Raw genomic sequence first — 112,437 nt, 5'->3', positions numbered from 1 at the left:
GGTAGATGCCCTTTTCCGAAATCGCACGGTTGAGCACGGTCGTCGCGTCCAAATGGGCGAACGAGGTAGCAGGCGCCGGATCGGTCAAGTCGTCAGCCGGAACGTAGATGGCCTGCACCGAGGTGATCGAACCCTTATGCGTGGTGGTGATACGCTCCTGCAGCGCGCCCATGTCGGTCGCGAGCGTTGGCTGATAACCCACCGCCGAAGGAATGCGGCCGAGCAGCGCCGACACTTCCGAACCTGCCTGGGTGAAGCGGAAGATGTTGTCGATAAAGAACAGCACGTCCTGGCCCTGATCGCGGAAGTGCTCGGCGACGGTCAGACCGGACAGAGCAACGCGCATGCGGGCGCCCGGAGGCTCGTTCATCTGGCCGAACACGAGAGCGCACTTCGACTTCACGGCCGGATCCGGATTGTGCGGATCGGCGTTCACCTTGGACTCGATGAACTCGTGATAGAGATCGTTACCTTCGCGGGTACGCTCGCCGACGCCGGCGAACACCGAGTTGCCGCCGTGCGCCTTCGCGACGTTATTGATCAGTTCCTGAATGAGAACCGTCTTGCCGACGCCGGCGCCGCCGAACAGGCCGATCTTGCCGCCCTTGGCGTAAGGCGCGAGCAGATCGACGACCTTGATGCCGGTGACGAGAATTTCAGCCTCGGTGGACTGCTCAGTATACATCGGCGCTTCCTGATGGATAGCGCGGTTGCCTTCCGAAGCGATCGGACCGCCTTCATCGATCGGCTCGCCGATCACGTTCATGATACGGCCGAGGGTGCCGACGCCAACGGGAACCTGGATCGGCGAGCCAGTGTCGGTGACTTCCTGACCGCGGACCAGACCTTCGGTGGTGTCCATCGCGATGGTGCGGACCGTCGATTCGCCGAGATGCTGGGCGACTTCGAGAACCAGGCGGTTGCCACCGTTCTTGGTTTCGATCGCGTTCAGAATTGCGGGCAGGTAGCCTTCGAACTGCACGTCGACGACGGCGCCGATGACCTGGGTGATACGTCCGGTCTGGTTGGCGGATGCGGCCATGAAAACTTCTCCATAAACTTCAAGGACTCGGAAGTCCGAAACTTGAACGGCGGCCCATGAGGCCGGAAGGTTGTTGTTAGATCGCCTCGGCGCCGGAGATGATTTCGATCAGCTCCTTCGTAATCATCGCCTGGCGGGTGCGGTTGTAGATCAATGTCTGCTTGCGGATCATGTCGCCGGCGTTGCGCGTAGCGTTGTCCATCGAGCTCATCTGCGCGCCATAGAACGAAGCGTTGTTCTCGAGCAGAGCGCGGAAGATCTGCACCGCAAGATTGCGCGGCAGCAGGCCGTCGAGGATCTCATCTTCGGCCGGCTCGTAGTCGTAGCTCGGCGTTGGGCCGGCATCGGCTTTAGGCGCCTCGACCACCAAGGGAATGATCTGCTGGGCGGTCGGGATTTGCGCGATCACCGACTTGAAGCGGGAATAGAACAGCGTGCAGACGTCGAATTCGCCAGTGCTGAAGAGTTCGAGAACCTTCTTGGCGATGTCGTTGGCATTGACGAAGCCGAGCTGACGCACCGAACGCAGTTCGAGATGACCGACGATCTGCTTGTCGAAGTTACGGCGCAATTGCTCGTAGCCCTTGCGGCCGACGCAGAAGAATTTGACCGTCTTGCCTTGGTTCATCAGCGCCAGTGCGCGTTCGCGCGCCAGACGGACGATCGAGGAATTGAAAGCGCCGCACAGGCCACGCTCGCCGGTGCAGACCAGCAGCAGATGAACCTGATCCTTGCCGGTGCCGACGAGCAGCGCCGGGCCGGAGCCTGCCGTTGTAGCGCCGGCAATGCTGGCGATCACGGTATCCATCTTCTCGGCGTAAGGACGTGCAGCTTCGGCAGCGGTCTGCGCACGACGCAGCTTCGACGCTGCGACCATCTGCATCGCCTTGGTGATCTTCTGCGTCGCCTTGGTCGAGGCGATGCGGACGCGCATGTCTTTAAGTGAGGCCATTCTCAGTCCACCCCGGCGATCTGGCCGTTTGGCCGATCGCGAACCTCTCGTTCGAAACGCCCGACCTCGTGCCGGACATCAACGCGAATGGCCGGCAGGAGCCGGCCATTCATTGACAGTATTAAGCAGCGTAGGTCTTCGCGAAGCCTTCGACGACGGCCTTGAGCTGGGCGGCGACGTCATCCTTGAGATCGCGGCTGTCGCGGATCGCGTTGAGGATCTCAACGTTCTTGCCGCGCAGCAGCGACAGAAGACCGTCTTCGAAGCCCCGAACCTTGGCGATCGGCAGAGTGTCGAGATAGCCGTTGGTGCCGGCCCAGATCACGCAAACCTGCTCTTCCATCTTCAGCGGCGAGAACTGCGGCTGCTTCAGGAGTTCGGTCAGACGCGCGCCGCGGTTCAGCAGGCGCTGGGTCGACGCGTCGAGGTCGGAGCCGAACTGCGCAAAGGCCGCCATTTCGCGGTACTGCGCGAGCTCACCCTTGATCTTGCCGGCGACCTTCTTCATCGCCTTGGTCTGCGCGGCGGAGCCGACGCGCGACACGGACAGACCGACGTTCACGGCAGGACGGATGCCCTGGAAGAACAGGTCGGTTTCAAGGAAGATCTGACCGTCAGTGATCGAAATCACGTTGGTCGGAATGTAGGCGGACACGTCGTTGGCCTGGGTTTCGATGACCGGCAGCGCCGTCAGCGAACCATTGCCCTGGGAATCATTGAGCTTCGCAGCGCGTTCGAGCAGACGCGAGTGAAGATAGAACACGTCGCCCGGATAGGCTTCGCGGCCTGGCGGACGGCGCAGCAGCAGCGACATCTGGCGGTAAGCAACGGCCTGCTTCGAAAGATCGTCATAGATGATGACGGCGTGCATGCCGTTGTCGCGGAAGAATTCGCCGATCGTGCAGCCGGTGAACGGCGCGATGTACTGCATCGGAGCCGGATCTGAAGCGGTCGCGGCGACGACGACGGAGTATTCCATCGCGCCCTGCTCTTCGAGCACCTTCACGAATTGGGCGACGGTCGAACGCTTCTGACCAACGGCGACGTACACGCAGTACAGCTTCTGGCTCTCGGGAGCGCCAGCAACGTTCAGCGACTTCTGGTTCAGAATGGTGTCGAGCGCGATTGCGGTCTTGCCGGTCTGACGGTCACCGATGATCAGCTCGCGCTGGCCACGGCCGACCGGGATCAGAGCGTCGACCGACTTCAGGCCGGTTGCCATCGGCTCGTTGACCGACTTGCGCGGAATGATGCCCGGTGCCTTGACGTCGACGCGCATACGCTTGTCGGCCTGGATCGGACCCTTGCCATCGATCGGATTGCCGAGCGCGTCGACCACGCGGCCGAGCAGACCCTTACCAACCGGCGCGTCCACGATCGAACGGGTGCGCTTAACAGTCTGGCCTTCCTTAATTTCGCGGTCAGCGCCGAAAATAACGACGCCGACGTTGTCGGTTTCGAGGTTCAGCGCCATACCGCGGGTGCCGTTCTCGAATTCGACCATTTCGCCGGCCTGGACGTTGTCGAGGCCGTAGACGCGGGCAATGCCGTCGCCGACGGACAACACCTGTCCGACTTCAGAAACTTCAGCTTCCTGGCCGAAATTCTTGATCTGGTCTTTGAGGATCGCGGAAATTTCTGCGGCGCGGATGTCCATCAGCCTGCCTCTTTCATCGAGTGCTTGATCGAGTTGAGTTTGGTGCGAAGCGAGCTGTCCACCATGCGGCTGCCGAGCTTGACGACAAGCCCGCCGATGATGGACGGATCGACTTTCACGTTGAGCGCGACGTCCTTGCCCGTCACTGACTTCAGCGCGGTCTTGAGAGCGTCGAGATTCTTGTCACTGAGCGGCTCGGCGACGGTGACGTCAGCCGTAGCTTCGCCCTTAAACTTGGCGACCAGCGCATTGAAGCCGCGCGCCACGTCACCAATGGCGAAGAGGCGGCGGTTGGCGGTGAGGACCTTGAGGAAGTTGGCGATGATGCCGGTAATTCCGGCTTTCTCCAGAACCGAAGCGAGGGCCTTGCCCTGAATCTCGGCAGAGAACACCGGGCTGCGAACCAGTCGCGCCAAGTCGGCGCTGTCGGCCAGCATCGCTGCGAATTTGTCGAGATCGGCCTTCACCGCATCGACGGACTTTTCGTCACGCGCCAGCTCAAACAGAGCCGTTGCATAACGACCGGACATTCCCGAAACCGACGGATCTTGTGTTGCCACGAATTGCGCTCTTCAGGCTGTCAAACTCGCAAGGGAATAACTATCGCCTGAATGTGGCGCCTAGCGATCCAAGTCCTTGGAATTCAAGCGGGACTTCGATTTTTAGGTCGCAACAAAATGTCGTGACCCGTTCAAATCGCGGCTTTGCTAACATAGCCCGCGCGCTGGTGCAACGCGACGAAAGCGTTTGATGATGCCTTGTCGCAGGCCCTCGCAAAGAATCATTTCAGGGAGATGTGACGCGCCAATCGGGTCGCTGACGGAGTGTTTCATCGTCCATCTCCGAGGCGGAATTTCTTATTCCGCATGACGGTACACGGTGCCGATTCTTTTGAATCACGCAACGTCGAGTACGGTGAGTCGGCAATTGAAATCGCGGGGCAGCGCGGCGTGCGCGTTTATGTCACCGTTTCGGACTGCTTAACATTTACTTATCGAATGCTATCCATGCACGGCGATCACTTAGCTATTCAGTATAGTTATGTAATATGCAGTATATTTAATAGTTAAAAATTCATTAAATCGGCTCATTAGGCATGTTCTGTTCCATCACAAGATATTTCATCTGGTGATGGAACGATTGCGTTGCCTATTTTACGCCTCATTACGTCGTCAAACGCTCAGCCAATGAAATTGGGACGGGGGTCCACTTGCCACATTTGTGGCAATACTGTCTGAGGGACAACAACTTATGCTGCGTTACGGAAAATCGACGCTGGGCGCTATCGCCCGGCCGCGTACGGCAATCGCTGTCATGACTGCCGCTCTTGTTCTCGGGGGAACGGTTTCTGAGGCTTCGGCCAAATCCCGGCACCATCGCCATCACCACAAGCACCATTACGTCGCCAAGGCTTCGCCGTCGCTGTTCGATGCCAATGCGTCGATCGCGCCTTCGACCGGCGGCCGCAGCTTCTCGGGTGTTGCGTCCTATTACGGCAATGAGTCCGGCAGCCGCACTGCGTCGGGTCAGCGCTTCAATCAGAATGCGATGACCGCCGCGCATCGTTCGCTGCCGTTCGGCACCAAGCTCCGCGTCACCCACGGCGGTCGCAGCGTTGTCGTCACCGTCAACGATCGCGGCCCGTTCATCCGTGGCCGGGTGCTCGACCTGTCCAAGGGCGCAGCGAGCGCGATCGGTCTGACCGGTCGTGGTGTCGGCCGTGTCGTTGCGGAAGTCATGTAAGCAAGACAAACGCGTCGCGTCCCTGATCTTCCAAGTTCAGTAGCGTTGTGTGTGTATTGAGTAGAGTAAGCGTTGAGTAAAAGAGCCTGCTGTCATCAAAAGACAGCAGGCTTTTTCTGTTTTTGCGTTGTCAATTCACACCGTCATTCCAGGTTCGCTCACAAGAGTGAGCCTTCCGGAATGACGAAGCTCAAAGAAAGCTCTGCGGATCGACATCGACTTCGAGCTTTAGGTTGCCTGTAGGCTTTGGGCCGTGCGCCAGCCAGTCGCGGAGATAGTGCGACAGGTCGACATTGCGCGCCGACTTCACCAGCAGTCGGAAGCGATAGCGACCTTTGATCACGGCGAGCGGTGCTTCGGCGGGGCCGAGCACCATGATGCGCTCGTCGATCGGCGCCACGGCGGCGAGCTTGCGCGCGTAGCCCTCCGTGGTTGGCCGGTCGCCGCCTGAGATGATCAGGCTCGCCAGCCGTCCGAAGGGCGGATAGCCCGCGCGCTCGCGCGCCTCGATCTCGCTGGCATAAAACGCTTCGCGATCGTTTGCGATCAACGCCTTCATCACCGGATGTTCCGGCTGATGGGTCTGCAGATAGCCGACGCCGCGGCCCTGTTCACGTCCGGCGCGGCCGATGACCTGATTGAGCATCTGATAGGTGCGCTCCGCGGCGCGCGGATCGCCATTACCGAGGCCCAGATCGGCGTCGATGACGCCGACCAGATTGAGCCGCGGGAAGTTATGACCCTTGGCCACGAGTTGCGTGCCGATGATGACATCGACACGGCCTTCGGCGATTTCGGCCAGTTCCGTGCGCATCGCATCGATCGACGTAATAAGGTCGCTCGACAGCACCATGGTGCGTGCATCCGGAAACAGGCTCGCCGCTTCCTCCTGCAAGCGCTCGACGCCCGGGCCGACAGCCACCAGCGATTCCTCGGCCTGGCAATGCGGGCATTGATGCGGACGATGCATCGAGAAGCCGCAGTGGTGACAGACAAGCCGCTGGCGAAAGCGATGATCGACCAGCCAGGCATCGCAGATGGTGCAGGCAAACCGGTGTCCGCAGCCGCGGCATAACGTCAGCGGCGCATAGCCGCGGCGATTGAGGAACAGCAGCGCCTGTTCCTTGCGCTCGATGGCGATCTGGATTTTCTCGGCGAGGCGCGGTGCGATGAAGCGGCCGCGCATCGGCCCTTCGCGGCGCAGGTCGATGGCTTCGATATGCGGCATGTGCTGGCCGCCAAAGCGCGAAGGCAGCGCGATGCGCTGATAGCGTCCCTTGCGCGCGTTGACCTCGGACTCGACCGATGGCGTGGCAGAAGCGAGCACGATGGGGATTTTCGCAATCGATGCGCGCACCACCGCCATGTCACGGGCGTGGTAATGCGCGCCTTCGTCCTGCTTGTAGGCTTGGTCATGCTCTTCATCGACGATGATCAGGCCGAGTTTCGCATAGGGCAGAAACAGTGCCGAGCGGGCGCCGACGATGACATGGGCCTCGCCATTGGCGATCGACGCCCAGTTGCGGGCGCGGGTGCGCGGTGTCAGTTCGGAATGCCACTCCAGCGGCCGCACGCCGAAGCGTTTTGAGAAGCGCTCGAGGAATTGCCCCGTCAGCGCTATTTCGGGCATCAGGATCAGCACCTGTTCGCCGCGCTTGATCACCTCGGCAACCGCCTCGAAATACACCTCGGTCTTGCCGGAGCCGGTGACACCGTCGAGCAGGGCGGCGTGAAAATCCCCCTTGGCGGCGAAGGTCCGCATCGCTTCGGCCGCGACGGCCTGATCGTCTGAAAAGTCCGGTTCGGCGAAGGTGGGATCAGGCGCCGGCGGCGGCAGCGCGCGGGGTATGGCTTCAATCGCAAGCGTGCCCTCATCGACGAGGCCGTCGATCACGCCGGCGCTGACGCCGGCTTCCTTGGCGGCTTCGGATTTCGCGTGCAGCAGGCCGTCCGACAGGATCTCAATCAGCCGTGCGCGTGCCGAGGTCATGCGCTTGGGCACTTCGCCGACCAGGCGGACGCCCATGCGCACTCGCTCTGGGCCGAGATGCTCGCCCATCCGCAGCGTCATCTTCATGACCATGCCGCGTGCGGACAGAGTGTAATTCGCCACCCAGTCGACCAGGCTGCGCAATTCCTGCTTCAGCGGGGGGACATCGAATTTTTCGCCAACCTCTTTCAGGCGGTTGTGCAGGCGGGGGTCGGGATTGGCATTTTCTGCCCAGACCACGCCGATCACCTCGCGGGCGCCGAGTGGCACGCTGACGACATCGCCGGGCTGCAGATCGAGGCCACGAGGCACGCGATAGGAATAAGCCTGGTTCAGCGCGACCGGCACCAGCACGTCAACGACGCCAGACGATGTTTTGGTGCGCGCAGCTTCGTCCATCGGCGGAATCAGACTCGAAATGGGGTATCCGCTAACCTAAGCTCGCGTTGCGGGCCGGACCAGTGCCGGCCGTGTGGCCCGGTCTTATGACCGATGGGCCGCCGCGACAATGAAACAAAAACAATAAGCCAAAGGGAGACCCTTCATGGGCCACAGGCTCGCCGGGGCAATCGCCTCATTCGTTATGTTTTCCGCCGTCGTGATACCTGCCCTGGCGCAGGACCGGATGCCGCCGATCCCGGCCGACAAATACACCGAAGCGCAGAAGAGAGCCGCCGAGGAGTTCGCCGGCGGCCGGGGCTACGAGGTCCGTGGCCCCTTCGTGCCGCTGATTCGCAGCCCGGAAGTGATGCTGCGCGCCAAGGCGATGGGCGATCATCTCAGGTTCAAGAGCGTACTGGCGCCGCGGCTCAGCGAAATGATCATCCTGATCACCGCACGCGAATGGACCCAGCAATATGAGTGGGTTGCGCATCATGACATCGCGATCAAGGCCGGCCTGCGCAACGACATCGCCGATGCGATTGCCGATGGCCGGCGTCCTGTTGGCATGGCCGAGGACGAAGAGGCCGCCTACGACATGTCGATCGAAATCCAGCGCACCAAACGCGTGAGTGATCCGACCTGGAACAAGGCCGTCGCCAAATTCGGCGAGCAGGGCGTCATCGATCTGCTCGGGATCAATGGCTATTACACCTTCCTGGCCATGGCCATGAATGCAGCGCGAACAGGCCTCCCGGCCGGTGTCGCGGAGCCCCTGAAGCGGTTCCCGGATTGACGATGCCGGCGGTTCACCAAAGTGAAACGAGCAGGGTGTGATAATCTCCGCCCGTTCGCGTACCGCGAACTGCAAGGCATCCCGATGGCCAAGCTTTCCGACAAGAAACCAGCCGAAGCCAAATCAGGTGGGCCGGCGCCGATCGACCTCATCTGTGCGGATGCCGACGTCTCGCTGCAGATGACGCGGTGGCTGTCACATCTCCGCGCCGAGCGGCGGCTGTCGCCAAAGACGCTCGAAGCCTATGCGCGCGACGTCCGGCAGTTTCTGACATTTCTCGCCGAACACTGGGGCGCGCTCGTCTCGCTGCCGCGTTTCGCCAAGCTGGAGACCAGCGATGTCCGTGCCTTCATGGCGGCGCGGCGCGGCGATGATATCGGCGGCCGCTCGCTGATGCGCGCGCTGGCCGGTCTACGGTCATTCGGTCGTTTTCTAGAGCGCGAAGGCAAGGGCAATGTCGGTGCGTTGTCCGCGATTCGCGCGCCGAAAATCGGCAAGAGCCTGCCGAAACCGTTGCAGATGGTCTCGGCCAAGCGCCTCGCCGATGCGGATGAGCGCGCGGGCGAAAATCGCGATCCGTGGATCTGGGCGCGCGACGCCGCAGTCATGGCATTGCTGTATGGTTCGGGCTTGCGTATCTCCGAAGCCCTTGGTCTGTCGCGCCGCGATGTGCCGGCACCCGGTGCCGGTGACGTACTGATCGTCAATGGCAAAGGCAACAAGACCCGCATGGTACCCGTGTTGCAGAATGTGCTGGAGCTCATCGCCGACTATGCGGCGCAGTGTCCGCACCCGCTGCCTGCCGAAGGACCGATGTTTGTCGGTGCGCGGGGCGGCCCGCTCAGTCCCCGGATCATCCAGTTGACCATGGAGCGGATGCGCGGCGCGCTCGGCCTGCCCGACAGCGCCACGCCGCACGCGCTGCGCCATTCCTTTGCCACCCATCTGCTGACTCGCGGTGGTGACCTCCGCGCGATCCAGGAATTGCTCGGCCACGCCTCGCTGTCGACCACACAGATCTATACCGGCATCGACACCGAGCGGTTGTTCGAGGTCTACAAGACCGCACACCCGCGAGCGTAGGGCCAGGCAAACCCCAGCTGTAGTAGAAGTGTCATGAGCTGCCCCTTGCGAAGTCGCCGCGGTTCGGTCAAATCGACACATCGACCAACCGGAGGGGATTACGATGGGTGCGCACGAAAGTATGGAGCACGCGGAGCATGCCGAGCATGCGTCCGGCTCGAACAAGAATATTGCACTGCTGATTGCCGTGATCGCGCTGTTTCTGGCGTTCTCGGAAACCCTCGGCAAGGGCGCGCAAACCGAATCCATCAGCAAGAACGTCGAGGCATCCAACCTCTGGGCGTTCTTCCAGGCCAAAAGCATCCGCCGCACCGTCGTTCAGGCGACATCGGACCAGGCCAGGCTCAGCCTCGGCCTGATGGGTGACGATGCCGCCAAGGCCGCACTGTCCAAGCAGATCGACGACTGGAAGAAGACCGCGGATCGTTACCGCTCCGAGCCGGAGACTGGCGAAGGCTCCGAACAACTCGCCGCCCGTGCCAAGGAAGCCGAGCACGCGCGCGACCTCGCAATGGCGCGTTATCATCACTATGAAGTGGCCTCCGCCGCATTCCAGATCGGCATTGTGCTGGCGTCGGCCACGATCATCACCGGCATGATCGCGCTGGCCTGGGTATCAGGTGCACTGGCAATTGCCGGCGTCGCCTTTACCGCGATCGGCCTGTTCGCGCCGCATGCGGTTCATCTCATGTAACGACTTAAGCCGAAGCGGTCCGGCATAGCTGCAGGACCGCTTCGGAAAAGGCCTTGGGCGCTTCCTGCGGTACATTGTGGCCAACGCCCGCGATGACGCGGCGCTCGTAAGGGCCCGTAAAATACTGGCCGTGATTCTCGGAATTCCTTACGGGTCCAATACCATCGTCAGCGCCGTGCAGAACGATAGTCGGGACATCGATCTTCGGCTGCGCCGCAAGCTGGGTCTCCAGAAAAGCATAATTCGGATCGCCGGCGACGCTGCCGGTACGGTGCATATAAGAGTGCACGACCACATCGACGAAGTCATCGTTGTCGAAGGCCGATGCCGAGCGCTCGAATGTCGCGTCGTCGAACGCCCAGCTCGGCGACCACATCTTCCAGAGCAGTTTGGCTAGTGCGTCGCGGTTCTGGATCAGGCCGTTGCGGCCGCGTTCGGTATGGAAATAATACTGATACCACTGTCGCGCTTCCTGCTCGGGAGCGGACGGCCGCGCCGCATTCGTCAGGTCCTGGATGTTGTAGCCGGTGCAACTGACGAGACCGTGTACGCGTTCGGGCCATAGCGCGGAGACGACGCAGGCCGCGCGCCCGCCCCAGTCATAGCCTGCGACAACAGCCTTGCCGATACGCAGCGCGTTCATCAGCTCCAGCAGATCCTGTCCGAGCGCAGCCTGTTGCCCCGAGCGGATGGTCGCGCTGGAAAGAAACCGCGTTGGCCCATAGCCACGCAGATAGGGCACGATGGTGCGGAAGCCAGCGGCGTTGATGATGTCGACCGCGTCGTCATAGCCTCTGATGTCATAGGGAAAACCATGCATCAGCAGGACGGGTAGGCCGTCATTCGGTCCGCTATGTTCATAAGCAATATCGAGAAGGGGAGTTTGGATGCGTGCCAGTTCAGCCAAGTTGCTCTCCCGTTCGGTCTACCGCGCCGAATGCGCCCGATGACGCAGCCGTTGTACCAGCCGCATCCAACGCGATGATGAATTGGAGCGGAACACCGCCATCGCCGCCTTGATTCTTGCAGTCACAGGCGCGACCAATTCGCCAGCCCGGCGGCGGATGTCGAGAACGAATTCGTAGAGCTTCCGAAACCAGTTCATCTGCAGCAGCTTCGGCCGCGTCACATCGAAGATGAACGCGGCGACGCCGACGCCGAGAAACTTGCTGAACACGATGAGCGCGAAAGCGCTGATCCAATACTGATGCATGAGCAGCCAGGCGCCGGCCAGCTTCAACGGAAACAGCAGGATCGCCGGAATAACAAACACGGCCAGCGTCAACATCGGCGACAGCCGCGCGATCCGCGCGGCCAGCCATTCCTTGAATGCGCGCAGCGGAATCGCTGCAACGATGCGTGCGACGACCGGTTCGAGATGATCCCACAGCCACGCCTCGATCAGGAAGATCAAGGCCAGGAAGAACCATAGCGGCTGCAGCACGCGTCGCATCATGGCGTTTGTCTCCCAGCCGGCGTCGCGCCGGCCGTGACTCACATATGGATAGCGCGCTTGGCTACTGCAAATGCAGCTTCCTTCACCGCCTCGGAGCGGGTCGGATGGGCATGGCAGGTGCGGGCCAGATCTTCGGCGGAACCGCCGAATTCCATCAGCACGCAGGCCTCGTGGATCATTTCGCCGACTTCGCGGCCGATCATATGCACGCCGAGCACGCGATCGGTCTTCGCATCTGCGAGAATCTTCACGAAACCATCGGTGGTCTGGTTGACCTTGGAGCGGCCATTGGCCGTGAACGGGAACTTGCCGACATTGTAAGCGATACCGGCAGCCTTGAGCTCCTCCTCGGTCTTGCCGACGGCGGCGACTTCCGGCGTGGTGTAGACGACGCCCGGGATTACGTCATAGTTCACATGACCAGCCTGACCTGCAAGAATCTCGGCGCAGGCAACGCCTTCGTCTTCCGCCTTGTGCGCCAGCATCGGGCCCGCGACGACGTCGCCGATAGCGTAGACGCCCTTCACATTGCTTGAGAAGTGATGGTCGATCTTGACGCGGCCGCGCTCGTCGAGTTCGACGCCAGCTTCCTTGAGGCCAAGTGCTTCGGTGTAAGCCACGCGTCCGATCGCCACGAGAATCACATCGGCTTCGATGGACTCGGCAGCGCCGCCCGCGGCTGGCTCGATCTGCGCCTTCAGCTTCTTGCCCGACGTATCGACACCGGTGACCTTGGCACCGAGCTTGAAGGTCATGCCCTGCTTCTCGAGCATGCGTTGGAACTGCTTGGCGACTTCGCCATCCATGCCGGGCAGGATACGATCGAGGAATTCCACCACGGTGACTTCGGCGCCGAGGCGGCGCCACACCGAGCCGAGTTCGAGGCCGATCACGCCGGCGCCGACCACGATCATCTTTTCCGGCACCTTGTCGAGCGACAGCGCGCCGGTCGACGAAACGATGCGCTTCTCGTCGATCTCGATGCCCTTCAGCTTCGCAACGTCAGAGCCGGTAGCGATGACGATGTTCTTTGTCTCCAGCGTCTGGGCCTTGCCGTCAGCGCCTATGACTTCGACCTTGCCGGTGCCGAGCACACGGCCGGTGCCCATCACGACATCGATCTTGTTCTTCTTCATCAGGAATTCGACGCCCTTGACGTTGCCGTCGATGCCCTGCTGCTTGAAGTTCATCAGCGCGGGAAGATCGAGCGTCGGGGCGGACACCTTGATGCCCATCTTGGCGAAGGAGTGGCCGGCTTCCTCAAAAAGCTCTGACGAATAGAGCAAAGCCTTCGAGGGCATGCAGCCGATGTTCAGGCAGGTGCCGCCCAGCGTGCTGTTCTTCTCGACGACGGCGACCTTCATGCCGAGCTGCGCGGCGCGAATCGCACAGACATAACCACCGGGTCCGGTGCCGATAACAACGAGGTCGTAAGAAGCCATGATGCAGTCCTGTATTGTCTTCAGATGATATGGGGCGTCAGGGCCTCAGCGGCCACCGGACACGTCGAGAATGGTGGATGTGACGTAGGAAGCCTCGTCCGACAGTAACCAGACGATGGCATTGGCAACTTCATCCGCAGTACCGACGCGCTTCATCGGGACGTTGACGGAAAGACGATGCGCGCGATCCGGCTCGCCGCCTGATGCGTGGATATCAGTATCGATCAAACCGGGCCGAATGCCGGCAACGCGAATCCCTTCGGCTGCGACTTCGTGTCCCAATCCGATGGTGAAGGAGTCGATCGCGCCTTTCGACGCGGCATAGTCGACATAGGTGTTCGGCGCGCCCAGTTTGGCGGCTACCGATGACAGATTGACGATGACGCCACCCTTGCCGCCATGCTTGGTCGACATCCGTTTCACGGCTTCGCGGGCGCAGAGAATGCTTCCGGTGACATTCACCGTCATCATGTTGGCGATGCGTTCGGCAGTCATCTGATCAACGCGGATGGAAGGGCCGACAATGCCGGCATTGTTGACCAGGGCGCCGAGAGGACCAAAGGCGTCCGCTGCCTTGAACAGCGCAAGAATGTCAGCCTCGGAGCCGACATCGCATTTCACCGCAATGGCCTTGCCGTTGGTCGCTTCGATCTTCGAAACGACCTCGTTGGCGGCGGCTTCGTTGCTGGCATAGCCGACGACGACCTTGAAGCCACGTGAGGCCGCCAGCAGCGCGGTGGAACGACCGATGCCGCGGCTTCCGCCGGTAATGATCACGACGTTGTCGCTCATGCGTCGCTCCCGGTGAGTGCGGCGTTGAAGGACCAGATGTGTCCGAACGGATCGCGAATGGTGCCGTAGCGGGCCCCCCAGAAAACATCCTGAGGCGCCATCACGACTTCTGCTCCCGATGTTTCCGCGCGGGCGATCGCGGCGTCGACATCTTCAGGCTTGGGCAGATTGATATTGATCGTCATGCCGGCGCCGCCGCGGGTCTGCGGCGACAGGATGTGGCCACCAAACTCGGGAAATTCGTCATGCAGCATAACTTCGCTGCCGAACATTTCGAGATTGGCGTGCATGATCCGCTTGCCATCGTCGGCTATTGCGTGGAACGAACACTTCGCGCCAAGCGCCTTCTCATAGAAGGTAATGGCTTCAAGCCCACCCTTGACGCAAAGGTGGGCCTGAATTGGCGGAGGGTTCGGTCCGAACGCCATGGCGACCTCGGGTTAGAGATCCAGAACGAGACGGGCCGGATCTTCCAGGCTTTCCTTGACGCGGACGAGGAAGGTCACGGCTTCCTTGCCGTCGATCACGCGGTGATCGTAGGATACCGCCAGATACATCATCGGGCGGATCTCGATCTTGCCGCCGACCACGACCGGACGTTCCTGGATCTTGTGCATGCCGAGGATGGCCGACTGCGGTGCGTTCAGGATCGGCGTCGACATCAGCGAACCGTAGATGCCGCCATTGGTGATGGTGAAGGTGCCACCCTGCATTTCGTCGATCTTGAGCTGGCCGTCACGGGCGCGCTTGCCGAAATCCGCAATGGTCTTTTCGATGTCGGAGATCGACTTGGTATCGCAGTCGCGCACCACGGGAACGACGAGGCCCTTGTCAGTGCCGACGGCAACGCCGACGTGATAGTAGTTCTTGTAGATCAGGTCGGAGCCATCGATCTCGGCATTCACGGCCGGAATATCCTTCAGCGCCTGCACGCAGGCCTTGGTGAAGAAGCCCATGAAGCCGAGCTTGGTGCCGTGCTTCTTCTCGAACACATCCTTGTACTGCGAGCGCAGCGCCATCACGTTGGTCATGTCGACCTCGTTGAAAGTCGTCAGCATCGCGGCGGTGTTCTGCACGTCCTTGAGGCGGCGCGCGATGGTCTGACGCAGGCGCGTCATTTTCACGCGCTCTTCGCGGGCAGCATCGTCAGCGGGTGACGGCGCACGTACCTGCACGGCGGCGGCAGACTGATTGATCGGCGTGGGTGCCGACGCAGCCTTTTCGATCGCAGCGAGCATGTCGCCCTTGGTCACGCGGCCATCCTTGCCCGAGCCGGGGACGGTGGCGGCATCGATGCCGCTCTCGACCGAGATCTTGCGGACTGACGGCGCCAGCGGCGCATCGACGGGGGCGGACTTCTGAGCGGGAGCAGGCGCAGCAGCGGCAGGTGCAGCGGCCGGAGCCGGGGCAGCGGGCTTCGCGGGAGCTGCGGCTGGCTTGGCGCCGCCGGCACCATCGGTGATCTGGCCGAGCAGTGCGCCGACGGCAACGGTCTCGCCGTCCTTGGCAACGATCTCGCCGAGGACGCCGGCGGAGGGCGCCGGGACTTCGATGGTGACCTTGTCGGTCTCGAGTTCGACCAACGGCTCGTCAACGGCGACGGCATCGCCGGCCTTCTTGAACCAGCGGCCGATGGTGGCTTCCGTCACGGATTCGCCGAGCGTGGGAACGCGAATTTCAGTCATTGTCTATTTCCTCTTGTGGCGTGGCGACCCGCTCGGTCATTCCTGCCTGAACTTGAAATCAATGGGGATATGCGAACGCCCCGCGGGTGCGGGGCATTCGCCAACAGAATGGAGGCTTAGCCGAGCGCTTCGTCGAGGAAGGCCTTGAGCTGGGCGAGATGCTTGGACATCAGGCCGGTGGCGGTCGCTGCCGAAGCAGCGCGGCCGGCATAACGCGGACGCTTGTGGGTGGCGTTGATCTGGTTGAGCACCCATTCAAGATACGGTTCGATGAAGTGCCAGCCGCCCATGTTGCGCGGCTCTTCCTGACACCAGACGAATTCCGCACCCTTGAAGCGGGTCAACTCCTGCACCAGCGTCTTCAGCGGCACCGGATAGAGCTGCTCGATGCGCATCAGGTAGACGTCGTCGATGCCGCGCTTCTCGCGCTCCTCGTAGAGGTCATAATAGACCTTGCCGGAGCACAGCACGACGCGACGGATCTTGTTGTCGGCGGTGAGCTTGATCTTCTCGTCCGGCAGCTTCTCCGCATCGTCGAACAACACGCGATGGAACGATGTGTCGGCACCGAGTTCGCTCAGCTTCGACACCGCACGCTTGTGGCGCAGCAGCGACTTCGGCGTCATGACGATCAGCGGCTTGCGAATCTCACGCTTCAACTGACGACGCAGCATGTGGAAGTAGTTGGCCGGAGTAGTCGGATAGACCACCTGCATGTTGTCTTCGGCGCACATCTGGAGGAAACGCTCAAGGCGTGCGGAGGAATGCTCCGGGCCCTGGCCTTCATAGCCATGCGGCAGCAGGCAGACGAGGCCCGACATACGCAGCCACTTGCGTTCACCCGAGGAGATGAACTGGTCGAACAGCACCTGTGCGCCGTTGGCGAAGTCGCCGAACTGCGCTTCCCAGATGGTCAGCGCCTTCGGCTCGGCCAGCGAGTAGCCGTATTCGAATCCGAGCACGGCTTCTTCGGACAGCAGCGAGTTGATGACCTCGTAGTGACCCTGGTCGGGCTTGAGGTGGTTGAACGGCGTGTAGCGGCTTTCGTCTTCCTGGTCGAACAGCACCGAATGGCGCTGCGAGAAGGTGCCGCGCTCCGAGTCCTGGCCGGACAGCCGGACATGGTGGCCTTCTTCCATCAGGGTACAGAATGCCAGCGCCTCGCCCGTCGCCCAGTCGATGCCTTCGCCACTATCGATCGCCTTGGCGCGGGTATCGAGGAAACGTTGCACCGTGCGATGAACGCGGAAACCATCGGGCACCTTGGTGATCTTGGCGCCGATCTCTTTCAGCGTCTTGACGTCGACGCCGGTCACGCCGCGACGGGGATCTTCCTCCTGGTCGGCATATTTGAAGCCGGCCCACTTGCCGTCGAGCCAGTCAGCCTTGTTCGGCTTGTAGCCGGCGCCGGCTTCGAGTTCGGCATCGAGACGGGCGCGCCAGTCGGCCTTCGCCTTATCGACTTCGCCCTCGGTCATCACGCCATCGGCGATGATGCGCTTGGCGTAGATATCCAGCGTCGACTGATGCGCGCCGATCTTCTTGTACATCACCGGCTGGGTGAACGCCGGCTCGTCGCCTTCGTTATGGCCGTGGCGGCGATAGCAGAACATGTCGATGACGACAGGCTTGTGGAACTTCTGCCGGAACTCGATCGCGATCTTGGCGGCGAATACCACCGCTTCCGGATCGTCACCGTTCACATGGAAGATCGGAGCATCGATCATCTTCGCGACATCGGACGGATAGGGCGACGAACGGGAGTAGCGCGGATAGGTGGTGAAGCCGATCTGGTTGTTGACGATGAAGTGGATCGAACCGCCGGTGCGATAACCCTTCAGGTCCGACAGCGCGAAGCATTCAGCAACCACACCCTGACCTGCGAAGGCCGCATCGCCATGCATCAGCAGCGGCAGCACGGAAATACGCTGGTCCGGCGGATCACCATTCTGGTCCTGCTTGGCGCGGACCTTTCCGAGCACCACGGGATCGACGATTTCAAGATGCGACGGGTTCGCCGTCAGCGACAGATGAATGTTGTTGTTATCGAACTCGCGATCCGACGAGGCGCCGAGGTGATACTTGACGTCACCCGAGCCTTCGACCTCGTCCGGATTGGCCGAGCCGCCCTTGAATTCATGGAACAGCGCGCGGTGCGGCTTGCCCATCACCTGGGTCAACACATTGAGGCGACCGCGATGTGGCATGCCGACGACGATGTCACGGACACCGAGGCTGCCGCCGCGCTTGATGATCTGTTCCAGCGCCGGGATCAGTGATTCGCCGCCGTCGAGGCCGAAGCGCTTGGTACCGGTGAACTTGACGTCGCAAAACTTCTCGAAGCCGTCGGCTTCGACCAGCTTCTGGAGGATGGCGCGGCGGCCTTCCGGCGTGAAGCTGATTTCCTTGTCCGGGCCTTCGATACGTTCCTGGATCCACGCCTTCTGCGCGCGGTTGGAAATGTGCATGAACTCGACGCCGAGGGTCTGGCAGTAGGTGCGCTGCAGGATCGCAACGATCTCGCGCAGCGTGCCGTATTCGAGGCCGATGACGTTATCGAGGAAGATCTTGCGGTCGTAGTCGGCATCGGTGAAGCCGTAGGAGCGCGGATCGAGCTCCTCGTGATCCTTCTGGCCTTCGATGCCCAGCGGATCGAGATTGGCGTGGAAATGGCCGCGCATGCGGAAGGCGCGGATCAGCATCAAGGCGCGTACCGAATCGCGGGTCGCCTGATTGATGTCGCCGGTCGGGGCGGCTGCACCGGGCTGGGCGGTCTTGGCGGCGAGCTTGGCGCCCATCACCTTCTCGACCTCGGCCCAGTTGCCGTCCATGGCGGAGGTTAGGTCGTCCTTGGGCGTCAGCGGCCAGTTGGCCTTCTCCCAGGACGGGCCTTCGGCGTTCTTTTGAACGTCGGCGGGCGAGTCCTTCAGGCTCTTGAAGAACTCCTGCCACTCGGCGTCAACTGAGGAGGGGTCCTTTTCGTAACGGGCATAGAGTTCGTCGATGTAAGTGGCGTTTGCGCCTTGCAGAAATGAAGAGAGTGCAAAGGCGGCGTTCGCGTCCTGGCGAGACATGATGGCGTCCTGATTTGGTATCGCGCGGAAATTTTAGCGAGGGCTGATCCGGTTGCCGGACCATCCTAAAGTCGAGCGAGCTTCTACCCTATTTAATCCGAATGTGCGCCCTGAAAAGCACGAAGAACTGAATATTTCGTCAATTCTTTGTGCGCGAGATTTTGTCCGCTGATTTCAGTCGACGACACTGAGGTCTTCCTTAGCCAAAGCGGCAGCGCCTCCTTGCAGTCCGGCGCGCCGGGTGCGGCGGATTTTGGGCGGCCCGCAAGCCTCGTCGAGCAGGGCATTGGCGGCCATGCCGGCGGCGTCTGCCACGGTCGGATCGCGGGTCACCATGGCGGCGACGATGGCGCCGTCCATCAAGAGGCCGATCTGGTGCGCGAGAAAGTCCGGCTTCTTGGCGCCGGCGGCCTCGGCCAGTCCGGAGATGTGCTTGAGAATGAATGATTTGTGCCGGATCGTGATGTCGCGCAGCCGGGTCTCGTCCTTGGCGTGCTCGCCGACTGCATTGATGAAAACACAGCCATAATAGGTCTCTTCGGCAAACCAGCCCTTCAGCGCGGGGAAAATCGAATCCAGTTTTTCACGCGGAGTTCTGGCGCGTTCCACGGCGGCAATGAACCAGCCGCGCCAGGTCTCGCTCTCCGCCCTGAGCACGGCGTCGACCAGGTCGTCCTTGGATTTGAAGTTTTTGTAGAGGGTGGTTTTGGCCGTACCGGCCTCGCTGACGATGGCGTCTATGCCGGTGGCATTGATGCCATTCTTGCAGAACAGCCTTGTCGCCGCGTCCATCAGCCGCTCACGCGGCGTCACCTGCGGAACATTGCTCTCGACAGCCTGCGGCATCGCATCAGTCATGCCCTGTCATATGTCATGGCGCGCGCGCGGCGCAAGCGATCATCGGTTCCTGACCAATATTCGAGCGGGTAGATACGTATTTGCCGCGCTAAGCGGCAGTTCAGCGTCTGCCCCATTTCGCGTCAATTGCGTAACTCGCTGATCCCGCGTTGATTTTCGCATCGACCGACGCTGGCACGGTTTCTGCAAAGCTACAGAACGTTCTGTATCTATCCATTCTTCCAAGGGAGAAACCCAATGACTGCTGTTGCCGCCAAAACCGCCCTGACCGGCTGCCTCGCGCCGATCGACAAAGGCGGACTCGAACAGCTGATCGCCAACGGCAAAGCCAATCCCAATGTCATCAAGACGCTGAAGTGCAAAACGGTGGCCGAGGGCAAGTTCCGCCACGCCAACTACATCCGCAACCTGCCGCCTTACATCGTCGATGAGCCGCCGGCGCTGCTCGGCGACGACACTGCGCCGAATCCGTCAGAGGCGTCATTGGCGGCGCTTGGCTCCTGCATCGCCGTCGGTCTGCACGCAAATGCCGTGCATCGTGGTTGGACCGTCAACAAACTCGAACTGCAGCTCGAAGGCGATCTCAACATCACTGCCGTCTGGGGCACCGGCGACATCAGCGAGAAGCCGGTCGGTTTCACCGATGTGCGCATCAAGGTCGATATGGAATGCGAAGGCATCGCACAGGCCGAGATCGATGCGCTGATCACCCACGTCAAGAAGTGGTCGCCCGTCGCCAACACGTTTACGCGCCCGGTCAATCTCGAAGTCTCTGCCTGAATGTGAGTTAGCGCGGCCGCAGCGATGCGGCCGCGGTCTCTCTTCCTTGCGCGTGACGGAGATCGACATGACCACGACGGCAGTGCTGCGGAAATCTGACGATATTGAAGGGGCCGGCGACACACCGTCGCTCGTCGAACGAATAGCTGCCGTCGCGCGCACCGATCTTTCACCGATCGCTTTGGAGATAGATGAAGGCACGATCTATCCGGATCGGGCGCTACGTCATCTCGGCGGTGTTGGTGCCTGGTCGGCACACGCGGATCTCGGCGAGACGATCGCGGGCATCACCACCATCGGCGAGACCTGCGGCTCCACGGCCTTCATGGCGTGGTGCCAGAACACGCTGGTCTGGTACATCCTCAACTCCGACAATGCCGCACTGAAGGCGAAGTATCTGAGCGATGCCGCGAGCGGCAAGCTGCTCGGCGGCACCGGCCTGTCCAATCCGATGAAGAGCTTCTTTGGCATCGAGAAGCTCAAGCTGAAAGGTCGCCGCACCAACGGCGGTTACATCGTGCGCGGTGCTCTGCCATGGGTATCGAATCTTGGCCCCGACCATATGTTCGGCACCATCTTTGAACTCGATGACGGCTCCGGCGAGAAGGTGATGTTCCTCGCCGACTGCGCCGACGAGAATCTCTCGCTGACGCCGTGCAAGCCGTTCCTCGCGATGGATGGCACCGGCACCTACGCCGTGCAATTCCGCGATGTCTTCATTCCAGACGGTCAGGTGCTCGCGGCACCGGCGATGCCTTTCGTGAAGAGAATTCGCGCGGGGTTCATCCTGATGCAGATGGGCATGGGGCTCGGGCTGGTGCGCGATTGCGTTGCTATCATGGAGAGCGTCAAGCCGTCGCTCGCCCACGTCAATTGCTTCCTGCCGCAGCAGTCCGAGGATTTCGCGGGTCTGCTGGCGAAGATGGAAGCCGAGACGATGATGCTCGCCGCCACACCCTTTGACACGAGCAATGCCTATTGGCGCAGCGTCGTCGAACTGCGTCTGCGCGCCGGCGACGCCGCCGTCGCCGCAGCCCATGCAGCGATGCTGCATTGTGGCGCGCGCGGCTATCTCAAATCGCACCGCGCCCAGCGCCGACTGCGCGAAGCCTATTTCGTGGCGATCGTCACCCCCGCCACCAAGCAGCTCAGAAAAATGCTCGCAGACAATGCGCGCGAATATCAGGGAGACCAGGGCGGGGCGTGATCCCGATCATGCAAATGATCCCGATCACGCGAACGGAAAGCGAATTGACTTAAGTCACGGCGAAACGACAGGCGATCCAGCACAAACGAATCAACAACGACGGTTCAACACAGAGGAGGCTTTCAATGGCTGAAGTTCTCATTTCCGCAGACGACCTCGTCACGTTCATGAAGTCAGAACCTTGTGTCATCATCGACACGCGCAATCCCGACGCCTATGCGGCCGGGCATATCCCCGGCGCCGTCAATCTCCATGAGATCTTTACGTTCCTCGCCACCTCGACGCCCGAAGGTATGGACGAGTTGAAGAAGAAGTTCGCTGCGGCCTTCGGCGGAGCCGGCCTGTCCGGCAGCGAGACTGCGGTGATCTACGAACAGTCGATGAATTCGGGCTTCGGCCAATCCTGCCGCGGCTACTTCCTGCTGGAGTTTCTCGGCTATCCCAAGATCAAGGTCCTGCATGGCGGCTTTGAAGCCTGGACCATGAAGGGCCTGCCGACCACCACGGATGTTCCGACGCCGACGGCAGCATCCTTCGTCATCAAGCCGGAAGCCGGTTCGATCCTGATCGATGCGGGCACCATGCAGGGCGCGCTCGGCAATCCGTCGATCGCCATCCTCGACGTACGCGATGTCGATGAATGGATCGGCGAAAGCTCGTCGCCCTATGGCAAGGATTTCTGCCCGCGCATGGGCCGCATTCCCGGCGCCGTCTGGATCGAGTGGTACCGCATGATGAAGCCGACATCGGAAGGCCCGCGCTTCAAGTCGAAGAACGAGATCCTCGCCGAATGCGCGACTGTCGGGATCACGCCGTCGACCACTGTCTATCTTTACTGCTTCAAGGGCGCACGCGCGTCGAACACGTTTCTCGCGCTAAAGAACGCCGGCGTGGCTGATGTCCGGATGTATTTTGGTTCGTGGAACGAATGGTCGCGCGATACGAAGTATCCAATCGAGGAAGGTTTGCCGCTGGTTGGCGAGAAGCAGGCGCAGGCGGCGTAGAACTCCAGTGTCCTCGCCCGGCCGGGCGCGCACTTGGACGGGGCGATCCAGTCAGAGTGTCAAAACAAAAGGCCCGCTCTCGCGAGCGGGCCTTTCTTTTCTCAACTCTGCCGAGCTCAGCTTAGCCCTTCAGCACATCAACCAGCGTGGTGCCGAGGCGGGCCGGCGACGGCGAGACGCGGATGCCGGCGGCTTCCATGGCCGCGATCTTCGACTGGGCGTCGCCCTTGCCGCCCGAGACGATGGCGCCGGCATGGCCCATGCGACGGCCGGGAGGTGCGGTGACGCCGCCGATGAAGCCGACCATCGGTTTCTTGCGGCCGCGCTTGGCTTCGTCCTTGATGAACTGTGCCGCGTCCTCTTCCGCCGAACCACCGATTTCGCCGATCATGATGATCGAGGTGGTCTTGGGGTCGGCCAGGAACATCTCGAGCACGTCGATGAACTCGGTGCCCTTGACCGGGTCGCCGCCGATGCCGACTGCCGAGCTCTGGCCGAGGCCGGCCTGGGTGGTCTGGAACACGGCTTCATAGGTCAGTGTGCCGGAGCGCGACAGGATGCCGACGCTGCCGGGCTTGAAGATGTTGGCCGGCATGATGCCGATCTTCGACTCACCAGCGGTGACGACGCCCGGGCAGTTCGGTCCGATCAGGCGCGACTTGGAGCCGGACAGCGAACGCTTGACGCGCACCATGTCGAGCACCGGAATGCCTTCGGTGATGCAGACGATCAGCGGAATCTCCGCGTCGATGGCTTCGCAGATCGCATCGGCTGCGCCCGGCGGCGGCACATAGATCACGGATGCATCGGCGCCGGTCTTGTCGCGGGCTTCGGCCACGGTGTCGAACACCGGCAGGCCGATATGCGTCGAGCCGCCTTTGCCCGGCGAAGTGCCGCCGACCATCTTGGTGCCGTAGGCAATCGCCTGTTCGGAGTGGAAGGTGCCGTTCTTGCCGGTAAAGCCCTGGCAGATGACCTTGGTGTTCTTGTCGATCAGGACGGACATCGGCTTACTTTCCCTTCACGGCGTTGACGATCTTCTGAGCGGCGTCGTCGAGATCGTCGGCGGGCAGAACGTTGAGACCGGATTCACGGATGATCTTCTTGCCTTCCTCGACATTGGTACCTTCGAGGCGGACAACCAGTGGCACCTGGAGGCCGACAGCCTTCACTGCGGCGACAACGCCGGCAGCGATGACATCGCATTTCATGATGCCGCCGAAGATGTTGACCAGGATGCCCTTCACGTTCGGATCGGCAGTGATGATCTTGAACGCTGCAGTCACCTTCTCCTCGGAAGCGCCGCCACCGACGTCGAGGAAGTTGGCCGGGCTTTCGCCATAGAGCTTGATGATGTCGAGCGTGGCCATTGCGAGGCCGGCGCCGTTGACCATGCAGCCGATGGTGCCGTCGAGCGCGATGTAAGCGAGGTCATATTTCGACGCCTCGATTTCCTTGGCGTCTTCTTCGGTCGTGTCGCGCAGCGCGACGATTTCCGGGTGACGATACAACGCGTTCGAGTCGAACGACATCTTGGCATCGAGGCACTTCAGTTCGCCCTGCTTGGAGATGATCAGCGGATTGATCTCCAGCATGTCCATGTCCTTGGCGATGAATGCGGTGTAGAGCTGCGACACCAGCTTCTCGGCCTGCTTGGCGAGATCGCCCTTGAGGCCCAGCGCCTGAGCCACGGTGCGGCCGTGGTGGCCCATCACGCCGGTGGCCGGATCGACCGAAAAGGTCACGATCTTGTCCGGGGTGTTGTGCGCGACTTCCTCGATGTTCATGCCGCCTTCGGTGGAAACCACGAAAGCAACGCGCGAGGTCTCACGGTCGACGAGGAGGGAGAGATAGAACTCCTTCTCGATGTCCGAGCCGTCTTCCAGATAGATCCGGTTGACCTGCTTGCCGGCCGGGCCGGTCTGTTCGGTGACGAGGGTCGCGCCGAGCATTTCCTTGACGAATTGCTTGGTCTCGTCGATCGACTTGGCGAGGCGGACGCCGCCCTTGTCGCCGGCCGATGCTTCCTTGAACTTGCCCTTGCCGCGGCCGCCGGCGTGGATCTGGCTCTTCACCACCCACAACGGACCGCCGAGCTGCTTGGCGGCAGCTTCCGCTTCCTCGGCCTTGAGGATGGGCACGCCCTTGGAAACGGGCACGCCGAATTCCTTCAGCACGGCCTTCGCCTGATATTCATGGATATTCATAAGTTGCTCCCGAACCCCGGATGGTGAACTTGGAATTCACGTCGTTTTCTTTGAACTGGCATACCGTATACCAAGCATGCTGCAAGTCAAAGCCGACGATAATTCCGCGTGACGGACGAATTGGCTGAGGGGTTCGTTGCAGTGTTTGCCAACGTCGTCAAATGCAAAACCGGCACCCAGAGGGTGCCGGTGAAGTGAGCGTGATCTTAGCTGAGCAGATCGGGTGCGATCTTCTTGCAGGCGTCCATCAGGCCGACCACCGAAGCCACCGACTTGTCGAAGCCTTCCTTGTCCTTGCCGAGGAGTTCGATCTCGACGATGCGCTCGACACCCTTCGCGCCGATGACAACGGGAACGCCGACATACATGTCCTTAACGCCGTATTCGCCGTTCAGGTGCACGGCGCAGGGCAGAACGCGCTTCTTGTCCTTGAGGTAGCTCTCGGCCATCGCGATGGCCGAGGCGGCCGGAGCGTAGAAGGCCGAACCGGTCTTCAGCAGGTTGACGATCTCGGCGCCGCCGTTGCGGGTACGGTCGACGATTTCGTCGATGCGGGCCTGCGAGGTCCAGCCCATCTTCACGAGGTCGGGCAGCGGGATGCCGGCAACGGTCGAATACTTGACCAGCGGAACCATGGTGTCGCCGTGGCCGCCGAGCACGAAAGCGGTGACGTCTTCGACCGACACATTGAATTCATCGGCCAGGAAGTAGCGAAAGCGCGCCGAGTCCAGCACGCCGGCCATGCCGACGACCTTGTTTGCTGGAAGGCCGCAGGCCTTCTGCAGCGCCCACACCATCGCGTCGAGCGGGTTGGTGATGCAGATGACGAAGGCGTTCGGGGCGTACTTCTTGATGCCTGCGCCAACCTGCTCCATCACCTTGAGGTTGATCGAGAGCAAGTCGTCGCGGCTCATGCCCGGCTTGCGCGGCACGCCGGCGGTGACGATGATGACGTCCGAACCTTCGATCGCCTCATAGGAGTTGGCGCCGGTCAACTTGGCGTCGAAGCCGTCGACCGGTGAGGACTGCGCGAGATCGAGCGATTTGCCCTGCGGCACACCTTCCGCAATGTCGAACATCACGACGTCGCCGAGTTCTTTCAGGCCGACGAGGTGAGCAAGTGTTCCGCCGATCTGACCAGAACCAATCAATGCGATTTTGTTACGCGCCATGGGAAATCTATCCTTTAAGCCCGAAGGGGTAGGGAGGGAGCAGGAAATGCTGACAGGCTGGTTATCCCTTTCGCGGACACCGTTCAAGTCGGGGCCTGCCCAATTGTCGAGCGCCGGCCTGCAATGCAAATTATTATGAGTGAACTGGAAATTGGAATCGCTCGCAAAAGTACCGATTCCGCTTTGATATCGATCTGATCGCGCGCGTCAGGTTTCGACCAGGCCCGTGGTGGCGCCTGACGCGGTGGAATCGCTGCGGCCGTGGGGCAGGGCCAGATATGTTTCTGAACCCATCTCGAACAGCCGCGACGCGGTCCGCGCGAATTCCATTGCCTCGAAACCTTCGCTGGCCTGATACAGCGCGTGCGGTTCGCCGGCGGCTGAGGCCATCAGCTTCACGGCATTGTCATAGAGCGTGTCGATCAGCGCGATGAAGCGTTTGGCGGCGTTGCGGTCGCCGTAGTCCATCATCGGAATATGTTCGATGAACAGCGTGTGATAGTCGTGCGCCAGTTTCAGATAGTCTGATGCGCCAAGCGGCTTCTCGCAGAGGTCGCCAAATGAAAACCGGGCCACGCCCTGTGCTTCCAGGGGAACACGCAGCTTGCGACCCTTGATCGAGATATCACGCGACCTTGCCGGTGCGCCGCCCGTGAGCTTTGCCCAGGCCTTGTCGAGCGCGGCCTTTGCTACATCATCGTCCGGCACCAGCCAGCTCTTTACGCCGGCCAGCTTTTCCAATCGATAGTCTGTGCGCGAATCCAGTTTGCGCACTTCCATATGATCTTCGATCTGTTTGATGAACGGCAAAAACAGCGCGCGGTTGAGGCCGCCTTTGTAAAGATTGACGGGTTCGACATTGGACGTCGCGAAGACGACGGTGCCGAGTTCGAACAGCCGTGCGAACAGTCGGCCGAGGATCATCGCATCGGCGATGTCGGTGACGTGAAATTCGTCGAAGCAGAGGAGCCAGGCTTCGTCGAAGATCGAATTCGCCGTCAGCGCGATGACATCGCCGTCGGGGAGCTCGCCGCTCGCGATTTTCTGGCGAAAATTATAGATGCGCTCATGGGTGTCGGCCATGAACTCATGGAAATGGGCGCGACGCTTATGCGTGACCGCGCTGGCTTCGAAGAACAGGTCCATCAGCATGGTCTTGCCGCGGCCGACCTCGCCATGGACGTAGAGACCGCGCGGCGGTTGCATATCCTTGTCGCCGAACAGGCGTCCGAAGAAGCCCTGCTTGCGCGGTGGCTTATAGGTGGACAGCGCAGCATCGAGCGCCGCGATGGCCTCGACGGCGCCGGCCTGCGCCGGGTCAGCCTCGATGGCGCCGGAGGCAACGAGGGCTTGATATTGTTCGCGGAAGGATTGAGGAGGGCTGGACGACATGGGCCCCTAACGGCCCCATGCGCCCGGAAAATGCAAGATGCGAATTGGTCGAAGCGGATATGCGCTCATGCGCAGAGCGCGTAGGAATCCTCGACCAGATAAGGGCCGCCGCCCGTGGATGCCCGCGAGGAGAACAGCACGAAGCGCGAGGCGGTGAAGATCTTCGTCGGGAAGTAGCCGCGCACCGAAAGATAGTCGGCGACGTCGCGGTCGCAGGAATCGCGCAGTCGGGCCAGCGTGACATGCGGCGTGAATTTGCGGCCCTCGGGCTCGAGCCCGCAGCGGCGCACCAGCCGTTCCAGTTCGGATTGCAGTTCAAGCAGCGGACGGCTCGGCTCGACCGCAGCGACGACAGCGCGGGGTTTCTTGCCGCCGAAGCTCGAAAGGCCACGCACCGCGACCTCGAAGGGTCTGCGCTCCACGCGTGACATCAGATCGGCGATTTCGTTGGCGGAAACGCCATCGATATCGCCGATGAAGCGAAGCGTGACATGATAATTTTCGGGATCGATCCAGCGTGCGCCTGGCAGGCCGCCACGCAAATTGGCCAATGTCTGGCCGATCTCGGCTGGTATCTCCAGTCCGGCGAACAAACGCGGCATAGTCAGCTCCTCTTTGCCGGGGCGCGATTTTCGCCGAAAGGTGCTGACTACGGTGTGCTTACGCACGCCCGCACCCCTCGGCGAAAATCATGCCCGAACAAACGAGCCGGTGACGAATCACCGATGTCTTTTTTTACCCGACTTCTGTGACTCTGCGAAGCAGATGCCGCGCTCGGTGCATGAAGGTTCCGTGAAAAACCGTCATGAAGGTTGAGGCTGCCTGTTTCTCAACTGCGTTGCCCAGCGATAGTGCCGACAAATGCCTCGACGCTGGGCAGGATGTTTTTCACGACGATGTCGACGCCCTCCGCTGTCGGATGCATCGCGTCGGCCTGGTTGAGCTTGCTGTCCCCGGCGACGCCTTCGAGAAAGAACGAATAGAGCGGCACGCCAAATTGCTTGGCGAGATCCGGATAGATCGAATTGAACTTTTCCGCATAGTCGGCGCCGTAGTTCGGCGGTGCCACCATGCCGCAGAGAAGCACGGCGATGTTGCGGGCCTTCAGCCGCGTCAGAATCTCGGTGAGTGCCGCACGCGGGACCTTCGGATCGGTGCCGCGCAGCGCGTCGTTGGCGCCGAGTTCGACGATCACGCCCTGCGTCCCCTCGGGCACCGACCAGTCGAGCCGCCCGAGGCCGCCCGAGGTGGTATCCCCGGATACACCGGCATTGATCATCTCGACCTCTATCCCCTTGTCCTTCAGGGCCTTTTGTAGCCGGACCGGAAACGCGGCTGCCGCCGGCAGGCCATAACCTGCGCTCAGGGAGTCTCCCAGCACGACCAGTTTGACGGGCTTGGCCGTGCCGGTGGCGACCGTCTGCGCCGTGGCGGTGGGGATCGGAAGTGCGACCGTCAGCCCGGCGACGACCAGCCACATAAACGTGCGCAGCAGCCCCTCGACCGCCGCAAACGAAGTGCCATATGAAGCTCGCATGGATACTTTCATTGAAGCCTCATCATCGGCCGGCGTTTCGCCGGACACCATTTCAATCTCGAACATCAACCTCTCGCTCGGCACCGGCGCCGCGCGGGTGCATATCCTCAAGGATATCAGCCTGCGCGTCGGATCGGGTGAAGCGATCGGGCTGATTGGCCCGTCGGGCTCCGGCAAGTCCACGCTGCTGATGGTGATGGCGGGGCTGGAGCGTCCTGACTCCGGTCAGGTGGTGGTCAATGGCACCTCTTTCAATGATCTCGATGAGGACGGATTGGCGCGGTTTCGCGGCCGTCATGTCGGCATCGTCTTCCAGTCCTTTCACCTGATCCCGACCATGACGGCGCTGGAGAATGTCGCGGTACCGCTGGAGCTGGCAGGTCATCCCGACCCAGCCGGCCGTGCGGCGCGCGAGCTGGAAGCGGTCGGCCTTGGCGCCCGTCTGCATCACTATCCGACCCAGCTTTCCGGTGGCGAGCAGCAGCGCGTCGCGCTGGCGCGCGCATTGGCGCCGGATCCTGCGATCCTGGTCGCCGACGAGCCGACCGGCAATCTCGACGAATCCACCGGCGGCCAGATCGTCGATCTCTTGTTCGCGCAGCACGCGCAGCGCGGCATGACGCTGGTGCTGGTGACTCACGACAATACGCTGGCGCATCGCTGCGACCGCGTGGTGCGATTACGTTCCGGCCGGATCGATGGGCCCGCCACCGAGCGCAACTGGGTCGAGACGGCCTGATCCGATGACCATCACCGAGACCATTCCTAACAGCCGAGGCCCGTCGCTGGCGTTGCGTTACGCTTTCCGCGAGCTGCGCAGCGGCCTGCGCGGCTTCTACGTTTTCATCGCCTGCATCGCGCTGGGCGTCATGGCCATCGCAGGCGTCGGTTCGGTCGCGGCAAGTTTGGGCGAGGGCGTGGCGCGCGAAGGCCGTACGCTGCTCGGCGGCGACGTGGCATTCTCGCTGATGCAGCGTGAGGCCAAGCCGGAAGAACTCGCCTTCTTGCGCGCACGCGGTGCGGTGTCGGTTGCCGCAACGCTGCGCGGCATGGCGCGCGCGCCGGACGGCAATCTTGCGCTTGTTGAGATCAAGGCCGTCGATGGCAGCTATCCCTTGCTCGGCAAGGCGACCCTGGCGCCGGACATGCCGATGAGCGATCTGCTCGCCGAACGTGACGGGGCCTATGGCGCCGCGACGGATACGACATTGATGGCCCGGCTAGGCCTCAAGGTTGGTGACCGCCTCACGGTCGGTAATGCGACGTTCGAGCTTCGCAGCGAAATTTCAGCGGAGCCCGACAAACTCGCTGGCGGTGTCGGGTTCGCGCCGCGTTTCCTCACCAGCGAGGACGCTCTGCGCGCCACCAAGCTTCTGCAGCCCGGCAGTCTGGTGCGCTGGATCTATCGTGTTCGCCTGCCGGACACCGTTTCCGGCGATCGTGCTGCCAAGGCGCTGGCTGACGATGCGCGTGCCCAATTGCCGCAAGCCGGCTGGGAAATCCGTTCGCGCGACAACGCGTCGCCGCAGCTTGAGCGTACCATCACGCGATTCACCCAGTTCCTGACATTGGTCGGCCTCGCGTCCCTGCTGGTCGGCGGCGTCGGCGTCGCCAATGCCGTGAAGAGCCATATCGATCGCCGCCGCGATGTCATCGCGTCGTTGAAAGCGCTTGGCGCGACCGGCCGCGACGTATTCGCGATCTACCTCACCCAGGTACTGGTGCTGGCGGTGATCGGCTCGCTGATCGGTATGGTGGTCGGTGCGTCCTTGCCGTTTGCCATTGTCGGCCTGTTCGGCAAGCTGCTGCCGCTGCCGGTGGTGCCGGCGCTTCATCTCGGTGAGCTGGCATTGTCGTTGCTGTACGGGCTGCTGACGGCGCTGGCCTTCGGCCTATGGCCCTTGGCGCGCGTACACGACGTGCCGGTTGCGGCGCTGTTTCGTGATGCGGCATTGACGGAATCTCACCGGCCGAAGTTGCGCTACATACTCTGGATGGCACTCGTGGTCGGGGTGCTGATCGCGGTGGTGGTCGGGCTCGCTTACGACAAACGCGTCGCTGCCGTATTTGTGGTGTCGTCGATGGTCGTTTTCGCCTTGCTGCGCGGTATCGCCGGCGCATTGATGGCTTTTGCGCGCAAATTACCGCGGCCGAGCATGACCATGCTGCGGCTGGCTATTGCCAATATCTACCGGCCGGGCGCGCTGACGCCGTCGGTGGTGATGTCGCTCGGGCTCGGCCTGACCGTGCTGGTGACCGTCACCCAGATCGACGGCAATCTGCGCCGGCAGTTCATGGCAGCGCTGCCGGAGAAGGCGCCGTCGTTCTATTTCATCGACATTCCCTCCACCGAGGCCGACCGCTTCAGCGCGTTTCTCAGGGAGAAGCAGCCGCAGTCGACCGTCGAGGATGTGCCGATGCTGCGCGGCCGGATCGTCGCCGCGCGCGGCGTCAAGGCAGAAGACCTCAAGCCGTCATCCGATGCCGAATGGGTACTGCAGAGCGACCGCGGCCTCAGTTACACCAACGAGGTTCCGCGTGGCTCCAAGCTGGTCGAGGGCGAATGGTGGGCGCCCGACTATAGCGGCCCGCCACTGGTGTCGTTCGAGAAGAAGCTGGCCGACGGGCTCGGGCTCAAACTGGGCGACGAGGTCACCGTCAACGTGCTCGGCCGCGATATCACCGCCAGGATAGGCAATATGCGGTCCGTCGACTGGCAGAGCCTCGGCATCAATTTCGTCCTGGTGTTCTCGCCCAATACCTTCCGCGGTGCGCCGCATACCCATATTGCCACGCTGACCGAACCGAAGTCCGATCCGTCCCAGGACGCCGGTCTGGTCAAGGCGGTGGCCGACGCATTCCCGATGATCACCACCGTGCGGGTCCGGGAAGCGCTCGACACTGTGGGATCGGTTGTTACAAATCTCGTGCTGGCGATCCGCGGTACTAGCGCGGTGACGCTGCTCTCGGCCATCCTCGTGCTCGGTGGCGCGCTGGCCGCCGGTCACCGGCATCGCGTCTATGACGCCGTGATTCTCAAGACCCTCGGCGCAACGCGTGCGCGGCTTTTGGGTGCCTATGCCCTCGAATATCTGATGATCGGCCTGGCCACGGCGGTGTTTGGGGTCATCGCCGGCTCGGTGGCGGCGTGGCTGATCGTCACGCGCCTGATGACGCTGAGCTTTGTCTGGCAGGCTGGCAGCGCGGCTGGCGTCGTGCTGGCGGCGCTAATTGTCACAGTGGGTTTGGGCCTGGTGGGTACGTTGGTAGCCTTGAACCAGAAGCCTGCCACCGTGTTACGGAATTTGTGACCTGTTTTGACACGAAGCAGCCTTTGCACGGGCTGATTCGTGCAAAATGACTGAGAAATCGCCAAGCTTGCGTCAGGCTGAAAGTTTACCCGGTTGCCTCAATGCAAATCGGAGCGACATTCCGCCACGCGTGGAAGCTTGCAGCGAATGTGTTAGTTTACCACATACCCTATGGGTCAGGCATCGAGCGCAGATGACATCGATTTTTTATGAAATCGAGTTTAGTGTCAGGAAGCGCAGATATCTGGGATATAATTCGAACCGGCGACGCGAACCCTTTGCGATCAGCCGGACAACATCGAGGTTTCGACCATGTCGGATCTAGACCGTAACTATGCTTCCCCCTTCGGCCGGGCCGGCGCGCGCGATGCCGCTGCCGTGGACGCCGGACTGCGCTCCTACATGCTGCGCATCTACAACTACATGACGATCGGTCTGGCCATCACCGGCCTGGCTGCTCTCGGCGTGTACATGGCGGCTGTCACGACCGATCCGTCGGGCGCTGCTGCCCGGATCGGCAGCTCCTACCTGACGCCGTTCGGCTATGCGATGTTCGTGAGCCCGCTGAAGTGGGTGTTCATCCTGGCGCCTCTGGTCATGGTGTTCGCCATCTCGTTCGGCATCAACCGGCTGAAGCCGGCCACCGCGCAACTGCTGTTCTGGGCCTTCGCGGCTCTGATGGGCATCTCGCTGTCGTCGATCTTCCTGGTGTACACGCACACATCGATCGTGCGGGTGTTCTTCATTACCGCTGCCTCGTTCGGTGCGCTGAGCCTTTACGGCTACACCACCAAGCGTGACATGACGGGCATGGGCTCGTTCCTGCTGATGGGCCTGTTCGGCATCATCATCGCGAGCGTCGTGAACATCTTCGTCGCTTCGTCGATGCTGCAGTTCATCGTGTCGGTCGTCGGCGTGCTGATCTTCGCGGGCCTCACTGCCTACGATACCCAGCGGTTGAAGAACGACTACATCTACGGTTACGCCTCGCAGGGCGGCGATATCGCCGAGCGCGCGGCGATCACCGGTGCCCTGTCGCTCTACTTGAACTTCATCAACCTGTTCACGCTGCTGCTGCAGCTGCTCGGACAGCGCGAATAAGCTCAGAGCATAGAGAAGATCTTAGCCCCGACCGAAAGGCCGGGGCTTTTCTTTTGGGTGGAGCAAAAATAGTCTCAGCGCCATGTCCGATATTGAAATCAGGCCCGCCACGGCGGCAGATCTGCCCGCGATCACCGCGATCTATGCCGAGGCGGTGCAGTTCGGCACGGCCACGTTCGAACTGATCCCGCCAGATTTGGCCGAGATGACGCGACGTTTCGAGGGGATGGTGAGCGGGGGCTATCCGTATCTCGCGGCTGTGCTGGAAGGCCGGGTTGTCGGCTATGCCTATGCCAGCGCGCATCGCCCGCGACCGGCTTATCGCTTTACCGTCGAGAATTCGATTTATCTCGATCCGAAAGCCCAACGGCGAGGCGTTGGCGGCAAACTTCTCGCGCGGTTGATCGCCGAATGCGAGAGCCGCGGCTACCGCCAGATGGTCGCCGTGATCGGTGACAGCGCGAATGCTGGCTCCATCGCGGTTCATCGCAATGCCGGATTTCAGATGGTTGGGGTGCATACCGATGTCGGGTTCAAGTTCGATCGCTGGCTTGATACCGTTTCGATGCAGCTCGCACTTGGCGACGGCGCCCGCACGCTGCCCTGACGCTCTGCGAATCGATTACACCACCGCCAGCTTGCGATCGATCACCAGGAGCACGCGGTCGAGTTCCTGGCCGCGGCGCAGAATCATGCCGCTGGCCGAAATCACGCTATACATGCCCTGCTTGCGCGCCAGTCGCGGATCTTTCTCGATGCGATAGAGCGGCACTTCCGACGAGCGGCGGAACACCGAGAACACCGCGCGGTCGCGCAGAAAGTCGATGGCGTAATCGCGCCACTCACCGTCGGAGACCATACGGCCGTACAGGTTGAGGATGCGGCTGAGCTCAAGGCGATTGAAGCTGACGACGGGCGCGGCGGCGGCAGAGCCCGTCGCCGCGCGATTCTCGGTGGGCTCAGTATCTCCCGGAATCACATTCATGCAGCGCCTCCTGTCATATCGTCGACATGATCGCGCCGACCGCGGTCCTCTGCAAGGGCCGATCCGCAGGGCTGATGGTAGAAATTTCCCGTCACGGGAACGTCAGGTGAATCTTATTGCCGCCAAATTTTGGCCCATCGGGCGCCCTTCTGGATTGCGACAAGAAGATACTGCGTCGGGTCCGGTTCTTCCGGTCTCGGATTCCTCAGCCCCCAGCCCCCCGCGGTCGTTGGGATCGGACCCTGCGCAGGAAGTTAATCCCCACTGGGCCAACGCAAGTTGGTCCTTTTCTTTTTGGTGGATGCTTTTGCGAGACCATCAAGCGTCATTGCGATAGGCGAAGCGACGAAGGAATCCAGTTTTCGCCGAGGGCTCACAATGATGCAGGCATGCCGCGCGTAAGCGCAGCAGCTACCGAAGTTATCAATCGGAAGACTTACTGTAGCGACGTATAGGCCGCGCCGCGCATCGCGCCGGGCTTGTCGCGCGTGCCGTCTTGCACATAAACGACGGCGGCATCGACACCATCCCTGGAGATGTTCTCCAGCGGCAGCGTCCAGTTGGCGGCGTTGCCGGTCCAGTCACCGACCTTCAGCCAGTTCCGGACGACATTGTAGTAGGTCAGTTGCTTGCCGCGATTCTCGCCGCGACCGACCGTGATCGGCACTGCCTTCGACACGGAACAGATCCAGACTTCGCCATGCGCTGTATCGGGCGCATTGCTCGATGCGGCAACGGACACGTTGACGTGTTTGCCAGAGACGGACATCGACACCGGCACCGTCATCACGGTGCCTTTCTTGGTTTCGCTGATCGCGCCCTGGATACGATCGGCATCGCTGCCGATCACTTGAGTGGCGCCGTTGACGACGACTTGCGGCGTGTAGACGTCACGATCGCCGCGCATCTGTGAATAGGCCTTCTGCCGCGCGCTGAAACGCGAGTCGGCCAGCGTGTCCTTCCAGCCCAGGTAGTCCCAGTAGTCGATCGGCATGCTCAATGCGATCACGGACGGGTCTTGGGCGAGGTCGCCGATGATCTTGTCTGCAGGCGGGCAGGACGAGCAACCTTGCGAGGTAAACAGCTCCACCACGGCCCTAGGCTGGGCCAGCGCGTTACCGCTTGCTGCAATGGCGGCGCACACGCTGAGCGCGCCAGTCCACTGCGATATGCCACCAAAGGATTTCATGAGGTTTTGCCACGCTCGAGGTGAGACACATAACAGACGGTGTCGCACATTGGTGTCGCTAACACGTTCATGCCCTCAAACGCCAGAAGGCGGCCCTTCATAGGCCGCCTTCTGTTCACTAGCCACTCACTTCGCGGTGAGGCACTACGTCACACCACGTATGGGCGTCAGGCTGCAAGCTGACGCAGCACGTAATGCAGGATGCCGCCATTGCGGTAATATTCGAGCTCGTCCAGCGTATCGATGCGGCAGAGCAGCGTCTCCTTGTGGAGTGAGCCATCGGCCGACACGATTTCCGCCACCATCTGCTGGCGCGGCTTGATGTCGCCGGTCAGGCCGCGGATCGTGACCTTCTCGTCGCCCTTGAGGCCGAGTTTCTTCCACGATGAGCCGTTCTCGAAGGTTAGCGGCAGAATGCCCATGCCGACCAGATTGGATCGATGAATACGTTCGAAGCTTTCGGTAATCACGGCGCGAACGCCGAGCAGACGGGTGCCCTTTGCAGCCCAGTCGCGCGACGAACCGTTGCCGTATTCGGCACCGCCGAACACGACCAGCGGCACTTGTTCGGCCTGGTACTTCATCGCGGCGTCGTAGATCGACATCGCTTCGCCATCGGGCCAGTGCTTGGTCATGCCGCCTTCCGGTACGTTGCCGTCAGCACCCTGCATCATGAAGTTCTTGATGCGGATATTGGCAAAGGTGCCGCGCATCATCACTTCGTGGTTGCCGCGGCGCGTGCCGTACTGGTTGAAGTCGGCCGGGCGCACCTGGTGCTCCGACAGATACTTGCCCGCGGGTGAGGTGAGCTTGATCGAACCGGCAGGCGAGATGTGGTCGGTAGTGATCTTGTCGCCGAACAGAGCCAGGATGCGCGCATCGATGATGTCGGTGGTCGGCTCCGGTTCCTTCTTCATGCCTTCGAAGTAGGGTGGGTTCTGCACATAGGTCGAACCCATGTTCCACTTGTAGGTCTCGCTCTCGACCGTCTTGATCTTGCGCCAGTTGGCGTCGCCGTCGAACACGTTTGCGTACTTCTTCTTGAAGATCGTCGACGTCACGTACTTCTTGATGAAGGCGTTGATATCCTTCGTGGTCGGCCAGATGTCTTTCAGGAACACCGGCTTGCCATCTTTACCTTCGCCGATCGGCTCGATCGCGAGATTCTTGGTCACCGTACCGGCAAGTGCGTGCGCGACGACCAGCGGCGGCGAGGCGAGATAGTTTGCCTGCACGTCCGGCGAGACGCGACCCTCGAAGTTACGGTTGCCCGAAAGAACCGCTGCGGCAACGATGCCGTTGTCGTTGATCGACTTCGAAATCTCCGGCGGCAGCGGGCCGGAATTGCCGATACAGGTGGTGCAGCCGAAGCCGACGAGGTTGAAGCCGATCTTGTCGAGGTCGAGCTGCAAGCCGGAATTGGCGAGATATTCAGCGACGACCTGCGAGCCCGGCGCCAGCGAGGTCTTCACCCACGGCTTGGTCTTGAGGCCCTTGGCCACGGCGTTACGTGCCAGCAGGCCGGCGGCGATCAGCACGCTCGGATTCGAGGTGTTGGTGCAGGAGGTGATGGCAGCGATCACCACGTCGCCATGGCCGACATCGAAGTTCTTGCCCTCGACGGGGAAGCGCGCGTTGTGGTTATCCGGCTTCTTGTATTCGGTGGTTAGCGCGGCAGAGAAGCCTTCGGCGATGGCGGGCAGTGCGACGCGGCCTTCCGGACGCTTCGGGCCGGCCATCGAGGGTACGACGTCGCCGAGATCGAGCTTCAGCGTTTCGGTGAACACCGGATCGGGCGACTTGGCGGTGCGGTACAGGCCCTGCGCCTTGGCATAAGCGGCAACCAGTGCGACACGCGCCGATTTGCGGCCCGAAGTTTTCAGATAGTCGATGGTGGCGGCATCGACCGGGAAGAAGCCGCAGGTCGCGCCATATTCCGGCGCCATATTTCCGATTGTCGCCTTGTCAGCGACCGACATGGCGTCGAGGCCGGGGCCGTAGAATTCCACGAACTTGCCGACGACGCCCTGCTTGCGCAGCATCTGGGTGACGGTGAGCACGAGGTCGGTGGCGGTGACGCCTTCCTTGAGTGCGCCCGACAGCTTGAAGCCGACCACGTCGGGCAGCAGCATCGACTGCGGCTGGCCTAGCATCGCGGCTTCCGCCTCGATGCCGCCGACGCCCCAGCCGAGCACGGCGAGGCCGTTGACCATGGTGGTATGCGAGTCGGTGCCGACCAGCGTGTCCGGATAGGCGACCTCGAAGGTGCCGGTCTTCTTGCCGACCGTCATCTTCTGCTTCTTCGTCCAGACGGTCTGGGCGAGATATTCGAGATTGACCTGGTGGCAGATGCCGGTGCCGGGCGGCACGACGGAGAAATTCGAGAACGCGCTCTGGCCCCACTTCAGGAACTCGTAGCGCTCCTTGTTCTGCTTGTACTCTTCGGCGACGTTCTTGCCGAACGCCTTGTTGTCACCGAAGAAGTTCACGATCACCGAGTGGTCGATGACCAGATCGACCGGGACCAGCGGGTTGATCTTCTTGGGATCGCCCTTCAGCGCCTGCATCGCATTACGCATGGCAGCGAGATCGACCACCGCCGGGACGCCGGTGAAGTCCTGCATCAGCACGCGCGCAGGGCGGAACGAGATTTCGTGCTCAAGCTTGCGCTTCTTCAGCCATTTCGAGAAAGCAACGATGTCTTCCTTCTTGACGCTGCGGCCGTCCTCGTTGCGCAGCAGGTTTTCCAGCAGGACCTTCATCGAATACGGCAGCTTCGAAATGCCTGTCAGACCATTTTTCTCAGCGAGCGGCAGGCTGTAGTACACGTAAGTTTTAGCGCCCACCTTGAGGGTTTTTTGGCACTTGAAACTGTCGAGCGAGGTCATGTGAAGGGGTCCCAATTCAGTTGACCGATACCCGGAAAGGGGTATCGAGACACCGTCGGCGTAGAAGGCCGGTTTGCTTGCAGGCGCCGATTGTGTGCTGCATCAAGTTCCGACTTATAGAATCTTTCTAGAACCGCTGCCATATCGACAATCGTTTGCAGCCCTGCGAAATGATGCAACAACGCCGCGGCGACCTCTGGACCAAATCAGATGGTCATGGAAGGGTTAAGATGCGGCTCTCGGGGCGCAATTTGAGATGCCTGCGGGGTGGCCGCGAAGTCTTCGCCGGGCTCGATTTCGATGCCACAGCAGGCACGGCCGTGGCGGTCATTGGCCCTAACGGGGCAGGCAAAACCTCATTGCTGCGGTTGATCGCAGGCCTGCTGGCGCCGGCCGAGGGCTCCATCGCTCTCGAGGGCGGCGACGGCGAAATGACCGTTGCCGAACAGGCCCATTACCTGGGCCACCGCGACGCCATGAAATCGGCTTTGACGGTGATGGAAAACCTGACCTTCTGGGCCGACTTCCTCGGTGGCAGGCCGGCCGATCCAGCCACGTGCATTGCAGCAGTAGGCCTCTCCCATGCCGCAGCATTGCCCGCGGGTTTCTTGTCAGCCGGCCAGCGCCGCCGGCTGTCAATTGCGCGTCTGCTGGCCGTCCGCCGTCCGATCTGGCTGCTCGACGAGCCGACCGCAGCGCTGGATCTCGCCAGCCAGCGAGTGTTTGCTGGGCTGATGACAGATCATCTCGCATCGGGCGGACTGGTCATCGCTGCAACCCATGGCCCGCTCGGCATTCCCGCCCGGGAGTTGCGCATCGGGGGTGAGGTGTGACTGCCCTTGGCGCGTTGATTCGACGCGACATCCGCATTGCCGTCCGGGTCGGCGGCGGGGCGCTGATCGGTGTGCTGTTCTTTCTGACGGTTGTCGTGCTGATGCCTTTCGCGCTGGGGCCGGATCTAGCGCTGCTGGCACGACTGGGGCCGGCGATTCTATGGCTCGGGGCGCTGCTCGCGAGCCTGCTGACGCTGGACCGGTTGTTTACCGCCGATCACGACGATGGCTCGCTGGATCTCATTCTGATGAGCCGGACGCCACTGGAACTCGCCTGCGCCGCCAAGGCTCTTGCACACTGGCTGGCCGCGGGCGTGCCGCTGATCGTCGCGACGCCAGTGTTGGGGCTGCTGCTCAATCTCGACGGACCGGCGACGCTGGCGGTCGCCCTGACGCTGTTGGCGGGCACGCCGGCGCTGACCTTCACCGGCATGATCGGGGCCGCGCTGGCGGTGACCCTGCAGCGCGGAGGGCTCTTGCTGGCGGTGCTGGTGTTGCCGTTATCGATACCGGTGCTGATTTTCGGCGTTGCGGCCTCCAATGCGGCCATCGCCGGACAGTTGTCATTCTCGACGCCATTCTCGATCCTCTGCGCGCTATCGCTGGCGAGCCTCGTGATCGGGCCTTTCGCGGCGGCGGCGAGCCTGCGGCATGGACTGGATTGAGACAGTTGGATGGATCACGACAGGCTGAGACACTGGATTGACCTGGGTCAACTCGTCGCGAGCCGTGTTGAACGAGAATAAGTTGCATTGATCGCGGACAGGGCCGCGACTATTGGAAATGTCATGACGCTGACCGAACTCGCCAATCCAACCCGGTTCCTGTCGCTCGCCACCCGCATCCTGCCGTGGCTGGCGATGGCGACGGGCATTCTGCTTGCGATCGGCTTGTATCAGTCGGCCATGGCCCCCGATGACTATCAGCAGGGCGCCACCGTCAAGATCATGTTCATCCATGTGCCCAATGCCTGGCTGTCGATGTTCGTCTGGGGCGTCATGAGCGTGGCATCGCTGGGCACGCTGGTGTGGCGGCATCCGCTCGCCGACGTCGCCGCCAAATCCGCAGCACCGATCGGCGCGGCCTTCACCTTTCTCGCATTGGTCACGGGTTCGCTGTGGGGCCGGCCGATGTGGGGTACCTATTGGGAATGGGACGCCCGACTGACTTCGGTGCTCATTCTGTTTCTGATGTATCTCGGCCTGATCGCGCTGTGGCGTGCCGTTGAAGACCCATCGCGGGCGGCGCGCGCCGCGGCGGTGCTGACCTTGGTCGGCGCCATCAATATTCCGATCATCAAGTTCTCGGTCGATTGGTGGAATACGCTGCATCAGCCGGCGTCGGTGATGAAGATGGGCGGCTCGTCGCTCGACAAATCGTTTCTGATTCCCCTGCTGGTAATGGCGGTGGCATTCTCACTGCTGTTCATCACGCTGCATCTCGCGGCCATGCGTAACGAGATCCTGCGGCGCCGCCTGCGTGCGCTGCAGATGCTGCAGGCCTCAAAGCCGGTGGCACTCCCGTGATGGCGCTTGGTCCCTACGCATCTTTTATCGTCACGTCCTACGCGCTGGTCGCAGCGGTGGTGCTGATCCTCATCGTGTGGATCGCCATCGATCACCGCCGCGTCCGCGCACGGCTGCATGAGTTGGAATCCTCCGGCGTGGCGCGGCGCTCGGGTCGTGGCGCGACGGATCTCACATGACCACGCAAGCCACTCCAAAGCGCCGCTGGGTGCTGGCACTGCCTCTGCTGATCTTTGCCGCGCTCGCAGGGCTGTTCTGGTTTCGGCTCGGAGCCGACCCTGCGAAACTGCCCTCGGCATTGATCGGCCGCGCCGCCCCGCAGACGGCGTTGCCCGCGCTGGATGGCCTCACCGATAGCGGCGCGCCGGTGCCGGGCCTCGATCCCGCGGCCTTTAAGGGCAAGGTCAGTCTCGTCAATGTCTGGGCGTCGTGGTGCGTGCCGTGCCACGAGGAGGCACCGCTGCTGACAGAACTCGGCAAGGACAAACGGCTGCAACTGGTCGGCATCAACTACAAAGACGCACCGGACAACGCGCGCCGCTTTCTCGGTCGTTACGGCAATCCGTTCGGCATCGTTGGCGTCGACGGCAACGGCCGCGCCGCGATCGAATGGGGTGTCTATGGCGTGCCCGAAACCTTCATCGTCGGCCGCGACGGCCGCATCGCCTACAAGATGGTCGGTGGCATCACGCAGGAAAATTACGAGCGCGTGCTGAAAGTCGAGATCGACAAGGCGCTGCAGGCAGGGTCCTGAGCGCAATCCTCCTCATGAGCAAGCCGGCTTAACTACCAAAATAAACTTCAGCTTTTATCTGCGGTTCATTTTCGCGCCATGGCGGCGCCATGAATCCGCAGCTAGCTTGATGGCGTTACTTAACCGTCCTTGGAGGGACACCACGATGCGCCATTTCAAATTTGCTACTTTGACCGCTGCCGCTCTCACTCTGGGTCTGCTCGCATCCGCGCCGTCGATGGCGCAGTCGCCGCAGCCTGCTGCTCCCGCCGGCAAGATGGCTCCGGCCGCCACATCCAAGATGGCGCCTGCCAGCGAATCGAAGATGGCTCCGGCACCGAAGGCTGAATTGCTTGATCTCAACTCGGCGAGTGTCGAGGCGCTCGAGGCTCTGCCCGGCATCGGCAAGGCCTATTCGGCGGCCATCGTCAAAGGCCGTCCGTATAAGGGCAAGGACGAACTCGTGCAGAAGAAGATCGTGCCCGAGAAGACCTATGACGGCATCAAGGACAAAGTCATCGCCAAGCAGAAGAGCTAGGCGCGATCGCTTCGCTTGTCCGGAGACGCATCGGCGCAGCCGCGCCGGTGCGTTTTCTTTTGCGGTCCATCACGATCAGCCGATAACGCTGTCCTTCACCACATCGCCCAATGCGGCGAAGTCCGCCTTGCGCGGAGACGTCCGGCGAAAGGCGAGGCCGATGGTGCGGCCGGGCTGCGGATTCTCCAACCGCAGGAATTTGACGCGCTGGTCGCGTTGTTCGACATCGGCGGCGATCTGCGGGATCAATGTCACGCCATAGCCGCTGGCGACCATCTGCATCACCGTGGAGAGGCTGGACGCAGCGAAGGCCATGCCGTTGCCGCCGGACTGATGGCCGCGCGCTGCGGTGGCGCAGAAGGCCAGCGCCTGATCGCGCAGGCAGTGGCCGTCCTCCAGCAGGATCAGTCGGCTCTGGTCGATCTCCATCGCCTTGATGCGTTTGTCGGCCGGGCGGGGATCGTCTGCCGGCACCGCGAGCAGGAACAGATCGTCGAACAATTTGGCCGTATCGATCTCAGGCTCGCCAAGCGGCAGCGCCAGCATCGCGGCATCGAGTGCGCCTGACTTGATATCGTCGACCAGTTGCCTGGTTTGCGTCTCGCGCAGCTCCAGCCGCAATTCCGGAAACTGTTTCTGTAGCACCGGCAGGATCCGCGGCAGCAGATACGGCGCCAGCGACGGGATCACGCCGAGCGTCAGCCGCCCAGTCAGGAGTCCGCCGCGATGCCGCGCAAAGTCCACCAGGTCGCGCGAGGCCGCCAGCACGTCCTCGCCGCGCCGCGCCACTTCGCGCCCGACATCGGTTAGCATTACCTCGCCGGGTCGGCGCTCCACCACCTTGACGCCCAACGTCCGTTCGAGATCGCGTATCTGCATCGACAGCGCAGGCTGGGTGACGTTGCAGGCCTCGGCCGCGCGGCCGAAATGGCCGTGTTTGGCGAGCGCGGCGAGATAGCGGAGCTGGCGGAGCGTGATCATGGATCATCAGATAAACTGATCGAAGGGAGAAGACAATTCGACTGGACCTGATCTAAGAATTCTTCCAATCTCTCGTCACGAAATCCAATTAGGGTGAGCGCCAAGCTCGCCGAGGAATTCGGCAGACAATTGAAATTAGACAGCTTTTGGAAAATTTGAGCGGGTTTTTGAAGGCGATCCGGTGTGTCGGTGTTGCCTGGGACGGCTCATATTCCAAACAGCCAGAAGGAGAGACTGATGGACACGACGAATGAGAATGGCGCCGGCAAGTGCCCCGTTGCGCATGCCCCCGCTGCCCGGGCCAATCGTGACTGGTGGCCGAACAAGCTAGACCTGTCGATTCTCCACCAGCACTCGTCGCTGTCCGATCCGATGGGCGATGCGTTTAACTACGCCGAGGAATTCAAGAAGCTTGATTACGAGGCGTTGAAAAACGACCTGCGCAAGCTGATGACCGATTCGCAGGACTGGTGGCCGGCTGATTTCGGACATTACGGTCCGCAGTTCATCCGCATGTCGTGGCACGCCGCTGGTACCTATCGGCTCAGCGATGGCCGTGGCGGTGGCGGTCGCGGTCAGCAGCGTTTTGCTCCGCTCAATTCCTGGCCGGACAACGTCAACATCGACAAGTCACGCCGCCTCCTGTGGCCGATCAAGCAGAAATACGGCAACAAGATCTCGTGGGCCGACCTGCTGATCCTGACCGGCAACGTGGCGCTGGAGACCATGGGTTTTCGCACCTTCGGTTTCGCGGCCGGTCGTGCCGACGTCTGGGAGCCTGATCAGGACGTGAATTGGGGTCCCGAATCCACGTGGCTGTCCCACCGGTCGCTCGACAAGTTCGAAGCTCCGCTCAGTGCCACGGAAATGGGCCTGATCTACGTGAATCCGGAAGGTCCGGGTGCCAGCGGCGATCCGGTAGCGGCCGCCAGCTTCATCCGCGAGACCTTCAAGCGCATGGCGATGAACGACGAGGAAACCGTGGCGCTGATCGCCGGCGGTCACACCTTCGGTAAGACCCATGGCGCTGCGCCTGAGTCCCACAAGGGTCCCGAGCCTGAAGCTGCCGGCCTGGAAGCGCAGGGCCTGGGCTGGAAGAGCAACTACGGTACTGGATCCGGTGCAGACGCCGTTGGTAGCGGCATTGAGGTCACCTGGACGCAGACGCCGGCGCAGTGGAGCAACTTCTTCTTCGAGAACCTGTTCAAGTATGAATGGGTGCAGACCCGCAGCCCCGGTGGGGCCATCCAGTGGGAGGCCAAGGACGCCGAGGAAGTGATCCCCGACGCGCATGATCCATCGAAGAAGCACAAGCCGACCATGCTCACGACGGATCTGTCCCTGCGTCTGGACCCGGCCTATGAGAAAATCTCACGCCGCTTCCTGCAGAATCCGCAGGCCTTCGCTGAAGCTTTTGCTCGGGCCTGGTTCAAGCTGACTCATCGCGACATGGGTCCGCGCGTGCGTTATCTCGGTCCGGAAGTGCCCAAGGAAGAGTTGATCTGGCAGGATCCGATCCCTGCGGTTGACTATCCGGTGATCGACGACACCGACGTCTCTGCGCTCAAGGCCAAGCTGCTGGCATCGGGTCTGACCGTGTCCGAATTGGTCAGCACGGCCTGGGCTTCGGCCTCCACCTTCCGTGGCGGCGACAAGCGTGGCGGTGCCAACGGCGCGCGCATCCGTCTGGCCCCTCAGAAGGACTGGGAGGTTAACCAGCCGGCTCAGCTAGCCAAGGTGTTGCAGGTGCTCGATGGAATCCGGAAGGAGTTCAACGCGGCGCAATCCGGTGACAAGCAGGTTTCGCTTGCCGACCTGATCGTCCTCGGCGGCAGCGCGGCGGTCGAGAAAGCCGCGAAGGATGCTGGCCTGGATGTAACCGTTCCGTTCTCTCCGGGGCGCGGCGACGCCTCGCAGGCGCAAACCGATGTGGAATCCTTCGAGGTGATGGAACCGGTCGCGGACGGCTTCCGTAACTACCTCAAGGGCACGTCTGCCGTACCGGCCGAAGTATCCTTGGTGGATCGCGCGCAGTTGCTGACGCTGACCGCTCCGGAAATGACGGTTCTCGTCGGCGGCTTGCGGGTACTCGGTGCGAATTCCGGGCAGTCTGTGCGCGGTGTCTTCACCAAGACACCGGAGACGTTGACCAACGACTTCTTCATCAACCTGCTCGACATGAGCACGGAGTGGAAAGCGATCGATGGCTCGAACAACGTGTACGAGGGACGTGATCGCAAGAGCGGCGAAGTCAAGTGGACCGGTACACGCGCCGATCTGGTCTTCGGTTCGCACTCGCAGCTGCGTGCCTTCGCGGAGGTCTATGCAAGCGCTGACGCCAAGCAGAAGTTCGTGAAGGACTTCGTCAAGGCTTGGGTGAAGGTGATGAACGTGGATCGTTTCGATCTTGTCGAGAAGCCGATACTGCAGGCGGCTGAGTAACCTCGGCCCGCCATCGTGAATATGAAAGCCCCTGCGACTATGTCGCGGGGGCTTTTTCTTGTCGCGCCGCGTCATACTCAACTGTCATCACTGACACTGCCGGTTACTGGATCCCGCTTTCGCGGCGATGAGAGTTTCAAAGAGTCTGAGCGCTCTGCGTCTTGCAGCTTTCTCCGAATCCCCGCACAAATGGCAAAATGTTTCTCCGGAGGATCTCCAGATGATGAAACTCTACTGGTCGCCGCGCTCGCGCTCATTCACGGCGCTTTGGCTGATGGAGGAAACCGGCGTCGCCTATGAGCGCGTGCTGACCGATATCTCCACCGGTGCGCAGCGCACGCTGGAATTCCTCGCCGTCAATCCGATGGGCAAGGTGCCGGCTCTGCAGGATGGCGACGCCACTATGGCCGAGGCTGCGGCAATCTGCGCTTATGTGGCGGAACGCTACCCCGAGGCGAAGCTGGCGCCCCCGCTCGGCGATTCTCATCGCGCGAAATATCTCTATTGGCTGTTCTTTGCGCCGGGCTGTATCGAACCGGCGATCGCACAGATCGCGACCAAGATGGAGCTGAATCCGGTGGCCGCGGGCTGGGGTGATGCGCAGCGCGTGTTCGATGTGCTCGAAGCCGCGCTTGATGAAGGCCCATGGATTCTCGGCGCGCAATTCTCTGCCGCCGATATCGCCATCGGTTCAGGACTGAACTTTGCCGTGCGCAATTTCAAGATGGTGCCGTCGCGCCCGGCGTTCGAGCGCTATCTCGATCGTTGCAGCGCCCGTCCGGCCTTCCAGCGTGCGATGGAATTTGCGTCGGGGGAAAAGACGTAAGGCGAATTACTCGCCTGCCTCTGCCTTCAACGCATCCGGATGCGGCATCGAGATGATGTTGTAGCCGGAGTCGACGAAATGCGTTTCGCCGGTCACGCCGCCGGAAAGATCCGACAGCAGATACAGCGCAGTGCCGCCGAGTTCTTCCAGTGTTACGCCACGGCCGAGCGGCGAATGTTTCTGCTGGAATGCGAACATCGCGCGGGAATCGCCGATGCCCGAGCCGGCCAGTGTACGTACCGGGCCAGCCGACACAGCGTTGACGCGAATGCCCTGGCGGCCAAAGTCAGATGCGAGATAACGCACCGAGGCTTCGAGAGCGGCCTTGGCAACGCCCATGACATTGTAGTTCGGCATCACGCGGGTCGATCCGCCAAAAGTTAGCGTGATCATGGCGCTGCCGGGCTTCATGATTTCCGACGCGCGCTTGGCGATTTCGGTGAAGGAGAAGCAGGAGATCACCATGGTGCGCGAGAAGTTCGCACGCGTGGTGTCGGCGTAGCGGCCCTTGAGTTCGTTCTTGTCGGAGAAACCGATGGCGTGGACCAGGAAATCCAGGCTGCCCCATTTCTCCTTGGTCGCAGAGAACGTAGCATCGACGCTGGCGATGTCCTCGACGTCGCAGGGCAGGATCAGATCCGCATTGAGCGATTCCGCCAGCGGCTTGACGCGCTTGCCAAGCGCATCGCCTTGATAGGTGAAAGCCAGTTCGGCACCCTGCGCATGCAGGGCCTTGGCGATTCCCCACGCGATCGAATGATCATTGGCGACGCCCATGATCAATCCGCGCTTGCCCTGCATCAGTGATGGCATCGCGTTATGCGTCCATCCGCTTGAAGACCAGCGTGGCGTTGGTGCCGCCGAAGCCGAAGGAGTTCGACAGCACGGTGCCGACCTTCACATTGTCGATGCGCTTGCGCACGATCGGCATGTCGGCGAACACTGGATCGAGTTCGGTGATGTTGCCGCTCTCGCAGATAAACCCGTTCTGCATCATCAGCAGCGAGTAGATTGCTTCCTGCACGCCGGTGGCGCCGAGCGAGTGGCCGGTGAGGGCCTTGGTCGCCGAGATTGGCGGGCATTTCTCGCCAGTGCCGAACACGTTGCGGATCGCCTGCATTTCCGGCGGGTCGCCGGCTGGCGTCGAGGTCGCATGCGGGTTGATGTAGTCGATCTTGATGCCGCCGGTGGTGGCCAGCGCCATCTTCATGCAACGCTCTGCGCCTTCGCCGGATGGAGCGACCATGTCGTAACCGTCCGAGGTGGCGCCGTAGCCGATGATTTCGCCATAGATCTTGGCGCCGCGTGCTTTCGCATGCTCGAGTTCTTCGACCACGACCACGCCTGCGCCGCCGGCGATGACGAAACCGTCACGGCTGACGTCATAGGGACGCGAGGCCGTCGAAGGGGTGTCGTTATACTTCGAGGACATTGCGCCCATGGCGTCGAACAGCACCGAGAGCGACCAGTCGAGCTCCTCGCAGCCGCCGGCGAATACGACGTCCTGCTTGCCCCACTGGATCATCTCATAGGCATTGCCGATGCAGTGATTCGAGGTCGCGCAGGCGGAGGAGATCGAATAGTTCACGCCCTTGATCTTGAACCAGGTCGCGAGCGTGGCGGATGCCGTCGAGGACATCGCCTTCGGCACCGCGAACGGACCAACGCGCTTCGGACCCTTCGTTCGCGTGATGTCCGCGGCTTCGACGATGGTGCGTGCGGAAGGTCCGCCCGAGCCCATGATGATGCCGGTGCGCTCGTTCGAGATATCCGACTCTTCGAGGCCGGAGTCCTGGATCGCCTGTTCCATGGCGATGTGATTCCATGCGGCGCCTTCGCCGAGGAAGCGCATCGCGCGGCGGTCGATCACATCGGCCGGATTGATGGTCGGTGCGCCCTGCACCTGCGAACGGAAACCGAGCTCTGCGTATTTGTCGGCGCGCGTGATGCCCGACTTTGCCTCATGGAGGCTCGCAAGCACTTCCTGAGTGTTGTTTCCGATAGATGAGACAATGCCCATCCCCGTGACGACAACCCGCCTCATGATCGCCTCGCCCTTTGAATTACGTTGTTGTGGAACTGGCGGTCGCCCCCTCGGAGACCGCCGTTGAATGGCACCCGGTAGATCACGTTCCCGGCTGCAATGCGGCAGGTGCTTCCTGCTTGAACAGGCCGACCTTCAGGTCCTTGGCGCGATAGATAATCTCGCCATCGGCCGAAAGCGAGCCGTCGGCAATCCCCAACCACAATTTTGAACGCATCACGCGCTTGATATCGATGGTGTACACGACCTTTTTGACGTTCGGGAGAACCTGGCCGGAAAACTTCAGCTCGCTGAGCCCGAGCGCACGTCCGGGGCCGATGCCGCCCGACCAGCCCAGAAAGAACCCGACCATCTGCCACATGGCGTCCAGGCCGAGGCAGCCCGGCATGACCGGATCGCCCTTGAAGTGGCAGGCAAAGAACCAGAGGTCCGAATTGACGTCGAGTTCAGCGCGCACGAGACCCTTGCCGAATTCGCCGCCATCAGCCGTGATCTCGGTGATGCGGTCGAACATCAGCATCGGCGGCAGCGGCAATTGCGCATTGCCGGGTCCGAACAGCTCGCCGCGGCCGCAGGCCAGCAGGTCTTCATATGCGTAGCTGTTGCGTTGTTCCTGGATCATGCCGGCTTTCTGGGTCCATCGATGGTGGTGGCTACCCCGGGTGGAGTCGCCACATATAGAATTGTTCCAAATGACACGGGAACTTGCCCCGGTTGGGCGCTCTCTATCATAGGCTTATGGGGCGGCAAAGCGGCGGATCGCCTGCTTTTGGCGGGTTATTGACCATATTGCGATGCACTGCGGAAGCATCCCTTCTGATGCATGGCTCCTAGTTGCGAAAACCTTGCATCTGAGGCCCCGCCTTTCTATAATAGAAGGCTAATTCAGTGTTCTTTTTGAGTGTGAACGGCAGGATTACTGACGTGGATATGAGCGACAGCGTTTCAGTTCTGGATGACGCAGCTGCAGTTGCGGAAATCAATCACGGCCGTCAGCCGGCTTTGACTGGTTGCCCGTGGCATGACGTCAACGAGATGCTGCAGTCGGTCGGTCTGCGACCCACCCGTCAACGCATGGCGCTGGGCTGGCTGCTGTTCGGCAAGGGCGCGCGTCATCTCACTGCGGAAATGCTGTACGAGGAAGCGACTCTCGCCAAGGTGCCGGTGTCGCTGGCGACCGTTTACAACACGCTCAATCAGCTCACGGATTCCGGCCTGCTTCGTCAGGTCAGCGTCGATGGTACGAAGACCTATTTCGATACCAATGTGACCTCGCATCACCACTACTATCTCGAGAACAACCACGAGCTGGTCGATATTCCGGACCAGAACCTCGTGCTGACCAAGATGCCGGAAGTCCCCGAGGGCTTCGAGATCAGCCGCATCGACATGGTCGTTCGTCTGCGCAAAAAGCGCTAACGGCTTTATCCAAATTCTGAAGTTATTTGCGCCGCCGAACCGTTTTCGGCGGCGTTTGCTCGCCAGCTCCAGCCGTCGCCACGATCGCGCGGGCAAGGGAGCGGCCGGTGCATTCGTAGCCGGCTGCGGAATTGTGTAGTCCGTCCCAGGCCGTCAGCGCTCCCATGGAGAGCCCTGCGTCTACTGCACGGCGCATCAGCTCGAAGCGTGAGAACAGCGGTACGCGTTCCTGCCGGGCGGCGTCAGCTATGCTCGCCTGCATCTTGGAATATTGCGATGCGAGAATGACCGGCGCGTATTGCTGATCCATCAGGATCACGTCGGCGCCGTCAGCCTTCAGCAGGCGGATGCCCTCGACGATCCTGCCGGTCAGGCTGTCAGCGCTTTGCAGCCAGGTCATGTCATTGGTGCCGATCTGCCAAATCACGAGATCCGGGCGATGCGCCAGCACATCGCGGTCGAAGCGGGCGATATTGCCCGGGATCGTGTCGGCGTTCCGCCCACTATTGATGACCTCCAGCCGCAGTCCCGGCTTCAGGTGTTGCAGCTCGCTCTGCAGCATGCCGGGATAGGTTTTGGCGGGGTCGGATTGCCACAGGCCGAGCGTCGAGGACGAGCCCATGGCGACGACCTTGAGCGGGCCACCGGTTTTGAGCGCAGCCACGGTGCGCCGAAGGGTCGCATCACCAGACAGCCGCTGATCCACAGCCAAGCACGTTTCAGTGGCGGATTGCGCACGAGCCGGGCCGGACCATGGCAGCGCTGCCATGGCGACCACTGCACCGGCGCAGGCCAGGCTCCCGATGCGGGGTGTGCTCAGTTCACCTTCTCGTCGGCGTAGACGCCCCATAGCCGTTGCTGTTCGATCCAGCCATCAAAGCCGTTGCCGATCACCCGGCACCAGCCATTGTTGCAGCGCTTTACCTGCGCCACGACACCCGCCTGTAACCGCGCTGCGACGGCGCTGGTCGCATCCGGATTGTCGTAGATCGAGGCGAGTTCGTCCTTGGATTTCATGGTCACGACTGCGGTGCGGCGGCCGGACAGCAGCGAGTGATAGACCCAGCCCTCGGCGCCCTCGGAATCACGAACGCGGCGCCAGTTCTCGTATTCGGCGGTGATCTCTACCGGCAGGCCGGAGCGAGTATAGACCCAGGCGACATCGTTGTCCTTGGTGGGGCCGGCGCGGACATTAACGTGATCCGACTTGAGGCTGACGTAGCGCGGCACCGGCAGGCCGCTGGCGCCCAGCGGCGTGTCCTTGGCAGCGAGAGCCGGATCGATTGCTGCCGCGATCAGAGTACCCATCGCCAACATCGCACACGCAAATCGCCGGAACGCCATCAACCCCACCTCAACCCAATCCAAAGAACGCAAGTGCCGCCGCGCCGCACGCGCCTGTTGGGTTCTTGTTTTGGCTTGGTCTTCTGCTAGAGAGGACCGAAGGCCAAGGCACCAAAAAGGGTGTCGGGGAACCCGAGGAAACGGTGAATTCGCGGCTGCGGCAGTTTCGAACAACCGGGTTAATGCGGACTGAACGGATTAGCCAAAGCGCGAGTGAGCAGGACATGTCGGTCAAGAAAAAGCCTCTCGTCATCGTCACGCGCAAGCTGCCGGACTCGATCGAGACCCGCATGCGCGAACTGTTCGATGCGCACATCAATCTCGACGACACGCCTCTGACGCCCGAGCAACTCGCTGAAGCGACCCGCACCGCCGATGTGCTGGTGCCGACCGTCACCGACGAAATTACCAAAGAGCTGCTCGAGCACCCCGACTGCAAGCTCCGGCTGATCGCCAATTTTGGCAACGGCGTCGACAATATCGATGTCGTCGCGGCCCATGCCCGCGGTATCACCGTCACCAACACGCCGAAGGTGCTCACTGAAGACACCGCCGACATGACCATGTCGATGATCCTCGCAGTGCCGCGCCGGCTGATCGAAGGTGCCTCGATCCTGACCGAAGGCAAGGACTGGCAGGGCTGGTCGCCGACCTGGATGCTGGGCAAGCGGCTTGGCGGCAAGCGGCTCGGTATCATCGGCATGGGCCGCATCGGCCAGGCCGTCGCGCGCCGCGCCCGCGCTTTCGGGCTACAGATCCACTATCACAACCGTAAACCCGTCGCCCCGAAGATCGCCGAAGAACTCGGTGCGACCTATTGGGATTCGCTCGACCAGATGCTGGCGCGCATGGACATCATCTCGGTGAACTGTCCGCATACGCCGGCGACGTTCCACCTGTTGTCAGCACGCCGTCTCAAGCTGATCCGCAAGGACGCCTATATCGTCAACACCGCGCGCGGCGAGGTGATCGACGAAGAGACGATGATCAAGCTGATCGAGTCGGGCGACATTGCCGGTGCCGCGCTCGACGTGTTCGAACATGAGCCCGCGGTGAGTCCGAAGCTGGTGCGGCTCGCGCGCGCCGGCAAGGTGGTATTGTTGCCGCATATGGGCTCGGCGACGATCGAAGGCCGTGTCGAGATGGGCGAGAAAGTCATCATCAACATCCGTGCCTTCCTCGACAATCACAAGCCGCCGGATCGTGTGCTTCCGAACATGCTGTGAGGCGAAGCGCTTACGCTCGCCGCTTATCTTACGAGATCAGCTTGAAGATGAGATAGGCCGCGATGCGGCCCTCGCGCGTGGCTTTGCGGCCGTAGCGCGTCATGGTGTAGTTCGGCCATGGCAGGCGCCAGTCATCGGCGCGCTCTGCGGTCCAGATGAAATCCGGCGATCGCGACACATGCCAGAGTGTCCACGCGACGTAATCCGGAATGTCATGCACGAAACGAAATTCGCCTAACGGCTTCAGCACGCGCGCCATCGCAGCCAGTGTTGCGTCCTGTACGAAGCGGCGCTTCCAGTGACGCTTCTTCGGCCACGGATCCGGATGGATCAGGTCGATGCGTGACAGCGATTGGGCCGGTGCCCATGTGAGAAGTTCAGCGGCGTCGCCGGCGACGAGGCGGATATTGCCGATGTTCTGCGCCTCGATCTGCGTCAGAATCTTCGCCATGCCGTTGATATAGGGCTCGCAGCCGATGAAGCCGATGTCGGGATGCGCCAGCGCTTCCGCGACCAGATGCTCGCCGCCGCCGAAGCCGATCTCCAGACGCACGGTCTCGACATCAGTGCCGAACAGCGTGCGAATATCGTCAGGTGCCGGATGTGCGATGTCGACGGTGAGCGCCGGCAGCAGCGTCGCCATCAGATCGGCCTGATGGTCGCGCAGCTTGTGGCCTTTGCGGCGTCCGAAGAACGAGCCGGTGTAATGACCGCTCTCGGCAGGCGTGGACGCACCCGCATCAGCGGGGGCATCGTGATCGTTATGATTGGAATTGGCTGTGGTCATCGCGCGCGAGTGATACAGCCGAAACGCCATCGGCGCCATCAGGCGCGATGACGAATTTCCGTTGAAACTACCGTGATTTTAGCGCTGATCCGGGGCTTCGCGCGAAGCGATCTGTTCGACCAGGTCGACGATGCTGCGGCGGAGCTTGGCATCGGTGATGCGCGTGAAGGCGCGGGTCAGAGCGAGGCCTTCGGAGGTGGCGAGGAAGTCGGAGACATAGGCAGGCGAGGACGCTTCAGCGAAGCCTTCGCCGTTATGGATCGCGCCGGGGCCGCCTTCGAACAGGAACGAGACGGGGACCTGCAGGATTTCCGAAATCTGCTGCAGCCGGCTGGCGCCGACGCGGTTGGTGCCCTTCTCGTATTTCTGAACTTGCTGAAACGTCAGACCGAGGGCTTCGCCCAGCTTTTCCTGACTCATGCCGAGCATAATGCGCCGCATGCGCACACGGCTGCCGACATATTTGTCAACAGGATTGGGCGCTTTCGTCGACATCTCAATTACTCCTGGATCACATCAAGGGAGACGGATCATGCGTGGCAATCCGTCATTTAGGGCGGCTTCGGTTGTAACCAAAGGTATCCTAGTGGATTATAACAACCGCGCAAATTTTCCTAAGCGGAAAATTTAAGCCACTGCACCTTTATTTCTCAATAGGTGAGAAATAAAGCTTACAAAGCTAGCTTAAAAAGCAATCACATCGAGAGGGTTGTTCGGTAGGCGGCGAAAGCTAGCTTGCAAGCTATATCAAATGCTTCAAGTATCAAGCTAGTGGCGTACCGGCGTACGCCGCCGAACGGCGAAAATGATCGCGAGCGCGACAAACATCGCGGCGGGAATATCGCCGATTTTCGAGTAGACCGTCGGCGAAATGGCCGCTGGTAATCCCGAATCCAGCACGCCTTCGACACCGAGATCGAGCCGCGCGATCAGGCGGCCGACAGGGTCGACCACGACGGAAATGCCGGTGTTCGCGGCGCGAACCAGCGGCAGGCCTTCCTCGATGGCGCGGACGCGGCTCTGCTGGAGGTGCTGGTAGGGGCCGGTGGAAATGCCGAACCAGCCATCATTGGTGAGATTGACAATCCAGCCCGGCCGATCGTTGCGCGTGGTGATATCGTCCGGGAAAACCGCCTCGTAGCAGATCAGCGGCAGCATGCGCGGCGCACCGGGAATATCCATCGGCTTGCGACGGGAGCCGGGAATGAAGCCGCCATGGACTTTGGTCAATTGCTGGAAGCCGATCTTCTCCATGAAGCTCTGGAACGGCAGATACTCGCCGAACGGCACCAGATGAAGTTTGTCGTAGGTCGACAGGATGCTGCCGTCATGGTCGATCACGTAAATGGAATTATAGGCCTGCGTGATGCGCGCGCCGAGCGGCGCATCCGGCGGGCGCACCGCGCCGGTGACCAGCACGGTGCCCTTCGGCAGCAGATTGGCGATCTGCGCCATCGCATCGGGTTCGCGCGACAGGAAGAACGGGAATGCGGATTCCGGCCAGATCAGGATGCTGGCTGCGCCGACGCCTGAATTCTGCGGACCGGTCGCGCGGTCCGACAGCGCAAGATATCTGCTCATGACATCCGCCTTGGCGGAATAGTTGAAGCGCGTGTCCTGCGACAGATTCGGCTGCATGATGCGCAGCTTCACATTGGCGACGAGCTGCGTCGGGGTGCGCGATAGCCGGGCCATGCCATAGGTGCCCATCACGACGAGCAGCACCAGCGCAAGCGCCGGCGCTAGCCACGGCCGCTGCGTGCGCGAGCGTCCGTCGATCAGAACCGCAGGCGATGCAAAGATCGCTACAGTGATAAATGTCAATCCCCAGAGGCCGACCAGCGATGCGCTCTGCGCCAGCGCGAGCGGTTCGGTGAGTGCATAGCCGAACGCATTCCAGGGAAAGCCCGTCAGCACGTGGCCGCGCAGCCATTCGCCGATCGTGAGACTCGCCGCGAGCGCGAAGATGCGGCTGGCGTCCTTGGTCCAGAGCAAGCGCGCTAGCGCGAAACCGATCGCGGTGAACAGCGCGAGATAGGCGGGCAGGCCGCAGATCGCGGCGGGCAACAGCCATGCGAAGGTCTGCGCGTCGACGAGGAAAGCGTAGCCGATCCAGTACAGGCCCGGCACGAAATAACCGAAGCCGAACCACCAGCCCGCCATGGCGGCCGCGGGAATGCCGCGCATCTTGCCGGCGGCAGCGCCATCGATCAGCCAGACGACGACGGGGAACGTGATGAACAGCACCGGCCAGGCGTTGAACGGCGCCATCGCCAGCGACGATACCGCGCCGGCCAGCAGCGCGATGCCTGCGCGCTTCCAACTCCAAGCGAGAATGATGCTGAGTGCGACCGAGCGCAGGCTGCGTGATGTCACGGCGTTCCCGCGCTGTCGCCTGGCGGAGGCGTATTCACATTATCATTGGACGGTGCCGCGCCGGCGTCCGGCGGTGCATCGCGGCGGCGCGGTTCGCGGGTGCGCGGCGCAGGCCGCTCCTTGCGGGGGCCGACGCGTAATCGCTTGACGCGGCGCGGATCGGCATCGAGCACTTCGATCTCGAAATTACCAGGGCCGGAAATCACTTCGCCGCGCACGGGCAGCCGTCCGACATGGGTGACGAGATAGCCGCCGAGTGTCTCGACTTCCTCGCCGTCTTCGCCGGTCTCGAATTCTTCGCCGATCATGGCGCGCACGTCATCGAGGCTGGCGCGTGCATCGGCGATGAAGCTGTCGCCCTGCCTGACAATGGATGGCGGCTCGTCGCTGTCGTGTTCGTCATCGATCTCGCCGACGATCTGCTCGACGATGTCCTCGATAGAGACGAGGCCGTCGGTGCCGCCATATTCGTCGACAACGAGTGCGAGATGGATGCGTGCTGCCTGCATTTGCGCGAGCAGATCGATGGCGCGCATCGATGGCGGCACGTAGAGCAGCTTGCGGATGATGCCGGTGTCAACGACGGTCTGCGCCAGATCGACCGAACGCAGGTCGAGGCCTGCGGGAAACACTTTCTTCTTCTTGGCCGTCGACGGCACGACGTTGCGCGCCTTTACGGTCATGTATGCCAGCAGGTCGCGGATATGAACGATGCCGACGGGATCGTCGAGGGTTTCGTTGAATACGACCAAGCGCGAATGCGCCGCGCTCTCGAACAGGCCCATCAATTCGCCGAGCGAGATATCCTGCTTCACCGCGATAATATCGGCGCGATGCACCATGACGTCGGCGATGCGGCGCTCGTTGAGCCCCAAAATATTGCGCAACATCGTGCGCTCGATGGTGGAGAAGCCGGTCTCGTCCGGCGCGGAGGCGTCGAGCACGACTTGCAGGTCGGCACGCACCGAGCCCGGCTTCCAGCCGAACAGCGAGCGGATCGCGCGGGTCAGCCAGGTCTCCGACGTCGGGCGCATGACTTCGCCATCGTGAACCACCGCAGGCAGATTGCTTGAGGTCTTCGAATGATCGCTTCTAGTGTCGCCGTCCGGCATCTCAGGTCACCCGATCCTGATCTGCATAGGGGTCCGGGATCCCGAGCGTTGCCAGGATCTCGCGCTCCAGCGCTTCCATCTCTTCTGCTTCGTCGTCCTTCTCATGATCGTAACCGACCAGATGCAAGAAGCCGTGAATGGCGAGATGGCTGAGATGGTTGGCGAAGCTCTTCTCTTCTTCGTCAGCCTCGCGGCGCGTGGTCTCGTAGGCAATAGCGATGTCGCCGAGCATGCGCGGCATGTCATCGGGCTCGTCCGCGCCTTCGGGCGGCTGCAGCGCCGGGAATGACAGCACGTTGGTCGGCTTGTCGATGCCACGCCAGTTCTGGTTCAGCGTGCGAATGCCGGCGTCGTCGGTGAGCATGATGGCGAGTTCGGCGTCGGCCGTATCGGTATCGACCATGGCGGCGGCGGCTTCGATGGCGCGGTGAATCACGGCGTCGGCATCGGCCTCCGCAGACCAGCAATCGGTGACAACAAGAACCTCTGTCGCGGGAGATGAATAGGTCGGCATCGGTATCGAACTTCTTTCGCGAACGGACCCGATTCCGGGTCCGCCGTCAGCGTATGAGTGTGTCATCAGGTCTTTGTAGCGACCGCCTTCTGCGGCGTTCCTTCGTAGGCGGCGACGATGCGGGCCACGAGTTCGTGGCGGACCACGTCTTCGCCGGTGAATTTCACCTGCGAGATGCCTTGCACGCCGTCGAGCAGACGCGCGGCCTCGGCGAGACCCGAGGTCTGGCCGTTGGGCAAGTCGACCTGCGAGGGGTCTCCGGTGATGATCATGCGGCTGTTCTCGCCCAGACGCGTCAGAAACATCTTCATCTGCATTGAGGTGGTGTTCTGCGCTTCGTCGAGAATGATTGCGGCATTGGTCAGCGTGCGACCGCGCATGAACGCAAGCGGCGCGATTTCGATTTCGCCGGTCTGCAACGCGCGCTCGACAATGCGCCCGTCCATCAGGTCATAGAGTGCGTCATATATCGGGCGCAGATACGGATCGACCTTCTCGCGCATGTCACCGGGCAGGAAGCCGAGCCTTTCGCCGGCTTCCACCGCCGGACGCGACAGGATGATGCGATCGACTTCCTTGCGCTCGAACAGCATCGCCGCCTGCGCAACCGCAAGCCAGGTCTTGCCGGTACCGGCGGGGCCGATGCCGAAAACCAGCTCGTTGCTTCTCAGCGCGCGGATATAGGCGTCCTGCGTCGCGGTGCGGGCACGCACCGGGCGCTTGCGCAGATTGATGGTGTCGAAGTTCGAGGCGGCTGCTTTCGACCCCTTGGGATCGAACGGAAACAGCGTGCCTTGCGCCAGCGTCGCGCGGATCGTGCCTTCGACATCGCCGGGGGCAAGGTCATGGCCCTGCACTGCCTGCGCATAGAGCGTTTCGAGCACACGGCGGGCGGCGTCGCAGGCGTCGCGGGTGCCGGTGAGGGTGATGTGGTTGCCGCGGGAATCGACGACGACATTCAGCCGGCGTTCGATGATCGCGAGGTTCTGGCCATAAGGCCCGACCAGCGAAGAGGCCGCCCGGTTGTCATCAAAGTCGATGACGACCTGCGTCTCGGCCTGCGGTGGAGTATCGAGTTTGCGAACAGCGAGCGTAGACGAATCCGATGCGCTTTTGGCCAAGAATTCAGGCTCCCGTGACGGTGTGAGAACGGACTGGCTGCAACACTGGTGGTACTGGAGAACTAGCAACTGGAGGTGATGCGAGGCTGCCGAGCAGGCTGTAGCGCTCGAGGCTCTCAATGGTGACCGGAAGCACCTGGCCGATGATGTCGTCAGAGGCCATCACATGGGCCGGCTGCAGGTAAGCGGTGCGGCCGACGATCTGGCCGGGATTGCGCGCCTTGCGTTCGAACAGCACATCCACAGTGCGTCCAATCGTGGCCGCGTTGAAGGCCGATTGCTGGCTGTCGATCAGGTTCTGAAGCCTCACCAATCGCTCGTCCATGTCAGCCTGTGACACCGTCTCCTGCAAATCCGCGGCCGGCGTTCCCGGACGCGGCGAATACTTGAACGAATAAGCGCCAGCGTATCCGATTTGTGTGACGAGCGCGAGCGTGGCTGCAAAATCTTCCTCGGTCTCGCCGGGAAAGCCCACGATGAAATCAGAAGTAAAAGCAATGTCTTGCCGCGCGTCGCGAAAACGGTCGATGACGCGGCGATAATCTTCGGCTGTATGTTTCCGGTTCATGGCCGCCAGAATGCGGTCGGAACCCGACTGCACCGGCAGATGCACGAACGGCATCAGCTCCGGCAAATCGCGATGCGCCGATATCAGCGTGTCCTCGACGTCGCGGGGATGGCTGGTGGAATAGCGCAGCCGGGCGATGCCGGGAATTTTTGCGAGGCGATAGAGCAGCGTGCCCAGTGCCCACGGGCGGCCGTCGGGACCCTCGCCGTGATAGCCGTTGACGTTCTGCCCGATCAGCGTGATCTCGCGCACACCGTTGTCGGTGAGCCGCTGCACGTCATCGATGATCTTCGCCACGGGGCGCGAGACTTCGGAGCCGCGGGTGTAGGGCACCACGCAGAAGGTGCAGAACTTGTCGCAGCCCTCCTGCACGGTGACGAAGGAGGAAATGCCGCGGGCGCGAATCGCTGCCGGCTTCGGCGGCGGCAGGAAGCCGAACTTGTCCTCGACCGGAAATTCGGTGTCCAGCGCGCGGCCACCGGCTTTCGCCTGCTTCAGCAGCGCAGGCAGGTTGTGATAGCTCTGCGGCCCGACCACGACATCGACAACGGGGGCGCGGCGAATGATTTCGTTGCCTTCGGCCTGCGCGACGCAGCCGGCGACGACCACGTTCATCTTGCGTCCGGCCTGCGCGGCTTCCGCCTTGGCGACGCGCAGCTTGCCGAGCTCCGAATAGACCTTCTCGGACGCCTTCTCGCGGATGTGGCAGGTGTTGAGGATCACCAGATCCGCGTCGTCGACATTGGCCGTCTCGACGAAGCCTTCCGGCGCCAGCGTGTCCACCATGCGCTGGGCATCGTAGACGTTCATCTGGCAGCCGTAGGATTTGATATGCAGCTTACGCGGCGCGGTCATGGAACCTGTAATGGGCTGGAAATGCGCTTGCTGCGCAGCGCTCAATTATAGGCTAACGCTCGGAAAATCCAGCATTTCTGCAAAATATAAGTGCTCGCAATGGCTTAGGCGAGGCCGATGGGCTCGCCAGCCAGTGCGCCCCTGACCACCAGGCTAGGGAGCTGCCGCATATCGTCGAATACGAGATGGGCTCCAGCGGCCGTCAGGGCTGCCGCGGTGGCTGGGCTGCAATGGCCGCCGCCGTGATAGCCGAACACGGTCATGCCGGCGGCGACGCCCGCCGTAACGCCGGGAATGCTGTCCTCGATCACCACGCAGCGCTCGGGTGCGGCATTCATTTGCGCGGCGGCAAACAGAAACAGATCGGGCTGCGGCTTGCCGCGCTCGACCTGCAGAGCGGAAAACAGATGCGGATCGAAACGATCGAGCAGCCCGGTCGTAGTGAGGCTGCTGCGAATGCGTGTCGGTGTGCCCGAGGACGCTACGCAAACCGGCTGTGACAATATTGCGAGTGTCTCGGCGATATGCGGGATCGGCTGCAGCTTCGCGCCGAACACCTCGTCGATCGTGGCTTTCAGCGTCGCGGTGTAGTCATCGGGCAGCACGTGGCCGAGCTCGGTCTCGACTTCCAGGCGCGCCTCGCGCGCGGACCGGCCGAGGAAACGCTCATGCACCTGATCGGCGGTGATGGGATAACCGAACTGGGTCAGGACATCCGCGTGGACGACGCAAGCGAGGGACTCACTGTCGACGAGCACGCCGTCACAATCGAAGATGACGAGATCGAAGCGCGAAGAAACTGAACTCACTTGGTTGATTCGCTCACTTGGTGGTTTTGTCCTCGTCGAGCGGCACGCAGTACAGCTCCAGCCGGTGATCGACCAGCTTGTAACCGAGCTTCGCGGCGACTTCAGCCTGCAATTTCTCGATCTCTTCAGACGTGAATTCGATGACGGTCCCGTCACGCAAGTTGATCAGATGGTCGTGATGGCTGTCACGCATCGTCTCGTAGCGCGCGCGGCCTTCGCGAAAATCGTGACGCTCGATGATGCCGGCGTCTTCGAACAGCTTCACCGTGCGATACACCGTCGAGATCGAGATCTTGTCATCCACCGCAACGCAGCGGCGATACAGTTCCTCGACATCGGGATGATCGTCGGCTTCCGCCAGAACGCGCGCAATCACGCGGCGCTGTTCCGTCATGCGCATGCCGGTCGCGGCGCAGCGCGCCTCGATACCAGCAGACTTCATCGCAGATGATTTCAGTGCAGTCATGATCCGAGTCCCATCGTAGCTTCTTTTGCCACTCCGCAGGCGTCAGGACAAGTCGCGCCGCATCACCAGCGCATTCAATTCCGCTCCATCCGCTTCCTTGTAGTAACGTTCCCGGCGTCCCGCGACTGCGAAGCCGGTTCTGTCGTAAAGCCGCCGCGCCGGTAGATTATTTTCCTCGACTTCGAGGAACACGGTACGCACGCCGCGACCGGCCAGATGACCGAGATGGGTGAGAAATAGATCGCGCGACAGGCCGCGGCCGCGATAACCGGCCGATACGGCGATGGAGAGAATCTCGGCTTCGTCGGCCGCGATTCGCGAGACCGCGAAGCCGATGAGGTGGCCGCGCAGTTTCAGCCGATGCACGAGGGTGTTTTGTTCGCGCAGCATCTGTTCGAACTCCCCGGCACCCCAACCGCGATGGAAGGACGCGGCATGCAACTGCGCAAGTTGTCGCGCGTCGCGCAATGTCGCGGGCTCGACCACCGCGTTGCCGCGGCTGAACAGGCGCAGCAACCAGGCCGGCATCATGATGCGGCTAGTGCGGCCTGCTGCATCAGGCTGCTTTGCGGCTTGGCATCAGGGGCGCGCAGATAGTAGGGACGCGCCAGCGCGGTTTCCGGATTCACCGCGGCGCCAAGCCATGCCACCCATGAGATTTCGGGAGCGGGTTGCATGTCGACGTGCAACGGCGCCGGCGCATCGGACGGCCAACGCGTGGCCAGGATCTCTGCGGCATTGCCGACCAGATACGGTGCGCCGAACTGCACGGCCTCAAGGGCCTCGTCGATGGGGATGACGCCCGGCCGCACCAGCGAGGTGCCGTTACCGCTGACGACCTGGAAATAGACATGGTCATGCCGCGCATCGATGGCGGCGATGACAGGCGCATCCATGTTCTCGCTGACGACAGGGGCTGCATAGGCCGTCAGCGTGGTGATGCCGACCACGGGCTTGCTCGCCGCCAGGCCAATGCCGCGCGCCGCCGCCAGGCCGACGCGCAGCCCGGTGAAGCTGCCGGGGCCAGTGGTGACGGCAATGCGGTCGAGGTCAGCGAAGGCGATGCCGGAGCCCGCCATGACGCGCCCGAGCAACGGCATCAGCGCCTCGGCATGACCGCGCTTCATCGGCATGGACTCATGCGCAATGAGCTTGCTGGTGCGGGTGTCGAGGATGGCTGCGGCGCAGGCATCGAGGGCGGTATCAATGGCAAGGATCAACATAAAAGAGACGCTACCACGGCTTGCGAGGGTTTGCGCCTGCCACTCGCAGAATATCGCTCCACGCGCAATGGTGCTGTGATTCGCTTTGCTGCCGGAGAGGGGCGGCAGCTTTGGCGTGCATCCACTACTCGCTTTCTCATAAAGATATTTCACAAGATACGATAGCGAGACCACGAAAGTTCCCGTGAGCGAAATGGGCTCGTGGAACAGCTTCAGTTTCACTCTGGTTAAAAGCTTCACTTAATAAATTCTTCGGAGATCGATGAGATAAGCATACCGTTTGGAAGCGACATTTCGCGGATGCGTGTGGCTTTCATGCGGGCTGAAATTATTCGTCTAATTTTTTGGATACGATTATATTTATGGGAGGCGATCCGATGCTGCATTGGTTGAGCAGTTCAGAGGCGCGCGAGGGGCGGGCCCTGGCGGCAGCGATCAAAAAATCGCAAGCCGTGATCGAGTTCAGCGCTGACGGCACGATCCTCGGAGCCAATCCAAACTTCCTGTCCGCCCTTGGATATACGCTGGAAGAAATCGTCGGCAAGAACCACAGCATGTTCGTGACGCCGGAAATGAAGAGCAGCGCGGAATATCGCGCGTTCTGGAATAACCTCAATCGCGGCGAGTACCAGGCCGGCGAGTTCAAGCGTCTCGGCAAAGGTGGCAAGGAGGTCTGGATCCAGGGTTCCTACAACCCGATCCTTGGGAATGATGGCAAGCCCCTGAAAATCGTCAAGTTTGCCATGGATACAACTGCAGTGAAAACCCGCAGTATGGACGATGCCGGCAAGATCGCAGCCATCAGTCGTTCGCAGGCTGTCATCGAGTTCAAGCTCGATGGGACGATTGTCACGGCCAATGACTTGTTCTTGAATGTCATGGGTTACAATCTCGCGGAAATCGAAGGCAAACATCACAGCATGTTTGTCGATTCTGCAACTCGCGACGGCGCGGCCTATCGCGAATTCTGGGCCAGCCTCAATCGTGGTGAATATCAGGCCGCCGAATACAAGCGGATCGGCAAGAACGGCAAAGAGGTCTGGATTCTCGCGACCTACAATCCAATCCTTGATGAGACAGGCCGGCCAATCAAGGTAGTCAAGTTCGCGTCAGACGTTACCGATCAGAAGCTGCGCACGGCGAATTTCTCAGGTCAGATCGAGGCCATCGGCAAGTCGCAGGCCGTGATCGAATTTAGCATGGATGGCATCGTTCTCAGCGCCAATGAGAATTTTCTGGGCGTGCTCGGTTACGCGCTCTCGGAAATACAGGGCAAGCACCACAGCATGTTCGTTGTGCCGAGTGAGCGCGACGGTGCCGACTATCGCGAATTCTGGGCGGCGCTCAAGCGGGGTAACTACCAGGCGGCGGAGTACCAGCGGATCGGTAAGGGCGGCAAACAAGTCTGGATACAGGCTTCGTACAATCCGATTCTCGACCTCAATGGCAGGCCCTACAAGGTCGTGAAGTATGCCACCGACACCACGGCGCAGGTGATCGCGCGCATGAAGAGCGAACGCGTCCGCGCGATGATGGAATCGGTCGCCGCTGGCGCTGAGGAACTGAACGCGTCGGTGCGCGAAATCTCTGAGGCCATGATGAAATCAAAGACCACGGCGATGTCTGCGGTGGGCAAGGTCGAGTTGGCGGACGATCAAGCGCAGCGTCTCAGCACGGCAGCGCAGGCGATGAGCGGGATCGTCGAGCTGATCGGCAACATCACCGGGCAAATCAACTTGTTGGCGCTGAATGCCACCATCGAATCGGCGCGTGCCGGTGAAGCCGGTCGTGGCTTTGCGGTCGTTGCATCGGAGGTGAAAAATCTGGCCAACCAGGCCAAGCAGGCGACCGATAAGATCGCCAGCGAGATCGGCAGCCTCAATGGCATTTCGAGCGATGTGGTCGACGCGCTGAGCGCGATCAAGCAGGAGATCCAGAACGTCAGCGAATATGTCACCGCAACGGCGGCCGCCGTCGAAGAGCAGAGCACGGTGACGAACGAAATGTCATCGAGCATGCAGCGGGCCGCAGAAGAAGCCGCAAGTATCGGCCGCTAAACGAAGGCTGGTTCCAGAAACGAAAATGCCCGGGATTGTCCCGGGCATTTTTATGTGTCGCGGTGCGACCGAACTTACATCGGGCGGACTTCGACAACGTCCGGCACGAAGTGCTTCAGCAGGTTCTGTATACCGTGCTGCAGGGTCGCTGTCGATGACGGGCAGCCGGCGCACGACCCCTTCATGTTCAGATAAACGATGCCGTCCTTGAAGCCGCGGAAAGTAATGTCGCCGCCGTCATTGGCCACGGCCGGGCGCACGCGAGTCTCGATCAGGTCCTTGATCGTATCGACTGTCTCGGCGTCTTCCTCGTTGAAGAATTCGGCCTCGTCGTCGGAGATCACGTCGCCGCTCACGCTGCCGTCGGCCATGAGCGGCGCGCCGGACATGTAGTGCTCCATGATGGCGCCGAGGATCGCCGGCTTGAGGTGCTGCCAGTCGCTGTCGTCCTTGGTTACGGTGACGAAGTCGGAGCCGTAGAACACTGACGTGACGCCCTTCACGGCGAACAGTTTTTCGGCCAGCGGCGAACGCGTTGCGGCTTCCGGTGAGGTGAATTCCATGGTGCCGCTGTCGAGCACGTCGCGGCCGGGAATGAACTTCAGCGTGGCGGGATTGGGGGTAGCTTCGGTCTGGATGAACATCGGTCTCTCCTGCGTCGCCGGTTCAAGGCCGGCGCGTGAGTATCCCCTAGCAGATGGCGACGAAAAACGCACGATCAAGGCGCAAAATCGCCGAATTCGGCCTATTTCGCAGTCCCTTAGCCGTCCGAAAGGGTGGTTACGACAGGGCGTCGATGTCGAGGTCGCTCAGGGCGCCCGACACGATAACGACCGGCACCGGAAACGAGCCGACCAGCTTGGCCATCATGGTGACGATCGGGCCGGGGCCTTCCGCGCCGGCCGATGCAGCCAGCACCAGCATGGAAATGTCGACGTCCTTGTCGATTACGTCGAGGATTTGCTCGGTGGGATCACCCTCGCGGATCACGCGTTCAGGGGTGATGGCGGCGATGCCATTGGCGCGGCCCGAGGCGCGGTCCAGCGCGGCATTGGCACCTTCTTCCGCTTCGGCCTTCATGACATCGGCAACGCCCAGCCATTGCTGGTTGCGATCTTCAGTGTCGATGATGCGCAGCATTACCACGCCGCCACCGACACGAATGGCCCAGCGGCTGGCGTAATACACTGCGCGGTCCCATTCCTCGCTGTCATCGACGACCACGAGGCATTTCGGCTTGTGGCCGCTTTCATAACTACGTCGCTGGGTGCTCATGCATGTCCCGATGCTGTGGCGCATCTGATGCGCCGGAATGTGAGCGGCTTGGCAATCGCATCATGCTGCCACGGCGCAGCGGCGTTCGACAAGCGCGACGCAAGGATGGCTTGCGTCGCGTCGATTGTGGCAGAGAAAAGGAATGCGATAGCGAAAATTACCGCTTGTGGACGAAGCCGATGATGTCCTTCACGGACTTGATGGTTTCGGCGGCAATAACGCCGGCACGCTCGCCGCCATCGGCCAGAACCTGATCGACATAGGTCAGATCGGATGTCGTCAGCCGCTTCATCTCGCCGGCGATAGGTGACAGTTTTTCGACAGCGAGATCGACGAGGCTCGATTTGAAGCCCGAAAACTGCGCGCCGCCGAACTCTGTGAGAATGTCAGCCTTCGACCGGTTGGATAGCGCCGCATAGATGCCGACGAGATTGTCGGCCTCGGGACGCGGCTCAAGGCCCTTCTCTTCCGACGGCAACGGTTCCGGATCAGTCTTCGCCTTGCGGATCTTCTGCGCGATGGTGTCCGCATCATCCGTGAGGTTGATGCGCGAATTGTCCGACGCGTCCGACTTCGACATCTTCTTGGTGCCGTCACGCAGGCTCATCACCCGAGTCGCCGGTCCGGTGATGACAGGCTCCGGCATCGGGAAGTAAGGGCCGTCATGGCCCTGCGCTGCGATGGACTCGGAGAAGTCGTTGTTGAACTTCTGCGAGATATCGCGGCACAGTTCGAGATGCTGCTTCTGGTCTTCACCGACAGGCACATGCGTGGCGCGATACAGCAAAATGTCCGCAGCCATCAGCACCGGATAATCATAGAGACCCACGGACGCGTTTTCGCGATCCTTGCCGGCCTTTTCCTTGAACTGGGTCATGCGGTTCAGCCAGCCGAGGCGGGCGACGCAGTTGAAGATCCAGGCCAGCTCTGCATGGCCGGACACCTGGCTCTGGTTGAAGATGATCTGCTTCTTTGGATCTATGCCCGAGGCGATGAAGGCGGCGGTCACTTCACGGGTGTTGCGGCGCAATTCATCGGGTCCGCCCCAGACGGAGATCGGCACGGTGACGGCATGCATATCGACCACGCAGTAGATGCAATTATGCGTCTCCTGCAGTTTGACGAAATTCACGATCGCGCCGAGATAGTTACCGAGGTGCAGATTGCCCGTCGGCTGGACGCCCGAAAAGACCCGTTGAGTAAAAGCCATAACCAAGTTCCTGTGCGCCCGTGGTGGAATGCGGGCAAGGGGCGTGACTTGCCATAGGCGCCGGGCGGCGTCCATTGCCAATCTGCCCTAGCCGGCCGCCGGTGATCGCTTGAGGGCGCCGCGGACCTCGGCCCAGCGCACGGCCCCCGTCAGCGTCAGTAACGCGGCGTAGATTGCCAGCCCGCCAACGATCAGGAGGCCGAGCAGGCTCGCTCGTACCAGGCCGTGGGCCTGCGCCGTCCAGGGCAAGGCAATATGCGCGGCGAGCCATAGCAGGCCGCCCATGCCCAGCGAGGACAGGACGATGATCGGCAGCCGGCGTCTTGCATCATGGTCGGGTGAGAAGCCGAAAGCTGCTGCGCTCCGGACGATCAAAAAAGTCGCGCTGCTCCACGCCGCCAGAGCGATCGCCGCCGCGATGCCGCTCGTACCGAATGGCCTATTCAAAACCAGTGCGAAGATGATTGCGATTACCAAACCGACGAGCGTCGCCAGCAGCGGCGTCGTCGTGTCCTCGCGGGCGAAGAAGGCGGGCGACAGAGCTTTCACAAGCACTTGAGCGGGCAAGCCCAGCGCCAACCATATCAGCGCACTTGCAGTCGAGACCGTGTCGCTCGCGCCGAACGCGCCGTGTTGAAACAGACACTGCACGATGAGATGACTCAATATCATCAGTCCGAGCGTAGCCGGCAATGCGAGACCGATCGCGAGTTCAAACCCGCGCGATTCCGCCTGCGCGATGGCGGCTTGATCGTCTGATCGGACGGCGCGCGTCAATGCGGGGACCAGCACAGTGCCCATGGCCGTGCCGACGATGCCGAGCGGCAGTTCAATCAGGCGGTTGGCGAAATATAGCCACGATACCGCCGCCGGAGTCGTCGATGCGATGATCGCGCCGGTGACGATGAGAAGCTGCGGCCCGGAATTGGCGACCATGCCGGGCAGCGCCTTGCGGAAGAAGCCGCGCATCTCGCCATCGAGCGACAGCCGCAAAGGCGCCGCAAGATTGCCGCCAGATTTCCGCAAGATCAGCATCAGCAATTGTAGTAGCCCGGCAATGCCCACCGTGGCCGCCATGGCCATAGCGGCAGTGTCTGGCTCTTGCCGCCACACTAGCAGTAGGGCCATGACGGCGATCAGGGCGATGTTGAAGAGCAGCGGCGAAAATGCGGTCACCGCGAAGCGTTGTTGCGCGTTCAGCAGTCCCATCATGACAGTGACGGGGCCGGCAAAGGCCAGATAGGGCAGCATCAATCGCGCATTGTCGACGGCGAGTTGCAGCGTCGGTTGGCCGACGAAACCCGGGGCAAGCAGCGCGATCACGAGCGGCATCGCAAAGCCGATCAGGATCGTCGCGACCATCAGCGCAACGCTGATGGTGCCGAGCACACGACCCGCAAAAGCTGTGGCTGCGACAGCGCCCTGCGTCGTCTGGATGCGCAGCCAGGCCGGAATCAGCGCGGCGTTCAGCGCGCCCTCGGTGAGCAGCCGCCGGATTACATTGACGAGCTGAAATGCGACCAGAAAAGCATCCGCGATCGGGCCTGCACCGAGCAGCGCAGCCACCATTGCGTCGCGGGCAAAGCCCAGCAATCGCGACGCCAAAGTGCCCGTGGAAACGGTCAGGATGGAACGGATCATAGAACCATCGTAAGGGGCTGTCCTTGCTGGCGCGGGGCAGAACGTGATAGTCGCTGCAGCCATCAAACCGGCCTTTACCGACGGCTCAACTTGGGCGACCGCGAGACGAGTTGAAACGGATTTTCAGCCTCATCGCAATTGCCGCAACGGGATATTCTTAATGACCTCAGCAAAATATGACGTGCTCGGAATCGGCAACGCGATTTTCGATGTGCTGGTGCAGGCCGACGACAAGTTTCTCGCCGCGCATGAGATGACCAAGGGCGGTATGTCGCTGATCGACGAAGCCCGCGCCACCGCGATTTACAAGGCGATGGGCCCTGCCACCGAAATGTCCGGCGGTTCGGCCGCCAATACCATCGTCGGCCTCGCCAGCCTCGGCGCCCGCGCGGCCTATGTCGGCAAGGTCAAGGATGACCAGATCGGCACGCTCTATACCCACGACATCCGTGCGGCCGGCGTTGCGTTCGACACCAAACCCGCCACCGGCGGTCCGGCCACCGGCTGTTCCTACATCCTGGTGACGCCCGATGGCGAGCGCACCATGAACACCTATCTCGGTGCTGCGCAGGATCTAACGCCCGACGATATTGACGCCGCTGCGGTCGCGGCCTCGTCGATCGTCTATCTCGAAGGTTATTTGTGGGATCCCGCCAGCGCCAAGGAAGCCTTCGTGAAGGCCTCGAAGATCGCCCATGACGCCAAGCGTCAGGTCGCATTGACGCTGTCGGACGCGTTCTGCGTTGGTCGTTATCGCGCCGAGTTTCTCGACCTGATGCGTTCGGGCACCGTCGATCTCATCTTCGCGAACGAGGCCGAACTGACCTCGCTTTACGAAACCACGGATTTCGATGCGGCGCTCAAGCAGCTCGGCCAGGACATCAAGCTCGGCGTCGTCACCCGCAGCGAGAAGGGCTGTGTCGTGACATCGAGCGATGGCGTCGTTGCAGTGCCTGCACACAAAATCGAGAAGCTCGTCGATACCACCGGCGCCGGCGATTTGTTCGCGGCGGGCTTCCTGTTCGGTCTGGTGCGCAACGCCGGCTATGAAAATGCCGGCAAGCTCGGCGCGATGGCCGCCGCTGAAGTCATCCAGCATATCGGCGCGCGTCCGCAGGTGTCGCTGAAGGACCTGGCCGGTAAGAACGGGTTGCCGGTTTAAGACTGCATTTCTTGGGTTTTCTTCTCTGTCGTCATGCCCGGCCAGCGCGAAGCGAGCTTCGCTAGATGTGCCGGGCATCCACGTCTTGGCAAGAGAGGAAAGTCGTGGATGGCCGGGTCAAGCCCGGCCATGACGTGGTGAGAGATCAGCGCATCGCGGCTCTCACGCCGCCTTCTTCGCATGCAGCTCCGCATAAACGGCGCGTTCGAAATCCGAAAACACCTTTAAACAAGTCGAATCCGCAAACGGCAGCACCTGCATCATGATGACGCCGGTGATATCTCGGGCTGGATCTATCCAGTAGTAGGTGTTGGCGAGGCCGGCCCAGGCGAGGCTGCCGGCGCTGCGGCCTTCGGCTGACTGCGCCGTGTTGATCATGAAGCTGAGGCCGTATTTCTTGTCGATGCCCGGAAGGAAGTCGACATTGTTACTGGCGGTCGGCACTGCTGAAGTCATCGGCGTCATGTTGAGTTCGCCGATGTGGTTTTGGCTCATCAGCGCGACGGTCTCTGGCTTTAATATCCCATTGCCGTTGCCGGTCCCGTTATTCAGCATCATTTGCGTAAACTTGATGTAGTCGGGGGCGGTGCCATAGAGCCCCCCGCCACCGGCAAAGAATTCCGGATCCTGTTTGATCTCGAATGGGATCGGGGTCAGCGCGCCGTCGGCGCCGCGGCTGTGCATGGCAACAAGGCGCTTGCGCTGGTCGCCGCCAATCACAAAGGCGGTGTCGGTCATCCCAAGCGGCGCCAGCAAATGGTTCTGGAAATAGGCGTCAAGGCGTTTGCCGCTAACGGCCTCGACGACCTTGCCCACGAAGTCGATATTGGTGCCGTATTCCCAGCGCGTGCCGGGATCGCGCATGATCGGCACCTTCATGGCGGCGTTCAGCCCGGAGCGAAACGGCGGAATGCCGGTCGTCTCAAGATAGCGCACCATGTCGCCGTTCCACATGTCGTAGCAGAAACCGGCGGTGTGGGTCAGCAGATTCCGCAAGGTGATCGGTTGGCGCGGTGGACGCAGCCTTGGCGTGCCCTCACTGTCGAAGCCATCCAGCACCTGTGTTTCCACAAGATCCGGCAGTACGGTCGTAAGGGGTGCATCCAGCGTCAATTTTTCCCGCTCCACCAGTTGCATTGCTGCGGCAGCGGTAATCGCCTTGGTCATGGAAGCGATCCAGAACACGCTGTCCGGTGTGATGGTGGTATCCTTGGATGCGTCGCGCTTGCCGAACGCCCCTTGGTAAATGATCTCGTTCCGCGTCGCAGCCATCGCCACGGCACCGGGAATCGCACCTGTTTCGCTGGCTTGCTGCAGAATCCGGTCAATCTCGACTTGAACTGACATCCGTTTCCTCTCCGATTTTCTTTGATCTTACCGATTTCCGGCGTGGACATTCAACTTGGGCGCGAGGTCGTCGGTCTCGCGGATGTGATTACATTTGCGCTGGTTTTAGCATCTGAGGGGAACCATATCGGGCATGGGAGCGAGTTCGATCGCGCCTTGGAACGAAATTGGCGCAGCTGTGTTCAAAAAATGACGTGAACGTCAAAGCGCCTTCCGACACTAATCCGTAAGACCATGAGTAACACGTGCAGCGTGTCAGCTGCGGAGACCGACGATGATCGCGAACTGGACCGACTGGAAACATTATCCCCGCGCTTCCCGTGGCGAGAGCATCGAGGCCCCGATCGGTCCAGGAATTTTCGAAGTTCGCGTGGCGCAGACCGGCGCCCTGTTCGCTTTCGATGCGGCTGAAAATCTGGCGCAGGCGCTGGCGAAGATTTCGGCCCCGCCCAAATCGTTTATTTCCTGGTTCGGTCGCAGCGACGCAGCGATGCTGCCGGAGCTGGAATACCGCACCTTCTCCACGACCACCCGTGCGAACGCCCGCATCGCTTTCGAGCGCATGATCGATCGGCGCGAGACCTATATGCGCGGCGCGGCCTGATCGGGCTTGCGGCGCTCTGCGACTGTTGAATTCGGGCGTTAAATACCCCCTGCGGGCGATAGCTGCCATTCGCCGCCAAGGGGCGCTTTCGGGCCTATACTCCTCTACAAGTCCGCGGCTATACGTTCGCGACACTTTCCGCAGGAGAACCGCCCATGTCACCGACCTCAGCCGCACGCCAGTCCACCGCCCCCTCGCTGCGCGACCGCCTCAAGGACCCCTCGCTGCTGCGCGACAAGTGCTACATCGACGGCGCCTGGGTCGGCACCGGCGAGACCTCGGTGACCAATCCGGTCAATGAGATTGAAATTGCCAAGGTGCCCAATATGGGCGCCAAGGAAACGACGCAGGCTGTCGAGGCCGCCGAAAAGGCGTTTCCGGCCTGGGCCAAGTTCACCGCCAAGCAGCGCTCCAACATCCTTCGCAAGTGGTTCGAGCTGATCATCGCCAACCGCGAGGATCTCGCGCTGATCCTGACCACCGAGCAGGGCAAGCCGCTGGCCGAAGCGCTGGGCGAGGTCGATATCGGCGCCGCCTATATCGAATTCTTCGCTGAGGAAGCCCGCCGCGTCTATGGCGAGACCATCCCGACCCAGCGTGCCGATGCACGCCTGTTGGCGATCAAGCAGCCGATCGGCGTTTGCGGCGCCATCACGCCGTGGAATTTCCCGAACTCGATGATCACCCGCAAGGTGTCACCGGCGCTGGCCGCCGGTTGCACCGTGGTGATCAAGCCTGCCAACGAGACGCCGCTGTCGGCGCTCGCGCTGGCTGAACTCGCCGAGCGTGCCGGCGTGCCGAAGGGTGTGCTGAACATCATCACCGGCGACGCATCGGCGATCGGCCTCGTGCTCTGCGAACATCCTGCGGTGCGCTTCGTCGGCTTCACCGGCTCCACCAATGTCGGCAAGATCCTCTACAGGCAGGCTTCGGTCGGTGTGAAGAAGCTCGGCCTTGAACTCGGCGGCAATGCGCCCTTCGTGGTGTTCGACGATGCCGACATCGACGCCGCCGTCGAGGGCGCGATCGTGTCGAAGTATCGCAACATGGGCCAGACCTGTGTCTGCGCCAATCGCCTCTACGCTCAGGACGCCATCTACGATCAGTTCGTCGAGAAGCTGGCGAAGAAGGTTGCGGCCATGAAGGTCGGCGACGGCACCGAGCAAGGCATCACCCAAGGCCCGCTGATCAACGAAAAGGCGATCGAGAAAGTCGAGCGTCACATCGCTGATGCCGTGAAGGGCGGCGCAAGGATCGTCACCGGCGGCAAGCGCCATGCGCTCGGTGGTACGTTCTTCGAGCCGACGGTGCTCGCCAATGTGAAGTCGGATGCGCTGGTCTCGCAGGAAGAAACCTTCGGCCCGCTGGCGCCGGTGTTCCGTTTCAAGGACGAAGCCGACGTCATCGCCATGTGCAACGCCTCGCCGTTCGGTCTGGCATCGTACTTCTATTCGCGTGATCTCGGCCGTGTCTGGCGTGTTGCGGAAGCGCTGGAGTCCGGCATGGTCGGCGTCAATACCGGCCTGATCACCACTGAAGTCGCACCATTCGGCGGCGTGAAGGAATCGGGCCTCGGCCGCGAAGGCTCGCATCACGGCATGGAAGAATATGTCGAGATCAAATACATCATGATGTCGGGAATCTGAGGCGTCACCTCCGACCCAATTAAAAATTCATTATGCGTCATGCCCGGCCAGCGCGAAGCAAGCTTCGCTAGATGTGCCGGGCATTTGCATTTGGGCTGGCAGTGCCAATTGCCGAGCCAGCGTCGCTCAGTAGCAGCGACGTACGCGTACGCCGTTGACCCAGACGGTGCGGCACGCGACCGCCACCGGGCGGCGCACCACCGCGGCGCCACGATAGCCGGCGCAGCCGGCACGGTAAACGCCGCGTGCGCAGACGACGGCGTTGGCGTCGGTGGCTTCAAACGTCATCGTCGTGCCGAATGCGAGAACGGCTGCAACCATCATTAAGAAAGTACGCATGGTGATCTCCCGGCTGTGTTGGTTGGCAAAACAAACGAAGAAAGGTTCGTGGGCTTCAGTAGGCGGAATTAAGAACGATCAAATGAGAAGTGGCTTCACGCGCAAAGAGTAGTTCGCAGGAGACGCAAAGGCTGAGTGGTCAATGAGAAATCTTGCGACGCCGCCTTGCGTCTCGATCCGACAGAACTTTTATTCAATCTCGTAAATACAAATCCTTGCCGACCAGAAACATGCGATGTGATGATTTCGCCCGGTGTTGATCTCAACAGGAGAAAGCATGTCGGATTTCAGAACCAGGTGGCTTACTTTTCACGGTCGACATATCGAGCCCGCTTCAAAGGAAATATTCAGTCACGTCGAAAAGATGGTGATCGGCACTTTGATCATCTCGGCCGGGGCGCATGTGTCGAGCAATGAGCCCCTGATCGTCCTGTTTGGATATTTGCGCCACGGTCTTGTCGGCCGCGGTGTCATGCTGTTCGGAATCGTTCTGTTGCTGTTGAATTTCCTCGATGGCCTCTACAAGCTCGCAAAGTTGGAATGGCACGTGGCGCTTCAGATCATCATGTCGCTCTGTTACGTCATTCTGTCTGTCCGATTGATACAGCTGATCCTTGCCTTTCGTGGAGAGTAGCGGACGCGGTCGGTCATCGTTGTCGCGTAGCCTCAATCATCGTTGAGCGAATGGCGCAAGGACGCTGGTGCAAGCCGGCGAAAGCGATGCGCTGTTGCTGGCCAGGCACTGCACGATGCGGCCGCCACCCGGCGCTACGCCGCCGCAGAGCGATCTGATGTCGCCACCGCATGCTGATCTCATCACGAGCAATTCTTCGCGTGGCCGCATCGGCCGCAGCACGATGGCTGCAGGAGCGGCGGCGGCAGGCGCAGCGGTTGTGGCTGCCGCAGCAGGTGGCGGGGCTGTGCTTTTCACTGCCGCCTTTGGTGCGGCAGTGGCGGGTGTGGGCTTGGTAGCCGGTGGTGTTGCTTCTGTCTTGGGCGCTGCAGCAGGCGTTGGCGCGGTGGCCTTCGGTGCCGCAGTTGGCGCCTGAACTGCGCGCACCGCGCCCGCACATCCCGCAGAAAGACTAGCCATATTCTTTTGCAGGCATTGCAGCGAGGCTTCTCCACCAGGAGGAACGCTTGAGCAATGCGCGATGTAATCCGAGCGACACTGCGTCTTGATCGCGTCACGCTGCGCCTGGCTCGGCGCTTGCGCAAAGGTGGGGCTCGCGATTGCGATTAGAATGATAGTAGCCATCGATACGCGATATCGCGCGGCCAAGCCGAACATGAAATTCATCGCTGAAATCCTCGTTGCTACCGCCCGGTTAGTCAGGGCAACTGCGTAAAATCTTCAAGAAGCGTGAGTTCTGAAAGGCATTCGCAAAACAACTTCGGTCCGACATCATTTTACGGTTTCGGTTTCACTACAAGTGGATTGTTGCTATTGATGCGGGCGGCTGTCGTTTTTGGCCAAGGCTTTTTTGAGAGTCTTTTGATTGAGGCAGGACAATGCGATTTGTGCGCGCCTGTTCATCTGGACCGAAAACCCGCATTGAGCACCTGCAGCATGTCACGGTCATGCGTGTTTCAAGCATCGCGCTGGCGAGTCTCTTTTTAAGTGCCTGCGAGCAAAACACTTTCGTGCCGCCACCGCCGCCGAAAGTTGAGGTGGCGGTTCCTGTGCAGCGCGGCATCACGCGCTTTCTCGAAGCGACAGGCAATACAGCACCGATCAAGAATGTCGATCTCGTGGCGCGCGTTCAGGGCGTTCTGCAGTCGATCAACTATCAGGACGGCTCCTTCGTCAAGCAAGGCACCACGCTGTTCACGATCGAGCCTGAGACATACCAGTTGAAGCTGGAACAGGCGCAGGCTGCGGAAGCCGGTGCGCAGGCGTCTGCAAAGCAGGCGGAAGCGGATTTCAAACGCCAGTCGGACCTCGTGTCCCGCCAGGTTGTTGCGCAGTCAACGCTCGAGCAGTCGACGGCGACACGCGAAAATTCACAAGCCAATCTGCAGCAGGCGCAAGTCAACACCAAGATCGCGGCCGTCAATTACGGCTATACGAATGTCATTGCGCCGTTTGACGGCATCGTCAGCGCACATCTGGTGTCGGTTGGCGAACTGGTCGGTGTGGCGTCGCCGACCCAGCTTGCGACGATCGTGCAGCTCGATCCGATTTATGTGAATTTCAACGTCAACGAACAGGACGTTCTGCGCATCCGGGATGAAGCCCGGCGACGCGGGCTGACGGTGAACGATCTCAGGCAGCTGCCGATCGAGATCGGACTGCAGACCGAGACTGGTTTTCCGCACAAGGGCCAGATCGACTACATCTCGCCGACCATCAACCAGTCGACGGGTACGCTGCCGGTGCGAGGTGTTCTGCCAAATCCGGATCGCATCCTGTTGCCGGGTTTTTATGTTCGCGTGCGCGTGCCTATCGACCAGCAGAACAACGCCCTGCTGGTGCCGGATGTATCGCTCGGCAGCGATCAGGCCGGGCGTTATGTGCTGGTCGTGAATGGCGACAATGTCATCGATCAGCGCAAGGTCGTCACCGGCCCGCTGGAAGGTGAGCTTCGCGTCATCGAAAGCGGTCTGAAGCCGGACGATCGCGTCGTCATTGCAGGCCTGCTGCGTGCCATTCCGGGGCAGAAGGTCGATCCGCAACTGAGAAAGATCGAAGCGCCGACCCCGACCAAATAGGACAGGCCATGATTTCGAAGTTCTTCATCGAGCGGCCGGTCCTGTCCAATGTCATCGCGTTGCTGATGATCCTGATCGGCGGCGTCTCGCTCTATGGCCTCGCTGTCGCACAATATCCCGATGTGGTGCCGCCGACCGTCCAGGTGACGACGCGCTATCCCGGCGCCAGCGCCAAGACCATCGTGGACACGGTGGCGCTGCCGATCGAGCAGCAGGTGAATGGCGTCGAGGACATGCTCTATATGCAGTCCTACAGCGCAGCCGATGGTACCTATTCACTTACGGTCACGTTCAAGATCGGTACCGATTTGAATTTTGCGCAGGTGCTGGTGCAGAACCGCGTATCGAGCGCGCTGTCGTCGCTGCCGACCGCCGTGCAGAATCAGGGCGTGACCGTTCAGAAGAAATCGACGGCGATCCTGTTGTTCGTGACACTGACGTCGCCAAAGGCGACCTATGACAGCCTGTTTCTGAGCAATTACGCCACGATCAACATCCGGGACGAGTTGTCGCGTCTGTCGGGGGTCGGCAATGTGACGGTGTTCGGCGCCGGCCAGTATTCGATGCGGATATGGCTGGATCCGAGCAAGCTGCAAGTGCGCGGGCTGATGCCGCAGGATATCATCCAGTCCATCCAGCAGCAGAGCCAGCAGGTTTCTGCGGGGCAGATCGGCATGCCGCCGACGCCCGCGGGGCAGGCCTTCCAGTACACACTGAATATCAACGGGCGGCTGGATGATCCCAGTGAATTCGAGGACATCATCGTCAAGACCGGCGACAATGGCGATGTCACGCGAGTCCGTGACGTCGGACGCGTCGAATTGGGTGCGCAGACTTACAGCCAGATCTTCTCGCTCAACCAGAAGCCGGCCGTCGGCATCGGCGTATTCCAGTCGCCAGGCGCCAATGCGCTCGAGGTGGAGAAGGCTGTCGAGAAGAAGATGGCGGCGCTGGCCACGCAATTTCCCGACGACATCAAATACGACGCGCCCTTCGACACCACGAAATTCGTTCAGGCATCGATCAACGAGGTCTACAAGACCCTTATCGAGGCTGGCCTTCTCGTGCTGGTGGTCATCCTGATCTTCCTGCAGGACTGGCGCGCGATGCTGGTGCCGGCGACGACGGTGCCGGTGACGATCATCGGTGCCTTTGCGGCGATGGCGGCGCTCGGTTTCACGATCAATCTGTCGACCCTGTTCGCCATCGTTCTGGCGATCGGCATCGTCGTCGATGACGCCATCGTGGTCGTCGAAGGCGCGGCATACAATATGGAGCAGGGCATGTCCGGCCATGACGCGGCGATCAGCGCGATGGACAAGCTGTTCGCCCCGATCATCGGCATCACGCTGGTGCTGATTTCGGTGTTCCTGCCGGCGGCATTCCTGCCCGGGCTGACGGGGCGCATGTATGCGCAATTTGCACTGGTCATCGCGGCCACGGCGCTGCTCAGCGCCGTCAATGCGGCCACACTGAAGCCGACACAATGCGCATTGTGGCTGCGCCGCCCGGTGCCGCCGGAGAAGCGCAATTTTTTCTATCGTGGGTTCAACAGGGTCTACGACCGGCTCGAACGGGGCTATGCCGCTCTGATCGGTCGCATGGTCGCGCACAGCAATCTCTCGGTTGTCCTGGCATTGATCCTGATCAGTATTGGCGGTTACGGCCTATCCCGGATTCCCACCGGCTTCATCCCGATCGAGGATCAAGGCTATCTGCTGGTCGCAGTCCAGTTGCCCGATGGTGCCGCGCTGGATCGGACTCAGCGTGTACTCGATCGGGTCAGTGAATTGGCCGCGAAGACGCCAGCGGTGGAACAGGTGGTTACCATCGCCGGCATCTCCGCGCTCGACAGCAGCTCCAGCCTGGCCAATGCCGGTGTCGCCTATCTGATCCTGAAAGAATGGAGCGAGCGCGGACCGGGGCAGGATCTTCGTTCGCTGTTCGTTGGATTGAACGAGAGCCTGTCGGTGATTCCAGAGGCGCGTATTCTGGTGATCCCGCCGCCGCCCATTCAGGGCATCGGCAATGCGGCGGGCTTCGCCATGCAGATCGAACTGCGCGATGGCAACGCCGATTATAACAAGCTGCAGGCGATCACCGGCGCGATCGTGGCGAATGCACAGACGCAGAGTGCTTTGCAGCGCGTCAGTTCGCCGTTCCGCTCAATGGTGCCGCAATTCGATATCGAGATCGACCGTATCAAGACCCAGACCCTGCATGTCACGACGGATCAGGTGTTCTCAACCCTGTCGTCCTATCTGGGCTCGTCCTTCGTCAACCAGTTCAACAAGTTTGGCCGCACCTTTCAGGTCTACACACAAGCAGATGCCAAATTCCGGCTGACTGCCCGGGACATCGAGAACCTGATGGTCCGCAACCAGCAGGGCAACATGGTTCCGCTTGGCACCGTGGCGAAGATTACGCCCGCCGTGGGTCCGTCGCTGATCAGTCTCTATAATCTCTATCCGACGGCGACGGTGATCGGCCTGCCAGCACAGGGCTACAGTTCCGGGCAGTCCATGGCATTGATGGAGCAGATCGCAGCGAAGACTTTGCCTCCGGGAACGGGATTCGAGTGGACGGCGATGTCGTATCAGGAAAAGATTGTCGGCAATCAGCTCTATTATGTATTCGGTCTTGCGCTGCTGCTCGTCTATCTGGTGCTCGCCGGACAGTATGAAAGCTGGTACGCGCCGATTTCGGTGATCCTGGCCGTGCCGCTGTCACTGCTTGGCCCGATGGCGGTGCTCACCGCGCTGCGGATCGAGAACAATCTCTACACCCAGATCGGCATTATCCTTTTGATCGCGCTGTCAGCGAAGAACGCGATCCTGATCGTTGAGGTGGCGATCGAACTGCACGTGCATGATCGCAAACCACTACTGGAGTCGGCGGTCGCAGCCGCACGTGCGCGATTCAGGCCGATCCTGATGACGTCCTTCGCCTTCATTCTCGGCGTGCTGCCGCTGGTGCTCGCGACCGGCGCCGGCGCCAACGCCCGCAAGTCGATCGGCATCACCGTATTCTCGGGCATGCTCGCCTCGACCTGCCTTGCCGTCCTGTTCGTTCCGACCTTTTTTGTCGTTGTCCAAAGGTGGGAGAACTGGCGCGCCAGCCGCAAGGCAACGAAACCTGCCAATTCGGCCGTCGGTGTCGGCGGCTCCAACTCGTAGACGATCGCGACGTCCGTTTCAGATGCGCTGTGTCGGCTATTCTTACCTTCGCAGCACCGCGATCATCCGGCTCGCAAAAGCCAGCCTCTCCGCCATCACAGACACGAAATAAGTCAGCAGTTTCTGGCTCAATGCCGGATGGTTCTGCTTGATGTCCTCGAAGGCGTCGGCGCGCAGCAGATACAGCACGCTGGCGATCTCTGCCTGGATAGTGGCGCTGCGCGGTGCATAGGCGACAAGGCCCATTTCGCCCACTGTCGTATAACGCCCGAGGCTGCGCACCCGCGTCAGCTTGCCATCGCCCGCCGGCACCATGATGCCGAGTCGGCCGTCCAGAATGAAGTGCATGGAATCGGCAGCGTCGCCAGCCTGAACGATGATCTCGCCGGCAACGACCTCGACGCGCTGGCAGCGTCGCATCAGTTCTTCGGAATCGTCGGTGGTGCGCAGGATCTTGGTGAACCAGTCGCGCAAGTTGGCTTCTTCTTCCGCGAGTCCACGATGCCGCGCGATCACCTCGTTCTCGCACCACTCCAGCGCGTGATCGAGTTCGCCCATGACCTTGACGGCGTCATCGATGAACAGGCTGGCGCGCAAATTGCGATTGGCTGAGGGATGAAGATTGGCGAGCACCAGCGTGGTGCCGTGGCCTTCGGCGATGCGCTTGATCTGGGCGAAGCTGTGGGCGGCCGACGAATCGATGCCCGTCACCAGCTTGAAGTCGAAGACGAGATAGTGGCACTCGGGATGACGGCGCAGCAGCGCCTTGACATGCAGATAGAGCCGGTTGGCCGAGCCGAAGAACAAATAGCTCTGCAGGTTAAGGCCCTGGATTTCGCGGCCATGCGCCGCCAGCGTACGCTGATCCTCAAGTGATCGATCGAGCGAACTGCGATATTCGGAGCCATCGAAACCGTATTTGATCGAGGATACCCGCGATACGCTGAGCGCAAAGGTGGCGCAGCCGATCACGATGCCGATCAGCACGCCGGCCACGAACCCCCATGTGAGAATAATGATGATGATTGCCAGCAGGGACAGGTAGTCGAGCAGCGACAGCCGCTTGCGGGAGTCGACGATCCAGCGATGGAGCTGCTCGAGGCCGAGATACAGCAGCAGGCCGCCGAGCACGAAGCGCGGCATATAGGCCAGCAGCGCGGGGTCGACGACGAGCATCAGCGCGGCTGCCGCGGCGACGGTGAGGCCCGAAAGCCGCCCCGTGGCACCGCTGTTGCGATTCAGGAGCGAACGGCTGATCGAGATGCAGCCGGCATAGCCTCCCAGTACCCCGGCCAGGATATTGGCCGCCCCGGTCGCATTGAGCTCGCGTTCGATATCGGCTTCCCGATGTGCGGCGACTTCGAGGCCCGTCGTATTGAACAGGGTACTCACGGCCGTCACGAAGATCACAGCGATGAAATTGCCGATGAGTCCGGGCAGCGCCTGCCATGGATAGCCGTCGCTGAAGAAGGCCCAGGGTAAGGTCAGGTTGGCCTTGGGCGGCGATGCGAAGGTCCAGCCCATAGCCTGTGCCTCGATCACGGACACACCGGCGATCTTGAAAACTAGATGAGCCGCTATGACGCTCCCGATGAGAATCATCGGCAGGCCTAGTGGCTTACGGGACCGATGCCAAGTCGCATAGATGGTCAGTGCCACGGCTGCCGCGGCCAGCAACTCGTAGAAAATCATCGGATTGGCGAGTTTTGCCAGGTTCGTCCATTGCAGCTTGTAGCCGGTGATCACCTGAATGGCGCCGGTGACGATCAGGCAGGCGGTGGCTCCCAAAAATCCGCCGATCACCGGATAGGGCACATAGCGGATAGCGCGTCCCATGCGGGTAACGCCGAAGCCGCACAGCACAATGCCGGTGATGATCGTGGCCGAGGATAGGGTGATGAGCACCGGGCCAAGCAAGGCAGACGGTGCATCGGCCGTAACGATGTGCTCGACCAGAGCCGCCGCCAGGATGGCGGTGACGGCTGCGGTCGAGCTCTCGGGGCCGGCGACCGCGAAGGGGAACGAACTGCCAAGGGCGATCACGGCGGCTATGACGCTTGCAGAGATGAAGGTCGCGGCAATGCCGTAGGGCAGCAGCGAGGCCAGCGGCCCGGTGAAGATCAGCACCGAATAGGACAGGCCGAAGCTGATGGTGAGGACGCTGGCGATCAGGCCGCCGAACACGTCATTGCGCCAGGCGCGCAACACGCCCGGGCTGACAAGGGTGTCAGTCATGGGCGGCTACTTTCGCAATGACGGGCGATGAGGAGTGCGGGCCGGAAGTATGTCACGCGCGAACCTGTAGGAGCGCTGCGCGACAGGCGCAACCGCCGCCGTCTCTGGTAGACGACGGTGAGATGTACGGACAAGACTATTTTTATGACAGTCCGCGGAAAGACGGTCAGTTTGTTAGTTGATGACCAGCTCCGTGCCGGTCAGGCGGCGATAGGCCTCCAAATAGCGCTTGCTGGTGGCGTCGATCACCTCAGGGGGCAGCGGCGGCGGCGGGGCTTCACCGTTCCAGCGGCCGGCGCGGCGCTCGATGTCGAGATAGTCGCGCAGCGGCTGCTTGTCGAAGCTCGGCTGCGGCTGGCCCGGTCTATAGACGTCGGCGGCCCAGAAGCGGGAGCTGTCGGGGGTCATCACCTCGTCGATCAGGATGATGCGGCCACTGCCTTCCCTGCCGAATTCGAACTTGGTGTCGCCGATGATGATGCCTGCCTCGCGGGCGATCTCTTCACCCTGGGTGTAGACGGCGCGAGTCATGCTCTCGAGCGTGAAGGCATCCTCCTCGCCGATAATCTCGCGCATCCGGGCGATGGTAATGTTCTCGTCATGGCCGGTCTCGGCCTTGGTGGCCGGGCTGAACACCGGCTCGGCGAATTTCTGGCTTTCGAGCAGCCCGGCATCGAGCTTCTCACCGGCCAGCGTGCCTGACGCGGCATATTCCTTCCAGGCCGAACCCGAAATGTAGCCGCGGATCACGCACTCGATCGGGAAGACGGTGGTGCGGCGGCACAGCATGGCGCGACCGGCCAAAGCGGCCCGGTGACCTGCGAGCGCCGGCACCTGCCCGATGATCTCGTCGGCATCCGCCGAGATCATGTGATGCGGGACCACGCTGCCAAGCTGGTTGAACCACCAGGCGCTGATCTGGGTCAGCACCGCGCCCTTCATCGGGATGGTTTCGTTCATGACCACGTCAAAGGCGCTGATGCGGTCGGTGGTCAGCAGCAGCACGCGGTCGTCGCCGACGGAATAGATATCGCGCACCTTGCCGCGACCGATCTTGGGGAGGGGCAGGTCGCTGGTGGCCATTGTGGTCATGTCAGGGTCTTTCGAAAGCAGAGTCGTCCGGCGTCTGGCCGGCGGCGGCGTGATGAAGGAGTGGGCCTATTCCGGCAGCGGGATGAATTCGTGTTCGTTGGGCACATGGGCGAAGCGGCCGGTCTTCCAGTCCTCTTTCGCCTGCTCGATGCGTTCCTTGCTGGAGGACACGAAATTCCACCACAGATGCCTCGGCCCTTCCAACGCGTCGCCGCCGAGGAACATCATGCGGGTCTTGCGCGTCGCCTTGATGGTGATCGCGTCGCCGGGCCGGAAGATCAGCAGTTGCGGCCCCTCATGGCGGTCGCCGGCGATCTCTACCTCGCCATCGACCACATAGACTGCGCGTTCCTCATGGTCGGGATCGAGCGGCACGCTTGTGCCGGCCTCGACGGCCACTTCTGCATAGAACCATGGCGACACCATCGACACCGGCGACGCTTTGCCAAACGCCTTGCCGGCGATCACGCGTGCGGTGAAGCCGGTATCGGTGATGGTCGGCAGGCTGTCCGCGGCATAATGCTGGAACGACGGCGCGATTTCCTCGGAGCCCTTGGGCAGCGCGATCCAGCTCTGCAGGCCCAGCATCTTCTGGCCGTCGCGGCGTTGCACGTCTGGAGTGCGCTCGGAATGGGCGATGCCCTTTCCGGCGGTCATCAGGTTCATGGCGCCCGGTTGAATCTCGCGGACATTGCCTTCGCTGTCGCGATGCATGATCGCGCCGTCGAACAGATAGGTCACCGTGGCCAGGCCGATATGCGGATGCGGCCGCACGTCCATGCCCTTGCCGGAGATGAACTGCATCGGGCCGAAATGGTCGAAGAAAATGAACGGGCCGACCATCTGGCGCTTGCCATGGGGGAGGGCGCGGCGGACGAGGAAGCCGTCGCCGAGATCGCGGGTGCGCGGCACGATCACGAGCTCCAGCGCGTCGCAGGTCTGCGCGTCGCCGAGGATCGGATCTTCTGATGGTTGCCAGCTCATGAGGGCTCCGTGGGGTTGGGGCCATCATAACAGCATTTGGCGGGGCGGGTAAAAGGGCCTCAGCCCGGATGGATCGCTCCGTCCGGACTGAGGAATGGCTGTGCTTACAGGGGCTTGATCTGGACCTTGCGGAATTTCACCACGCCTGAGCCGTACTGCAGGGCGATCGGGCCGGCGGCGTGCTTGGTGTCCTCGACATCGACGGTCTTTTCGCCGTTCAGGATGACCGTGAGCTTCGGACCTTTCGCCGTGATCTCATAGGTGTTCCACTTGTCCGCCGCCTTGGGCATCGGATTGACCTTGGCCACATCGACGATGGCGCCGGTGCCGTAGGACGGGTCGGGCCGCTTGTCGAAGATGTTGACCTCGTAGCAGGTCTTGCCATCGATCACCTTCGGGTTATCGCAGCGGATGAAGATGCCGCTATTGGCTTCGGCATCGGTCCAGAACTCGGCCTTGATCTGGAAATCCTTGTAGGGCGTCTTGCTGACGAGATAAGCGAGATCCTTGCCGGAGAGCAGCTTGTCGGCGGCGAGTGCCCCGTCCTTCATCTCCCAGTTGGCGTCGCCAACCTTGTCCCAGTCGCCCATCTTGGTGCTGTCGACCAGCGTGACCCAGCCGTCAGACTGGCTCATGGCAGGCTGGATTGTCGTAAGAGCCGCAACGCCGATAACGAATCCGGCTGCAATCGCTGTAACGCGCAACATAAAGGTCTCCTCCTGTTTGCTTTTTATTGGCGTGACGTTAGCCACGGGAGAATGCGGTTGTAAATCTACTTCACATTGTGCGGTGCGTTAACGCTTGATGCCTTGCGCTTAGCTGCAGGGCCGCGGGTCGTTCGTTCGTCCAGCAGCACCTGTTGCATTGCCTGGACGTTCGGCGAAGCCGCGCCCCTGCGCCAGATCAGCACCGTCTCGGCGTGATTCTCGCCGCTCGGCAGGCGATGCACGGTGAGCCGCTTGCCTTCCGGGAATGTCGACAGCACGCTTTCCGGCAGCAGCGCGATGCCCATACCCGCGACTACGCAGCCGAGCATGGCGTGATAGGAGCCGAGTTCGATGGTGCGCTCGGGCATCTCGCCGCGCTTTGCATACCAGTCTTCCAGCCGCTTGCGATGCGGGCAGCCGTTCTCGAACACCAGTACCGAGCGCGGCGCGCTGTCCTTGCGCCCGATCGGCGGATGGCGTGGCGACGACACGATCACCGGCTCCTCGTCGAACGCATGCATGCGGTCGAACGGCGCCGCGGCAATCGGCTCGGCCACGAAGGCGGCGTCGAGATCACCGGCAAGGATGCCTTTCGCGAGGGTCTCCGGATTGCCGATGCGCATTTCGAGTTGCACGTCGGGATAGCGGCGGTGAAATTCATTGAGCGGTCCGGGCAAGCGCACCGCCGCGGTGCTCTCCATGGCGCCAAGGCGGAAGACGCCGCGCGGCCGTGGGTCCTGCACCGCGTCGCGGGCCTCGTCGGCCAGCGCCAGCAGCCGGTCGGCATAGCCGAGGAGCGTTTGGCCCGCGGGCGTCAGATGCAGGCGCTTGCCTTCGCGCACGAACAACGCCGTGCCGAGATCGTCCTCGAGCTGACGCACCCGCGTCGTCACGTTGGACTGCACGCGGTGCAACCGTTCCGCGGCGCGCGTCACACCGCCTTCGCGCACAACGGCGCGGAAGATGCGCAGCTCGGACAGATCCATACATCTCTCCATGAGATCGAAATGATCTTGATTATTCATTTTATGGGATGAAATGCGCCGGGTAAACCCGCATGGCCAACGGCACCCATCAGCGGAAAGGGGCGGACATGATCGACGACAAACGCGAAACGTATGCGCACGACGTCCGTCGCCTGACGCCGCTGCAATGGACTGCGCTGAAGCGATCCATCATCCGGCGTGTCCATGCTGAGCGCGGCCGGATGTTGCGTTCGGTCGCGATCGCCGCCGTCGCGGCCCTGCGTCACGGCTGGCGATGCCTGCGCGAGCGGCAACAGGCGCGTGACGAACTACGCTCCATGAGCGATTACGAATTGCGCGATATCGGCGTGACCCGCGCCGGCATTGATGCGGTGACCCGCCGTGGCAACGACGACGCGACGCAGAGCGCGTCACAACGATCACATCAAAACTGGAGAGCCATGATGTCGAAAGCCTACTGGATTGTCCGCGTCTCGGTGCGCGACGAGGGCCGTTATCCGGAATATCTCGCTGCGGCCAAGCCGGCGTTCGACAAGTTCGGCGCACGGTTCATCGTGCGCGGCGGCGCCTTCGAAACCATGGAAGGCGACGCCCGCGATCGCAATGTGGTGGTGGAATTCGCCGACCACGCGACCGCAACCGCCTGCTACCGTAGCCCGGAATACGAAACCGCCAGATCCATCCGGCAAAAATACGCCGAGGCCGATTTCATCATCATCGACGGCGCTTGATGTCCGTTACCGTCCCAGCGCCGTCGCCGTCGCCACGCGGTCGAAAGTCTCGAGCGAGAGGATCGCATCCGCGAATTTCTCGGCGCGATTGTTCAGCACGGGGCGCGCGAGCTGCAGGAATTTCTGCTGCATCGCCACGGCATCGGGAAACGATGTCGGCTCGCCCGACGGATCGGCATAGATGCGCTCATGCACGCCATCTTCGGTGTGGATGCTGACGCGTGCGCCGAACGGATGACGCTTGCCTTCCAGGCGTTCGTCCTGAACCACGTCGAAGCGGTCGGCCAGCGTATTGATCGCGCTGTCGCCGAGGCGCTTGTAGTCGTCCCAGCCGAAGCTGCCCTGATCGAGCGCCAGCGCGCCGGTAAAGAACATCGAGAACTGGCCGCCAACGATGGAGGTCGGATGACGCTTGGTGGCGGCGTCGCCCGTCAGCGTGATGCCGTTGCGATGGAGGCCGATCTCGACGCGCTTGATCTGCTCGGGCGTCAGATTGTGCTCGCGCCGCATCGCCACCAATGCGTCGATCGCCGCATGCGTGTAGCGGCAGCTCGGATAGGGCTTGATGCCGATCTTCATGGTCTCGTAGACCGAGCCGAGATCGGCCACGGCCTTCTCCGGATGCGAGTTATCGCTATAGCCAACCAGCAGGCCATGCTTGCCCTCGACGGATTCGGTCGCGCCAATGAAGTCGTTGCGCGCTAAAGTCGCGGCGATCACGCCGTTCATGGCGGCCGCGCCGACCTGGTAGCGCTTGTTCCAGGCGCCGTTGACGAGGAACTGCAGCGAACCCGCCGCTTGGCTGCCCGACACGCCGAAGGCTGAAATCAGTTGATCCTTCGAGAGCCCGAACAACTTGCCGGCCGCAGCTGCAGCGCCATAGGTGCCGGCTGTGGCGGTTGGGTGGAAACCCTTGGCGTAATGCGAGGTCGGATCGAGGGCGTTGCCGAGCCGGCAGCAGACTTCATAGCCGGCGACGATAGCCGTCAGCACCTGCTTGCCGGAGGCGCCGACCATTTCGCCGACGGCGAAGGCGGCGGGAACGACGGGGGCGCTCGGATGCAGTGAGGAATCGGCATGGGTGTCGTCGAAATCGAGCGAGTGGCCGAGCGCGCCGTTGAGCAGGGCGGCCACGGCCGGCGTCCAAGTCTTGCTGTCACCAAATACGGTGGAGTCGCCCTTACCGTCCAGCGACAGGGCTTCCAGCATCTTCAGCAGTGAGGGGGTGGATTCGGCCTCGCTGCGGGCACGGATGGTGCTGCCGAGATAATCGAGGGTAAGGACCTTGGCGCGTTCCAGCACGTCCTGCGGAATGTCATCGAATTTCAGGTCCGCGACATAAGCGGCAAGCGTTGCAGTCTCGTTAGCCATTGTGTTTCCTCACTCTTGTTGAAATAGCCTTAGGCGGACCAAATCGGCGTTTCAAGCGGCCATGGCGACGCGTGGATCAGCCATGCTGAAACTGGTTCGTCAAAATCCGTTTCAGGGATCAATTCTGACATGTCCGCATCGAAGCGAATTCTCGGCTTCCTGAAACGGGTGGTTGCCTTCTTCTGGGCGCGAAAGGTCGAACTCGGCCTCGGCGTCCGAGTGACCACAGCGGCGCTTGCTGCGCTGATCATAGCCCTGACCGTCGGGCTGAAACTGCCGCTGTGGGCTGTGCTGACGGCGATCATTGTCACCCAGATGAGTGTCGGGCGGTCGCTGAAGGCAACACGTGATTATCTGGTCGGCACGATCGGCGGCGCCATCTATGGCGGCGCGGTTGCGATCCTGATCCCGCATTCCAATGAAGGTGCGCTGCTCGCGGTGCTTGTGCTCTCCGTGGCGCCACTGGCCTTCATCGCGGCGATCAATCCGAGCCTCAATGTCGCGACCGTGACGGCCATCATCGTGCTGCTGCTGCCGATGATGAACCACAACACGCCGCTGGAATCTGCCATCGACCGTGTGCTCGAAGTGACCGTGGGTGCGATCACCGGCTTGTTAGTGTCGTTCCTCGTGCTGCCGTCGCGGGCGCATAGTCAGGTCCGCGCCAGTTCGGCCGAGGCGCTCGATCTGATCGCGACGGCGTTGACCGAGCTGTTGGCGTCATTGACGCGCGGGCGCGACAATGAGGCACTGCACCGGTTGCAGGACGGCATCGGCCATGCGCTCACCAATCTGAATGCGATCGGAGCCGAAGCCGAACGGGAGCGTGCCGCGCATTTGTCCCGCGGACCCGATACAGGTCCCTTGCTGCGTACGACGCTGCGGCTGCGGCATGACCTGGTCATGATCGGGCGGTCCACGGTGGTGCCGTTGCCATCCGCATTGCAGGTCAGGCTGGCGGGTCCTCTGTCGCGGGTCAGCGATGCGATGACGACGTTTCTGCATTCGACCGCCGTAGCACTGCGCAGCGGCACCGGCGCGCCGGCGATCTGGCCGGTGCAGACCGCACTACAGGCTTATGCAGGAGAGGTCGGTGCGCTTCGGCAAGAGGGGCTAACGCGCGGATTACCCGGCGATGTGGCTGAGCGCTTCTTTGCGATCGGCTTTTCGCTGGAACAGATGCGACAGAATTTGAAGGATCTCGAACGTTGCGTCGCCGAATGGGCCGAGACGGATCCGGTGAGCAAGGAGCCTACTGACGCGACTTGAGCAGTGCCAAGGCGCGGAGCTGCAGCTTTTCCGGGTCGCGCTCCCCGCGCGATGCTTCATCGAGAATACTGCTCGAGAGCAACTGCACGGCGTCAGATGAAATCCGCAGCGGCAATTCATCGAGGCAGCGATCCAGCGCTGTGGACATCGCAGCGACCGTCTCCGGGCCGAACGACTGGTTTCGTTGGTCGTCAGCTTGGGGCGCCAGATCGGGAGATGCGACGTCACGAATGCGGGCGGAAAGCCGCGCCGCCTCGGCGAGTACGCGGAGGTAAATCAATCCGGCCTCGCTGAGCGCCTTTTCATCGATCTGTCCTGACCGCGCCACGGCGACAATCCGCGCGGCAAGGCGGCGGCGGTTCTCGGGCGTGTCCGCGGACTCGCCTTCATGCGTCACAAAGGGCTGCCAAGCGGCGTCAAACGCGTGCGCCAGCGTGACTTTCAGCTCCTCGTTCTGCGGATCAATCTCTGTAAATGGCATATGGGCTAACGGGCTGCGATGACCCAGGTTCCCCACGGCCGCCACCGCAAATTCAGCGCGTGACCTGCCGCAACATGGAACGGACCACCATCCGGTGAAATGGCTTGATGACCGACAGGTAGATGCGTCCGAGCCAGTTATGCATCAGCACGACAGTCGTTGCCGTAACGCGCTGGCCGGTACCGTCCGCTGCGACATCGACCACGACGCGAAAATCGAGATGATTGTCATTGAATCCCGCGATCAGACGCTGCGGCGTCTCGCTGAGCACAGGGAAAAAGCCGACCTTGTCGACATTGGCGTGACGCGCAGAGTGCGCCGTCTTCAGCCCGAAGGGCGCAACGATCAGATCCCGCAGCCGCATCAGGGCGTCCACCCAGGGCGGAGAGTGGCTGAGCATGCGGGTGGCGGCGTCGCGGGCGGTCAGGTCCGTCGTTTTGGTCGTGATACTGAAGGCGTCGGCGAATTGTGCGCCGGCCAGCAGGCTCTTGGTGTCGATCGTTGGGTGAACCATGGAGATGGTCATAGGACCTCCGTAGACGTCAAGGGACGGCGCCGCACGCCGTCGGTTACGCCGCTCTGCAGCATAACATGTCTTTGCATCCGGCGCCGGATACTCCCTAAGATCACGGAAAAATCAGGCAAAGATCTACTTAGACAAGACCTGGTCAGGGAGGATTTGGGATGGCTTGGTTCAGGCTTGCTCCGCTCTGTCTGGTGCTGATCGCGCCGCTGTGCGCATCCGCGCAGGATTATCCCACCCGTCCCATCACGCTCGTTGTGCCATTCGCTGCCGGCGGCAGTTCCGATGTCAATGCACGGCTGATTGCCGAACAGATGAGCCGGCATCTCGGTCAGCCCATCGTGATCGAAAATATCGGCGGTGCGGGCGGGGCCGTGGCGCTGGCTCGCATCGCGCAGGCCCCGCCTGACGGCTACACCATCGTGCAGGGCAATAGCGGCACCAATACTGCGGTCTACCTGTTCACGCCTGATGTGAAATTCGCGCCGTCGGATTTTGCAGGCATCGGCATGTTCAACAAGAGTTCGGCTATGGTTGCCATCCGGCGCAATTTTCCGGCCGACAATCTCGCGCAATTCATCGCGCATGCGAAACAGAATCCCGGCCGTCTCAATATCGGCCACTCCGGTGTGGGCTCGCAGAACTATCTGTTCTGCAAGGCTTTCGTTCAGGCTGCGGGCATCGATGTCACGCTGGTCGGCTATCGCGGCGGCGGTCCGGCCCTGAATGATCTGATAGGTGGGCAGATCGATGGCATCTGCGATTCCTCGGCCTCTGTGACGCCGGCCATCCAGAGCGGTCTCATTCGCGCGATTGCGCTGGCATCCAGAACGCGGCTGCCGCATCTGCCTGACGTTCCGACCGCCAGCGAGGCGGGGTTGCCGCAATTTGAAATATCCGGCTGGTATGCGCTGTTCGCGCCGAAGGGCACGCCTGCGCCGATCATCTGGAAGCTCAATGCCGCGATGCGCGCTGCCGTTGCCAATCCCGATTATCAGAAGCGCCTCGATGATCTCGGCTCGATGCCCGCCGCAGATGCCGAAATGGCGCCGGCCTATCTTGCGCATTTCGTGCCGCAGGAGATCGAGCGTTTTCGAAAGATGCTGGGTGACAGCAAGTGATCTAAGGCCGGACCACCCATGCAACGGTATAGTATGGCCGTCATCGCTTCTGTGTTATAAGGGTTCCAGTCTGATTGTGGGTGGGGGACTAAGTTGGCTTATGATCGTTCGACCGTTGAAGCGGTGATCCAGCATTATTTCGACGGCCTCTACGAGGCTGATGCCGACAAGCTTGGCGCGATCTTTCATCCGACCGCGGACCTGCGCTGGGTCGAGAATGGCGAGCTGAAAGTGCTGACCATGCCGAACTGGATGGCCATGGTTCGTACGCGGACCTCGGGCAAGGTCGATGGCAAGACCCGCGATGACCTCATTGTCACCATCGATCGCTCCGACGACAAGACGGCCTTCATCAAGGTGCGTTGCCAGCTGCCGCCGCGTTACTTCACCGACTACCTGATCGCGATGAAGCTGGCCGATGGCTGGCAGATCGTCTCGAAATCCTATCGCTACGACGTGAAGGACTAGCAGGCGCTGGCATCCTGTCTGCGCCTGTAGAAGAGACGCGCCAGGTTCGGTTGCGCGACATTGGTTGTAAGTATCAAAAATTGCGATTGATCCCGGTCGGAATCCGTTCGCGGGCTTGACCTAAGTCAATCGCTGTGGCGGCGGAGTGAGCTACTCTCGATGGTGTGAGGATGCTCTGTGCCGATCGGGCGCTGCGCGTCCTGTCTGACGAGCCGCCGCGAGACGAGCAGGGGATGACCGGATGATCGCGCAATTGACCAAATCGGAGCGGCAGCTCGCGCTCATCATCCTGCTGGCTCTCACGATTTGCGGCCTCGCGATGGCGATCGCCGGCCGCCAGGACCCGCTCGGCGTCCATGGTGCGATTGTCATGCTGGCGGGGATCGCCGGCATCTTCGGTGTCATTTATGTCTATTACGAGCCAGAGCCGGACGAGGCCCGGCTCGCGCTGTATTACGATGACCCTACCAAATTGGCGATCATTCTGGCGATGATCTGGGCCGTCATCGGCATGTTCATCGGCGACTGGGTTGCCTGGCAGCTGGTGTTTCCCAATCTGACGTTCGATGCCGGCTGGTCGAGCTTCGGCCGCATCCGCCCCGCGCATACCAGCGCAGTGATCTTCGGCTTCGGCGGCAATGGGCTGATTGGCACCTCGCTCTATGTGCTGCAGCGGACTTCGCGCGCGCGGTTGCCCGATCAGATCAGCCCGTGGTTCGTGTTGCTCGGCTACAATCTGTTCTGCGTGCTCGCCGCCACCGGCTACTTCATGGGCGTCACCCAGTCGAAGGAATATGCCGAGCCGGAATGGTATGCCGACCTCCTGCTGGAAATCGTCTGGATCGTCTATTTCGTCATCTATATGCGGACGCTGGCGCGGCGGAAGGAGCCGCATATCTACGTCGCCAACTGGTACTACATGGCCTTCATCCTGGTGGTGGCGATTCTGCATACCGTCAATAATCTGGCGATGCCGGTCTCGTTCGGTCACGCCAAGAGCTATTCGGCCTTTTCCGGCGTGCAGGATGCGATGACCCAATGGTGGTACGGCCACAACGCCGTCGCTTTCTTTCTCACCTCCGGCTTCCTCGGCATGATGTATTACTATCTGCCGGTGCGCGCGGGTCGGCCGATCTATTCCTACCGGATGTCGATCATCTCGTTCTGGGGCATCACCTTCATGTATATGTGGGTGGGCTCCCATCACCTGCATTACACAGCGCTGCCGCAATGGGTGCAGACGCTCGGCATGACTTTCTCGCTGATGCTGCTGATTCCGTCCTGGGGCTCCGCCGGCAATGCCCTGCTGACGCTGAACGGCGCTTGGTACAAGGTGCGCGACGATGCGACGTTGCGTTTCATGATGGTGGCTGCGGTGTTCTACGGTCTCACCACGTTCGAGGGATCGTTCATGGCGATCCGCTCGGTGAATTCACTGTCGCATTACACCGACTGGACCGTCGGCCACGTCCATGCCGGCGCACTCGGTTGGGTGGCCATGATCACCTTCGGCTCGATCTATGCGTCGGTGCCGTGGCTGTGGAAGCGCGAGCGGATGTATTCGCCCGCGCTTGTCGAATGGCACTTCTGGCTCGCTGTCGCCGGCCTCTTCACATACGTCTTCGCCATGTGGAATTCAGGTATCATCCAGGGCTTGATGTGGCGCACCTATAACAGCAGCGGCACGCTGTCTTATTCCTTTATCGAGACAGTGATCGCGATGAAGCCCTATTACGTCGCGCGCGCGGTCGGCGGGTTCTTCTTCTTCGCTGGTGCGGTGATCGGTCTCTACAACATCGTCATGACTATCCGCACTGCTGATCAGCCGGCCGATGAACGCGCCGCAGATCGTCCGGCGGCACAGCCCGCTGGCGTGCCTGCGCTGCAGCCTGGAGAATGACGATGGGTTTGTTCGGCCTGCATTACAAGCTCGAACGCAAGACGATGAGTCTTGCCATCGGCATCATCATTGCCGCTAGCATCGGCGGCCTCATCGAGATCGTGCCGCTGTTCACGATCCATCAGACGGTGGAAGATGCACCGGATATGCGCGTCTATACGCCGCTCGAAATCGCCGGCCGCAACATCTACATCCGCGAGGGCTGCTACGCCTGTCATTCGCAGATGATCCGCACATTGCGCGACGAAGTGGAGCGTTATGGGCCATATTCGCTCGCGGTCGAATCCAAATACGACCATCCGATGCTGTGGGGCTCGAAGCGTACCGGACCGGATATCGCGCGTCTCGGCGGCAAATATTCCGACGAATGGCACGTTAAGCATCTGATCAACCCACGCGACGTGGTGCCGGAATCCGTGATGCCGCCTTATGCCTATCTCACGCGGGCGAAGGCGCGGATCGACGATCTCGGCCTGCATCTGGCCGCGCTGCGCAAGGTCGGCGTGCCTTATACGGATGAGATGATCGCCAACGCATCCAACGATGCCTATGGCCAGACCTCGCCCGATACGTCCTTCGCCGAAGGCGTCACCAAGCGCTATGGTGAGGCGACCAATGTGCGCGCCTTCGATGGCCAGCCCGGCGAGCCCACCGAGATGGATGCGCTGGTCGCTTACTTGCAGATCTTGGGCAAGCTGACTGATGCGGCCCACAAGGCTAAAACGGCTGCGGCGGGAGAGTGACGATGGAGCACGAGGCCACTGTCTGGTTCGCGAAGTCCTTCGGGCTGTTCTATCTGATCGCCATGTCGATCGGCGTGGTGGTCTATGCCTATTGGCCGAAGAACAAAAAGTCGTTCGACTCTGCGGCGCAGTCGATCCTCGATCCTTCCGTTGAGGACAAGCCATACGAGGCGAAGCGATGGCAGTAGAGGAACGCGATCCCGTCTCCGGCTATCTCACCACCGGTCACGAATGGAATGGCATCAAGGAACTGAACACGCCGGTGCCGCGTGCGGTGGTCTTCTTTCTGTGGGCCACGTTTCTGTATTCGGTTGTGTACTGGATCCTGATGCCGGCATGGCCGCTGGGCGTGACCTATACCAAGGGTCTGCTAGGGATCGACCAGCGCAACATCGTGGCCGAGCAGATCAAGGACGCGGCCTCGGACCGCGCCAAGTGGAGCAAGCTGATCGAGACCGAAAGCTTCGAGGCTATCCAGGCCGATCCGAAGTTGATGAAGATCGTGCGGCAGACCGGCGCGACTTTGTTCGGGGATAATTGCGCGGCCTGTCATGGCCGCACCGCCGAGGGCGGCGACGGCTTTCCAACGCTGGTGTCGCAGGCCTTTCTCTGGGGCGGTACGCCCGATGCGATCGCCGAGACGATCCGCGTTGGCATCAATTCGCCGCACAAGGATTCGCGGACGTCGCAGATGCCGGCCTTCGGCCGCGACGGGATGCTGAAGCGCGAGCAGATCGACGATGTTGTCGACTATGTTCGAAGCCTGTCGAATCCCGCGGTGGCCAAGGCGATCGCGCCCGGGAAGCTCGCCAGCGGCAAGGTGGTGTTCACCGACAATTGCGTCGCCTGCCATGGCGAGAACGCGACCGGCAATATCGAACTCGGTGCGCCGAACCTGCGTGACAATTTCTGGATCTATAGCGGTGACGCCCAGTCGGTCTTCACGACTGTCTGGGGTGGCCGGCAAGGTCATATGCCGAGCTGGGATTCGCGACTGTCGGCGCTCGATCGCAAGATCCTCGCGCTCTATCTCGTCAACCTCAGGGCTGCCGGGCCATGAATGTAGCAGCGATGAAGCACGTCAACGCGAAGGTCTGGGTCTGGATGGCGATTGCTGCCGCTCTGCTGTTGGTGCTGATGGCCAATGCGCACATGGTCTATGTGGCGTTCTCGTCGCAGCCCGACTGTATCGATCACGTCAAGCGCGGCACCAGTGCCGCGGAAGCCGGCAAATTCAGTGCGGCATCCTCGTCATGCACGCCGCGTCGTTGAGATTGCGAGGTCGAAGATGACTCTTCCAGCCGTTGCCCCTCCGCTGCCGCCCTCGGTGTCGTGGAATCGCCATGTTGCGCCATCCGTCGCCTTTGACTGGCTCAAAGCCGGCTGGCGCGATCTGACAATTATCCCGTCGGTGAGCCTCAGCTATGGCGTGCTGGTTTTCGCGGTCTCGGTCGTCCTGGTCGGCGGGTTGTTCGCCTTCGGCTGGGACTACATCCTGTTTCCGGCCTTTGCCGGCTTCATGGTGGTCGGGCCGGTACTCGCCATCGGACTCTATGAGAAGAGTCGCCGGATCGCCGCCCATGAGCGTGTCTCGCTGTTGCAGATGATTCTCGTCCGGCCGAAGTCGGGCGGGCAGCTGCTGTTCGCGGGCCTTTTGTTGTGCTCGCTGATGCTGGTCTGGATCCGCGCCGCGGTGATCATCTACGCGCTGTTTTTCGGCATGAACCCGTTTCCCGGCCTCGATGGCGTCGCTTCCATGCTGTTCACCACACCCGTCGGCTGGGCGATGCTGATCGCCGGCACTGCGGTCGGCGGCATCTTTGCGGCATTCTCCTTTGCGATCAGCGTGTTCGCCATTCCCATGCTGCTCAACGAACGCGTCGATGCGCTCACCGCCATGGGCACCAGCATGGGGATGGTCTGGGCCAATCTACCGGTCATGCTGACCTGGGCGGGAATCGCGCTGGCTTTGTTCTTGATCAATGTCATGACCGGCCTGCTCGGTATGATCGTCGTGTTTCCCGTGCTCGGTCACGGGACATGGCACGCCTATGTGGCGATGAAGCCGGGTGTCGAGGTGACTGGCTAAAGCATGATCCGGAAAAGTGGGAACCGGCTTTCCGAAAGGATCATGCGCAAAGTGAGAAACGAGGTCTCCGATGAGTTGCTGTGGCTCAGGAGCAGAGTTGGCCATACTGGCGGCGCCGGATCCGCGCGAAGTCCTGCTGGTCAGCCGTACCATTGCCGGCGGTTTGAGGCAGACCGATCTCTCGGTGCCGGACGTTCATTGCGGCGCCTGTATTCGCACGGTCGAACAAGCGCTTGGTGCGCTCGATGGCGTGACATGGGCACGGGTTAATCTCTCCACGAAGCGCGTCACCATCAAATGGCGCGCCGATGCCGCACCGCCGCCTTTCATCGAAACGCTACGCAATGTTGGCTATGAAGCGCATCTGTTCGAGGTCGATGGCGATGCTACGGATACGACGCTGTCGGAACTGATCCGTGCGCTGGCGGTGTCGGGCTTTGCAGCCAGCAATATCATGCTGCTGTCGGTCTCGGTGTGGTCTGGTGCCGAGCCCGCGACGCGCGATCTGTTCCACGGTATCTCTGCGCTGATCGCGCTGCCGACGCTGATTTATTCCGGCCGGGTATTCTTTCGCTCGGCCTGGCAGGCACTGCGTCACGGTCGCACCAATATGGATGTGCCAATCTCGCTCGGCGTGTTGCTGGCCTTCGGCATGAGCCTGTACGAAACCGCGATCCATGGGCCGCATGCTTATTTCGATGCCTCCGTGACACTGCTGTTCTTTCTACTGATCGGCCGCACCCTCGATCACATGATGCGTGAGCGCGCGCGTGTCGCGGTGAAGGGGCTCGCACGCCTGGCGGCGCGGGGCGCGTTGGTTCTGCAGAGTGACGGTGCGCAGACCTATCTGCCGGTCGGCGAAATCACGCCGGGTATGACCATCATGCTCGCTGCCGGCGAGCGCGTGCCGGTCGATTCGCAGGTGACCAAGGGTCTGTCGGAACTCGACGTCTCGCTGGTCACCGGTGAGAGCGTGCCGCAGCCGGCTCTGCCGGGTTCAGTGCTGCGCGCGGGTACGCTGAATCTCACAGGGCCTCTGATCATCACGGCGACAGCCTCGGCCAACGAGTCGTTCCTCGCGGAAATGCTGCGGATGATGGAAGCCGCAGAGCAGGGCCGTTCGGTCTATCGCCGCATCGCCGATCGTGCGGCCGGGCTCTATGCGCCGGTGGTGCATCTTACCGCGGCCATCACGCTGGTTGGCTGGCTCATCGTGTCCGGCGACGTTCATCGCGCGATCACTATTGCCGTCGCGGTGCTGATCATCACCTGTCCCTGTGCGCTTGGCTTAGCTGTGCCGATGGTGCAGGTGGTTGCTGCGCGGTGGCTGTTTGAGAGCGGCATCATGATCAAGGATGGCGGGGCGCTTGAGCGTCTCGCCGAGATCGATACGGTGGTGTTCGACAAGACTGGCACACTGACGCTTGGCAATGCCCGCGTCGTCAATTCGGACAACGTCGATCCTGCGACCCTGGCGTTGGCCGGCGCGATCGCCGCGCATTCACGTCATCCCTATTCGCGTGCACTCGCTGCTGCCGTTTCAACAACGACGACTCCGATTGAGCTCGATGATGTCTCCGAACATCCGGGCTGCGGCATGGAAGCGCGTCTCGGCGGCAGCGTGCTGCGCCTCGGGCGGCCGGAATGGGCCCTCACCGATACCAGCGGTATGGATCTCGATGGCTCTTCCGTCGTGTTGTCGCGCGATGGACAATGCGTGGCGGATTTCCGCTTCGAGGATCGGTTGCGTGCGGGCGCGGCTGAAACGGTCGGCGACCTGAAGCGCGACGGACTGGCTGTCGAGGTTGTCTCGGGCGATCGCGAGACGCCGGTGCGGACACTCGCTGCAGGCATAGGCGTGCCATATTTCGCCGGCGTGCTGCCGGGCGGCAAGGCGGCGCATGTGGCAGAGCTGGCGTCCGCCGGCAAGAAGGTCCTGATGGTCGGCGACGGTCTCAATGACACGCCGGCGCTGATGGCCGCGCATGCGTCGATGGCTCCGGCATCGGCCGCCGATGTCGGGCGCAACGCCGCAGATCTCGTCTTCCTGCGCGAGGATCTGTCGGCCGTGTCTCAGGCAATCGCGGTCTCGCGCGAGGCAGGGCATCTCGTGCGGCAGAATCTCGCGCTGGCAGTCGGCTACAATCTCATTGCGGTGCCGATCGCGATCATGGGCTATGTCACGCCGCTGGTTGCAGCCATCGCGATGTCCGGCTCGTCCATCGTGGTTGTCGCCAATGCGCTGCGGCTGCGTGGCCGCGGCAAGTCCGACAAGTCTCAGGGCGCAAGCGCATCAACGCCGCGAATGTCAGTCAGAATGGAGCCGGCGGAATGACAGACTATTTCTATCTGATTCCGATCGCCATCGGGCTTGGCCTGTGCGGCCTCGCGGCGTTCCTGTGGTCGCTGAAATCAGGCCAGTATGACGATCTGCAGGGCGCCGCCGAACGCATCCTGCATCAGGATGATGTGCCACTGTCGCATTAGCGAAATAGATGCCGGTTCGCGTCAGGGAAACGAGTCAGAACAAAAAGAAAGGGCCCCGGTTCTGCTCAGAACCGGGGCCCTTTCTTTAGCGGCGGTGTTGCTTACGGCTGGATCGCCGAGGCGTCGCGGCTGGCGAACTGCCGGTTGATCGAGATCGCAAGCAGGGTCACAACTGCGCCCGACAGCAGATACACGCCGGACGAGGACAGGCCGAAGCGGCTCGACATCACCAGCGCCACGAATGGTGCGAAGCCGGCGCCGAACAGCCAGGCAAGGTCGGTGGTAAGCGCCGAACCAGTGTAGCGGAAGCGCTTCGAGAAGCTCGATGCGACCGAGCCCGAAGATTGACCGAGCGACAGGCCGAGCAGGATGAAGCCGGTCACCATGAAGGCGAGTTCGCCGACAATGCCGCCGTCCAGCATCTGCGGTGCGAAGCCGCTGAACACGGCGATGGCAATCGCCGAACCGGTCAGCAGTGTGCGGCGGCCGACCTTGTCGGCGACATAGCCTGACACGATCATGGCGATGATGCCGAACACGGCGCCGATACATTCGACGATCAGGAAGCGGCCGGGTGCTTCGCGGGTGAACAGGAACACCCATGAGAGCGGGAATACTGTGACCATGTGGAACAGTGCGAAGCTCGCCAGCGGTGCGAAGGCGCCGATCACCACGGTGCGGCCCTGCTGGGCGATCGTCTCGGTGATCGAGGACGGCTCGAGTTCGCGGGCTTCGAAGAGTTCGGTGTAGCCCGGCGTCACCACCATGCGCAGGCGGGCGAACAGGGCGACGACATTGATGGCGAAAGCAACGAAGAACGGATAGCGCCAGCCCCAGTCGAGGAAGTCGTCAGCGGACAGGGTGTCGACGAAGAAGGCGAACAGCGCGCTCGCTACCAGAAGGCCGATCGGGGCGCCGAGCTGCGGGATCATGGCGTACCAGCCCTTCTTGCCTTCCGGCGCATTCAGCGCCAGCAGCGAAGCAAGACCGTCCCAGGTGCCGCCCCAGGAAATGCCCTGGCCGATACGTGCAGCAGCCAGCAGCCAGGCCGATGCGACGCCGATGGATTCGTGACCGGGCAGGAAGGCGATGGCGACGGTGGCAACGCCGAGCAGGAACAGCGCGATGGTCAGCTTGGCGCCTTTGCCCTGGCTGCGATCGATAGCTGTGAAGATCATCGTGCCGATCGGGCGGGCGATGAATGCCAGCGAAAAGATCGCAAAGGAATATAGAGTGCCGGTCAGCGGATCGAGATAGGGGAAGACGAGCTTCGGAAATACCAGCACCGAAGCGATCGCATAGACGAAGAAGTCAAAGAACTCGGAGGTCCGGCCGATGATGACGCCAATGGCGATCTCGCCCGGGTTAACCGCTCCGTGGCCATCCGCGTGCAGAAGGCGTGCGTCCCGTTCAATCGTCGATGACGTCTGCGCCATATTTTCTATCCGTCGGTGGTGTGTTGAAGGTCATGCAATCGACGCCAAAGGGCGACGCGAGGTTGACGATTTGTCGCGAACCGTGTCTTCGGACCATTGGACAAATTGTCCAATGTTGCCCTGCAGCAAATACGCCTAACCGTGCGCGCGAACGGACATTATCGAATGGGTAACACCTTGAGCCGCCTACGGATACTCCTTTTGCTGCCCTTGGTTGCCTTGCTGGGCGGATGCAATTTCGTCGTGATGAATCCTGCGGGTGACATCGCAGTGCAGCAACGCGATCTCGTGGTCATTTCCACGGTGTTGATGCTGCTGATCATCGTGCCGGTGATGGCCCTGATCGTGTTCTTCGCCTGGAAGTACCGGCAGTCGAATGCTGACGCGAAATACGAGCCGGACTGGGATCACTCGACCCATCTCGAGCTCGTCATCTGGTCGATGCCCCTCCTCATCATCATCTGTCTCGGCGCCGTGACCTGGTCCAGCACGCATCTGTTAGACCCGTATCGCCGGCTGGACCGGATTGCGCCCGGCAATGCTGCGAGCCTCAATGAGCCGCTGCAGGTGGAAGTCGTCGCGCTCGACTGGAAGTGGCTGTTCTTCTACCCGGAATATGGCATCGCTACGGTCAATGAACTGGCTGCGCCTGTGGATCGTCCAGTGCGCTTCAAGATCACTGCCTCGTCGGTGATGAACTCCTTCTATATCCCCGCGCTCGCCGGCCAGATCTATGCGATGCCCGGCATGGAAACCAAGCTGCACGCGGTCATCAATAAGGCCGGCGTTTATGACGGCTTCTCGGCGAACTATAGCGGCGCCGGCTTCTCCGGCATGCGCTTCAAGTTCCATGGCGTCGACCAGGCCGGCTTCGATGCCTGGATCGCCAAGGTTAAGGCGAGCAGCGAGACGCTGAGCCGCGAGGCCTATCTGGATCTCGAAAAGCCCAGCGAGAATGTGCCGGTTCGTCTCTATAAGGAAGTCGCGCCTGACCTCTACAAGGCGATCCTCAACATGTGCGCCCAGCCCGGCAAGATGTGCATGAGTGAGATGATGGCGATGGACGCGAAGGGTGGCCTCGGCCTCGCCAGCGCCCGCAACATCCTGCCGCTGAAATACAATATTTCGATGCTTGACGGCTCCAGCTCGACCAAGAACTACGTCGCCAGCGTCTGCACCCTCGCCGAGGCCGCACGCGAAGCAGCCGATCACCGCTCGACGACGACTCCACTTGACCCGACGCCGGTCACCGGTGCTGGTCTCGCGCGCCCGGGTGCCGCCCCCGCGCCATTCAATTTCACGCCTGCGCCGCCGCCTGCCGAGCGGCGCGCTTCCAACACCTGATCGGGTCGATCTAAATGTCTGATACAGCCGTAGTGGCAAATACCGGGCTTGCGAAGTTCATCTTCGGCCGCCTGACGCTCGAGTCGTTCCCCTATCATGAACCGATCCTGGTCGCGACTTTCGCGATGGTCGCGCTCGGCGGCATCGTGCTGCTCGCTGCGCTGACCTATTTCAAGCTCTGGGGTTATCTCTGGAAGGAGTGGTTCACCAGCGTGGACCACAAGAAGATCGGCATCATGTATATGGTGCTGGGCATCGTCATGCTGCTGCGCGGTTTCGCCGACGCGATCATGATGCGCGCCCAGCAGGCCATGGCCTTCAACGGCTCCGACGGCTTTCTGCCCGCCCATCACTACGATCAGGTGTTCACGGCGCATGGCGTGATCATGATCTTCTTCGTGGCGATGCCGCTGGTCACCGGTCTGATGAACTACATCGTGCCGCTGCAGATCGGAGCACGCGACGTGTCGTTCCCGTTCCTGAACAATTTCAGCTTCTGGATGACCACCGGTGGCGCCATCCTCGTCATGATGTCGCTGTTCGTCGGTGAATTCGCCAAGACCGGCTGGCTGGCTTATCCGCCGCTGTCGAATCTCGGCTACAGTCCGGATGTCGGCGTCGACTATTATATCTGGGCGCTGCAGGTTGCCGGTGTCGGCACGACGCTATCGGGCATCAACCTGATCGCGACCATTGTGAAGATGCGTGCGCCCGGCATGACCATGATGAAGATGCCGATCTTCACCTGGACTTCGCTCTGCACCAACGTCCTGATCGTGGCGTCCTTCCCGATCCTGACCGCCGTTCTCGCGCTGCTGTCGCTGGATCGCTATGTCGGCACCAACTTCTTCACGAACGATCTCGGCGGCAACCCGATGATGTATGTGAACCTAATCTGGATCTGGGGCCATCCGGAGGTTTACATCCTGATCCTGCCGCTGTTCGGCGTGTTCTCGGAAGTGACCTCGACCTTCTCGGGCAAGAAGCTGTTTGGCTACACCTCGATGGTCTACGCCACGCTGGTCATCACGATCTTGTCCTATCTGGTCTGGCTGCATCACTTCTTCACCATGGGCTCGGGCGCCAGCGTGAATTCCTTCTTTGGAATCACGACCATGATCATCTCGATCCCCACGGGCGCGAAGATATTCAACTGGCTGTTTACGATGTATCGCGGCCGCATCCGGTTCGAATTGCCGATGATGTGGACCATCGCCTTCATGCTGACCTTCGTGATCGGCGGCATGACCGGCGTGCTGCTTGCGGTGCCGCCGGCCGACTTCGTGCTGCATAATAGCCTGTTCCTGATCGCTCACTTCCACAACGTCATCATCGGCGGCGTGGTGTTCGGCATCTTTGCGGCCATCAACTTCTGGTTCCCGAAGGCCTTCGGTTTCAAGCTCGATCAGTTCTGGGGCAAGGTCTCGTTCTGGGGCTGGGTCCTCGGCTTCTACTTCGCCTTCATGCCGCTCTATGTGCTTGGTCTGATGGGCGTCACCCGCCGCTTGCGCACCTTCGACGATCCGTCGCTGCAGATCTGGTTCGTCATCGCCGCCTTCGGTGCAGTTCTGATCGCGATCGGCATCGGTGCTTTCCTCGTCCAGATCGCCGTCAGCATCTGGAATCGCGAGAAGCTGCGCGATACCACGGGCGATCCCTGGAACGGGCGCACGCTGGAATGGGCAACGTCGTCGCCGCCGCCGGATTACAACTTCGCTTTCACCCCGGTCATTCACGACAATGACTCGTGGTGGGACATGAAGCGTCGCGGTTATACGCGTCCGCTGGAGGGCTTCAGGCCGATCCATATGCCGAAGAACACCGGCACCGGCGTGATCCTCTCGATCTTGGCCACGGCGATGGGCTTCGCCCTGATCTGGTACATGTGGTGGCTCGCGGCCCTGAGCTTCATTGCCATCGTCGGCGTCGCGATCTTCCACACCTTCAACTACAACCGTGACTTCCACATCCCGGTGGAGGACGTCATCCGTACCGAAGGCGAGCGTACGAAACTTCTCGCAGTACAGGCCGCGTCATGAACGTACCGACCCAAACGATAAACGGCACTGAAGTCCCGGTCTTCTACGTCGTCGACGAACACGATCATCCGGCCGGTTCCAGCACCATGCTGGGCTTCTGGCTCTACCTGATGAGCGATTGCCTCATCTTCGCGATGCTGTTCGCCACCTTCGGCGTACTCGGCGGCAGCTATGCTGCGGGCCCCGGGCCGAAGGATTTGTTCGACCTCAAGCTCGTCGCGCTTAACACCGCGATGCTGCTGTTCTCGTCGATCACCTACGGCTTCGCGATGCTGGAAATGATGAAGGGCAGAGTGAAGTCGACCCAAATGTGGCTCGGCATCACCGGTCTGTTCGGCCTCGCGTTCCTCTGCATCGAACTCTATGAGTTCCATCACATGATCCACGAAGGTGCTGGCCCCTGGCGGAGCGCCTTCCTGTCGTCCTTCTTCACGCTGGTAGGCACCCACGGCCTGCACGTCACCTTCGGTATCATCTGGCTGGTGACGCTGATGGTGCAGGTCGCCCGTTTCGGCCTGATCGAGGCGAACCAGCGGCGGCTGATGTGCCTGAGCATGTTCTGGCATTTCCTCGACGTCGTCTGGATCGGCGTCTTCACCTTTGTTTATCTGCTGGGAGTGCTGCGATGAGCGCCGATGCACATGCCGCGCACGGACATGGTCACGATGACCACGGCCACGATGACGGCCGCGACCATGGTTCGTTCAAGTCGTATATGACTGGCTTCGTCCTCTCGGTCATCCTTACCGCCATTCCATTCTGGCTGGTGATGACGGGCGCGATCGAGAACAAGAACTGGACCATCGCGATCGTCGTTGCGTTCGCTGTGGTGCAGATCATGGTTCACATGGTCTACTTCCTGCACATGAACACGACGTCGGATGCCGGCTGGACCATGATGGCGCTGATCTTCACGATCATCATCGTCGTGATTGCGCTGAGCGGTTCGCTCTGGGTGATGTACCACCTCAACGTCAACATGATGCCGGTTCATGACATGAGGAATATGCCCTGATGGCCACGGCGCGCGCCAACGACGGGATCGTCGTAGGCCGCCCGGCCAGACAGGAGTCGTCTGAATCGAAAATGGAATCCGGGCGGTCGCCCCGTAGCGCGACAACCCTCACGGTGCTGGGCCTGCTGGCACTGCTCGGTATCGCGGGATTGACCGCGCTGGGCATCTGGCAGGTCGAACGCCGCGCCTGGAAACTGGATCTGATCGCACGTGTCGATCAGCGCAGCCACGCCGCGCCCGAAGCTGCACCCGGGCCTGCGGCGTGGCCTGCGATCAATCGCAATGACGATGAATATCGTCGCGTCAGCGTCACCGGGCGGTTTGTGCCGGGCGCCGATACTCTGGTGCAGGCTGTCTCGGATCTCGGCGCCGGTTTCTGGGTGCTGACGCCGCTGCGCGCCGAGGCCGGATACACTGTGCTGGTGAATCGGGGCTTCGTCAGCCCCGACGAGCGCAAAGCCGGCGCATTCGCGGCGCCCGCGACGTCGGTGTTAGTGACGGGCCTGTTGCGCGTCACCGAACCGAAGGGCGGGTTCCTGCGCTCAAATGATCCCGCTGCCCAGCGCTGGTATTCCCGCGACGTCGAAGCGATTGCCGCCAGCCAGACGCTCGGCGCCGTCGCCCCCTATTTCATCGATTCCAATGCCGCGCTGGACGCACCGGGTCAGCCCCATGGTGGCCTGACCGTGATCGTCTTCCCGAACAACCATGTGGTCTATGCCATCACCTGGTTCGGCCTCGGTTTGATGCTGGCCGGCGGTGCCCTGTTCGTCGTTCGCGACGAGTGGCGGATTCGGAAAAAATCACTACCTCGCGTATGACGTCTTGGATGATGCGCCGGTCCGATTGAGGCTGGCCGATCAAGCTGACGGGGCGAGATGCCGGGTTTGGGAGCAGAGAGCAAGGTGGGCGCACCAGACGTCACTGGCGTCAGTGCGGTTGCCGCGTCACCAGTCGACGCGACGGGTGTCACCACACCCGTTGCGGTCACGGCTCTGCCGCTCGACGAGACCACCAATATCAAGAACATCAATCTGCTGATCCAGTTGCGCTGGATCGCAGTGGTCGGGCAGGTCCTGACCATCGGCTTCGTGCATCTGGTGATGGGCATTTCGCTACCGCTGATGGCCATGGTCATGGTCCTGTGCGGCTCAGTATTCCTGAACGTCATCAGCCAGGAGTGGCTGCGCCAGCAGACCGACGCGCGTGACCGCGAACTGCTCCTGCTTTTGCTGCTCGACGTCGCGGCGCTGACCGCCCAGCTTTATCTGAGTGGCGGTGCCACAAATCCATTCATATCGCTCTATCTCCTGCAGGTTACGCTCGGGGCGATGTTGCTGAACGGTCGCTCGACCTGGGTCGTTGTTGTTGTTGCCTGTCTGTGCTTCGCCGGGCTGATTGTATTTCATCGCCCCCTCAATCTGCCGGACGCGCTGCGCAACGATCTGTTCCAGTTGCACATCATCGGTATGTTGATCTGCTTCGTACTCGACGCGGCGCTGATCGTCGTTTTCATGACGCGCATTGCAGAAAACTTGCGCGAGCGCGACGAGGGTCTGGCAGCGCTGCGTCAGCAGGCCGCGGAGGAAGATCATATCGTGCGCATGGGCCTGCTCGCCTCTGGTGCCGCGCATGAACTCGGTACGCCGCTGGCATCGCTGTCGGTGATCCTCAGTGACTGGCGCCGGATGCCGGAACTTGCAGGCAACCCGGAGCTGATGGAAGAGATCAGCGAGATGCAGGCCGATGTGCAGCGCTGCAAGTCGATCGTCACCGGCATTCTCATGTCGGCCGGCGATATGCGCGGCGAGGCGCCGGTTGTGACGACCGTCAACGGCTTCTTCGGCGAACTGGTCGAGGACTGGCGCGGCGCCCGCTCGATCAACACGCTGGTCTATGAGAATCGGTTCGGCGAGGACATGCCGATCGTGTCGGACTCGGCGTTGAAACAGATGATCTTCAACGTGCTCGATAACGCCAACGAGGTATCGCCGCTCTGGGTGCGCCTCGCTATCGAGCGCGATGGCGATTCGCTGGTGCTGAAGGTCAGCGACATGGGGCCGGGTTTCGCCAAGGAGATGCTGGCGAATTTCGGCAATCCCTATAATTCAAGCAAGGGCCAGTCCGGGCGCGGGCTCGGTCTGTTTCTGGTGGTCAATGCCGTCCGCAAGCTGGGCGGCGCAGTGGTGGCGGAGAATCGTCCTGTGGGCGGTGCCCTCGTGATGTTGTCGCTACCACTATCCGCCCTCGCGATTGGAGCGCGCAAACATGTCGGATGAACGTCTGCTGATCATTGTCGAGGATGACGAGGGTTTCGCGCGCACGCTGAAGCGATCGTTCGAGCGTCGCGGTTACACCGTGCTGCATTCCGAGGGCTTCGAGACCTTGACCGAGGTGCTCGGCGACAAGGTGCCGGGCTATGCGGTGGTCGATCTCAAGCTCGGCGGAGCCTCGGGCCTGGCTTGTGTCGAGGCGTTGCATGCGCTGAGCCCTGAGATGCTGATCGTAGTGCTCACCGGCTATGCCAGCATTGCCACGGCGGTGGAGGCGATCAAGCTCGGCGCGTGTCATTACCTCGCCAAGCCTTCGAACACCGACGATATCGAGGAAGCGTTCCAGAAGGCGACCGGCGACGTGCAAGTGGCGCTCACGGAACGTCCGACCTCGATCAAGACGCTGGAATGGGAACGCATCCACCAGACGCTGGTGGAGAGCGATTTCAACATTTCGGAGACGGCGCGCCGCCTCGGCATGCATCGCCGCACGCTGGCACGAAAGCTGGAAAAACGTCAGGTGAACTGAAGCCGCTGAAGGTCTGGTGAGCTAGCAACACCCCTGTTGCCGGAACCAGTGTGACACAGCGCTCTCGAACGGTGCCCAGGCGCGTTCGAAAGCCTTGAACTGGGGCACGCTCTTGCGATAGAACCCGCGCAACTCGGTCTCCATGGCCTCCAGGTCGACGCCGGTCGGCTTGCCATCGCGGCTGATGGTACGCCCGTCGACCACGACATCGCGAATGCAGCTGCTGTTGCCGCGGGCAAACAGCATGTCGATCGGATCGACCGGCATGATGGCATCGCGGTCGAGTTGGCCGATATCGAGAACAATGAAATCAGCGGCTTCTCCGGCGGCGAGCATGCCCGAGCCCGGTGCGCCGATCGACTTCCGGCCGTTGCGGACGGCGAGCGTGAGAAACTCCGCACGGCTCCATGTGCGGTCGAAGCCGAGGCCGTCATGCGCCATCTGCACGAGGCGCATTTCGCGGATCGCGTCTTCGTCTTCGTCGAGCGCGACGCCATCGATACCCACGGCAATGGGGCAGCCGCGGCGATGCGCATCGGCAATCGGAGCGAGGCCTGAATGCAGATGAAGATTGGAGCTGAAATTCGTCACGATGGTCGCGCCGGACTCGGCGATCATATCGAGTTCGTCCGGCCGGGCATGGATGCAATGGGCCAGTGTCAGGCGGTTGGATAGCAGGCCGATATCTTTCAGGTAGCGCACAATGCCGCTCGGAAAAGTGCGGTCGGCCCATTGCCGCTGATAGATGGTCTCGAGCAGATGCATGTGCACGCGCCGGCCGGTCGTCGCGGAGCGCTCAGCAATGGCTTCGAGCAGTACAGGCGAGCACCACTGGACGCCGGCCGGACCGTATTGCACATCGATCATCGGACCGACGATGGCGGCATGAATGGCTTCGACGCGGTCGAGATATTCCGATGGTGTCGGGCTCGGACGAACGAACATGTCCTGAATCGTGCTGCGGTCGTCTTCGGGCAATGCGGCAAGCACGTCGGCGCTATCGCCATAGACGATTGGATTCTGGTCGCGTACGGCCAGCGCGAAGGCCAGCCGGATACCGACATCGCTTGCGGCCTTTGCGATTGCGATCGACTCATCGAGAATCGGCATTTTGCCGCTCGGCCGGGTATAATGGACCATCGCGCCGCCGCAGCCTGCACGCGCTGAACGGGCGAGCGAGACGGCGGCGACGAGATAGGGATCGGGCGGAGTGCCGAAGGCCGAGCGGACGATCCACGATTCTAGCGGCATGTTCGATGCGCCGAAGGATGTCATGGACGGCCGGGCATGGTCGTGGGCGTTGACCAGTGCGGGGATGATCAGGTGATTTGTCTGCGGCGAAATATGCGCGCCGGCCGAGACGCTCGTGATCAGACCATCCGCATGGTGGATGCTGGCGTGAGGCACGAGGCCTCGATCTGTGCCGGTGAAAATATTCGTCGCAGACAGGATCCGGTTCATCCGCGTGCAAGCCTTAGTTCGCCGTATAGACCAGTTCGCGATCCCCGCGTGCCGGCAGGAATTCGCGCGAGAATACTTCCTTCGGGGTCGGCGTGCGCTTCAGGTCGTAACCTTCGACGACCATGCCGATGGCGCGGGTCATGCGGTCATCCTTGATATCGCCGACGCCGATCTCTTTCATCTCGGGCGAGACCATCAGCTTGTCGAAGGAATATTGCAGGCGGCGCTTCTCGACGGGGACATCGACCAGGTTGTCGAAGGCGACGACCGACGCCATGCCGGCGTTCTGATCCTTGGCGACGGCGATGTTGGCCTTGTTGATCGCGCGGACCAGACCAGCAACGGCCTTCGGGTTCGATGCCAGCAGCTTCTGTGACACCATCACGCCGTTGGAATACAGGTCGAGGCCGAATTCACCGAATGAGAACCACTTATAATCCTTCTCGGGATCCTGGCGGTTCAGGACGAGATTGAAATAGCTGGTAATGTTGAACACCAGCGCGGCGTCGATGTCGCCCTTGATCAGCATCGGCTCCTGCAGATTGGGAGCCATGTTCGTCACGTTGATCTTGTCGGCCGCGAGGCCGTTCTTCTGGATGAAGACGGGCAACAGACGGGTCGTCGGCGTGCCCTGCGCGCCGCCCAGCGTGTGTCCTTCGAAATCCTTGATCGTCTTGATGCCGCTAGTGTTCTTGGTGACGATCGAGAAGGGAGGTTGGTTCCACATCATATAGACCATCACGGGCGCGTCCGCAGGGCGCGTCGACGAGTTCTGGATGATGGCATTGACGTCGCCGAAGCCGGCATCCCAGGCGCCGGACATGATACGGGTCACGGTCGCGCCCGAGCCTTCGCCTTGATCGATGACAACGTTCAGGCCCTCTTCCTTGAAGTAGCCCTTGTCCTTGGCATAGAAGAACGCCGCGTCACTGCCCTGGGTTTTCCAGCCCAGCGTGAACTTGATGGTCGTCTCCTGAGCGAAGGCGGAGCCTGTGAGCAGGACGCTGCCGACTGCGAGGGCGGTCAATCTCTTCAACATGACGTTCTCCTGGTTGATATGGGTGGATTAGGTCGCAACGAGATCGTTCTTGCGCGTGGCCCAGCCGGTCACACGCGCCTCGATCAGAGAGAAAATGACGTAGAGCGCCACGCCAAGGATCGCGAGAATGAACAGGCAGGCGAACACCAGCGGGACGTTGAAGTTCGACGATGCGCTCATCATCACATTGCCGATGCCGCGATTCGACGCGACGGTCTCGGCCAGAACGGCACCGACAAAGGCGTAGCTGACCGCGACTTTCAGCGAGGCAAAGAAGAACGGCATGGTGCGCGGCAGGCCAACATTCCAGAGAATGTCCATCTTGCTGGCGCCGAGTGCCTTCAGTACGTCTTCCAGCTCCGGTTCGGTGGTGGCGAGACCGGTCGCGATATTGACGACGATGGGGAAGAAGCAGATCGATAGCGCGGTAAGAATCGCAGGCACCGAGCCCGAGCCGAACCACAATACGAAGATCGGCACGACGGCGACCTTTGGAATCGACGAAAAGCCAACCAGCAGAGGATAAGCGGTGTCATAGGCGACTTTCGAGACGCCGATGACCGCGCCCAGCACCACGCCGAGGCCGACGCCAAGGACGAAGCCGGCCATGGTCGTGCCGAGGGTCTGTAGAATATGCGGCCACAGGATCGGGAAGCGCGCGATCAGCGTCGCAATGATTTCCGTCGGACGCGGAAGAACCAGATCCGACACGCCCGACATGGCGCAAAATAACTGCCATGCGGCGAAGAAGATGACGATCAATCCGAACGACCAGAGTTTTTGACGCAGGCCTACACTCATGACCTATGCCTCCTGCGCTTCGGGAGCGTTGCTCCGGGCGTTGACGATGAGTTCACGCAGGCGCTGATTGAGTGCGACGAAATCAGGCTCGAAAGTCATGGGGATGGTGCGCGGGCGCGGGAAGTCCACCGGGCTGTCGTCGAGGATGCGGCCCGGTCGTGCGCTCATCACGCAGATGCGGCTGGCCAGGAAGCCGGCTTCGCGGAGGTCATGCGTAACCAGCAGCACCGTCGGCTTGTGTTGCAGCCAGAGGCTCTGCAGAATCGACCAGAGTTCTTCCTTGGTGAACTGGTCGAGCGCGCCGAACGGCTCGTCGAGCAGCAACATGCGCGGCTCATGAATCAGCGCGCGGCAGAGATTTGCCCGCTGCAGCATGCCGCCGGACAGCTGCCAGGGATATTTGTTGCCGAAATCCTTGAGGCCGACCTGGGCCAGCAATGCATGCGCCTTGTCGCGAAATTCGCCTTTGCGCTTCTGTCGATACTCCGACCGGAACGGCTCCACGATCTTGAGCGGCAACATGATGTTCCGCTCGATGGTCAACCAGGGCAGCATGGTCGGGTTCTGGAACGCCATGCCGATTCGCAGCGCCTTGGCAGCGACCTCACGCCCGCCGACGATGACGACGCCGGTGGTGGGGCGGAGCAGATTGCTGACGAGCTTGAGGATCGTCGACTTGCCGCAGCCGGAGGGGCCGACAAGGGCGAGGAATTCGCCGTCGGGGATGATAAGGTTGGTCTCGGCAAGCGCCGGCGTGGCGGTCGGGCCGCGGCCGAACGTTACTGAGGTAGCGGACAGCTCAACGGCGACCGGTCTGCGCTGGCCCTCGGTGGGTCCATTTTCTTGCATACTTGTCATGGCGATAAGTGCATGCAATTGGGGTGCCACTTGAGTCGGGAGCGAAACGTTGTCATTTTACGTTCGCTCGCCATTCCCTGAGGAATTATTGGGCAGTCACTCTCCTCGATTGCATGCACTTCGGGCACGGCCCGGAATGCCCAAATCGCGACAGGTTCGATCTGAATGCCAGAAGCGCCGAATTCAAAAGACAAGGTTGGGGTGATCTGCCGCGCGCTGCGGCGGGCGATCATCGAGCAGGCTCTGGAACCCGGCGCCAAGCTTCCCGAGGACTCCTTGGGTGAGCGCTTCGGCGTTAGCCGCACCATTGCGCGCTATGCACTCGGGCAACTGGCGTCCGAGGGGCTTGTGGAGCTGCGACGTAACCGCATCGCTGTAGTCGTGACGCCGAGCTGGCAGGACGCGCGCGACATCTTCGACATTCGGATGGATCTCGAACGGCTGATCGTCCGCAAGATCGCCGGCAAGCTCAGCAGCAGTCAGATCGCGCGCCTCAAGGCGCATGTCGAGGCGGAGCGCGAGGCGCATGACGGGCCGAACGCCGTGTCCATTCGCTTGGCGACTGAATTTCACATCATGCTGGCGTCGATGACCAACAGTCCGGTGCTGGTCCGCTATGTCAGCGAGATCGCCTATCGCTGCTGTCTGACACTGTCGCTGTTCAGTCGCCCGCATTCGTCGGAATGCGGCATCAGCGAGCATATCGCGATCATCGAGGCGCTTCAGGAGGGCGATGCCAACAAGGCGATGTCGCTGATGCATTCGCATCTGGATTCGGTCGCCAACCGCGCGCTGGTGGAGCCGACCCCGGCGCGGGGCCGGGATCTGCTGGATGTGCTGGCGCCCTATACCGAGGAAGCGACCTGAAGGCGTCGCGGCGTCTATTGCAGCCGGCGCAGCAGAAATTCGTAGAATTTTGGATTGTCCGCCCGCGACACATTGATTCTGATCGCCCGCGCCAGCCGACTGTTCTTGTCGAGGCAGAACAGGCTTCCCGGCGCGATGAAGATGCTGTCCTTCGCGCCTTCGCGCGCCAGCGCCATGTCGTCGATTCCGTCCGGCAGCAGCAGATACAGGTAATAGCCCGTGCGTGCGTCGGCATAGAGCGGATGTCCGCCGCGCACG

General features: G+C 61.5%; 108 protein-coding genes and 1 pseudogene (2 of these 109 cut by a window edge). 50 read left to right on the top strand and 59 right to left on the bottom strand.

Going from position 1 to position 112,437, the window contains the following annotated elements:
• The 4 genes from atpD to AB7813_RS19675 all read right to left on the bottom strand — a co-directional run.
• On the bottom strand, positions 1 to 1,042 hold the 5' portion of the coding sequence (atpD, locus tag AB7813_RS19690) for a F0F1 ATP synthase subunit beta (protein ID WP_089263243.1). It extends 401 nt beyond the left edge of the window; 1,042 of the gene's 1,443 nt are visible here — the first part of the coding sequence; its start codon is at positions 1,040 to 1,042; the stop codon falls past the left edge of the window.
• A 76-nt stretch (positions 1,043 to 1,118) separates the two neighbouring features.
• Entirely contained in the window at positions 1,119 to 1,994 is an 876-nt protein-coding gene (locus AB7813_RS19685) for a F0F1 ATP synthase subunit gamma (RefSeq protein ID WP_439065388.1), read from the bottom strand.
• A 121-nt stretch (positions 1,995 to 2,115) separates the two neighbouring features.
• Positions 2,116 to 3,651, bottom strand: coding sequence for a F0F1 ATP synthase subunit alpha (gene atpA / locus AB7813_RS19680; protein WP_068730144.1), 1,536 nt, complete (start codon positions 3,649 to 3,651; stop codon positions 2,116 to 2,118).
• Entirely contained in the window at positions 3,651 to 4,211 is a 561-nt protein-coding gene (locus tag AB7813_RS19675; RefSeq protein ID WP_439065387.1) for a F0F1 ATP synthase subunit delta, read from the bottom strand. Before AB7813_RS19675 ends, atpA begins: the two co-directional genes overlap by 1 nt.
• Before the next feature lie 691 nt (positions 4,212 to 4,902).
• Between AB7813_RS19675 and AB7813_RS19670 the strand changes: the two genes are divergently transcribed.
• Complete coding sequence (locus tag AB7813_RS19670; protein WP_439065386.1) at positions 4,903 to 5,394, top strand: septal ring lytic transglycosylase RlpA family protein; 492 nt, start codon at positions 4,903 to 4,905, stop codon at positions 5,392 to 5,394.
• A 190-nt stretch (positions 5,395 to 5,584) separates the two neighbouring features.
• On the opposite strand, the gene AB7813_RS19665 is transcribed toward AB7813_RS19670, so the two are convergent.
• The gene (locus tag AB7813_RS19665) at positions 5,585 to 7,783 is read right to left on the bottom strand and encodes a primosomal protein N' (RefSeq protein ID WP_441228290.1); all 2,199 of its coding nucleotides are present in this window, start codon (positions 7,781 to 7,783) and stop codon (positions 5,585 to 5,587) included.
• 145 nt (positions 7,784 to 7,928) lie between these two features.
• Here AB7813_RS19665 and AB7813_RS19660 point away from each other — a divergent pair, with 145 nt between their 5' ends.
• The 3 genes from AB7813_RS19660 to AB7813_RS19650 all read left to right on the top strand — a co-directional run bounded on the left by AB7813_RS19660 (position 7,929) and on the right by AB7813_RS19650 (position 10,338).
• Positions 7,929 to 8,561, top strand: coding sequence for a carboxymuconolactone decarboxylase family protein (locus tag AB7813_RS19660; protein ID WP_441228289.1), 633 nt, complete (start codon positions 7,929 to 7,931; stop codon positions 8,559 to 8,561).
• A gap of 84 nt (positions 8,562 to 8,645) precedes the next feature.
• Positions 8,646 to 9,644: a tyrosine recombinase XerC gene (locus AB7813_RS19655; protein ID WP_441228288.1), complete on the top strand. Its 999-nt coding sequence runs from the start codon at positions 8,646 to 8,648 to the stop codon at positions 9,642 to 9,644.
• Between the two features lie 103 nt (positions 9,645 to 9,747).
• A complete protein-coding gene (locus AB7813_RS19650; RefSeq protein WP_068730131.1) occupies positions 9,748 to 10,338 on the top strand; it encodes a DUF4337 domain-containing protein in 591 nt (196 codons plus the stop codon).
• 4 nt (positions 10,339 to 10,342) lie between these two features.
• Here AB7813_RS19650 and AB7813_RS19645 read toward each other — a convergent pair whose 3' ends face one another.
• The 8 genes from AB7813_RS19645 to AB7813_RS19610 form a co-directional block, all read right to left on the bottom strand.
• On the bottom strand, positions 10,343 to 11,236 hold the full coding sequence (locus tag AB7813_RS19645) for an alpha/beta fold hydrolase (protein WP_441228979.1): 894 nt from the start codon (positions 11,234 to 11,236) through the stop codon (positions 10,343 to 10,345).
• Between the two features lie 27 nt (positions 11,237 to 11,263).
• Positions 11,264 to 11,794 carry a hypothetical protein gene (locus AB7813_RS19640; protein WP_441228287.1) on the bottom strand — a complete coding sequence of 177 codons (531 nt, stop codon included), beginning with the start codon at positions 11,792 to 11,794 and terminating at the stop codon, positions 11,264 to 11,266.
• A gap of 38 nt (positions 11,795 to 11,832) precedes the next feature.
• Positions 11,833 to 13,236 (bottom strand): dihydrolipoyl dehydrogenase, encoded by a 1,404-nt coding sequence (gene lpdA / locus AB7813_RS19635; RefSeq protein ID WP_093757755.1) that lies wholly within the window; start codon positions 13,234 to 13,236, stop codon positions 11,833 to 11,835.
• Positions 13,237 to 13,281: 45 nt separating this feature from the next.
• On the bottom strand, positions 13,282 to 14,028 hold the full coding sequence (locus AB7813_RS19630; protein ID WP_231078686.1) for an SDR family oxidoreductase: 747 nt from the start codon (positions 14,026 to 14,028) through the stop codon (positions 13,282 to 13,284).
• Positions 14,025 to 14,456 (bottom strand): VOC family protein, encoded by a 432-nt coding sequence (locus AB7813_RS19625; protein WP_441228286.1) that lies wholly within the window; start codon positions 14,454 to 14,456, stop codon positions 14,025 to 14,027. Before AB7813_RS19625 ends, AB7813_RS19630 begins: the two co-directional genes overlap by 4 nt.
• A 12-nt stretch (positions 14,457 to 14,468) precedes the next feature.
• On the bottom strand, positions 14,469 to 15,713 hold the full coding sequence (gene odhB, locus AB7813_RS19620) for a 2-oxoglutarate dehydrogenase complex dihydrolipoyllysine-residue succinyltransferase (protein ID WP_309941720.1): 1,245 nt from the start codon (positions 15,711 to 15,713) through the stop codon (positions 14,469 to 14,471).
• 116 nt (positions 15,714 to 15,829) lie between these two features.
• The gene (locus AB7813_RS19615) at positions 15,830 to 18,787 is read right to left on the bottom strand and encodes a 2-oxoglutarate dehydrogenase E1 component (protein WP_439065379.1); all 2,958 of its coding nucleotides are present in this window, start codon (positions 18,785 to 18,787) and stop codon (positions 15,830 to 15,832) included.
• A gap of 174 nt (positions 18,788 to 18,961) precedes the next feature.
• The gene (locus AB7813_RS19610) at positions 18,962 to 19,645 is read right to left on the bottom strand and encodes a TetR/AcrR family transcriptional regulator (RefSeq protein WP_309941723.1); all 684 of its coding nucleotides are present in this window, start codon (positions 19,643 to 19,645) and stop codon (positions 18,962 to 18,964) included.
• Between the two features lie 237 nt (positions 19,646 to 19,882).
• On the opposite strand from AB7813_RS19610, the gene AB7813_RS19605 reads away from it, so the two are divergent.
• The 3 genes from AB7813_RS19605 (at position 19,883) to AB7813_RS19595 (ending at position 22,636) form a co-directional block, all read left to right on the top strand.
• Positions 19,883 to 20,425 (top strand): OsmC family protein, encoded by a 543-nt coding sequence (locus AB7813_RS19605; protein ID WP_184512455.1) that lies wholly within the window; start codon positions 19,883 to 19,885, stop codon positions 20,423 to 20,425.
• A gap of 67 nt (positions 20,426 to 20,492) precedes the next feature.
• Entirely contained in the window at positions 20,493 to 21,632 is a 1,140-nt protein-coding gene (locus AB7813_RS19600; protein WP_441228285.1) for an acyl-CoA dehydrogenase family protein, read from the top strand.
• A gap of 125 nt (positions 21,633 to 21,757) precedes the next feature.
• Positions 21,758 to 22,636 (top strand): sulfurtransferase, encoded by an 879-nt coding sequence (locus AB7813_RS19595; RefSeq protein WP_439065377.1) that lies wholly within the window; start codon positions 21,758 to 21,760, stop codon positions 22,634 to 22,636.
• A gap of 121 nt (positions 22,637 to 22,757) precedes the next feature.
• Here AB7813_RS19595 and sucD read toward each other — a convergent pair whose 3' ends face one another.
• From sucD to AB7813_RS19565, 6 genes are all read right to left on the bottom strand, one after another.
• Positions 22,758 to 23,642: a succinate--CoA ligase subunit alpha gene (gene sucD / locus AB7813_RS19590; protein ID WP_093757749.1), complete on the bottom strand. Its 885-nt coding sequence runs from the start codon at positions 23,640 to 23,642 to the stop codon at positions 22,758 to 22,760.
• 4 nt (positions 23,643 to 23,646) lie between these two features.
• A complete protein-coding gene (gene sucC / locus AB7813_RS19585; protein ID WP_089263274.1) occupies positions 23,647 to 24,843 on the bottom strand; it encodes an ADP-forming succinate--CoA ligase subunit beta in 1,197 nt (398 codons plus the stop codon).
• A gap of 206 nt (positions 24,844 to 25,049) precedes the next feature.
• Positions 25,050 to 26,015 carry a malate dehydrogenase gene (mdh, locus tag AB7813_RS19580; protein ID WP_439078776.1) on the bottom strand — a complete coding sequence of 322 codons (966 nt, stop codon included), beginning with the start codon at positions 26,013 to 26,015 and terminating at the stop codon, positions 25,050 to 25,052.
• 207 nt (positions 26,016 to 26,222) lie between these two features.
• Positions 26,223 to 27,407, bottom strand: coding sequence for a cell division protein ZapE (zapE, locus tag AB7813_RS19575; RefSeq protein ID WP_441228284.1), 1,185 nt, complete (start codon positions 27,405 to 27,407; stop codon positions 26,223 to 26,225).
• Positions 27,408 to 27,472: 65 nt separating this feature from the next.
• Positions 27,473 to 28,009, bottom strand: coding sequence for an RNA 2',3'-cyclic phosphodiesterase (gene thpR / locus AB7813_RS19570; RefSeq protein ID WP_089263280.1), 537 nt, complete (start codon positions 28,007 to 28,009; stop codon positions 27,473 to 27,475).
• A gap of 227 nt (positions 28,010 to 28,236) precedes the next feature.
• Positions 28,237 to 28,944: an arylesterase gene (locus AB7813_RS19565; RefSeq protein ID WP_441228283.1), complete on the bottom strand. Its 708-nt coding sequence runs from the start codon at positions 28,942 to 28,944 to the stop codon at positions 28,237 to 28,239.
• Between AB7813_RS19565 and AB7813_RS19560 the strand changes: the two genes are divergently transcribed.
• From AB7813_RS19560 to AB7813_RS19545, 4 genes are all read left to right on the top strand, one after another.
• A complete protein-coding gene (locus AB7813_RS19560; RefSeq protein ID WP_089263284.1) occupies positions 28,943 to 29,683 on the top strand; it encodes an ABC transporter ATP-binding protein in 741 nt (246 codons plus the stop codon). The genes AB7813_RS19565 and AB7813_RS19560 overlap by 2 nt on opposite strands.
• Positions 29,684 to 29,687: 4 nt before the next feature.
• The gene (locus AB7813_RS19555; RefSeq protein ID WP_441228282.1) at positions 29,688 to 32,255 is read left to right on the top strand and encodes an ABC transporter permease; all 2,568 of its coding nucleotides are present in this window, start codon (positions 29,688 to 29,690) and stop codon (positions 32,253 to 32,255) included.
• Between the two features lie 312 nt (positions 32,256 to 32,567).
• Entirely contained in the window at positions 32,568 to 33,356 is a 789-nt protein-coding gene (locus AB7813_RS19550) for a Bax inhibitor-1/YccA family protein (RefSeq protein ID WP_089263288.1), read from the top strand.
• Between the two features lie 82 nt (positions 33,357 to 33,438).
• Positions 33,439 to 33,963: a GNAT family N-acetyltransferase gene (locus AB7813_RS19545; RefSeq protein ID WP_089263290.1), complete on the top strand. Its 525-nt coding sequence runs from the start codon at positions 33,439 to 33,441 to the stop codon at positions 33,961 to 33,963.
• A 15-nt stretch (positions 33,964 to 33,978) separates the two neighbouring features.
• Here AB7813_RS19545 and AB7813_RS19540 read toward each other — a convergent pair whose 3' ends face one another.
• The 3 genes from AB7813_RS19540 to acnA form a co-directional block, all read right to left on the bottom strand.
• A complete protein-coding gene (locus AB7813_RS19540; protein WP_089263291.1) occupies positions 33,979 to 34,341 on the bottom strand; it encodes a DUF2794 domain-containing protein in 363 nt (120 codons plus the stop codon).
• A 436-nt stretch (positions 34,342 to 34,777) separates the two neighbouring features.
• Positions 34,778 to 35,530, bottom strand: a complete 753-nt coding sequence (locus tag AB7813_RS19535) for a DUF1223 domain-containing protein (protein ID WP_441228281.1) — start codon at positions 35,528 to 35,530, stop codon at positions 34,778 to 34,780.
• 167 nt (positions 35,531 to 35,697) lie between these two features.
• Positions 35,698 to 38,418 (bottom strand): aconitate hydratase AcnA, encoded by a 2,721-nt coding sequence (acnA, locus tag AB7813_RS19530; protein ID WP_175369275.1) that lies wholly within the window; start codon positions 38,416 to 38,418, stop codon positions 35,698 to 35,700.
• Positions 38,419 to 38,648: 230 nt separating this feature from the next.
• Between acnA and ccmA the strand changes: the two genes are divergently transcribed.
• The 6 genes from ccmA (at position 38,649) to AB7813_RS19500 (ending at position 42,048) form a co-directional block, all read left to right on the top strand.
• Positions 38,649 to 39,251, top strand: coding sequence for a heme ABC exporter ATP-binding protein CcmA (gene ccmA / locus AB7813_RS19525; protein ID WP_441228978.1), 603 nt, complete (start codon positions 38,649 to 38,651; stop codon positions 39,249 to 39,251).
• A complete protein-coding gene (gene ccmB, locus AB7813_RS19520; protein WP_441228280.1) occupies positions 39,248 to 39,916 on the top strand; it encodes a heme exporter protein CcmB in 669 nt (222 codons plus the stop codon). Before ccmA ends, ccmB begins: the two co-directional genes overlap by 4 nt.
• A 123-nt stretch (positions 39,917 to 40,039) precedes the next feature.
• Positions 40,040 to 40,777, top strand: coding sequence for a heme ABC transporter permease (locus AB7813_RS19515; RefSeq protein ID WP_089263301.1), 738 nt, complete (start codon positions 40,040 to 40,042; stop codon positions 40,775 to 40,777).
• Complete coding sequence (gene ccmD / locus AB7813_RS19510) at positions 40,777 to 40,956, top strand: heme exporter protein CcmD (RefSeq protein WP_068730071.1); 180 nt, start codon at positions 40,777 to 40,779, stop codon at positions 40,954 to 40,956. Before AB7813_RS19515 ends, ccmD begins: the two co-directional genes overlap by 1 nt.
• Positions 40,953 to 41,531 (top strand): DsbE family thiol:disulfide interchange protein, encoded by a 579-nt coding sequence (locus AB7813_RS19505; protein WP_089263305.1) that lies wholly within the window; start codon positions 40,953 to 40,955, stop codon positions 41,529 to 41,531. The genes ccmD and AB7813_RS19505 overlap by 4 nt, the downstream gene beginning before the upstream one ends.
• Positions 41,532 to 41,676: 145 nt before the next feature.
• Positions 41,677 to 42,048, top strand: a complete 372-nt coding sequence (locus AB7813_RS19500; RefSeq protein WP_089263307.1) for a ComEA family DNA-binding protein — start codon at positions 41,677 to 41,679, stop codon at positions 42,046 to 42,048.
• Between the two features lie 75 nt (positions 42,049 to 42,123).
• On the opposite strand, the gene AB7813_RS19495 is transcribed toward AB7813_RS19500, so the two are convergent.
• Positions 42,124 to 43,029 carry a LysR substrate-binding domain-containing protein gene (locus tag AB7813_RS19495; RefSeq protein ID WP_093757738.1) on the bottom strand — a complete coding sequence of 302 codons (906 nt, stop codon included), beginning with the start codon at positions 43,027 to 43,029 and terminating at the stop codon, positions 42,124 to 42,126.
• Positions 43,030 to 43,266: 237 nt separating this feature from the next.
• Between AB7813_RS19495 and katG the strand changes: the two genes are divergently transcribed.
• Entirely contained in the window at positions 43,267 to 45,471 is a 2,205-nt protein-coding gene (gene katG / locus AB7813_RS19490) for a catalase/peroxidase HPI (protein ID WP_441228279.1), read from the top strand.
• Between the two features lie 220 nt (positions 45,472 to 45,691).
• Positions 45,692 to 46,297, top strand: coding sequence for a glutathione S-transferase family protein (locus tag AB7813_RS19485; protein ID WP_089263313.1), 606 nt, complete (start codon positions 45,692 to 45,694; stop codon positions 46,295 to 46,297).
• Positions 46,298 to 46,303: 6 nt separating this feature from the next.
• On the opposite strand, the gene fabI is transcribed toward AB7813_RS19485, so the two are convergent.
• The 3 genes from fabI to fabA all read right to left on the bottom strand — a co-directional run bounded on the left by fabI (position 46,304) and on the right by fabA (position 48,963).
• Positions 46,304 to 47,110 carry an enoyl-ACP reductase FabI gene (gene fabI / locus AB7813_RS19480; protein WP_441228278.1) on the bottom strand — a complete coding sequence of 269 codons (807 nt, stop codon included), beginning with the start codon at positions 47,108 to 47,110 and terminating at the stop codon, positions 46,304 to 46,306.
• Positions 47,111 to 47,114: 4 nt separating this feature from the next.
• The gene (fabB, locus tag AB7813_RS19475; protein ID WP_068730055.1) at positions 47,115 to 48,341 is read right to left on the bottom strand and encodes a beta-ketoacyl-ACP synthase I; all 1,227 of its coding nucleotides are present in this window, start codon (positions 48,339 to 48,341) and stop codon (positions 47,115 to 47,117) included.
• An 82-nt stretch (positions 48,342 to 48,423) separates the two neighbouring features.
• Complete coding sequence (fabA, locus tag AB7813_RS19470; protein WP_210269351.1) at positions 48,424 to 48,963, bottom strand: bifunctional 3-hydroxydecanoyl-ACP dehydratase/trans-2-decenoyl-ACP isomerase; 540 nt, start codon at positions 48,961 to 48,963, stop codon at positions 48,424 to 48,426.
• 308 nt (positions 48,964 to 49,271) lie between these two features.
• On the opposite strand from fabA, the gene irrA reads away from it, so the two are divergent.
• The gene (gene irrA / locus AB7813_RS19465) at positions 49,272 to 49,760 is read left to right on the top strand and encodes an iron response transcriptional regulator IrrA (RefSeq protein ID WP_089263317.1); all 489 of its coding nucleotides are present in this window, start codon (positions 49,272 to 49,274) and stop codon (positions 49,758 to 49,760) included.
• A 22-nt stretch (positions 49,761 to 49,782) separates the two neighbouring features.
• Here irrA and AB7813_RS19460 read toward each other — a convergent pair whose 3' ends face one another.
• Both AB7813_RS19460 and AB7813_RS19455 read right to left on the bottom strand, forming a co-directional pair.
• The gene (locus AB7813_RS19460) at positions 49,783 to 50,466 is read right to left on the bottom strand and encodes an SGNH/GDSL hydrolase family protein (RefSeq protein ID WP_439084253.1); all 684 of its coding nucleotides are present in this window, start codon (positions 50,464 to 50,466) and stop codon (positions 49,783 to 49,785) included.
• A 110-nt stretch (positions 50,467 to 50,576) separates the two neighbouring features.
• Complete coding sequence (locus AB7813_RS19455; protein ID WP_068730049.1) at positions 50,577 to 51,104, bottom strand: SH3 domain-containing protein; 528 nt, start codon at positions 51,102 to 51,104, stop codon at positions 50,577 to 50,579.
• Between the two features lie 224 nt (positions 51,105 to 51,328).
• Between AB7813_RS19455 and AB7813_RS19450 the strand changes: the two genes are divergently transcribed.
• Positions 51,329 to 52,330 (top strand): 2-hydroxyacid dehydrogenase, encoded by a 1,002-nt coding sequence (locus tag AB7813_RS19450; protein ID WP_068730047.1) that lies wholly within the window; start codon positions 51,329 to 51,331, stop codon positions 52,328 to 52,330.
• 28 nt (positions 52,331 to 52,358) lie between these two features.
• On the opposite strand, the gene AB7813_RS19445 is transcribed toward AB7813_RS19450, so the two are convergent.
• The 11 genes from AB7813_RS19445 to tsaB all read right to left on the bottom strand — a co-directional run bounded on the left by AB7813_RS19445 (position 52,359) and on the right by tsaB (position 62,161).
• Complete coding sequence (locus AB7813_RS19445) at positions 52,359 to 53,117, bottom strand: tRNA (guanine(46)-N(7))-methyltransferase TrmB (protein WP_439084254.1); 759 nt, start codon at positions 53,115 to 53,117, stop codon at positions 52,359 to 52,361.
• A gap of 78 nt (positions 53,118 to 53,195) precedes the next feature.
• On the bottom strand, positions 53,196 to 53,612 hold the full coding sequence (locus AB7813_RS19440; protein ID WP_068730045.1) for a helix-turn-helix domain-containing protein: 417 nt from the start codon (positions 53,610 to 53,612) through the stop codon (positions 53,196 to 53,198).
• Between the two features lie 273 nt (positions 53,613 to 53,885).
• Positions 53,886 to 55,493: an apolipoprotein N-acyltransferase gene (gene lnt, locus AB7813_RS19435; RefSeq protein WP_120287606.1), complete on the bottom strand. Its 1,608-nt coding sequence runs from the start codon at positions 55,491 to 55,493 to the stop codon at positions 53,886 to 53,888.
• Positions 55,490 to 56,605, bottom strand: coding sequence for a hemolysin family protein (locus tag AB7813_RS19430; protein WP_120287605.1), 1,116 nt, complete (start codon positions 56,603 to 56,605; stop codon positions 55,490 to 55,492). The genes lnt and AB7813_RS19430 overlap by 4 nt, the downstream gene beginning before the upstream one ends.
• 1 nt (position 56,606) lies before the next feature.
• Complete coding sequence (ybeY, locus tag AB7813_RS19425) at positions 56,607 to 57,119, bottom strand: rRNA maturation RNase YbeY (protein WP_441228277.1); 513 nt, start codon at positions 57,117 to 57,119, stop codon at positions 56,607 to 56,609.
• A 65-nt stretch (positions 57,120 to 57,184) separates the two neighbouring features.
• The gene (locus AB7813_RS19420) at positions 57,185 to 58,240 is read right to left on the bottom strand and encodes a PhoH family protein (RefSeq protein ID WP_068730036.1); all 1,056 of its coding nucleotides are present in this window, start codon (positions 58,238 to 58,240) and stop codon (positions 57,185 to 57,187) included.
• 4 nt (positions 58,241 to 58,244) lie between these two features.
• On the bottom strand, positions 58,245 to 59,663 hold the full coding sequence (gene miaB, locus AB7813_RS19415) for a tRNA (N6-isopentenyl adenosine(37)-C2)-methylthiotransferase MiaB (RefSeq protein ID WP_441228276.1): 1,419 nt from the start codon (positions 59,661 to 59,663) through the stop codon (positions 58,245 to 58,247).
• A 104-nt stretch (positions 59,664 to 59,767) separates the two neighbouring features.
• The gene (locus AB7813_RS19410; protein ID WP_441228275.1) at positions 59,768 to 60,472 is read right to left on the bottom strand and encodes an HAD family hydrolase; all 705 of its coding nucleotides are present in this window, start codon (positions 60,470 to 60,472) and stop codon (positions 59,768 to 59,770) included.
• A gap of 13 nt (positions 60,473 to 60,485) precedes the next feature.
• A complete protein-coding gene (locus AB7813_RS19405) occupies positions 60,486 to 60,938 on the bottom strand; it encodes a Fur family transcriptional regulator (RefSeq protein WP_068730031.1) in 453 nt (150 codons plus the stop codon).
• 42 nt (positions 60,939 to 60,980) lie between these two features.
• Positions 60,981 to 61,466, bottom strand: coding sequence for a ribosomal protein S18-alanine N-acetyltransferase (rimI, locus tag AB7813_RS19400; protein WP_441228977.1), 486 nt, complete (start codon positions 61,464 to 61,466; stop codon positions 60,981 to 60,983).
• Positions 61,466 to 62,161, bottom strand: a complete 696-nt coding sequence (gene tsaB / locus AB7813_RS19395) for a tRNA (adenosine(37)-N6)-threonylcarbamoyltransferase complex dimerization subunit type 1 TsaB (protein WP_441228274.1) — start codon at positions 62,159 to 62,161, stop codon at positions 61,466 to 61,468. Before tsaB ends, rimI begins: the two co-directional genes overlap by 1 nt.
• 377 nt (positions 62,162 to 62,538) lie before the next feature.
• Between tsaB and AB7813_RS19390 the strand changes: the two genes are divergently transcribed.
• Positions 62,539 to 64,218 carry a methyl-accepting chemotaxis protein gene (locus AB7813_RS19390; RefSeq protein WP_441228273.1) on the top strand — a complete coding sequence of 560 codons (1,680 nt, stop codon included), beginning with the start codon at positions 62,539 to 62,541 and terminating at the stop codon, positions 64,216 to 64,218.
• Between the two features lie 74 nt (positions 64,219 to 64,292).
• On the opposite strand, the gene AB7813_RS19385 is transcribed toward AB7813_RS19390, so the two are convergent.
• The 4 genes from AB7813_RS19385 to murJ all read right to left on the bottom strand — a co-directional run bounded on the left by AB7813_RS19385 (position 64,293) and on the right by murJ (position 68,344).
• Positions 64,293 to 64,862: a NifU family protein gene (locus tag AB7813_RS19385; protein WP_089263329.1), complete on the bottom strand. Its 570-nt coding sequence runs from the start codon at positions 64,860 to 64,862 to the stop codon at positions 64,293 to 64,295.
• A 136-nt stretch (positions 64,863 to 64,998) separates the two neighbouring features.
• The gene (locus AB7813_RS19380; protein WP_089263331.1) at positions 64,999 to 65,493 is read right to left on the bottom strand and encodes a universal stress protein; all 495 of its coding nucleotides are present in this window, start codon (positions 65,491 to 65,493) and stop codon (positions 64,999 to 65,001) included.
• Positions 65,494 to 65,650: 157 nt separating this feature from the next.
• Positions 65,651 to 66,703: a tryptophan--tRNA ligase gene (gene trpS, locus AB7813_RS19375; RefSeq protein ID WP_093757729.1), complete on the bottom strand. Its 1,053-nt coding sequence runs from the start codon at positions 66,701 to 66,703 to the stop codon at positions 65,651 to 65,653.
• An 87-nt stretch (positions 66,704 to 66,790) separates the two neighbouring features.
• Positions 66,791 to 68,344, bottom strand: coding sequence for a murein biosynthesis integral membrane protein MurJ (gene murJ / locus AB7813_RS19370; protein ID WP_441228272.1), 1,554 nt, complete (start codon positions 68,342 to 68,344; stop codon positions 66,791 to 66,793).
• Positions 68,345 to 68,504: 160 nt separating this feature from the next.
• Between murJ and AB7813_RS19365 the strand changes: the two genes are divergently transcribed.
• Positions 68,505 to 69,506 (top strand): adenosine kinase, encoded by a 1,002-nt coding sequence (locus AB7813_RS19365; protein WP_315839822.1) that lies wholly within the window; start codon positions 68,505 to 68,507, stop codon positions 69,504 to 69,506.
• A 162-nt stretch (positions 69,507 to 69,668) separates the two neighbouring features.
• Here the strand turns inward: AB7813_RS19365 and AB7813_RS19360 are convergent, their stop codons facing one another.
• Entirely contained in the window at positions 69,669 to 70,853 is a 1,185-nt protein-coding gene (locus AB7813_RS19360; protein ID WP_441228271.1) for a serine hydrolase domain-containing protein, read from the bottom strand.
• A 274-nt stretch (positions 70,854 to 71,127) separates the two neighbouring features.
• Between AB7813_RS19360 and AB7813_RS19355 the strand changes: the two genes are divergently transcribed.
• Positions 71,128 to 71,457: a hypothetical protein gene (locus AB7813_RS19355; RefSeq protein ID WP_093757725.1), complete on the top strand. Its 330-nt coding sequence runs from the start codon at positions 71,128 to 71,130 to the stop codon at positions 71,455 to 71,457.
• Positions 71,458 to 71,612: 155 nt separating this feature from the next.
• Positions 71,613 to 73,103: an NAD-dependent succinate-semialdehyde dehydrogenase gene (locus AB7813_RS19350; RefSeq protein ID WP_089263343.1), complete on the top strand. Its 1,491-nt coding sequence runs from the start codon at positions 71,613 to 71,615 to the stop codon at positions 73,101 to 73,103.
• 126 nt (positions 73,104 to 73,229) lie between these two features.
• On the opposite strand, the gene AB7813_RS19345 is transcribed toward AB7813_RS19350, so the two are convergent.
• Positions 73,230 to 73,442 carry a hypothetical protein gene (locus AB7813_RS19345; protein ID WP_089263345.1) on the bottom strand — a complete coding sequence of 71 codons (213 nt, stop codon included), beginning with the start codon at positions 73,440 to 73,442 and terminating at the stop codon, positions 73,230 to 73,232.
• A gap of 277 nt (positions 73,443 to 73,719) precedes the next feature.
• Here AB7813_RS19345 and AB7813_RS19340 point away from each other — a divergent pair, with 277 nt between their 5' ends.
• The 4 genes from AB7813_RS19340 to AB7813_RS19325 all read left to right on the top strand — a co-directional run bounded on the left by AB7813_RS19340 (position 73,720) and on the right by AB7813_RS19325 (position 79,330).
• Positions 73,720 to 74,076 carry a hypothetical protein gene (locus AB7813_RS19340; RefSeq protein WP_089263347.1) on the top strand — a complete coding sequence of 119 codons (357 nt, stop codon included), beginning with the start codon at positions 73,720 to 73,722 and terminating at the stop codon, positions 74,074 to 74,076.
• A 67-nt stretch (positions 74,077 to 74,143) separates the two neighbouring features.
• Entirely contained in the window at positions 74,144 to 74,491 is a 348-nt protein-coding gene (locus AB7813_RS19335; RefSeq protein WP_441228270.1) for a hypothetical protein, read from the top strand.
• Between the two features lie 532 nt (positions 74,492 to 75,023).
• Complete coding sequence (locus AB7813_RS19330; protein WP_441228269.1) at positions 75,024 to 76,154, top strand: efflux RND transporter periplasmic adaptor subunit; 1,131 nt, start codon at positions 75,024 to 75,026, stop codon at positions 76,152 to 76,154.
• A gap of 8 nt (positions 76,155 to 76,162) precedes the next feature.
• A complete protein-coding gene (locus tag AB7813_RS19325) occupies positions 76,163 to 79,330 on the top strand; it encodes an efflux RND transporter permease subunit (protein ID WP_441228268.1) in 3,168 nt (1,055 codons plus the stop codon).
• A 42-nt stretch (positions 79,331 to 79,372) separates the two neighbouring features.
• Here the strand turns inward: AB7813_RS19325 and AB7813_RS19320 are convergent, their stop codons facing one another.
• From AB7813_RS19320 to AB7813_RS19300, 5 genes are all read right to left on the bottom strand, one after another.
• Complete coding sequence (locus AB7813_RS19320) at positions 79,373 to 81,565, bottom strand: SLC26A/SulP transporter family protein (protein ID WP_441228267.1); 2,193 nt, start codon at positions 81,563 to 81,565, stop codon at positions 79,373 to 79,375.
• A 174-nt stretch (positions 81,566 to 81,739) separates the two neighbouring features.
• Entirely contained in the window at positions 81,740 to 82,657 is a 918-nt protein-coding gene (locus AB7813_RS19315; RefSeq protein ID WP_439065356.1) for a phosphoribosylaminoimidazolesuccinocarboxamide synthase, read from the bottom strand.
• 66 nt (positions 82,658 to 82,723) lie between these two features.
• Positions 82,724 to 83,641 carry a pirin family protein gene (locus tag AB7813_RS19310; RefSeq protein ID WP_231078718.1) on the bottom strand — a complete coding sequence of 306 codons (918 nt, stop codon included), beginning with the start codon at positions 83,639 to 83,641 and terminating at the stop codon, positions 82,724 to 82,726.
• A gap of 104 nt (positions 83,642 to 83,745) precedes the next feature.
• Positions 83,746 to 84,348 (bottom strand): 3-keto-disaccharide hydrolase, encoded by a 603-nt coding sequence (locus tag AB7813_RS19305; RefSeq protein WP_089263360.1) that lies wholly within the window; start codon positions 84,346 to 84,348, stop codon positions 83,746 to 83,748.
• Between the two features lie 65 nt (positions 84,349 to 84,413).
• Complete coding sequence (locus tag AB7813_RS19300; protein WP_439060143.1) at positions 84,414 to 85,334, bottom strand: LysR substrate-binding domain-containing protein; 921 nt, start codon at positions 85,332 to 85,334, stop codon at positions 84,414 to 84,416.
• A gap of 71 nt (positions 85,335 to 85,405) precedes the next feature.
• Between AB7813_RS19300 and AB7813_RS19295 the strand changes: the two are divergent.
• Positions 85,406 to 85,681, top strand: a pseudogene (locus tag AB7813_RS19295) (DUF1127 domain-containing protein); the annotation flags it as partial.
• A gap of 96 nt (positions 85,682 to 85,777) precedes the next feature.
• Positions 85,778 to 86,065, top strand: a complete 288-nt coding sequence (locus AB7813_RS19290) for a DUF1330 domain-containing protein (protein WP_439060566.1) — start codon at positions 85,778 to 85,780, stop codon at positions 86,063 to 86,065.
• Positions 86,066 to 86,071: 6 nt separating this feature from the next.
• Here the strand turns inward: AB7813_RS19290 and AB7813_RS19285 are convergent, their stop codons facing one another.
• On the bottom strand, positions 86,072 to 87,436 hold the full coding sequence (locus AB7813_RS19285; RefSeq protein ID WP_439060142.1) for an MmgE/PrpD family protein: 1,365 nt from the start codon (positions 87,434 to 87,436) through the stop codon (positions 86,072 to 86,074).
• A 129-nt stretch (positions 87,437 to 87,565) separates the two neighbouring features.
• Here AB7813_RS19285 and AB7813_RS19280 point away from each other — a divergent pair, with 129 nt between their 5' ends.
• Positions 87,566 to 88,705 carry an FUSC family protein gene (locus AB7813_RS19280; RefSeq protein WP_439065355.1) on the top strand — a complete coding sequence of 380 codons (1,140 nt, stop codon included), beginning with the start codon at positions 87,566 to 87,568 and terminating at the stop codon, positions 88,703 to 88,705.
• Here AB7813_RS19280 and AB7813_RS19275 read toward each other — a convergent pair.
• Together AB7813_RS19275 and AB7813_RS19270 are read right to left on the bottom strand one after the other, a co-directional pair.
• Positions 88,689 to 89,231 (bottom strand): hypothetical protein, encoded by a 543-nt coding sequence (locus AB7813_RS19275; RefSeq protein ID WP_439065354.1) that lies wholly within the window; start codon positions 89,229 to 89,231, stop codon positions 88,689 to 88,691. The two genes, AB7813_RS19280 and AB7813_RS19275, sit on opposite strands and share 17 nt — an antisense overlap.
• A 7-nt stretch (positions 89,232 to 89,238) precedes the next feature.
• Positions 89,239 to 89,712, bottom strand: a complete 474-nt coding sequence (locus AB7813_RS19270) for a DUF2867 domain-containing protein (protein WP_439065353.1) — start codon at positions 89,710 to 89,712, stop codon at positions 89,239 to 89,241.
• Between the two features lie 158 nt (positions 89,713 to 89,870).
• Between AB7813_RS19270 and AB7813_RS19265 the strand changes: the two genes are divergently transcribed.
• The 10 genes from AB7813_RS19265 (at position 89,871) to ccoS (ending at position 98,517) form a co-directional block, all read left to right on the top strand.
• Positions 89,871 to 90,830, top strand: coding sequence for a tripartite tricarboxylate transporter substrate-binding protein (locus AB7813_RS19265; protein WP_439065352.1), 960 nt, complete (start codon positions 89,871 to 89,873; stop codon positions 90,828 to 90,830).
• Positions 90,831 to 90,923: 93 nt separating this feature from the next.
• On the top strand, positions 90,924 to 91,298 hold the full coding sequence (locus AB7813_RS19260) for a nuclear transport factor 2 family protein (protein WP_439065351.1): 375 nt from the start codon (positions 90,924 to 90,926) through the stop codon (positions 91,296 to 91,298).
• Positions 91,299 to 91,539: 241 nt separating this feature from the next.
• On the top strand, positions 91,540 to 93,198 hold the full coding sequence (gene ccoN, locus AB7813_RS19255) for a cytochrome-c oxidase, cbb3-type subunit I (RefSeq protein ID WP_439065350.1): 1,659 nt from the start codon (positions 91,540 to 91,542) through the stop codon (positions 93,196 to 93,198).
• Positions 93,199 to 93,200: 2 nt separating this feature from the next.
• Positions 93,201 to 93,941 carry a cytochrome-c oxidase, cbb3-type subunit II gene (gene ccoO / locus AB7813_RS19250; RefSeq protein ID WP_439083839.1) on the top strand — a complete coding sequence of 247 codons (741 nt, stop codon included), beginning with the start codon at positions 93,201 to 93,203 and terminating at the stop codon, positions 93,939 to 93,941.
• 2 nt (positions 93,942 to 93,943) lie between these two features.
• Complete coding sequence (locus AB7813_RS19245) at positions 93,944 to 94,129, top strand: cbb3-type cytochrome oxidase subunit 3 (RefSeq protein WP_439065348.1); 186 nt, start codon at positions 93,944 to 93,946, stop codon at positions 94,127 to 94,129.
• The gene (gene ccoP / locus AB7813_RS19240; RefSeq protein WP_439065347.1) at positions 94,120 to 95,001 is read left to right on the top strand and encodes a cytochrome-c oxidase, cbb3-type subunit III; all 882 of its coding nucleotides are present in this window, start codon (positions 94,120 to 94,122) and stop codon (positions 94,999 to 95,001) included. The genes AB7813_RS19245 and ccoP overlap by 10 nt, the downstream gene beginning before the upstream one ends.
• Positions 94,998 to 95,213 (top strand): hypothetical protein, encoded by a 216-nt coding sequence (locus AB7813_RS19235; RefSeq protein ID WP_441228266.1) that lies wholly within the window; start codon positions 94,998 to 95,000, stop codon positions 95,211 to 95,213. The genes ccoP and AB7813_RS19235 overlap by 4 nt, the downstream gene beginning before the upstream one ends.
• 16 nt (positions 95,214 to 95,229) lie before the next feature.
• Entirely contained in the window at positions 95,230 to 96,030 is an 801-nt protein-coding gene (locus tag AB7813_RS19230; protein ID WP_439065345.1) for a DUF2189 domain-containing protein, read from the top strand.
• A 70-nt stretch (positions 96,031 to 96,100) separates the two neighbouring features.
• Positions 96,101 to 98,365: a cation-translocating P-type ATPase gene (locus tag AB7813_RS19225; RefSeq protein WP_439065344.1), complete on the top strand. Its 2,265-nt coding sequence runs from the start codon at positions 96,101 to 96,103 to the stop codon at positions 98,363 to 98,365.
• Positions 98,362 to 98,517: a cbb3-type cytochrome oxidase assembly protein CcoS gene (ccoS, locus tag AB7813_RS19220; RefSeq protein ID WP_089263381.1), complete on the top strand. Its 156-nt coding sequence runs from the start codon at positions 98,362 to 98,364 to the stop codon at positions 98,515 to 98,517. Before AB7813_RS19225 ends, ccoS begins: the two co-directional genes overlap by 4 nt.
• Positions 98,518 to 98,618: 101 nt before the next feature.
• Here ccoS and AB7813_RS19215 read toward each other — a convergent pair whose 3' ends face one another.
• On the bottom strand, positions 98,619 to 99,953 hold the full coding sequence (locus tag AB7813_RS19215) for an MFS transporter (protein ID WP_089263383.1): 1,335 nt from the start codon (positions 99,951 to 99,953) through the stop codon (positions 98,619 to 98,621).
• A gap of 177 nt (positions 99,954 to 100,130) precedes the next feature.
• Here AB7813_RS19215 and cyoA point away from each other — a divergent pair, with 177 nt between their 5' ends.
• The 7 genes from cyoA to AB7813_RS19180 all read left to right on the top strand — a co-directional run bounded on the left by cyoA (position 100,131) and on the right by AB7813_RS19180 (position 107,153).
• On the top strand, positions 100,131 to 101,297 hold the full coding sequence (cyoA, locus tag AB7813_RS19210; RefSeq protein WP_439065933.1) for a ubiquinol oxidase subunit II: 1,167 nt from the start codon (positions 100,131 to 100,133) through the stop codon (positions 101,295 to 101,297).
• 14 nt (positions 101,298 to 101,311) lie between these two features.
• A complete protein-coding gene (gene cyoB / locus AB7813_RS19205) occupies positions 101,312 to 103,336 on the top strand; it encodes a cytochrome o ubiquinol oxidase subunit I (protein WP_439065343.1) in 2,025 nt (674 codons plus the stop codon).
• Positions 103,333 to 103,965, top strand: a complete 633-nt coding sequence (cyoC, locus tag AB7813_RS19200) for a cytochrome o ubiquinol oxidase subunit III (RefSeq protein ID WP_089263389.1) — start codon at positions 103,333 to 103,335, stop codon at positions 103,963 to 103,965. The genes cyoB and cyoC overlap by 4 nt, the downstream gene beginning before the upstream one ends.
• Positions 103,962 to 104,351, top strand: coding sequence for a cytochrome o ubiquinol oxidase subunit IV (gene cyoD / locus AB7813_RS19195; protein WP_441228265.1), 390 nt, complete (start codon positions 103,962 to 103,964; stop codon positions 104,349 to 104,351). Before cyoC ends, cyoD begins: the two co-directional genes overlap by 4 nt.
• Entirely contained in the window at positions 104,351 to 105,172 is an 822-nt protein-coding gene (locus tag AB7813_RS19190; protein ID WP_439065342.1) for an SURF1 family protein, read from the top strand. The genes cyoD and AB7813_RS19190 overlap by 1 nt, the downstream gene beginning before the upstream one ends.
• Before the next feature lie 84 nt (positions 105,173 to 105,256).
• Positions 105,257 to 106,630: an ATP-binding protein gene (locus tag AB7813_RS19185; protein WP_441228264.1), complete on the top strand. Its 1,374-nt coding sequence runs from the start codon at positions 105,257 to 105,259 to the stop codon at positions 106,628 to 106,630.
• Positions 106,620 to 107,153: a response regulator transcription factor gene (locus tag AB7813_RS19180; RefSeq protein WP_089263395.1), complete on the top strand. Its 534-nt coding sequence runs from the start codon at positions 106,620 to 106,622 to the stop codon at positions 107,151 to 107,153. The genes AB7813_RS19185 and AB7813_RS19180 overlap by 11 nt, the downstream gene beginning before the upstream one ends.
• A 21-nt stretch (positions 107,154 to 107,174) precedes the next feature.
• Here the strand turns inward: AB7813_RS19180 and AB7813_RS19175 are convergent, their stop codons facing one another.
• From AB7813_RS19175 to AB7813_RS19160, 4 genes are read right to left on the bottom strand one after another with little or no spacing between them, the layout of a single operon-like run.
• Positions 107,175 to 108,614: an amidohydrolase family protein gene (locus tag AB7813_RS19175; protein ID WP_441228263.1), complete on the bottom strand. Its 1,440-nt coding sequence runs from the start codon at positions 108,612 to 108,614 to the stop codon at positions 107,175 to 107,177.
• A gap of 13 nt (positions 108,615 to 108,627) precedes the next feature.
• Positions 108,628 to 109,653 (bottom strand): ABC transporter substrate-binding protein, encoded by a 1,026-nt coding sequence (locus AB7813_RS19170; protein ID WP_439065339.1) that lies wholly within the window; start codon positions 109,651 to 109,653, stop codon positions 108,628 to 108,630.
• 27 nt (positions 109,654 to 109,680) lie between these two features.
• Positions 109,681 to 110,454 (bottom strand): ABC transporter permease, encoded by a 774-nt coding sequence (locus AB7813_RS19165; RefSeq protein WP_439065338.1) that lies wholly within the window; start codon positions 110,452 to 110,454, stop codon positions 109,681 to 109,683.
• A gap of 3 nt (positions 110,455 to 110,457) precedes the next feature.
• Positions 110,458 to 111,312 (bottom strand): ABC transporter ATP-binding protein, encoded by an 855-nt coding sequence (locus AB7813_RS19160; RefSeq protein WP_309941851.1) that lies wholly within the window; start codon positions 111,310 to 111,312, stop codon positions 110,458 to 110,460.
• A 165-nt stretch (positions 111,313 to 111,477) separates the two neighbouring features.
• On the opposite strand from AB7813_RS19160, the gene AB7813_RS19155 reads away from it, so the two are divergent.
• Entirely contained in the window at positions 111,478 to 112,179 is a 702-nt protein-coding gene (locus AB7813_RS19155; protein WP_120287567.1) for a GntR family transcriptional regulator, read from the top strand.
• Between the two features lie 14 nt (positions 112,180 to 112,193).
• On the opposite strand, the gene AB7813_RS19150 is transcribed toward AB7813_RS19155, so the two are convergent.
• Positions 112,194 to 112,437, bottom strand: partial view of a PLP-dependent aminotransferase family protein gene (locus tag AB7813_RS19150; protein ID WP_441228262.1) — the 3' end only. It continues 1,151 nt past the right edge of the window; only the last 244 of its 1,395 coding nucleotides appear in the window; the start codon falls outside the window, past its right edge; the stop codon is at positions 112,194 to 112,196.

This window comes from Tardiphaga sp. 20_F10_N6_6, assembly GCF_052076045.1.
Classification (GTDB): domain Bacteria; phylum Pseudomonadota; class Alphaproteobacteria; order Rhizobiales; family Xanthobacteraceae; genus Tardiphaga; species Tardiphaga robiniae.
The sequence above is the reverse complement of the archived record's forward strand: the minus strand, read 5'-3'. Positions and strand labels throughout refer to the sequence as shown.

What these genes read in the sequence shown, in the direction of transcription:
- AB7813_RS19495 (WP_093757738.1), bottom strand. Translation starts at nt 43,029, where the DNA reads ATGATCACGCTCCGCCAGCTCCGCTATCTCGCCGCGCTCGCCAAACAC.
- AB7813_RS19230 (WP_439065345.1), top strand. Translation starts at nt 95,230, where the DNA reads ATGACTCTTCCAGCCGTTGCCCCTCCGCTGCCGCCCTCGGTGTCGTGG.
- AB7813_RS19320 (WP_441228267.1), bottom strand. Translation starts at nt 81,565, where the DNA reads ATGACTGACACCCTTGTCAGCCCGGGCGTGTTGCGCGCCTGGCGCAAT.
- tsaB (WP_441228274.1), bottom strand. Translation starts at nt 62,161, where the DNA reads ATGTTGATCCTTGCCATTGATACCGCCCTCGATGCCTGCGCCGCAGCC.
- AB7813_RS19175 (WP_441228263.1), bottom strand. Translation starts at nt 108,614, where the DNA reads ATGAACCGGATCCTGTCTGCGACGAATATTTTCACCGGCACAGATCGA.
- AB7813_RS19615 (WP_439065379.1), bottom strand. Translation starts at nt 18,787, where the DNA reads ATGTCTCGCCAGGACGCGAACGCCGCCTTTGCACTCTCTTCATTTCTG.
- AB7813_RS19440 (WP_068730045.1), bottom strand. Translation starts at nt 53,612, where the DNA reads ATGTCGACGAAAGCGCCCAATCCTGTTGACAAATATGTCGGCAGCCGT.
- cyoB (WP_439065343.1), top strand. Translation starts at nt 101,312, where the DNA reads ATGTCTGATACAGCCGTAGTGGCAAATACCGGGCTTGCGAAGTTCATC.
- AB7813_RS19290 (WP_439060566.1), top strand. Translation starts at nt 85,778, where the DNA reads ATGTCGAAAGCCTACTGGATTGTCCGCGTCTCGGTGCGCGACGAGGGC.
- AB7813_RS19155 (WP_120287567.1), top strand. Translation starts at nt 111,478, where the DNA reads ATGCCAGAAGCGCCGAATTCAAAAGACAAGGTTGGGGTGATCTGCCGC.
- AB7813_RS19345 (WP_089263345.1), bottom strand. Translation starts at nt 73,442, where the DNA reads ATGCGTACTTTCTTAATGATGGTTGCAGCCGTTCTCGCATTCGGCACG.
- AB7813_RS19550 (WP_089263288.1), top strand. Translation starts at nt 32,568, where the DNA reads ATGTCGGATCTAGACCGTAACTATGCTTCCCCCTTCGGCCGGGCCGGC.
- irrA (WP_089263317.1), top strand. Translation starts at nt 49,272, where the DNA reads ATGAGCGACAGCGTTTCAGTTCTGGATGACGCAGCTGCAGTTGCGGAA.
- AB7813_RS19625 (WP_441228286.1), bottom strand. Translation starts at nt 14,456, where the DNA reads ATGGCGTTCGGACCGAACCCTCCGCCAATTCAGGCCCACCTTTGCGTC.
- atpA (WP_068730144.1), bottom strand. Translation starts at nt 3,651, where the DNA reads ATGGACATCCGCGCCGCAGAAATTTCCGCGATCCTCAAAGACCAGATC.
- AB7813_RS19225 (WP_439065344.1), top strand. Translation starts at nt 96,101, where the DNA reads ATGAGTTGCTGTGGCTCAGGAGCAGAGTTGGCCATACTGGCGGCGCCG.
- AB7813_RS19450 (WP_068730047.1), top strand. Translation starts at nt 51,329, where the DNA reads ATGTCGGTCAAGAAAAAGCCTCTCGTCATCGTCACGCGCAAGCTGCCG.
- AB7813_RS19385 (WP_089263329.1), bottom strand. Translation starts at nt 64,862, where the DNA reads ATGTTCATCCAGACCGAAGCTACCCCCAATCCCGCCACGCTGAAGTTC.
- AB7813_RS19325 (WP_441228268.1), top strand. Translation starts at nt 76,163, where the DNA reads ATGATTTCGAAGTTCTTCATCGAGCGGCCGGTCCTGTCCAATGTCATC.
- AB7813_RS19545 (WP_089263290.1), top strand. Translation starts at nt 33,439, where the DNA reads ATGTCCGATATTGAAATCAGGCCCGCCACGGCGGCAGATCTGCCCGCG.
- lpdA (WP_093757755.1), bottom strand. Translation starts at nt 13,236, where the DNA reads ATGGCTTCTTACGACCTCGTTGTTATCGGCACCGGACCCGGTGGTTAT.
- AB7813_RS19315 (WP_439065356.1), bottom strand. Translation starts at nt 82,657, where the DNA reads ATGACCACAATGGCCACCAGCGACCTGCCCCTCCCCAAGATCGGTCGC.
- AB7813_RS19285 (WP_439060142.1), bottom strand. Translation starts at nt 87,436, where the DNA reads ATGGCTAACGAGACTGCAACGCTTGCCGCTTATGTCGCGGACCTGAAA.
- AB7813_RS19610 (WP_309941723.1), bottom strand. Translation starts at nt 19,645, where the DNA reads ATGACTGATGCGATGCCGCAGGCTGTCGAGAGCAATGTTCCGCAGGTG.
- AB7813_RS19380 (WP_089263331.1), bottom strand. Translation starts at nt 65,493, where the DNA reads ATGAGCACCCAGCGACGTAGTTATGAAAGCGGCCACAAGCCGAAATGC.
- AB7813_RS19365 (WP_315839822.1), top strand. Translation starts at nt 68,505, where the DNA reads ATGACCTCAGCAAAATATGACGTGCTCGGAATCGGCAACGCGATTTTC.
- fabI (WP_441228278.1), bottom strand. Translation starts at nt 47,110, where the DNA reads ATGCCATCACTGATGCAGGGCAAGCGCGGATTGATCATGGGCGTCGCC.
- AB7813_RS19555 (WP_441228282.1), top strand. Translation starts at nt 29,688, where the DNA reads ATGACCATCACCGAGACCATTCCTAACAGCCGAGGCCCGTCGCTGGCG.
- trpS (WP_093757729.1), bottom strand. Translation starts at nt 66,703, where the DNA reads ATGGCTTTTACTCAACGGGTCTTTTCGGGCGTCCAGCCGACGGGCAAT.
- ccoO (WP_439083839.1), top strand. Translation starts at nt 93,201, where the DNA reads ATGGGTTTGTTCGGCCTGCATTACAAGCTCGAACGCAAGACGATGAGT.
- AB7813_RS19430 (WP_120287605.1), bottom strand. Translation starts at nt 56,605, where the DNA reads ATGCCGGACGGCGACACTAGAAGCGATCATTCGAAGACCTCAAGCAAT.
- fabA (WP_210269351.1), bottom strand. Translation starts at nt 48,963, where the DNA reads ATGATCCAGGAACAACGCAACAGCTACGCATATGAAGACCTGCTGGCC.
- zapE (WP_441228284.1), bottom strand. Translation starts at nt 27,407, where the DNA reads ATGTCGTCCAGCCCTCCTCAATCCTTCCGCGAACAATATCAAGCCCTC.
- AB7813_RS19665 (WP_441228290.1), bottom strand. Translation starts at nt 7,783, where the DNA reads ATGGACGAAGCTGCGCGCACCAAAACATCGTCTGGCGTCGTTGACGTG.
- AB7813_RS19180 (WP_089263395.1), top strand. Translation starts at nt 106,620, where the DNA reads ATGTCGGATGAACGTCTGCTGATCATTGTCGAGGATGACGAGGGTTTC.
- sucD (WP_093757749.1), bottom strand. Translation starts at nt 23,642, where the DNA reads ATGTCCGTCCTGATCGACAAGAACACCAAGGTCATCTGCCAGGGCTTT.
- AB7813_RS19310 (WP_231078718.1), bottom strand. Translation starts at nt 83,641, where the DNA reads ATGAGCTGGCAACCATCAGAAGATCCGATCCTCGGCGACGCGCAGACC.
- ccoP (WP_439065347.1), top strand. Translation starts at nt 94,120, where the DNA reads ATGGCAGTAGAGGAACGCGATCCCGTCTCCGGCTATCTCACCACCGGT.
- cyoD (WP_441228265.1), top strand. Translation starts at nt 103,962, where the DNA reads ATGAGCGCCGATGCACATGCCGCGCACGGACATGGTCACGATGACCAC.
- AB7813_RS19245 (WP_439065348.1), top strand. Translation starts at nt 93,944, where the DNA reads ATGGAGCACGAGGCCACTGTCTGGTTCGCGAAGTCCTTCGGGCTGTTC.
- AB7813_RS19190 (WP_439065342.1), top strand. Translation starts at nt 104,351, where the DNA reads ATGGCCACGGCGCGCGCCAACGACGGGATCGTCGTAGGCCGCCCGGCC.
- AB7813_RS19515 (WP_089263301.1), top strand. Translation starts at nt 40,040, where the DNA reads ATGACGCTGACCGAACTCGCCAATCCAACCCGGTTCCTGTCGCTCGCC.
- AB7813_RS19355 (WP_093757725.1), top strand. Translation starts at nt 71,128, where the DNA reads ATGATCGCGAACTGGACCGACTGGAAACATTATCCCCGCGCTTCCCGT.
- odhB (WP_309941720.1), bottom strand. Translation starts at nt 15,713, where the DNA reads ATGACTGAAATTCGCGTTCCCACGCTCGGCGAATCCGTGACGGAAGCC.
- AB7813_RS19455 (WP_068730049.1), bottom strand. Translation starts at nt 51,104, where the DNA reads ATGGCGTTCCGGCGATTTGCGTGTGCGATGTTGGCGATGGGTACTCTG.
- AB7813_RS19660 (WP_441228289.1), top strand. Translation starts at nt 7,929, where the DNA reads ATGGGCCACAGGCTCGCCGGGGCAATCGCCTCATTCGTTATGTTTTCC.
- AB7813_RS19600 (WP_441228285.1), top strand. Translation starts at nt 20,493, where the DNA reads ATGACCACGACGGCAGTGCTGCGGAAATCTGACGATATTGAAGGGGCC.
- AB7813_RS19650 (WP_068730131.1), top strand. Translation starts at nt 9,748, where the DNA reads ATGGGTGCGCACGAAAGTATGGAGCACGCGGAGCATGCCGAGCATGCG.
- AB7813_RS19390 (WP_441228273.1), top strand. Translation starts at nt 62,539, where the DNA reads ATGCTGCATTGGTTGAGCAGTTCAGAGGCGCGCGAGGGGCGGGCCCTG.
- AB7813_RS19655 (WP_441228288.1), top strand. Translation starts at nt 8,646, where the DNA reads ATGGCCAAGCTTTCCGACAAGAAACCAGCCGAAGCCAAATCAGGTGGG.
- AB7813_RS19595 (WP_439065377.1), top strand. Translation starts at nt 21,758, where the DNA reads ATGGCTGAAGTTCTCATTTCCGCAGACGACCTCGTCACGTTCATGAAG.
- ybeY (WP_441228277.1), bottom strand. Translation starts at nt 57,119, where the DNA reads ATGCCGACCTATTCATCTCCCGCGACAGAGGTTCTTGTTGTCACCGAT.
- AB7813_RS19215 (WP_089263383.1), bottom strand. Translation starts at nt 99,953, where the DNA reads ATGGCGCAGACGTCATCGACGATTGAACGGGACGCACGCCTTCTGCAC.
- acnA (WP_175369275.1), bottom strand. Translation starts at nt 38,418, where the DNA reads ATGACCTCGCTCGACAGTTTCAAGTGCCAAAAAACCCTCAAGGTGGGC.
- AB7813_RS19360 (WP_441228271.1), bottom strand. Translation starts at nt 70,853, where the DNA reads ATGTCAGTTCAAGTCGAGATTGACCGGATTCTGCAGCAAGCCAGCGAA.
- miaB (WP_441228276.1), bottom strand. Translation starts at nt 59,663, where the DNA reads ATGACCGCGCCGCGTAAGCTGCATATCAAATCCTACGGCTGCCAGATG.
- AB7813_RS19305 (WP_089263360.1), bottom strand. Translation starts at nt 84,348, where the DNA reads ATGTTGCGCGTTACAGCGATTGCAGCCGGATTCGTTATCGGCGTTGCG.
- katG (WP_441228279.1), top strand. Translation starts at nt 43,267, where the DNA reads ATGGACACGACGAATGAGAATGGCGCCGGCAAGTGCCCCGTTGCGCAT.
- AB7813_RS19630 (WP_231078686.1), bottom strand. Translation starts at nt 14,028, where the DNA reads ATGAGCGACAACGTCGTGATCATTACCGGCGGAAGCCGCGGCATCGGT.
- AB7813_RS19535 (WP_441228281.1), bottom strand. Translation starts at nt 35,530, where the DNA reads ATGAAATCCTTTGGTGGCATATCGCAGTGGACTGGCGCGCTCAGCGTG.
- AB7813_RS19405 (WP_068730031.1), bottom strand. Translation starts at nt 60,938, where the DNA reads ATGACTGCACTGAAATCATCTGCGATGAAGTCTGCTGGTATCGAGGCG.
- AB7813_RS19340 (WP_089263347.1), top strand. Translation starts at nt 73,720, where the DNA reads ATGTCGGATTTCAGAACCAGGTGGCTTACTTTTCACGGTCGACATATC.
- thpR (WP_089263280.1), bottom strand. Translation starts at nt 28,009, where the DNA reads ATGCCGCGTTTGTTCGCCGGACTGGAGATACCAGCCGAGATCGGCCAG.
- AB7813_RS19605 (WP_184512455.1), top strand. Translation starts at nt 19,883, where the DNA reads ATGACTGCTGTTGCCGCCAAAACCGCCCTGACCGGCTGCCTCGCGCCG.
- rimI (WP_441228977.1), bottom strand. Translation starts at nt 61,466, where the DNA reads ATGCCGGCCTGGTTGCTGCGCCTGTTCAGCCGCGGCAACGCGGTGGTC.
- AB7813_RS19500 (WP_089263307.1), top strand. Translation starts at nt 41,677, where the DNA reads ATGCGCCATTTCAAATTTGCTACTTTGACCGCTGCCGCTCTCACTCTG.
- AB7813_RS19235 (WP_441228266.1), top strand. Translation starts at nt 94,998, where the DNA reads ATGAATGTAGCAGCGATGAAGCACGTCAACGCGAAGGTCTGGGTCTGG.
- cyoC (WP_089263389.1), top strand. Translation starts at nt 103,333, where the DNA reads ATGAACGTACCGACCCAAACGATAAACGGCACTGAAGTCCCGGTCTTC.
- ccoS (WP_089263381.1), top strand. Translation starts at nt 98,362, where the DNA reads ATGACAGACTATTTCTATCTGATTCCGATCGCCATCGGGCTTGGCCTG.
- AB7813_RS19670 (WP_439065386.1), top strand. Translation starts at nt 4,903, where the DNA reads ATGCTGCGTTACGGAAAATCGACGCTGGGCGCTATCGCCCGGCCGCGT.
- sucC (WP_089263274.1), bottom strand. Translation starts at nt 24,843, where the DNA reads ATGAATATCCATGAATATCAGGCGAAGGCCGTGCTGAAGGAATTCGGC.
- ccmD (WP_068730071.1), top strand. Translation starts at nt 40,777, where the DNA reads ATGGCGCTTGGTCCCTACGCATCTTTTATCGTCACGTCCTACGCGCTG.
- AB7813_RS19560 (WP_089263284.1), top strand. Translation starts at nt 28,943, where the DNA reads ATGGATACTTTCATTGAAGCCTCATCATCGGCCGGCGTTTCGCCGGAC.
- AB7813_RS19350 (WP_089263343.1), top strand. Translation starts at nt 71,613, where the DNA reads ATGTCACCGACCTCAGCCGCACGCCAGTCCACCGCCCCCTCGCTGCGC.
- ccoN (WP_439065350.1), top strand. Translation starts at nt 91,540, where the DNA reads ATGATCGCGCAATTGACCAAATCGGAGCGGCAGCTCGCGCTCATCATC.
- AB7813_RS19445 (WP_439084254.1), bottom strand. Translation starts at nt 53,117, where the DNA reads ATGACCACAGCCAATTCCAATCATAACGATCACGATGCCCCCGCTGAT.
- AB7813_RS19170 (WP_439065339.1), bottom strand. Translation starts at nt 109,653, where the DNA reads ATGTTGAAGAGATTGACCGCCCTCGCAGTCGGCAGCGTCCTGCTCACA.
- ccmA (WP_441228978.1), top strand. Translation starts at nt 38,649, where the DNA reads ATGCGGCTCTCGGGGCGCAATTTGAGATGCCTGCGGGGTGGCCGCGAA.
- murJ (WP_441228272.1), bottom strand. Translation starts at nt 68,344, where the DNA reads ATGATCCGTTCCATCCTGACCGTTTCCACGGGCACTTTGGCGTCGCGA.
- AB7813_RS19300 (WP_439060143.1), bottom strand. Translation starts at nt 85,334, where the DNA reads ATGGATCTGTCCGAGCTGCGCATCTTCCGCGCCGTTGTGCGCGAAGGC.
- AB7813_RS19505 (WP_089263305.1), top strand. Translation starts at nt 40,953, where the DNA reads ATGACCACGCAAGCCACTCCAAAGCGCCGCTGGGTGCTGGCACTGCCT.
- AB7813_RS19330 (WP_441228269.1), top strand. Translation starts at nt 75,024, where the DNA reads ATGCGTGTTTCAAGCATCGCGCTGGCGAGTCTCTTTTTAAGTGCCTGC.
- AB7813_RS19280 (WP_439065355.1), top strand. Translation starts at nt 87,566, where the DNA reads ATGTCCGCATCGAAGCGAATTCTCGGCTTCCTGAAACGGGTGGTTGCC.
- AB7813_RS19540 (WP_089263291.1), bottom strand. Translation starts at nt 34,341, where the DNA reads ATGAATGTGATTCCGGGAGATACTGAGCCCACCGAGAATCGCGCGGCG.
- AB7813_RS19160 (WP_309941851.1), bottom strand. Translation starts at nt 111,312, where the DNA reads ATGACAAGTATGCAAGAAAATGGACCCACCGAGGGCCAGCGCAGACCG.
- AB7813_RS19640 (WP_441228287.1), bottom strand. Translation starts at nt 11,794, where the DNA reads ATGATGCGACGCGTGCTGCAGCCGCTATGGTTCTTCCTGGCCTTGATC.
- AB7813_RS19265 (WP_439065352.1), top strand. Translation starts at nt 89,871, where the DNA reads ATGGCTTGGTTCAGGCTTGCTCCGCTCTGTCTGGTGCTGATCGCGCCG.
- AB7813_RS19165 (WP_439065338.1), bottom strand. Translation starts at nt 110,454, where the DNA reads ATGAGTGTAGGCCTGCGTCAAAAACTCTGGTCGTTCGGATTGATCGTC.
- AB7813_RS19270 (WP_439065353.1), bottom strand. Translation starts at nt 89,712, where the DNA reads ATGACCATCTCCATGGTTCACCCAACGATCGACACCAAGAGCCTGCTG.
- fabB (WP_068730055.1), bottom strand. Translation starts at nt 48,341, where the DNA reads ATGAGGCGGGTTGTCGTCACGGGGATGGGCATTGTCTCATCTATCGGA.
- mdh (WP_439078776.1), bottom strand. Translation starts at nt 26,015, where the DNA reads ATGGCGCGTAACAAAATCGCATTGATTGGTTCTGGTCAGATCGGCGGA.
- AB7813_RS19565 (WP_441228283.1), bottom strand. Translation starts at nt 28,944, where the DNA reads ATGCGAGCTTCATATGGCACTTCGTTTGCGGCGGTCGAGGGGCTGCTG.
- AB7813_RS19685 (WP_439065388.1), bottom strand. Translation starts at nt 1,994, where the DNA reads ATGGCCTCACTTAAAGACATGCGCGTCCGCATCGCCTCGACCAAGGCG.
- AB7813_RS19485 (WP_089263313.1), top strand. Translation starts at nt 45,692, where the DNA reads ATGATGAAACTCTACTGGTCGCCGCGCTCGCGCTCATTCACGGCGCTT.